This window comes from Streptomyces sp. CLCI03 (assembly GCF_053615355.1).
Window position 1 is genome coordinate 3147911 of record NZ_CM132132.1, and the last position, 112124, is coordinate 3260034.

The 112124-nt window shown below is 71.8% G+C and carries 109 protein-coding genes and 2 pseudogenes (2 of these 111 running past the window's edge); 51 read left to right on the forward strand and 60 right to left on the reverse strand.

Annotated elements, in window-relative coordinates; genetic code table 11:
* Together cpaB and ACWG52_RS14265 are read right to left on the reverse strand one after the other, a co-directional pair.
* A protein-coding gene (gene cpaB, locus ACWG52_RS14260; protein ID WP_033218340.1) for a Flp pilus assembly protein CpaB crosses the window boundary here: on the reverse strand, positions 1–103 show its 5' portion. It extends 599 nt beyond the left edge of the window; the window shows 103 of its 702 coding nt (coding positions 1–103); the start codon lies at positions 101–103; its stop codon lies off the left edge, out of view.
* Positions 104–151: 48 nt separating this feature from the next.
* A complete protein-coding gene (locus ACWG52_RS14265) occupies positions 152–1054 on the reverse strand; it encodes a hypothetical protein (protein WP_389807482.1) in 903 nt (300 codons plus the stop codon).
* 420 nt (positions 1055–1474) lie between these two features.
* Here ACWG52_RS14265 and ACWG52_RS14270 point away from each other — a divergent pair, with 420 nt between their 5' ends.
* Positions 1475–3175: a chitinase gene (locus ACWG52_RS14270; protein ID WP_389807484.1), complete on the forward strand. Its 1701-nt coding sequence runs from the start codon at positions 1475–1477 to the stop codon at positions 3173–3175.
* Between the two features lie 126 nt (positions 3176–3301).
* Positions 3302–4639: a M14 family metallopeptidase gene (locus tag ACWG52_RS14275; protein WP_389807486.1), complete on the forward strand. Its 1338-nt coding sequence runs from the start codon at positions 3302–3304 to the stop codon at positions 4637–4639.
* 66 nt (positions 4640–4705) lie between these two features.
* Here the strand turns inward: ACWG52_RS14275 and ACWG52_RS14280 are convergent, their stop codons facing one another.
* Together ACWG52_RS14280 and ACWG52_RS14285 are read right to left on the reverse strand one after the other, a co-directional pair.
* Positions 4706–5116 (reverse strand): RidA family protein, encoded by a 411-nt coding sequence (locus ACWG52_RS14280; RefSeq protein ID WP_033218338.1) that lies wholly within the window; start codon positions 5114–5116, stop codon positions 4706–4708.
* Entirely contained in the window at positions 5113–5865 is a 753-nt protein-coding gene (locus tag ACWG52_RS14285) for an IclR family transcriptional regulator (RefSeq protein WP_389807488.1), read from the reverse strand. The genes ACWG52_RS14280 and ACWG52_RS14285 overlap by 4 nt, the downstream gene beginning before the upstream one ends.
* Positions 5866–6151: 286 nt before the next feature.
* Between ACWG52_RS14285 and ACWG52_RS14290 the strand changes: the two genes are divergently transcribed.
* Genes ACWG52_RS14290 through ACWG52_RS14300 form a run of 3 tightly spaced genes read left to right on the forward strand, consistent with a single transcriptional unit; the run spans position 6152 to position 10075 of the window.
* Entirely contained in the window at positions 6152–7444 is a 1293-nt protein-coding gene (locus ACWG52_RS14290; protein WP_453128869.1) for an alanine racemase, read from the forward strand.
* A 10-nt stretch (positions 7445–7454) separates the two neighbouring features.
* The gene (locus tag ACWG52_RS14295; protein ID WP_390166156.1) at positions 7455–9035 is read left to right on the forward strand and encodes an N-acyl-D-amino-acid deacylase family protein; all 1581 of its coding nucleotides are present in this window, start codon (positions 7455–7457) and stop codon (positions 9033–9035) included.
* 23 nt (positions 9036–9058) lie between these two features.
* The gene (locus ACWG52_RS14300) at positions 9059–10075 is read left to right on the forward strand and encodes a YdcF family protein (RefSeq protein WP_389807493.1); all 1017 of its coding nucleotides are present in this window, start codon (positions 9059–9061) and stop codon (positions 10073–10075) included.
* Positions 10076–10187: 112 nt separating this feature from the next.
* Here the strand turns inward: ACWG52_RS14300 and ACWG52_RS14305 are convergent, their stop codons facing one another.
* Positions 10188–11537: a carbohydrate-binding protein gene (locus ACWG52_RS14305; protein WP_390140525.1), complete on the reverse strand. Its 1350-nt coding sequence runs from the start codon at positions 11535–11537 to the stop codon at positions 10188–10190.
* A 189-nt stretch (positions 11538–11726) separates the two neighbouring features.
* Between ACWG52_RS14305 and ACWG52_RS14310 the strand changes: the two genes are divergently transcribed.
* Entirely contained in the window at positions 11727–11912 is a 186-nt protein-coding gene (locus ACWG52_RS14310; protein ID WP_030013293.1) for a hypothetical protein, read from the forward strand.
* A gap of 144 nt (positions 11913–12056) precedes the next feature.
* On the opposite strand, the gene ACWG52_RS14315 is transcribed toward ACWG52_RS14310, so the two are convergent.
* Positions 12057–12992 carry a LysR family transcriptional regulator gene (locus ACWG52_RS14315; protein ID WP_389807496.1) on the reverse strand — a complete coding sequence of 312 codons (936 nt, stop codon included), beginning with the start codon at positions 12990–12992 and terminating at the stop codon, positions 12057–12059.
* Positions 12993–13098: 106 nt separating this feature from the next.
* Here ACWG52_RS14315 and ACWG52_RS14320 point away from each other — a divergent pair, with 106 nt between their 5' ends.
* Positions 13099–13551 (forward strand): nitroreductase/quinone reductase family protein, encoded by a 453-nt coding sequence (locus ACWG52_RS14320; protein ID WP_390140521.1) that lies wholly within the window; start codon positions 13099–13101, stop codon positions 13549–13551.
* Positions 13552–13575: 24 nt separating this feature from the next.
* On the opposite strand, the gene ACWG52_RS14325 is transcribed toward ACWG52_RS14320, so the two are convergent.
* The gene (locus ACWG52_RS14325; RefSeq protein ID WP_389807498.1) at positions 13576–14127 is read right to left on the reverse strand and encodes a GNAT family N-acetyltransferase; all 552 of its coding nucleotides are present in this window, start codon (positions 14125–14127) and stop codon (positions 13576–13578) included.
* 191 nt (positions 14128–14318) lie between these two features.
* On the opposite strand from ACWG52_RS14325, the gene ACWG52_RS14330 reads away from it, so the two are divergent.
* Positions 14319–14678: a hypothetical protein gene (locus ACWG52_RS14330; protein WP_389807500.1), complete on the forward strand. Its 360-nt coding sequence runs from the start codon at positions 14319–14321 to the stop codon at positions 14676–14678.
* Between the two features lie 78 nt (positions 14679–14756).
* Here ACWG52_RS14330 and ACWG52_RS14335 read toward each other — a convergent pair whose 3' ends face one another.
* Both ACWG52_RS14335 and ACWG52_RS14340 read right to left on the reverse strand, forming a co-directional pair.
* Positions 14757–14990: a hypothetical protein gene (locus tag ACWG52_RS14335; RefSeq protein WP_375939165.1), complete on the reverse strand. Its 234-nt coding sequence runs from the start codon at positions 14988–14990 to the stop codon at positions 14757–14759.
* Positions 14991–15003: 13 nt separating this feature from the next.
* Positions 15004–15153 (reverse strand): hypothetical protein, encoded by a 150-nt coding sequence (locus ACWG52_RS14340; RefSeq protein WP_389807503.1) that lies wholly within the window; start codon positions 15151–15153, stop codon positions 15004–15006.
* Positions 15154–15454: 301 nt separating this feature from the next.
* On the opposite strand from ACWG52_RS14340, the gene ACWG52_RS14345 reads away from it, so the two are divergent.
* The 3 genes from ACWG52_RS14345 to ACWG52_RS14355 all read left to right on the forward strand — a co-directional run bounded on the left by ACWG52_RS14345 (position 15455) and on the right by ACWG52_RS14355 (position 18030).
* Positions 15455–16666 carry a pyridoxal phosphate-dependent aminotransferase gene (locus ACWG52_RS14345; RefSeq protein ID WP_033219728.1) on the forward strand — a complete coding sequence of 404 codons (1212 nt, stop codon included), beginning with the start codon at positions 15455–15457 and terminating at the stop codon, positions 16664–16666.
* Positions 16667–16788: 122 nt separating this feature from the next.
* A complete protein-coding gene (locus ACWG52_RS14350) occupies positions 16789–17181 on the forward strand; it encodes an SCO4983 family protein (protein ID WP_389807505.1) in 393 nt (130 codons plus the stop codon).
* Between the two features lie 210 nt (positions 17182–17391).
* Entirely contained in the window at positions 17392–18030 is a 639-nt protein-coding gene (locus tag ACWG52_RS14355) for an RDD family protein (RefSeq protein ID WP_389807507.1), read from the forward strand.
* A 65-nt stretch (positions 18031–18095) separates the two neighbouring features.
* On the opposite strand, the gene ACWG52_RS14360 is transcribed toward ACWG52_RS14355, so the two are convergent.
* Entirely contained in the window at positions 18096–18524 is a 429-nt protein-coding gene (locus tag ACWG52_RS14360; protein ID WP_389807509.1) for a hypothetical protein, read from the reverse strand.
* Between the two features lie 137 nt (positions 18525–18661).
* Here ACWG52_RS14360 and ACWG52_RS14365 point away from each other — a divergent pair, with 137 nt between their 5' ends.
* From ACWG52_RS14365 to ACWG52_RS14380, 4 genes are all read left to right on the forward strand, one after another.
* A complete protein-coding gene (locus ACWG52_RS14365) occupies positions 18662–19756 on the forward strand; it encodes a hypothetical protein (RefSeq protein WP_389807511.1) in 1095 nt (364 codons plus the stop codon).
* Positions 19753–20940 carry a toxic anion resistance protein gene (locus ACWG52_RS14370; protein ID WP_453128874.1) on the forward strand — a complete coding sequence of 396 codons (1188 nt, stop codon included), beginning with the start codon at positions 19753–19755 and terminating at the stop codon, positions 20938–20940. Before ACWG52_RS14365 ends, ACWG52_RS14370 begins: the two co-directional genes overlap by 4 nt.
* Positions 20941–21002: 62 nt before the next feature.
* On the forward strand, positions 21003–22562 hold the full coding sequence (locus ACWG52_RS14375) for a substrate-binding and vWA domain-containing protein (RefSeq protein ID WP_453129066.1): 1560 nt from the start codon (positions 21003–21005) through the stop codon (positions 22560–22562).
* A 10-nt stretch (positions 22563–22572) separates the two neighbouring features.
* Positions 22573–23160 (forward strand): hypothetical protein, encoded by a 588-nt coding sequence (locus ACWG52_RS14380; RefSeq protein ID WP_453129067.1) that lies wholly within the window; start codon positions 22573–22575, stop codon positions 23158–23160.
* Between the two features lie 113 nt (positions 23161–23273).
* On the opposite strand, the gene ACWG52_RS14385 is transcribed toward ACWG52_RS14380, so the two are convergent.
* Positions 23274–25100: a phosphoenolpyruvate carboxykinase (GTP) gene (locus ACWG52_RS14385; protein WP_453128876.1), complete on the reverse strand. Its 1827-nt coding sequence runs from the start codon at positions 25098–25100 to the stop codon at positions 23274–23276.
* Positions 25101–25320: 220 nt separating this feature from the next.
* On the opposite strand from ACWG52_RS14385, the gene trhA reads away from it, so the two are divergent.
* The gene (gene trhA, locus ACWG52_RS14390) at positions 25321–26034 is read left to right on the forward strand and encodes a PAQR family membrane homeostasis protein TrhA (protein WP_382511305.1); all 714 of its coding nucleotides are present in this window, start codon (positions 25321–25323) and stop codon (positions 26032–26034) included.
* Between the two features lies 1 nt (position 26035).
* Here trhA and ACWG52_RS14395 read toward each other — a convergent pair whose 3' ends face one another.
* Together ACWG52_RS14395 and ACWG52_RS14400 are read right to left on the reverse strand one after the other, a co-directional pair.
* Positions 26036–26173: a hypothetical protein gene (locus ACWG52_RS14395; RefSeq protein WP_389807517.1), complete on the reverse strand. Its 138-nt coding sequence runs from the start codon at positions 26171–26173 to the stop codon at positions 26036–26038.
* A 15-nt stretch (positions 26174–26188) separates the two neighbouring features.
* Positions 26189–28243: a thioredoxin domain-containing protein gene (locus tag ACWG52_RS14400; RefSeq protein WP_453128878.1), complete on the reverse strand. Its 2055-nt coding sequence runs from the start codon at positions 28241–28243 to the stop codon at positions 26189–26191.
* Between the two features lie 144 nt (positions 28244–28387).
* Here ACWG52_RS14400 and ACWG52_RS14405 point away from each other — a divergent pair.
* Positions 28388–28552 (forward strand): annotated as a pseudogene (locus tag ACWG52_RS14405) (VapC toxin family PIN domain ribonuclease); the annotation flags it as partial.
* A gap of 23 nt (positions 28553–28575) precedes the next feature.
* Here the strand turns inward: ACWG52_RS14405 and ACWG52_RS14410 are convergent.
* Positions 28576–29334, reverse strand: coding sequence for a DUF4344 domain-containing metallopeptidase (locus ACWG52_RS14410; RefSeq protein WP_453128880.1), 759 nt, complete (start codon positions 29332–29334; stop codon positions 28576–28578).
* A 152-nt stretch (positions 29335–29486) separates the two neighbouring features.
* On the opposite strand from ACWG52_RS14410, the gene ACWG52_RS14415 reads away from it, so the two are divergent.
* Positions 29487–32741 carry a tetratricopeptide repeat protein gene (locus ACWG52_RS14415; protein ID WP_389807523.1) on the forward strand — a complete coding sequence of 1085 codons (3255 nt, stop codon included), beginning with the start codon at positions 29487–29489 and terminating at the stop codon, positions 32739–32741.
* A gap of 218 nt (positions 32742–32959) precedes the next feature.
* On the opposite strand, the gene ACWG52_RS14420 is transcribed toward ACWG52_RS14415, so the two are convergent.
* Together ACWG52_RS14420 and mca are read right to left on the reverse strand one after the other, a co-directional pair.
* Entirely contained in the window at positions 32960–33193 is a 234-nt protein-coding gene (locus ACWG52_RS14420; protein ID WP_389807524.1) for a hypothetical protein, read from the reverse strand.
* 2 nt (positions 33194–33195) lie between these two features.
* On the reverse strand, positions 33196–34077 hold the full coding sequence (gene mca / locus ACWG52_RS14425; protein WP_030712334.1) for a mycothiol conjugate amidase Mca: 882 nt from the start codon (positions 34075–34077) through the stop codon (positions 33196–33198).
* A gap of 107 nt (positions 34078–34184) precedes the next feature.
* Between mca and ACWG52_RS14430 the strand changes: the two genes are divergently transcribed.
* Entirely contained in the window at positions 34185–34598 is a 414-nt protein-coding gene (locus tag ACWG52_RS14430) for a DUF4307 domain-containing protein (protein ID WP_389807526.1), read from the forward strand.
* 137 nt (positions 34599–34735) lie between these two features.
* Positions 34736–35233, forward strand: coding sequence for a transcription elongation factor GreA (gene greA, locus ACWG52_RS14435; protein ID WP_030009952.1), 498 nt, complete (start codon positions 34736–34738; stop codon positions 35231–35233).
* A 117-nt stretch (positions 35234–35350) separates the two neighbouring features.
* Here greA and ACWG52_RS14440 read toward each other — a convergent pair whose 3' ends face one another.
* The 3 genes from ACWG52_RS14440 to ilvA form a co-directional block, all read right to left on the reverse strand.
* Positions 35351–36220 carry an ABC transporter permease gene (locus ACWG52_RS14440; RefSeq protein ID WP_389807528.1) on the reverse strand — a complete coding sequence of 290 codons (870 nt, stop codon included), beginning with the start codon at positions 36218–36220 and terminating at the stop codon, positions 35351–35353.
* Positions 36217–37239: an ATP-binding cassette domain-containing protein gene (locus ACWG52_RS14445; protein ID WP_389807530.1), complete on the reverse strand. Its 1023-nt coding sequence runs from the start codon at positions 37237–37239 to the stop codon at positions 36217–36219. Before ACWG52_RS14445 ends, ACWG52_RS14440 begins: the two co-directional genes overlap by 4 nt.
* 147 nt (positions 37240–37386) lie before the next feature.
* Positions 37387–38619, reverse strand: a complete 1233-nt coding sequence (gene ilvA, locus ACWG52_RS14450) for a threonine ammonia-lyase (protein WP_389807532.1) — start codon at positions 38617–38619, stop codon at positions 37387–37389.
* 173 nt (positions 38620–38792) lie between these two features.
* Here ilvA and ACWG52_RS14455 point away from each other — a divergent pair, with 173 nt between their 5' ends.
* On the forward strand, positions 38793–39314 hold the full coding sequence (locus ACWG52_RS14455; protein WP_389807534.1) for a MarR family winged helix-turn-helix transcriptional regulator: 522 nt from the start codon (positions 38793–38795) through the stop codon (positions 39312–39314).
* A 57-nt stretch (positions 39315–39371) separates the two neighbouring features.
* A complete protein-coding gene (locus ACWG52_RS14460; protein WP_389807536.1) occupies positions 39372–39794 on the forward strand; it encodes a sigma factor-like helix-turn-helix DNA-binding protein in 423 nt (140 codons plus the stop codon).
* Positions 39795–40270: 476 nt separating this feature from the next.
* Here the strand turns inward: ACWG52_RS14460 and ACWG52_RS14465 are convergent, their stop codons facing one another.
* Positions 40271–41428 (reverse strand): cystathionine gamma-synthase, encoded by a 1158-nt coding sequence (locus ACWG52_RS14465; protein WP_030712362.1) that lies wholly within the window; start codon positions 41426–41428, stop codon positions 40271–40273.
* Between the two features lie 74 nt (positions 41429–41502).
* Between ACWG52_RS14465 and ACWG52_RS14470 the strand changes: the two genes are divergently transcribed.
* The 5 genes from ACWG52_RS14470 to ACWG52_RS14490 all read left to right on the forward strand — a co-directional run bounded on the left by ACWG52_RS14470 (position 41503) and on the right by ACWG52_RS14490 (position 46923).
* A complete protein-coding gene (locus ACWG52_RS14470; protein WP_389807538.1) occupies positions 41503–42609 on the forward strand; it encodes a hypothetical protein in 1107 nt (368 codons plus the stop codon).
* Positions 42610–42804: 195 nt separating this feature from the next.
* On the forward strand, positions 42805–44403 hold the full coding sequence (locus ACWG52_RS14475; protein ID WP_390166131.1) for a M48 family metallopeptidase: 1599 nt from the start codon (positions 42805–42807) through the stop codon (positions 44401–44403).
* Positions 44400–45566 (forward strand): hypothetical protein, encoded by a 1167-nt coding sequence (locus ACWG52_RS14480; RefSeq protein ID WP_390166129.1) that lies wholly within the window; start codon positions 44400–44402, stop codon positions 45564–45566. Before ACWG52_RS14475 ends, ACWG52_RS14480 begins: the two co-directional genes overlap by 4 nt.
* Before the next feature lie 77 nt (positions 45567–45643).
* Positions 45644–46312, forward strand: coding sequence for a peptide-methionine (S)-S-oxide reductase MsrA (gene msrA, locus ACWG52_RS14485; protein ID WP_453128885.1), 669 nt, complete (start codon positions 45644–45646; stop codon positions 46310–46312).
* Positions 46309–46923 carry a DUF3885 domain-containing protein gene (locus tag ACWG52_RS14490; RefSeq protein WP_390138864.1) on the forward strand — a complete coding sequence of 205 codons (615 nt, stop codon included), beginning with the start codon at positions 46309–46311 and terminating at the stop codon, positions 46921–46923. The genes msrA and ACWG52_RS14490 overlap by 4 nt, the downstream gene beginning before the upstream one ends.
* Before the next feature lie 33 nt (positions 46924–46956).
* Here ACWG52_RS14490 and ACWG52_RS14495 read toward each other — a convergent pair whose 3' ends face one another.
* A complete protein-coding gene (locus ACWG52_RS14495; RefSeq protein ID WP_389807559.1) occupies positions 46957–48057 on the reverse strand; it encodes an NAD(P)-dependent alcohol dehydrogenase in 1101 nt (366 codons plus the stop codon).
* A gap of 167 nt (positions 48058–48224) precedes the next feature.
* Here ACWG52_RS14495 and ACWG52_RS14500 point away from each other — a divergent pair, with 167 nt between their 5' ends.
* Positions 48225–49109 carry a helix-turn-helix transcriptional regulator gene (locus ACWG52_RS14500; protein WP_078851012.1) on the forward strand — a complete coding sequence of 295 codons (885 nt, stop codon included), beginning with the start codon at positions 48225–48227 and terminating at the stop codon, positions 49107–49109.
* Here the strand turns inward: ACWG52_RS14500 and ACWG52_RS14505 are convergent.
* The 3 genes from ACWG52_RS14505 to ACWG52_RS14515 all read right to left on the reverse strand — a co-directional run bounded on the left by ACWG52_RS14505 (position 49099) and on the right by ACWG52_RS14515 (position 51878).
* The gene (locus tag ACWG52_RS14505) at positions 49099–50055 is read right to left on the reverse strand and encodes a GNAT family N-acetyltransferase (protein ID WP_453128888.1); all 957 of its coding nucleotides are present in this window, start codon (positions 50053–50055) and stop codon (positions 49099–49101) included. The two genes, ACWG52_RS14500 and ACWG52_RS14505, sit on opposite strands and share 11 nt — an antisense overlap.
* A gap of 123 nt (positions 50056–50178) precedes the next feature.
* Entirely contained in the window at positions 50179–51450 is a 1272-nt protein-coding gene (locus ACWG52_RS14510; RefSeq protein ID WP_389807564.1) for a L,D-transpeptidase, read from the reverse strand.
* 134 nt (positions 51451–51584) lie between these two features.
* Positions 51585–51878, reverse strand: coding sequence for a hypothetical protein (locus ACWG52_RS14515; RefSeq protein ID WP_030012477.1), 294 nt, complete (start codon positions 51876–51878; stop codon positions 51585–51587).
* Between the two features lie 155 nt (positions 51879–52033).
* On the opposite strand from ACWG52_RS14515, the gene ACWG52_RS14520 reads away from it, so the two are divergent.
* Complete coding sequence (locus ACWG52_RS14520; protein ID WP_389807566.1) at positions 52034–52396, forward strand: hypothetical protein; 363 nt, start codon at positions 52034–52036, stop codon at positions 52394–52396.
* A gap of 65 nt (positions 52397–52461) precedes the next feature.
* Here ACWG52_RS14520 and hutH read toward each other — a convergent pair whose 3' ends face one another.
* From hutH to ACWG52_RS14545, 5 genes are all read right to left on the reverse strand, one after another.
* Positions 52462–54003: a histidine ammonia-lyase gene (hutH, locus tag ACWG52_RS14525; RefSeq protein ID WP_033219676.1), complete on the reverse strand. Its 1542-nt coding sequence runs from the start codon at positions 54001–54003 to the stop codon at positions 52462–52464.
* 107 nt (positions 54004–54110) lie between these two features.
* Positions 54111–55226, reverse strand: a complete 1116-nt coding sequence (locus ACWG52_RS14530) for a diguanylate cyclase domain-containing protein (RefSeq protein ID WP_453128890.1) — start codon at positions 55224–55226, stop codon at positions 54111–54113.
* A 102-nt stretch (positions 55227–55328) separates the two neighbouring features.
* On the reverse strand, positions 55329–56129 hold the full coding sequence (locus ACWG52_RS14535) for an enoyl-CoA hydratase/isomerase family protein (protein ID WP_389807570.1): 801 nt from the start codon (positions 56127–56129) through the stop codon (positions 55329–55331).
* Positions 56130–56279: 150 nt separating this feature from the next.
* Positions 56280–57443 (reverse strand): adenylate/guanylate cyclase domain-containing protein, encoded by a 1164-nt coding sequence (locus ACWG52_RS14540; RefSeq protein WP_301367019.1) that lies wholly within the window; start codon positions 57441–57443, stop codon positions 56280–56282.
* Between the two features lie 197 nt (positions 57444–57640).
* Positions 57641–58507 (reverse strand): biotin--[acetyl-CoA-carboxylase] ligase, encoded by an 867-nt coding sequence (locus ACWG52_RS14545; RefSeq protein ID WP_389807572.1) that lies wholly within the window; start codon positions 58505–58507, stop codon positions 57641–57643.
* Between the two features lie 131 nt (positions 58508–58638).
* Here ACWG52_RS14545 and ACWG52_RS14550 point away from each other — a divergent pair, with 131 nt between their 5' ends.
* The 4 genes from ACWG52_RS14550 to ACWG52_RS14565 all read left to right on the forward strand — a co-directional run bounded on the left by ACWG52_RS14550 (position 58639) and on the right by ACWG52_RS14565 (position 61328).
* Complete coding sequence (locus ACWG52_RS14550) at positions 58639–60231, forward strand: acyl-CoA carboxylase subunit beta (RefSeq protein WP_389807574.1); 1593 nt, start codon at positions 58639–58641, stop codon at positions 60229–60231.
* 21 nt (positions 60232–60252) lie between these two features.
* Positions 60253–60459, forward strand: coding sequence for an acyl-CoA carboxylase epsilon subunit (locus ACWG52_RS14555; protein ID WP_389808221.1), 207 nt, complete (start codon positions 60253–60255; stop codon positions 60457–60459).
* Between the two features lie 80 nt (positions 60460–60539).
* Positions 60540–60674, forward strand: a complete 135-nt coding sequence (mmpB, locus tag ACWG52_RS14560) for a morphogenic membrane protein MmpB (RefSeq protein WP_266353118.1) — start codon at positions 60540–60542, stop codon at positions 60672–60674.
* 30 nt (positions 60675–60704) lie between these two features.
* Positions 60705–61328: a nucleoside triphosphate pyrophosphatase gene (locus ACWG52_RS14565; protein WP_390166124.1), complete on the forward strand. Its 624-nt coding sequence runs from the start codon at positions 60705–60707 to the stop codon at positions 61326–61328.
* Here ACWG52_RS14565 and ACWG52_RS14570 read toward each other — a convergent pair.
* Positions 61309–61794 carry a hypothetical protein gene (locus ACWG52_RS14570; RefSeq protein WP_389807577.1) on the reverse strand — a complete coding sequence of 162 codons (486 nt, stop codon included), beginning with the start codon at positions 61792–61794 and terminating at the stop codon, positions 61309–61311. The two genes, ACWG52_RS14565 and ACWG52_RS14570, sit on opposite strands and share 20 nt — an antisense overlap.
* Positions 61795–61926: 132 nt before the next feature.
* Positions 61927–63543 (reverse strand): MFS transporter, encoded by a 1617-nt coding sequence (locus ACWG52_RS14575; protein ID WP_453128895.1) that lies wholly within the window; start codon positions 63541–63543, stop codon positions 61927–61929.
* A 607-nt stretch (positions 63544–64150) separates the two neighbouring features.
* Between ACWG52_RS14575 and ACWG52_RS14580 the strand changes: the two genes are divergently transcribed.
* Complete coding sequence (locus tag ACWG52_RS14580; RefSeq protein WP_389807580.1) at positions 64151–65914, forward strand: ATP-binding protein; 1764 nt, start codon at positions 64151–64153, stop codon at positions 65912–65914.
* Between the two features lie 187 nt (positions 65915–66101).
* Here the strand turns inward: ACWG52_RS14580 and ACWG52_RS14585 are convergent, their stop codons facing one another.
* Together ACWG52_RS14585 and ACWG52_RS14590 are read right to left on the reverse strand one after the other, a co-directional pair.
* Positions 66102–67052: a DeoR/GlpR family DNA-binding transcription regulator gene (locus tag ACWG52_RS14585; RefSeq protein ID WP_389807582.1), complete on the reverse strand. Its 951-nt coding sequence runs from the start codon at positions 67050–67052 to the stop codon at positions 66102–66104.
* 175 nt (positions 67053–67227) lie between these two features.
* Positions 67228–68667, reverse strand: coding sequence for an NAD(P)H-quinone dehydrogenase (locus ACWG52_RS14590; RefSeq protein WP_389807584.1), 1440 nt, complete (start codon positions 68665–68667; stop codon positions 67228–67230).
* A gap of 173 nt (positions 68668–68840) precedes the next feature.
* On the opposite strand from ACWG52_RS14590, the gene ACWG52_RS14595 reads away from it, so the two are divergent.
* The 3 genes from ACWG52_RS14595 to ACWG52_RS14605 all read left to right on the forward strand — a co-directional run bounded on the left by ACWG52_RS14595 (position 68841) and on the right by ACWG52_RS14605 (position 72108).
* The gene (locus ACWG52_RS14595; protein ID WP_030012228.1) at positions 68841–69278 is read left to right on the forward strand and encodes a gamma-glutamylcyclotransferase; all 438 of its coding nucleotides are present in this window, start codon (positions 68841–68843) and stop codon (positions 69276–69278) included.
* 321 nt (positions 69279–69599) lie between these two features.
* Positions 69600–70406, forward strand: a complete 807-nt coding sequence (locus ACWG52_RS14600) for a purine-nucleoside phosphorylase (RefSeq protein WP_030012483.1) — start codon at positions 69600–69602, stop codon at positions 70404–70406.
* 28 nt (positions 70407–70434) lie between these two features.
* Positions 70435–72108: a phospho-sugar mutase gene (locus tag ACWG52_RS14605; RefSeq protein ID WP_453128896.1), complete on the forward strand. Its 1674-nt coding sequence runs from the start codon at positions 70435–70437 to the stop codon at positions 72106–72108.
* Between the two features lie 169 nt (positions 72109–72277).
* On the opposite strand, the gene ACWG52_RS14610 is transcribed toward ACWG52_RS14605, so the two are convergent.
* The 3 genes from ACWG52_RS14610 to afsQ1 are packed head-to-tail and all read right to left on the reverse strand — an operon-like array spanning position 72278 to position 75043.
* Positions 72278–72889 carry a hypothetical protein gene (locus ACWG52_RS14610; RefSeq protein ID WP_386019677.1) on the reverse strand — a complete coding sequence of 204 codons (612 nt, stop codon included), beginning with the start codon at positions 72887–72889 and terminating at the stop codon, positions 72278–72280.
* Entirely contained in the window at positions 72882–74312 is a 1431-nt protein-coding gene (locus tag ACWG52_RS14615; protein WP_389808224.1) for a sensor histidine kinase, read from the reverse strand. The genes ACWG52_RS14610 and ACWG52_RS14615 overlap by 8 nt, the downstream gene beginning before the upstream one ends.
* 53 nt (positions 74313–74365) lie before the next feature.
* A complete protein-coding gene (gene afsQ1 / locus ACWG52_RS14620; protein WP_063754818.1) occupies positions 74366–75043 on the reverse strand; it encodes a two-component system response regulator AfsQ1 in 678 nt (225 codons plus the stop codon).
* Between the two features lie 189 nt (positions 75044–75232).
* Between afsQ1 and ACWG52_RS14625 the strand changes: the two genes are divergently transcribed.
* Positions 75233–75931, forward strand: a complete 699-nt coding sequence (locus ACWG52_RS14625; RefSeq protein ID WP_033219647.1) for a SigE family RNA polymerase sigma factor — start codon at positions 75233–75235, stop codon at positions 75929–75931.
* A gap of 180 nt (positions 75932–76111) precedes the next feature.
* On the opposite strand, the gene ACWG52_RS14630 is transcribed toward ACWG52_RS14625, so the two are convergent.
* Positions 76112–76813, reverse strand: a complete 702-nt coding sequence (locus ACWG52_RS14630; protein WP_390166120.1) for a uridine kinase family protein — start codon at positions 76811–76813, stop codon at positions 76112–76114.
* A gap of 51 nt (positions 76814–76864) precedes the next feature.
* Here ACWG52_RS14630 and ACWG52_RS14635 point away from each other — a divergent pair, with 51 nt between their 5' ends.
* Positions 76865–77212, forward strand: a complete 348-nt coding sequence (locus ACWG52_RS14635; protein ID WP_051763182.1) for a hypothetical protein — start codon at positions 76865–76867, stop codon at positions 77210–77212.
* 223 nt (positions 77213–77435) lie between these two features.
* Here the strand turns inward: ACWG52_RS14635 and ACWG52_RS14640 are convergent, their stop codons facing one another.
* From ACWG52_RS14640 to deoC, 3 genes are read right to left on the reverse strand one after another with little or no spacing between them, the layout of a single operon-like run.
* Positions 77436–78338: an aldehyde dehydrogenase family protein gene (locus ACWG52_RS14640; protein ID WP_453128897.1), complete on the reverse strand. Its 903-nt coding sequence runs from the start codon at positions 78336–78338 to the stop codon at positions 77436–77438.
* Positions 78331–79767, reverse strand: a complete 1437-nt coding sequence (locus ACWG52_RS14645; RefSeq protein ID WP_390138858.1) for an aldehyde dehydrogenase family protein — start codon at positions 79765–79767, stop codon at positions 78331–78333. Before ACWG52_RS14645 ends, ACWG52_RS14640 begins: the two co-directional genes overlap by 8 nt.
* 5 nt (positions 79768–79772) lie before the next feature.
* Positions 79773–80735 carry a deoxyribose-phosphate aldolase gene (gene deoC, locus ACWG52_RS14650; RefSeq protein WP_030712471.1) on the reverse strand — a complete coding sequence of 321 codons (963 nt, stop codon included), beginning with the start codon at positions 80733–80735 and terminating at the stop codon, positions 79773–79775.
* Positions 80736–80744: 9 nt separating this feature from the next.
* On the opposite strand from deoC, the gene ACWG52_RS14655 reads away from it, so the two are divergent.
* The 4 genes from ACWG52_RS14655 (at position 80745) to ACWG52_RS14670 (ending at position 82579) form a co-directional block, all read left to right on the forward strand.
* On the forward strand, positions 80745–80975 hold the full coding sequence (locus ACWG52_RS14655) for a sortase family protein (RefSeq protein ID WP_390138856.1): 231 nt from the start codon (positions 80745–80747) through the stop codon (positions 80973–80975).
* A 36-nt stretch (positions 80976–81011) separates the two neighbouring features.
* Entirely contained in the window at positions 81012–81671 is a 660-nt protein-coding gene (locus ACWG52_RS14660) for a PH domain-containing protein (RefSeq protein WP_390138854.1), read from the forward strand.
* 97 nt (positions 81672–81768) lie between these two features.
* On the forward strand, positions 81769–82341 hold the full coding sequence (locus tag ACWG52_RS14665; RefSeq protein WP_453128898.1) for a VanZ family protein: 573 nt from the start codon (positions 81769–81771) through the stop codon (positions 82339–82341).
* Positions 82342–82378: 37 nt separating this feature from the next.
* Positions 82379–82579, forward strand: coding sequence for a PspC domain-containing protein (locus tag ACWG52_RS14670; RefSeq protein WP_033219629.1), 201 nt, complete (start codon positions 82379–82381; stop codon positions 82577–82579).
* A gap of 29 nt (positions 82580–82608) precedes the next feature.
* Here the strand turns inward: ACWG52_RS14670 and ACWG52_RS14675 are convergent, their stop codons facing one another.
* The 3 genes from ACWG52_RS14675 to ACWG52_RS14685 form a co-directional block, all read right to left on the reverse strand.
* The gene (locus tag ACWG52_RS14675) at positions 82609–83379 is read right to left on the reverse strand and encodes a hypothetical protein (protein ID WP_453128899.1); all 771 of its coding nucleotides are present in this window, start codon (positions 83377–83379) and stop codon (positions 82609–82611) included.
* 133 nt (positions 83380–83512) lie between these two features.
* On the reverse strand, positions 83513–83770 hold the full coding sequence (locus tag ACWG52_RS14680; protein ID WP_266353105.1) for a hypothetical protein: 258 nt from the start codon (positions 83768–83770) through the stop codon (positions 83513–83515).
* Between the two features lie 139 nt (positions 83771–83909).
* On the reverse strand, positions 83910–85058 hold the full coding sequence (locus ACWG52_RS14685; RefSeq protein WP_030763337.1) for an adenosine deaminase: 1149 nt from the start codon (positions 85056–85058) through the stop codon (positions 83910–83912).
* Between the two features lie 113 nt (positions 85059–85171).
* Here ACWG52_RS14685 and ACWG52_RS14690 point away from each other — a divergent pair, with 113 nt between their 5' ends.
* The 3 genes from ACWG52_RS14690 to ACWG52_RS14700 all read left to right on the forward strand — a co-directional run bounded on the left by ACWG52_RS14690 (position 85172) and on the right by ACWG52_RS14700 (position 87710).
* Positions 85172–85906 (forward strand): alpha/beta hydrolase, encoded by a 735-nt coding sequence (locus ACWG52_RS14690; RefSeq protein ID WP_389807599.1) that lies wholly within the window; start codon positions 85172–85174, stop codon positions 85904–85906.
* A 77-nt stretch (positions 85907–85983) separates the two neighbouring features.
* Positions 85984–86355 (forward strand): cupin domain-containing protein, encoded by a 372-nt coding sequence (locus tag ACWG52_RS14695; RefSeq protein WP_389807601.1) that lies wholly within the window; start codon positions 85984–85986, stop codon positions 86353–86355.
* A gap of 329 nt (positions 86356–86684) precedes the next feature.
* Positions 86685–87710 (forward strand): helix-turn-helix transcriptional regulator, encoded by a 1026-nt coding sequence (locus ACWG52_RS14700; protein ID WP_389807603.1) that lies wholly within the window; start codon positions 86685–86687, stop codon positions 87708–87710.
* Between the two features lie 136 nt (positions 87711–87846).
* On the opposite strand, the gene ACWG52_RS14705 is transcribed toward ACWG52_RS14700, so the two are convergent.
* The 3 genes from ACWG52_RS14705 to ACWG52_RS14715 form a co-directional block, all read right to left on the reverse strand.
* Positions 87847–89055 (reverse strand): IS701 family transposase, encoded by a 1209-nt coding sequence (locus ACWG52_RS14705; protein WP_389808411.1) that lies wholly within the window; start codon positions 89053–89055, stop codon positions 87847–87849.
* A 220-nt stretch (positions 89056–89275) separates the two neighbouring features.
* Positions 89276–90325, reverse strand: a complete 1050-nt coding sequence (locus ACWG52_RS14710) for a hypothetical protein (protein WP_453129068.1) — start codon at positions 90323–90325, stop codon at positions 89276–89278.
* Between the two features lie 91 nt (positions 90326–90416).
* On the reverse strand, positions 90417–91394 hold the full coding sequence (locus ACWG52_RS14715) for a LysR family transcriptional regulator (RefSeq protein ID WP_266353435.1): 978 nt from the start codon (positions 91392–91394) through the stop codon (positions 90417–90419).
* A 62-nt stretch (positions 91395–91456) separates the two neighbouring features.
* On the opposite strand from ACWG52_RS14715, the gene ACWG52_RS14720 reads away from it, so the two are divergent.
* On the forward strand, positions 91457–92740 hold the full coding sequence (locus ACWG52_RS14720; protein ID WP_389807607.1) for an MFS transporter: 1284 nt from the start codon (positions 91457–91459) through the stop codon (positions 92738–92740).
* Positions 92741–92829: 89 nt separating this feature from the next.
* Positions 92830–93567, forward strand: a complete 738-nt coding sequence (locus tag ACWG52_RS14725; RefSeq protein WP_389807608.1) for a L,D-transpeptidase family protein — start codon at positions 92830–92832, stop codon at positions 93565–93567.
* On the opposite strand, the gene ACWG52_RS14730 is transcribed toward ACWG52_RS14725, so the two are convergent.
* The gene (locus ACWG52_RS14730; protein WP_453128900.1) at positions 93564–94814 is read right to left on the reverse strand and encodes an MFS transporter; all 1251 of its coding nucleotides are present in this window, start codon (positions 94812–94814) and stop codon (positions 93564–93566) included. The genes ACWG52_RS14725 and ACWG52_RS14730 overlap by 4 nt on opposite strands.
* Positions 94815–95119: 305 nt before the next feature.
* Here ACWG52_RS14730 and ACWG52_RS14735 point away from each other — a divergent pair, with 305 nt between their 5' ends.
* On the forward strand, positions 95120–96121 hold the full coding sequence (locus tag ACWG52_RS14735) for a sigma-70 family RNA polymerase sigma factor (RefSeq protein ID WP_033219611.1): 1002 nt from the start codon (positions 95120–95122) through the stop codon (positions 96119–96121).
* On the opposite strand, the gene ACWG52_RS14740 is transcribed toward ACWG52_RS14735, so the two are convergent.
* From ACWG52_RS14740 to ACWG52_RS14800, 13 genes and pseudogenes are all read right to left on the reverse strand, one after another.
* Positions 96017–96355, reverse strand: coding sequence for an STAS domain-containing protein (locus ACWG52_RS14740; protein WP_266353095.1), 339 nt, complete (start codon positions 96353–96355; stop codon positions 96017–96019). The two genes, ACWG52_RS14735 and ACWG52_RS14740, sit on opposite strands and share 105 nt — an antisense overlap.
* An 84-nt stretch (positions 96356–96439) precedes the next feature.
* Positions 96440–97030: a Uma2 family endonuclease gene (locus tag ACWG52_RS14745; RefSeq protein ID WP_389807612.1), complete on the reverse strand. Its 591-nt coding sequence runs from the start codon at positions 97028–97030 to the stop codon at positions 96440–96442.
* Between the two features lie 96 nt (positions 97031–97126).
* Positions 97127–98404, reverse strand: a complete 1278-nt coding sequence (locus ACWG52_RS14750) for a thymidine phosphorylase (protein ID WP_375936472.1) — start codon at positions 98402–98404, stop codon at positions 97127–97129.
* Positions 98405–98507: 103 nt separating this feature from the next.
* On the reverse strand, positions 98508–98906 hold the full coding sequence (locus ACWG52_RS14755) for a cytidine deaminase (RefSeq protein WP_033219604.1): 399 nt from the start codon (positions 98904–98906) through the stop codon (positions 98508–98510).
* Positions 98903–100165: an ABC transporter permease gene (locus tag ACWG52_RS14760; protein ID WP_389807613.1), complete on the reverse strand. Its 1263-nt coding sequence runs from the start codon at positions 100163–100165 to the stop codon at positions 98903–98905. Before ACWG52_RS14760 ends, ACWG52_RS14755 begins: the two co-directional genes overlap by 4 nt.
* Positions 100162–101277 (reverse strand): ABC transporter permease, encoded by a 1116-nt coding sequence (locus tag ACWG52_RS14765; protein WP_371639856.1) that lies wholly within the window; start codon positions 101275–101277, stop codon positions 100162–100164. The genes ACWG52_RS14760 and ACWG52_RS14765 overlap by 4 nt, the downstream gene beginning before the upstream one ends.
* Positions 101274–102935: an ABC transporter ATP-binding protein gene (locus ACWG52_RS14770; RefSeq protein ID WP_453129069.1), complete on the reverse strand. Its 1662-nt coding sequence runs from the start codon at positions 102933–102935 to the stop codon at positions 101274–101276. Before ACWG52_RS14770 ends, ACWG52_RS14765 begins: the two co-directional genes overlap by 4 nt.
* A 231-nt stretch (positions 102936–103166) precedes the next feature.
* Complete coding sequence (locus ACWG52_RS14775; RefSeq protein WP_161291468.1) at positions 103167–104228, reverse strand: BMP family lipoprotein; 1062 nt, start codon at positions 104226–104228, stop codon at positions 103167–103169.
* A 229-nt stretch (positions 104229–104457) separates the two neighbouring features.
* Positions 104458–105702, reverse strand: coding sequence for an amidohydrolase (locus ACWG52_RS14780; protein ID WP_389808230.1), 1245 nt, complete (start codon positions 105700–105702; stop codon positions 104458–104460).
* Between the two features lie 140 nt (positions 105703–105842).
* The gene (locus ACWG52_RS14785) at positions 105843–106997 is read right to left on the reverse strand and encodes a hypothetical protein (protein ID WP_389807616.1); all 1155 of its coding nucleotides are present in this window, start codon (positions 106995–106997) and stop codon (positions 105843–105845) included.
* 43 nt (positions 106998–107040) lie between these two features.
* Positions 107041–107949, reverse strand: a complete 909-nt coding sequence (locus tag ACWG52_RS14790; RefSeq protein ID WP_033219779.1) for an N-acetylneuraminate synthase family protein — start codon at positions 107947–107949, stop codon at positions 107041–107043.
* Between the two features lie 429 nt (positions 107950–108378).
* Positions 108379–108744: pseudogene (locus ACWG52_RS14795) on the reverse strand (acylneuraminate cytidylyltransferase family protein); the annotation flags it as partial.
* Positions 108741–110180, reverse strand: coding sequence for a DUF6716 putative glycosyltransferase (locus tag ACWG52_RS14800; RefSeq protein ID WP_390138845.1), 1440 nt, complete (start codon positions 110178–110180; stop codon positions 108741–108743). The pseudogene ACWG52_RS14795 and the gene ACWG52_RS14800, both read right to left, overlap by 4 nt.
* A gap of 176 nt (positions 110181–110356) precedes the next feature.
* Here ACWG52_RS14800 and ACWG52_RS14805 point away from each other — a divergent pair, with 176 nt between their 5' ends.
* Together ACWG52_RS14805 and ACWG52_RS14810 are read left to right on the forward strand one after the other, a co-directional pair.
* Positions 110357–111373 carry a glycosyltransferase family 2 protein gene (locus tag ACWG52_RS14805; protein ID WP_389807620.1) on the forward strand — a complete coding sequence of 339 codons (1017 nt, stop codon included), beginning with the start codon at positions 110357–110359 and terminating at the stop codon, positions 111371–111373.
* Positions 111373–112124, forward strand: partial view of a polysialyltransferase family glycosyltransferase gene (locus ACWG52_RS14810; RefSeq protein ID WP_389807622.1) — the 5' portion only. It continues 664 nt past the right edge of the window; 752 of the gene's 1416 nt are visible here — the first part of the coding sequence; its start codon is at positions 111373–111375; its stop codon lies off the right edge, out of view. Before ACWG52_RS14805 ends, ACWG52_RS14810 begins: the two co-directional genes overlap by 1 nt.

A 112124-nucleotide genomic window follows, 5' to 3' on the forward strand; every position in this document is an offset into this window, starting at 1 on the left:
AGTTGACGTCGCCGATCACCACGAGGACCCCGGCGAAGGCCCCCAGTGCGCACAGGACCGACAGGAGCAGCAGGATGACGCCGCGGCGCTGGCGTGAGTTCATGGGCCTTACCTACCTCGCCGTTCTTCATTCATTCGTGCGTTCGAAAGATCAGGATCTGGAACGGGCGGTGCTCGCGGGCGCGGGCGGCGGCGGTGCGGTGAGCGGCGCCGCGCAGAAGCCGCAGCGGTCGCCGATGAGTTCGAGGCCGCACCAGCGGCACTCCTCCCGGCGGACCGAGGCGACCAGTTGGTAGAGCACGGACAGGTCGGGGATACCGGCGGCGAACTCGACGAGTTTCGGGGTGCCCCACCAGCCGGGGGACGAGGCCGGTAGCGGGTTCTCCAGGACGCCCTGGACCTGCCAGGCGGGGGCCAGTTCGGCCGTGACCCAGTCGGAGGTGAGCTGGCCGCGGGCGAAGGTGAGGTGCGTGGCGAACTCGGGCCCGGCCGGCAGTACGCCGCCGCGGGGGCCGTGCGCGCCCTGGGAGCCGCCGCTCAGCTTCGCGAGGTGCGGTTTCGGGTGGGCCATGACGGCGAACTGCGCGCTCGGCGACCAGGACCTGGCGTGCGCCCCGAGGCCGACCGGTACCCGGACCCGGTCGAGTTTGGCGACCGAGCCCAGCAGGGCGCCCGCGTAGATGTAGTGGGACAGCAGCCGGGCCGCGGACGCGATGATTCCGGGACTGAAGTCGCAGACGCTGAGCTGGCGCAGCTGACGTGCCAGCAGGGCCGTTCCCAGCGGCGGGAGATCGATGCCGAGGAGCGCGATCCGGTCGGTTTCCAGGATGGCGCGTACGGTGTGCAGCCGCTGGACGGTGGAGCGCGGGAGCCAGGGCGGCACGAGGGCCACGATGTGGCCGTGCCGCTCCAGCAGGGCGCCCGTCTCGGCGAGCGCGGCCTCCAGGTCGAGCTGCTCGGGCGGGTGCAGCAGGGCGGCCCCGGGCGTGTGCCGGTCAGGGGCCGGAAGTACCAGATCGGCGCTGGTGACAGCGATGGCGGTCGGCACGCGCATTCCCCCGTTCCCCCACGTACACCCCGTACGTCCCGCCCGCCGCGGGCACTTCACGTGCCCGACGCGCGCTCGACACGGACCTGACGCGGACTCGACGCGGAGTCGTCACGGACTTCCCGCGTCCGCGCCCGCACTGCGCGACCGCATCCGATCGACCCGCTCCCCCCTTGCTCCAGCACCATATCCGCGTCACCCCTGGCGGGGCAGGGCCTTGAAGATTCCCGTGCTACCAGCACGTGTCACAGGTGGCGGAAACCCGGACAACAGGGATCGCATAGCGGGCCATTTCAAGCCACATCGCGAAGACCCTTGACACGGGGATTGGTCTGGACCAACTTGTCAGCCAACGCCTCGACGCGGACCCACCCCACTCGGTCCGCGTCGTCCCACACCCCCTTTCCTCCCCCCACCGGAGCCCACGTGAACCGCATACGCTCCCTCGCCCTCCCCATCGCCGTCACCCTGACCGCGGGCGCGCTGTCCGCCCTCGCCGCCGGTACCGCACAGGCCGCCGACGTGAACGTCGCCCGCAACGGCGGCTTCGAGTCGGGTCTGGCCAACTGGTCCTGCACTGGCGGAACCGGCACCTCCGTCTCCTCCCCCGTGTACGCCGGATCGGGCGCCCTGAAGGCCACCCCGGCGGGCCAGGACAACGCCCGCTGCAGCCAGACCGTCACGGTCAAGCCGAACTCGACGTACACGCTGAGCACGCAGGTCCAGGGCAGCTACGTCCATCTCGGCGCGACCGGGACCGGCACCCAGGACGTCTCGACCTGGACGCCCGGGTCGGGCGCCGGCTGGCAGAAGCTCTCCACCACCTTCACCACCGGCCCCAGCACCACCCAGGTCACCGTGTACACGCACGGCTGGTACGGCCAGCCGGCCTACGTCGTCGACGAGTTCAGCGTCTTCGGGCCGGACGGCGGGGGCGGCACCGACCCCGGCCCGTCGGTCCCCGGGGCCCCGGCCGGCGCGGCCGTTTCCGGCCAGAGCGCGAACGCCCTCACCCTTTCGTGGAACGCGGTCGGCTCGGCCACCGGCTATTACGTGTATCAGGACGGCGTCCGCGTCAAAACGGTGACCGGCGGCGCCTCCACCCAGATCACCGGGCTCACGGCCTCGACCTCGTACTCCTTCCAGGTGAGCGCGTACAACGCGGCGGGCGAGGGCCCGAAGTCCGCCCCGGTGACGGGCACCACCACCGGCACCGACCCGGGTCCGGGCCCCGGCCCGGCCGTTCCCAAGCACGCCCTGACCGGCTACTGGCAGAACTTCGACAACGGCGCGACGGTCCAGAAGATCTCCGACGTCTCGGCGCAGTACGACATCATCGCCGTCTCCTTCGCCGACGCCACCACCACGCCCGGCGCCATCACCTTCAACCTCGACTCGGCCGGCCTCGGCGGCTACACGGTGGCCCAGTTCAAGGCCGACATCGCCGCGAAGAAGGCGGCCGGCAAGTCGGTCATCCTCTCGATCGGCGGCGAGAAGGGGACCATCTCGGTCAACGACTCGGCCTCCGCGAACAACCTCGCGAACTCCGCGTACGCCCTGATGCAGGAGTACGGGTTCACCGGCATCGACATCGACCTCGAGAACGGCCTGAACCCCACCTACATGACGCAGGCCCTGCGCTCGCTGTCGTCGAAGGTCGGCTCCTCGCTCGTCATCACCATGGCGCCGCAGACGATCGACATGCAGTCCACGCAGGGCGGCTACTTCAAGACGGCGCTGAACATCAAGGACATCCTCACCGTCGTCAACATGCAGTACTACAACAGCGGCTCGATGAACGGCTGCGACGGCAAGGTCTACTCCCAGGGCTCGGTGGACTTCCTCACCGCGCTCGCCTGCATCCAGCTGGAGGGCGGCCTCGACCCCTCGCAGGTGGGCATCGGTGTCCCGGCCTCACCCAGCGGAGCCGGCAGCGGCTACGTGTCCCCGACCGTCGTGAACAACGCCCTGGACTGCCTGACCCGGGGGACGAACTGCGGCTCCTTCAAGCCGTCGAAGACCTACCCGGGTCTGCGCGGTGCGATGACCTGGTCGACCAACTGGGACGCCAAGGCGGGTAGTGCTTGGTCGAACTCGGTGGGTCCCAAGGTCCACGGGCTCCCGTAGGCGGTACGTGTGGGGGTGGCCGGAATCGGTTCGGCCGACACAGCGGGTCCTTGACCGGGACATGCCACGAGAGCACGCTGTGCGCGTCCGCACGGCTACCCCCACACTCCCCACCCAGGAGACTGCATGCGGCTCCATTCCCGCCGAAGGGCCACCGTCACGGCGGCCCTGTTGGCGCTCGCGCTGGGCGCACCCGCCTACGGCATGAGCGCGACGGCTTCCCCTCCGCCCACCCCTTCCACCGCCACCCAGGACGAGGCGATCGTCCAGTACCGGATCCACGGCCCCTCCACCGCCGCCGACCGCACCGCCCTGCTCCGCACGGGCGTCTCGATCGACGAGGTGGACGACCACACCGTCGTGGTCAGCGCCGACACCATGCAGGCGAAGAAGCTGAAGGCGCTCGGCTACAAGCTGACCGCCCTGCCCGGCCCCCCGGACCGCTCGCTGCCCGGCATCGCGGCGAGCCCCATGGACTTCCCCTCGGCGGACTCGAAGTACCACAACTACGCCGAGGCGACGGCCGAGATCAACCAGCTCGTCGCCCAGTACCCCGCGATCGCGAGCAAGCGGGTGATCGGGAAGTCGTACCAGGGCCGGGACATGTTCGCCATCAAGATCAGCGACAACGTCGCGACGGACGAGGCCGAGCCCGAGGTGCTCTTCACCGCCCACCAGCACGCGCGCGAGCACCTGACCGTCGAGATGGCCCTGTACCTGCTCAAGGAGTTCACCTCCAAGTACGGCAGCGACTCCCGGGTCACGGGCGCGGTCAACGGCCGCGAGATCTGGATCGTCCCGGACCTCAACCCGGACGGCGGCGAGTACGACATCGCCACCGGCTCCTACCGCTCCTGGCGCAAGAACCGGCAGCCGAACGCCGGCTCCTCCTACGTCGGCACGGACGAGAACCGCAACTGGAACTACAAGTTCGGCTGCTGCGGCGGCTCCAGCGGCAGCAAGAGCTCCGAGACCTACCGGGGCGCCTCCGCCGAATCGGCGCCCGAGGTGAAGGTCGTCGCGGACTTCGTCCGCAGCCGGGTCGTCGGCGGCAAGCAGCAGATCAAGGCCGCCATCGACTTCCACACCTACAGCGAGCTCGTCCTGTGGCCCTTCGGCTACACCTACAACGACACCGCCCCGGGCCTGACCGCCGACGACCTCGCCGTCTACAAGAAGATCGGCACCAGCATGGCGGCGAGCAACGGCTACACGCCGGAGCAGTCGAGCGACCTGTACATCACGGACGGGACGATCGACGACTGGCTGTGGGGCAACCAGAAGATCTTCTCCTACACCTTCGAGATGTACCCGGAGAGCGGCGGCGGCGGTTTCTACCCGCCGGACGAGGTCATCGACCGCGAGACCGCGCGCAACAAGGACGCGGTGCTCCAGCTGCTGGAGAACGCGGACTGCATGTACCGCTCGATCGGCAAGGAAGCCCAGTACTGCGCGACGCCGTGACCTCGTGCGGCACGTGACCGTGTGAAAGGGGGCGCCCCACCGCCAGGGGGGCGCCCCGCCCGCGCGTCAGCCGAGGACGGCGAGGGCGTCGATCTCGACGAGCAGCCCGGCCGGCAGGCCCACGTACACGGTGGTGCGGGCGGCGGGGGCCTCCTTCAGGCCCTGCTCCTCGAAGTAGGCGTTGTAGATGCCGTTCATCTCGGCGAAGTGCCCGGTGTCGGTGAGGTAGACGCGGATCATCATCACGTCGTCCCAGCTCGCACCGCCCGCCTCCAGGACGGAACGGACGTTCTCCAGCGTCTGGAGGGTCTGCTCGCGCAGGGTCGGACCGGCGGGGGTGGGCGGCTGCCCCTCGACGTGCGGGAGGAAGCCGACCTGACCGGCGACCTGGAGGATGTTCCCCTTCCGCACTCCGTGCGAGAACTTCGCGGGCGGGGTGGTGTGGGTGTCGGGCGTGACGGCGATCTTCTCGCTCACGTGCTCTCCTGGGTTCCTGAGTAGTCCTGGCTGATGGCTTCGGCGGTACGCAGCACCTGCGGCAGCAGTGCGAGCAGCCCCTCGGCGGGGATCACCACGCCGGGCGCGGAGACCGACAGCGCCGCGACGACCCGCCCGTCCGGCCCGTGCACGGGCGCCCCGAGGCAGTTGATCGCCTCCTCGTGCCCACCGAGATCGGTGGCCCAGCCCTGCGCCCGTACGAGGTCCAGTTCGCGCAGGAAGGCCGCCGCGTCCGGGGTGGAGCGGGCGGTGTAGCGGGGGTACTCGATCCGGTCGGCGAGGGCCCGGAGCTCGGCCTCGGGCAGGTCGGCGAGGAGCAGCTTGGCCACGGCGGCGACCGTGAGGGGCACGGGCCTGCCGATGCGGGAGTACATGCGGACCGGGTAGCGGCTGTCGACCTTGTCGACGTACACGACCTCGTCGTCCTGATGGAGGGCGAGGTGAACGGTGTGACCGGTGGCCCGGTTCAGCTCGACGAGGTAGGGGTGCGCGATCTCCCGGACGTCCAGGTTCTCGATGGCCTCGGCGGCGAGGGCGAACAGCCGCGCGCCGAGGCGGTAACGGCCGTCGGGGCGGCGGTAGACGAAGCCGTGCTCGTGCAGGGTGCGCAGGAGGCGGAGCGCGGTGCTCTTGTGCACGCCGAGCTCGTCGGCGACCTCGCCGAGGCCGGCCGGGCCCTTCGCGAGCAGCGGCAGCACCGCGAGTGCCCGTTCCACGGACTGGCTCATACCTCGTCCTCTCGTACGGTCACTGCACCACCGGCTCCGCCGGCGCCCGGGCTCCGCCCGAACCCGCGCCTCAAACGCCGGCGGGGCTGACTTCGTGCCGGCCCGAGCCTTCGTCCGCGGCCGCGGCCACATCAAGCCCCGCCGCGTTCGAGGCGCGGGGGTTCGGGGGCGGAGCCCCCGCAGCGGCGCCGCACGTTGACCCGTCGTCACCCGGGATGTTAGACAGCGTGGAGCGGTATACGCAACGACCGTTGCACCACACGCAACCCCCCGGGAGGCACCCCGCATGGCCAGCGACAGCGACCCCGTCAAGGACCTCGCCGACGAGCCGGTCGACCACCGGTTCAAGGGCCTCCCCCCGGACGCCCAGACGCACGGGCTCACCGTCGGCCGGCTCGCCGCCGAGCGCCGGGATCTGTACACCGGCGGCTTCACCACCCCCGTCCTGACCCTCGACGCGGCCGCGCTGGAGCACAACCTCGCCGCGCTCGGCGCCTACGCCGCCCGGCACGACCTGGCCTTCGCCCCGCACGGCAAGACCTGCATGTCCCCGCAGCTCTTCCGACGCCAGCTGGAGTACGGCGCGTGGGGCATCACCGCCGCCGTCCCCCACCAGGCCCGCGTCTACCGCGCCTTCGGCATCGAGCGGATCTTCCTCGCGAACGAGCTCGTCGATCCCGCCGCCCTGCGCTGGGTCGCCGACGAGCTCGCCGCCGATCCCGGCTTCCACTTCGTCTGCTACGTCGACTCCGTGCGCGGGGTCGAGCTCATGGACCGCGCCCTCCAGGGCCGGACCCCGGCCGCCCGCATCGACGTCGTCGTCGAGCTCGGCGCCGGCGAGGGCGCCCGTACCGGGGCCCGTACCGACGAGGACTGCCGCGCCGTCGCCGACGCCGTCGCCGCCACCACCACCCTGCGCCTCGTCGGCATCGCCGGCTACGAGGCCGAGGTGCCGGGCGCCGACCCCGAGTCCGTCCACGCGTACCTGCGCCGGCTCACCGCGCTGGCCGTCGAGTTCGACAAGGCGGGCCGCTTCCCCGCGGACCTCGACGAGATCGTCGTCAGCGCCGGCGGATCGGCCTGGTTCGACGCCGTCGCCGATGTCTTCGCCGACCTCCCGGAGCTCTCCCGCCCCGTCCTCAAGCTGCTGCGCTCCGGCGCGTACGTCTCCCACGACCACGGCTGGTACACCCGGCTGACCCCCTTCAACCGGCATCCGGAGGAGGGTGGCCTGCGTCCCGCGTTCCGGCTGTGGACCCAGGTCGTCTCCCGCCCCTCCCCCACCCAGGCCTTCGTCAACGCGGGCAAGCGCGACATCGCCTACGACCTGGGCCTGCCCGAGGCCGAGCTGGTCCGTGATTCCCTCACCGGCGAGGAGCGCCCCGCCGCGGGCGTCCGCGTGGTCAAACTGTCCGACCAGCACGCCTGGCTGGAGACCGATTCGGCCGAGGACGTGCAGGTCGGCGACTGGGTGGCGCTCGGCATGTCCCACCCCTGCACGATCTTCGAGAAGTGGCCGCTGATCCCGGTCGTGGAGGCCGACGGCGCCGTCACCGACTACGTGCGCACCTTCTTCTAGGCGCCAGCCGGTGGACCTGGTCATCCGGGGGGCCCGCGTCGTCGACGGCACGGGCGGGCCCTCGTACACGGCCGACGTCGGGATCCACGGGGGCCGGATCGCCGAGATCGGCAGGCTGTCCGGGGCCCGCGAGACCGTGGACGCGCACGGCCTCGCCCTCGCCCCGGGCTTCGTGGACATGCACGCCCACAGCGACCTCGCGCTGCTCCGCGACCCGGACCACAGCGCGAAGGCCGCGCAGGGCGTGACCCTCGAAGTCCTCGGCCAGGACGGCCTGTCGTACGCGCCCGTCGACGACCGCACCCTCGGCGAGGTGGGGGCCGCCATCGCCGGCTGGAACGGCCCCGGCGACGACATCGACTTCGACTGGCGCACGGTCGGCGAGTACCTCGACCGGCTGGACCGCGGCTTCGGCGGTGAGGGCATCGCCGTCAACGCCGCCTACCTGATCCCCCAGGGCACGGTCCGCGCGTACGCCCTCGGCTGGGCGGACCGGCCCGCGACCGGGGCCGAGCTGGACCGCATGCGCCGGCTCGTCGCCGACGGCCTGGCCCAGGGCGCCGTCGGCCTGTCCTCCGGCCTCACCTACACCCCCGGCATGTACGCCACCGGGTCCGAACTGACCGAGCTGTGCCGGGTCGTGGCCCGGTACGGCGGCTACTACTGCCCACATCACCGCAGTTACGGCCACGGAGCCCTGGCCGCCTACGCCGAGATGGTCTCCCTCGCCCGGGAGGCCGGCTGCGCCCTGCACCTCGCGCACGCCACCATGAACTTCGGCGAGAACCGCGGCCGGGCGCCCGAGTTGCTCGCCCTGCTCGACGCGGCCCTGGCCGAGGGCGCCGACATCACCCTCGACAGCTACCCGTACACCCCCGGCTGCACCACCCTCGTCGCCCTGCTCCCGAGCTGGGCGAACGAGGGCGGCCCGGAGGCGGTCCTGGCCCGGTTGCGGGACGACGTCCAGGCCGAGCGGATCCGCCACGCGCTGGAGGTCGAGGGCGCCGACGGCTGTCACGGCGTCCCCGTCGACTGGTCGACGATCGAGATCTCGGGCACGGCGGACCCCGCCCACGGCGCGTACGTCGGCAGGCGCCTGGACGGCTGGGAGAGCGCCCGCCGGCTCCTGCTGGAGGACCGGCTCGCGCCGACGATCCTCCAGCACGTCGGGGACGAGGAGAACGTCCGGGCGATCATGCGCCATCGCGTCCACACCGGCGGCTCCGACGGCATCCTGCAAGGCGCGAAACCGCACCCGCGCGCCTACGGCACCTTCCCCCACTACCTCGGCCACTACGTCCGCGAACTCGGCCTGCTCTCCCTGGAGGAGTGCGTGGCGCACCTGGCCGGCCGCCCGGCCGCCCGCCTGCGGCTGCCCGACCGCGGCCTGGTCCGCGTCGGGTACCGCGCCGACCTCGTCCTCTTCGACCCGGACACCGTCGCGGCCGGGTCCACGTACGAGCAGCCCCGCGCGCTGCCGACCGGTCTCCCGCACGTCCTGATCGACGGGCGGTTCGTCCTGCGCGACGGGCGCCGGACGGACGTGCTGGCCGGGCGCTCGGTGCGCCGAACCGCCCGCGATCTTCGGTAGATCCGACATCTACGATGGTCGGCATGGTCGCCTTCGCCCTCGCCGCCCTGCTTTTCCTCGCGTTCTGCGTGAGCGTCCGGCGGGACCGGCGCCGGTTCAGCAACGCCGTGCTCCTGGGACTGACGTTCCTCAGCGCGTTCTCCGCGCTGTTCCTCCAGGTCGGCAAGCTGCCCACCTGGGCGGCCGTCACGGTCGTCGTGATCGCCTTCGCCTCACCGGCGTTCGGCGTCCTGGCCCTGGGCGTCTTCCTCGTCCGCAACGGCATGGTCATGATCCGCAAGGAGGGCTTCCGGCCGGCCAACCTGCTGTCGATGCTCGCGGGCCTCACCATCTTCGCGTTGATCGCGCTGCTGGTCCTCGTCGGCGTGGTCGGCTCCCCGCTCCTCGGCGGGATCGCCGGAACGCTCACGGTGGTCGCCGGCTATGTCTCCTTCGTCTTCTTCTGCTTCCTCGGCTACGCCTTCCTCTACGGGCGGATCAAGGTGCGCGGCGACGTCGACCACGTGGTCATGCTCGGCTCGGGCCTGGTCGGCGGCGACCGCGTGCCGCCCCTGCTGGCCTCCCGCCTGCGCAAGGGGCAGCAGATCTACGAGGCCCAGCTGGCCCGCGGCGGTCGACCGCCGGTGCTCCTCGTCTCGGGCGGCAAGGGCTCGGACGAGAAGGTCTCCGAGGCCCGGGCGATGGCGGACTGGCTGATCGCACAGGGCGTGCCCGAGCAGCACGTCGCGCTGGAGGACCGCTCCACCACGACCGAGGAGAACATGCTCTTCAGCCGGGACATCATGACCGCGTACGACCCGGCCTACCGGTGCGTGGTGGTCACCAACAACTTCCACGCCTTCCGGGCGGCGATGCTGGCCCGCAAGACCGGCGTCAACGGGCAGGTGCTGGGCTCCCCCACCGCGAAGTACTACTGGCCGAGCGCCACCATCCGCGAGTTCGTCGCGATCTTCTGGGAGCACCGGGTCGTGAACCTGTCGATCTGCGCGCTGCTCACCGTCTTCGGCGCGCTCGGCACGCTGGCGGCGGTCCTCGTCTGATCCGCGCGCACACGGAGGTGCCGTGACTCCCCCCTTGGCAGTCACGGCACCGGTCCGCGCGTACGCGTCGGCCGCACCCGCTACCCGGCCACGCCGCTACACCGCTACGCCGCTACGCCCGCTGCCAGAGCGCGGGGACGTTCGGCGGCTCCCAGCCCGGCTGGGCCTGGTGCCCCTGGAGGCAGCGGTAGGTCGCGCCGCCGTGGGTGACGGTGGCGCCGGCCGCGTAGACGGTGCCCGCCTTCCAGGTACCGCCCGGCTCGGGCTCACCGGGGCCGGGGCCCGGGCCGGGGTCGCCGCCGCTGACCTTGAGGGTCAGTCCGTACGCGGACAGGATCGGGTTCAGCGGCTGGAAGAAGGTGGTCCCGCCGCTGGAGCAGTTGCCGGAACCGCCCGAGGTGACGCCCTGGGCCTGGCTCCCGGAGATGTAGGAGCCGCCCGAGTCCCCCGGCTCGGCGCAGACCGTCGTGCGGGTCACGCCGGAGATGGTGCCCTCGGGGTAGGTGACGCTGGTGTTGTGCTGCTGGATCGTGCCGCAGTGCCATCCGGTGGTCGATCCGGAACGGCACACCGAGGCTCCGACCGGCTGCAGCACCGAGCCGGTGACCTGTGTGTTCGCGCCGCCGCTGCCCTTCACGTAGGGGGTCGCGGTCCACTGGGTGTTCGCGGCGACCCAGGCCATGTCGTTGCCGGGGAAGACCGAGGCCTGGAAGGAGCCCTGGGCGACCTGGTTGAAGCCGCTGGTGCTGGTTCCGGCGCGGCCGCAGTGCCCGGCGGTGGCGAAGCCGTGCGTGGAGCCCTTGGTGACGGGGAAGCCGACGGAGCAGCGGCCGCTGCCGTTCATGTAGTACGCGTCCCCACCGCGCAGGTCGTACAGCGGGCGCGGGACCTCGGCGGTACGGACCACCGTGACCCGGTCGGGGTCGGTCCCGGTGGCGGCGAGCAGCGCGGCGGCCGCCCCCGCCTCGGTCTCCTCGACGACGAGGGTGTTGGAGCGCGGGTCGACGTAGCGGACCGGTGTCGCGGGGCCGGCGGCCCGGTCCAGTACGGCCCGGTCGGCGTCCAGGGCGGCCAGGGTACGGGTGACCAGCTTCGCCCGGGCCCCGGCGGCCCGTATCGCGGCGGTGTCGGCGGCCCGGGTGGTGGCCACGGTGAGGGTGCCCGCGTCGGCCCCGTCCACCCAGGCCCCCGCGAAGGCGGCACCGAGCCGGTCGCGCAGCCGGGCGGCGGTGGCTCCCGCCTCGGCCTCGTGGGCCAGTCGCGCCTCGGCCTGCGTGGGGGTCAGGCCGAGGTCGCGCCCCATGGCGGCGAGCAGCTCGGGCGGGGCGTCGGCGGTACGCAGGGTGGTCGCCGCGGAGGGCGCGGCGGGGGCGGAATCGGCGATGGCGCCGCCGGTACCGGCCAGCAGCAGCCCGGCGGCGGCCAGGGCGGTACACGCCGCGCGGGCGTGTCGCTTGAACATGGGGGATCTCCTCGGTTTCCGGTGGGGTCTGCGGAAACCGTAGAAATCCGAACCGTCGCGCGGGAGCTGCCAGTTGGCCCCTGCCCCGGTGTTATGCCCCGGGCCGTCCGGCGGCCCGCGCGCGGTCGAGGTGCGTTCATGGGGCGGCGGCCGGAGTATGGGGCCAGGGGAAACCGTAGGAGGTACGCGATGGTCAGTGAACCCGACGAGCAGCCCACACGGTCGGACCGCCTCTTCACGGGCGGGGAGCGGCCGTACGACCCCGAGGACCTCGTGATGGTGACCGGCCACGACCCGACTCCGGAGCGGATCGAGAAGGCCCGGAAGCTCATGGAGAAGGAGGGCCCGCAGGTCATCGAGCGCTACCTGCCGTAGCTGCGGCACCGCACCCGAGGACTGCCGCGACCGCCCCCGGCCCCGCCGGGGGCGGAGCCCCGATCTTGAGCCCCGCCGGCGCTTGAGGCGCGGGGGCCCGGGGGCAGCGCCCCCGCAACGGCGCCGCACCCGCCCGGTGCCCGGCTAAGCCGCCCGCAGGGCCACGGCTCCGGCCGACCTGGCCAACGCCTCCGTATGCACGGCCCGCGCATGCTCCAGCACCTCGGCGGCCCGCGCGGCGACCCGCGCGGAGGGGTGCCAGCCGAGCAGGTGGCGCCAGACGAGCGGGGTCCCGGCGAGGGGCCGGGTGACCACGCCCGGGGTCACCGGGAAGGTGGCCCGGCACAGCCCGACCGCCCGCCCCACCTGCACCAGGTGCACGCAGGAGGCGGTGTCGGTCTCGTAGACGCAGGCGGGCGTGAACCCGGCCCGCACGCAGGCCGCGGCGAAGCAGTCGCCGAAGCATCCGTCGCCCGGGACGTCCGTCCACGCCTCGGCGGCCAGCTCGGCCAGCTCGATCTCGGTACGCGCGACCAGGGCGAGGGGATGGTCCTCGGCGAGCATCACGTGCACCGGGTCGCGCGCCACCTCCATCCAGGCGAGGCGCCCCGGCTCGGGCGGCGCGCTCTCCCCGCAGACCCCGACCAGCGCGAAGTCCAGCCGACCCTCGGCGACGCCGCCGGCGACCTCCTTCTCCGACCAGGAGGTGTAGGTGGTCACGGGCACGCCGGGTTCCTGATGGGCGATGCGGTCCACGAGCCCCCCGAGCAGCGGCCCGTGCGTGCCGCCGAGCCGGTAGCCGTGCGCGCCCTGGCGGGCGAACCGCTGGGCGTCCTCCTGCAGCTCGCACACGGCGGGCAGCAGCACCCTGGCCCGCTCCAGCACCAGCTCACCGAGCGCGGTGGTCCGTACGCCGTCACGCCCGCGCAGGAACAGCGTCCCGCCCAGGGCCCGCTCGATGCGTTTGAGTTGCGTACTGAGCGCGGGCTGCGCGAGGCCGAGCGCGGTGGCGGCCCGCGTCAGGCTCCCGGCGTCGGCGACGGCCCTGACGATCTTGAGGTGCCTCAGCTCCAGATCCATATGGCGAGCTTGGTCCAGACCTGTGGGCATGCGCTACGGGTCGGGCGCATCCAGAATCGTTAATGCTCGTTAGCCGCAAGGGGGACACGATCCTAAGGACAGGAAAATGCACGCACTCGATGTCGACTGGGAGCACCCCACCGACCCGCGGCCCGGCCCACGGCTCGACCACGTACGCGCCTACGTGAGCACCGCGGGGGCCGACGGGCATCTCTGGCACGGGGTTCCCACCCTCCTGCTGAGCACGCTCGACCGCGCGACCGGCCGTGCCGTCCGCACCCCGCTGATCTACGGCGAGGACGTCGGCCGCCACATCGTCCTGGCCTCCGCCTACGGCGCCCCGGACCACCCCCACTGGTACCGGAACCTCACCGCCCACCCCGAGGTCCGCGTCCAGGTCGGCTCCGCCACCTTCACCGCACTGGCGCGAACCGCCACGCCCCAGGAGCGGGAGGTGTACTGGGAGATGATGACGGCCCTGTGGCCCCTGTTCGACGACGACCGCGCCGCGGCCCGCCCCCGCGAGATCCCCCTGGTGATCCTGGAGCACGTGGGCTGACCGCGGCCCGCCGCGGGACACCCGCTAGCGCGTCGGCGCGGCGACCGCGCTGTACGTACGCCCACCCGCGACGAAGTCGCCCAGCGGAACCATGCCGAAGCCGTCGACGTGCACCTTCCAGGACGGAACGTTCCCGGCCTCGATGAAGGCGACCACGGCTTCGGCGCGCTCCGAGGCGGCCGCCACGGCCATGGTGAACAGCGCCCGGGCCACACCACGCCGGCGGTACGCGGCGGCGACCACCACCGGCCCGTAGAGCAGCCACCGCGCCTCGGCCAGCGGACGCCCCTGCCACCGCAGCGCCTGCTGCGCCCGGAGCAGGCCCGCGACCGGCGGCGACGGGTCGGCCAGGGCCGTGGGCTCCGACAGCGCGAGCAGCCCGGCGAGCCGGCCCCCGTCGTCCGCGACCAACAGCTCCCGCGCACCGGCCATCGCCCGCAGCGCGCCGACGTCGAAGCGCCCCTGCACGAACCCCTGCTCCGCCCGCTGCCGTTCCGTCAGCGCGTCGTGGTGATGGGCGGCGAAGAGCTCGGCCATGTCGGGCGCGTCGGCCTCGGTGGCGTACCGGTACTGCATCCCGCGATCGTGCCACGCCCCCACCGCCGGACCCCGCCGCCGACACCGGGGCCTACGGGTGACACCGAAACAGTATTGAACACGTTCAACACCTCTGGCGGTATGACTCTCGGTGAACCTGCCGGAGCAGCGGGAATACGGATCCGACTGCCCTCGCGACGGGTTGCCACGAGACCGGAGGTGGGCACGACATGGGCCTGATCCTGATCATCCTCGCCCTGATCGTCGCCCTCACACTCGCCGTCGCGGGCCTGGCCGTGATCGTCACCGCTAGCGCCGCCCTGGGTCTCGCGACGGCCGCGGTGACCCGCAGACTGCCGCTCCGGGCCAGGATCACCCTGCTGCTGACCCTGGCCGCAGCTCCGGCGGCGGCGCTGGTGAGCACCCTGGACATCCCGACGGTCCGGCAGCCGGCCGCCTGGGCACTGCCGTTCCTCACGACGGCCGCAGCAGGAGCCGCCTGGCTCGCCTTCGAAGCCGACAAGCGCCGCGCGCCCAGGCTCCCGAAGCCGGCACGGCCGGCCCGCCGCTCGCCGGCCGCGGGCCACTGAGGACGCACCACCGGCCGCGCCGGCGGGCGGCGGGGACCTGATGCCGCCCGAGCGGACCCCGCCCCCACCCCCGCCCCTCTACAAGTACTCGCGGGCGAATTCCACCGCCCATTCCACCGCCGCCAGGGGGACGCTGCCCGATTGGGGGTCGATGGCGAGGCGGGCCGATTCCCAGTCCTGGTCGTGTTCGCGGAAGATCGCGAAGCGGGCTTCCTCCAGGACTCCTTCCGGCCTGACCAGGAACTCGATCGCCCGGTCGTCGCCATCCGTGCCGACCGTGGCGATCTCCATGTCACCGACTACGAAAACCACTGTCCCGCGCTCCTCAGTTGCCGCTGCACACGTACACCAGCAGGACGGACGCGATGAAGGCCGCTCCTGCCGCCATGAGGGCGCCCGCCACCGCGACGACGACCGTGCCGACCCGTTCGGTGCGCCGGCGGTATCCCGCCGGCTTCCACTCACCCTGGTTCATGCGTCCAGCCTCCATCGAGGCTCCGGGGGCCGCATGAGTGCCCGTACTCATCCGGGGTACTCATGCGGCCTACCCCGCCGCTCCCGATCCACCCGACCACCTGGGGTGACGAGCGCAACACCATGCGCTCGCCCAGGCCCGCGCCGCACTCATTCCGCAGGTCGGAACGCGGGCGCGCCCCCGGATTCCAAGGGGGGACCACTCCCCCACCCACCCATTGCCCGAAGTGGGACAAACCACCCCTCGGACCTCTCTTCGAAAACACAGGTCAAGCTCGCACCCGGGCCCGTAAGCTCCCGTCATGCAGGTGATCCAGTCAACCAAACTCGCCAATGTCTGTTACGAGATCCGCGGCCCCGTGCTCGAAGAGGCGATGCGGCTCGAAGCAGCAGGTCATCGCATCCTCAAGCTCAACACGGGCAACCCCGCGGCCTTCGGCTTCGAGTGCCCTCCGGAGATCCTTGAGGACATGCTCCGCAACCTGGGCACCGCCCACGGTTACGGCGACGCGAAGGGTCTGCTCTCCGCGCGCCGCGCGGTCATGCAGCACTACCAGACCAAGGGCATCGACCTGGACGTCGAGGACATCTACCTCGGCAACGGCGTCTCCGAGCTGATCCAGATGTCGATGCAGGCGCTGCTCGACGACGGCGACGAGGTCCTGGTCCCCGCACCGGACTACCCGCTGTGGACCGCCTCCGTGTCCCTCGCCGGCGGTACGGCCGTGCACTACCGCTGCGACGAGCAGTCCGACTGGATGCCCGACCTCGCCGACATCGAGCGCAAGGTCACCGATCGCACCAAGGCGATCGTCATCATCAACCCGAACAACCCGACCGGCGCCGTCTACGACGAAGAGATGCTGCGCGGGCTCACCGACATCGCGCGCCGCCACAACCTGGTCGTCTGCTCGGACGAGATCTACGACCGGATCCTCTACGACGGCGCCGTGCACCACAACACCGCCGCGATCGCCCCCGACCTGCTGACGCTGACCTTCAACGGGCTCTCGAAGAACTACCGCGTCGCCGGCTACCGGGCCGGCTGGATGGCGGTCTGCGGACCCAAGAAGCACGCTTCCTGCTACATCGAGGGCCTCACGGTCCTGGCGAACATGCGCCTGTGCGCGAACATGCCCTCGCAGTACGCCGTGGCCACCGCGCTCGGTGGTCGGCAGTCGATCGAGGACCTGGTCCTGCCCGGCGGGCGGATCCTGGAGCAGCGCAACGTCGCGTACGACCTGCTCACCCAGATCCCGGGCGTCACGTGCGTCAAGCCGAAGGGCGCGCTGTACGCCTTCCCGCGGCTGGACCCGTCCGTCTACAAGATCAAGGACGACCGGCAGATGGTCCTGGACCTGCTGCGGGCCGAGAAGATCATGGTGGTGCACGGTACGGGCTTCAACTGGCCCGAGCCCGACCACTTCCGGATCGTGACGCTGCCGAACGCCAAGGATCTGGCGGACGCGGTGACCCGGATCGGGAACTTCCTCGACGGTTACAGCCAGCTGTAGGCGCGAGCGGTGCGTCTCGCCGGAGTCCAGCCGGCGAGACGCACCCCCGACAACAGGATCCAGCTCAACTTTAGAACCGATCCAATGTAGGATGGTCTCCTGACCACGCAGGAGGCCACCTCATGTATGAGCCGATCCGCACGAAGCCGGTCGTCCACCGCATGGGCGCCACTCCGGCCGACTATCCGCACAGCAGTCGCGGCGAAGCGCTGGACATCCAGCTCGCCGGGCACCTCGCGGCCCTGCTCGCGGTCACCGACGAGCTCGGGCTCGACGAAGGCGCCGCCGAGATCGCCGCCCAGGTCGCGCGACTGCGCGGGGACCAGCCCGCCCGTGCGCCGCGCCACTCCCCCGAGGACACCGCCGCGCTCCACCGGCGCGCGCACGACCTCGCCGCCCGCGCGCTCCTCGTCGCCGCGTCCCGCGCCGACACCACCGTCGCGATCCTCGCCGCCGAGCGCATGGACGCGCACGCCGCCGCCCTGAAGTCCTCGGACCTGGCCGGCGCCCTCTAGACGGCCCCGGTCCGGGGCCGCGGAGGCTCCGGACCGGGCGCCATGTTCCCTGCGCGAGGGCCTGCGGCGGGGGCGGAAATTGGACAGAACCCGGTGCTCCGAACACGATGATGGCTGAAAGATCGCGGCAGCACGGGGGAGGCCGCTCCGCATGGTCGATCTCCTCCACTGCGCTTCGTCCCCGTTCGAGCATTCTGGAGAGACTCGCCCATGAGCTTCGGCGACCCGAACAACCCCTACGGCCAGCAGCCTCCGCAGGGCCAGCCCGGCTACCCGCAGCAGGCCCCGCAGGGCGTGCCCCCGCAGTACGGCTACCCCCAGCAGCCCCCGCAGGACGGCGCCCCGCAGTACGGCTACCCGCAGCAGGCCCCGTCGCCGTACGGCGCCTACCCGCCGCCGGGGACGCCCGCGCCGGGCATGCCGCCGCTCGCCCACTGGGGTCTGCGCGTGGGCGCGACCCTGCTCGACGTCCTGATCGTCGCGGGTCCGATGTACGCGCTCATCGGTGTCGGGGCGGCCATCGCCACCGACGAGACGACCGAGGCGATCGCCGGCATCCTCAGCCTGATCGGCATGCTGTACGCCCTCGGCATGTTCCTCTTCCAGAAGTACCGGGAAGGCACCACCGGCCAGACGATCGGCAAGAAGATCGTCGGCACCAGCGTGCACCGTGAGATCGACGGGGCCACGCTCGGCTTCGGCATGGCGCTCGTCCGCTGGCTGGCGCACTTCCTCGACGGCTTCGCCTGCTACCTCGGCTACCTGTGGCCGCTGTGGGACGCCAAGAAGCAGACCTTCGCCGACAAGGTGTGCAGCACCGTCGTCGTCAAGGTGAACAAGAACGGCTGATCGCCCCACGGTGAGGACCGGTGGCGACTCCCTGCGTACGGCATCCGCCCTGATCGGCGGGACGCCTAGATCGTCGGCGTGAACTCCGCGCCCGCGACCCCGCACCAGGGCACCGTCGCCACCGGCCACACCGGGCCGACCGCCTCCGCGTACTCGGTCGCACCCGGGGCCACACCCGGGATCTTCACCAGCGCCTGCGCGGCCCGCCCCTGCGGGTCCGGTTCGGCGCGGTCGCGGAACTCCACCGTGACGACGTACGCGCCGGGGCCCTCGGCCCGCCCCGTCGCCTCCACCGCGGCCACCACCCGGCGACCGGCCGGATCGATGCGGCACCCGGTGACCCGCACGTCCTCCACCGCCGCCCGCGGTGGCGCCTGCGGCGCGTCGCCGCCGCTCGCCCACACGTACAGACCCAGCGGGGCGAACACCAGCAGCCCGGCCACCGTCACCAGGCCGACCAGCCGGCCCTGCCATTTCAACGTGCTCACAGCCATGTCCTGATCCTCCCGGGCCGCCGCCCCACCCACCAGCACCCGAGGGCTCACACAGCATTTCGAAGTGGGACCGCCTGGACACCTGACGTTCATTCGACTTGGCGCGGAATGTGGGTTTCCGCGAGCACGCTGCACCTGTGAGACGCATCCTAGGAATCGTCCTGGGCCTCCTCCTGATCGGCGGCGTGCTCTACGTCGTCGCGTTCCAGGGGCAGGATCACCCAGAAACCACGGCAACGAAGACCGTGCGTGGCGTCATCGGCTCGGAGAAGTCCGAATTCTTCCGCGACCCCGATGTCGTCAAGGCCCTTGCCGCCAAGGGCTACATCGTGAGGACGGAGACCTCGGGCTCCTGGGCGATGGACCAACTCGTCCTGGGCGGATTCGACTTCGCCTTCCCCAGTAGCAGTGAACCCGCCAAGGAGGTCGCGGCCGCCGCAGGGCTCAAGGGAGTCCAGGAGACCAAGCCGTTCTACTCCCCTCTCGTCGTCATCGCCCGTCAGGGCGCCGCCGAGGTGCTGGCCGGTAACGGCCTCGCCAGGATGACCGGCAAGAACTCCGGGACCCTGCTCATGGGTCCCTTCCTCCAGGCCTCCGGCGAGGACCGCACCTGGCAGCAGCTGCCCGGCTCCGCCGCCCACGCCGAACTGACGGGCACGGTGTTCATCAAGACCACCGACCCGTCCTCCTCCAACTCCGGTGCCCTCTTCCTCGCCGCCACCTCCAACGTGGCGAACGGCAACACCGTCGTCGCCGACGACGCCGGCATCGCCCGCACCGCTCCCCTGATGCACAAGCTGATCTCCGTCCAGGGCGCGCTGGAGCCGAGCACCGACGACCCCTTCCGGGCGTTCATCAGCGGCAGCGGCGAGCCGCTGATCCTGGTGTACGAGTCCCAGGTGGCCTCGTTGCTGCTGCAGAAGCAGGATCCGGGCGACATGGTCGTGCTCTACCCGGACACCACCGTCAACTCGGCGCACACCTTCGTGCCGCTGACCGAGAAGGCGAAGGAGTTGGGCACCCTCCTCGCCACCGATCCGAAGCTGCGCGAACTGGCCGTGCTCCGCGGGTTCCGCCCGCAGGAGGGCGTGGCCGAGTTCACCGCCGCGACGGCGCCGCACACCGCCTACCTCAACACGGGGCTGACCGGCATCCGCCAGGTCGGCACACCCACCGTCAAGATCCTGATGGCGCTGGGCCGGCGCGCCAAGGGCCAGGGGGACACGCCATGACACCGACACCGCCCGAGGACACGTCCTTCCGCCTGAGCCCGCCGGAGCCCGTCGCCCCCGTACGCAGGGAGCAGGCCTCCGGGCTGGTCCCGCTGCAGGACGGCGTCCGCGAGGAGATGGCCCGCCGGGCCGGGGAGTACGTCGGCTCGCTCGCCGGGATCGACGCCCGCTCCCCCGAGTTCGCGCAGCGCATCGGCGAGATAGCCGGCCTCGGGGCCGGTGACATCCGCAGTGCCGCCCAGCAGTCCAACAGGATGCTGGAGCGGGCCGTACGTTCGCTGGGCTCCGACGGCGGCGGTGACGCCCAGGCCCGGGTCACCGGCTCCCTCGTGGAGCTGCGGCGCACCGTCGAGGACCTCGACCCGCGGGACGCGCCCGCCAAGGGGGCGCGCAAGCTGCTCGCGAAGCTGCCGGGCGGCAACAGGTTCCGCGACCACGTGGCGAAGTACGCCTCCTCGCAGGCCACCCTCAACAAGATCGTGGGCTCGCTGCGCAGCGGCCAGGACGAGCTGCGCCGCGACAACGCGGCGCTGCACACCGAGCGCTCGCGCCTGTGGGAGACCATGGGCAAGCTCCAGGAGTACGCGGTCCTGACCGAGGCCCTGGACGGCGCCGTCGAGCGGCGGATCGCCGAGGCGGAGCACACCGATCCCGGTGCGGCCGACGCGCTGCGCGCGGACCTGCTCTTCCCGGTCCGGCAGAAGCACCAGGACCTGCTGACGCAGCTGGCCGTGTGCGCGCAGGGCTATCTGGCGATGGACGTGGTCCGACGCAACAACGACGAGCTGATCAAGGGCGTCGACCGGGCCGCCACCACCACCGTGTCCGCGCTGCGGATCGCCGTGATGCTGTCCTCGGCCCTCGACAACCAGCGCAAGGTGATCGAGCAGGTCGGCGCCCTGAGGGGGACCACGGAGGAGCTGATCCGGGGCAACGCGGAGATGCTGTCCACGCAGAGCGGCGAGATCCAGCGGATCGCTGCCGATCCGGCCGTCGGCGTCGAGACGCTACGGACGGCGTTCGCGCAGATCTACCGGACGCTGGACGCGATCGACACGTTCAAGGTGCAGGCGACGCAGAACATGGCGGCGACGGTGGAGTCGCTGGCCGGAGAGCTGCGGAGCGTCTCGGCGCACCTCGCGCGGACCCGCGGCGGCGCTGCCCTGGAAGGCGGTGCGCAGTGAGCGCCGCGCGCGGGCCGGGCCCGCGCCGGCGAGGCTGGATCGGCTTCGCCCTCGCCGGGCTGATGGCGGCGACGGCCTGCACCGCGGACGGGCCCGCCCAGCAGGACGGGTCGACGTATCAGGAGGGCCGGCTGCGGGTGCTGGCCTCCAGCGAGCTCAGCGACATGGAACCGATCCTGAAGGCAGCGAAGGCCACCACCGGCGTCGAGGTCGAGCTGACCTGGTCGGGGACGTTGGACGCCGCCGAGCAGGTCGCCTCGGGGGCGGCGGACGGCAAGTACGACGCGGTCTGGCTCTCCTCCAACGACTACCTGCGGCTGCGGCCGGAGGCGGCGGGGAAGCTCTCCAGCGAGACCCCGGTGATGTCCTCGCCGGTCGCGCTCGGGGTGCGGCCCGAGGCTCTGGCCCGGCTCGGCTGGCAGCCGGGAGAGGTCACCTGGCCGGCGGTGCACGAAGCCGTGGCCGCCGGGAAGCTGACGTACGGGATGACGGATCCGGTGCGCTCCAACTCCGGTTTCTCGGCGCTGGTGTCGGTGGCCTCGGGGCTGTCGGGCGCACAGGCGGCGTTGAGCGACGCGGACGTGAAGGCGGCGACGCCCCGGCTGAAGGAGTTCTTCGCCGGGCAGAAGCTGACCTCGGGCTCCTCGGGCTGGCTGGCGACCGCGTACGCCAAGCGCGGGGACGTGGACGCGTTGGTGAACTACGAGTCGGTGCTGCTGTCCATGAACCGGGACGCGAAGGGGGCCGCGGCTCCGCTGACGGTGATCCGGCCGCGCGACGGTGTGGTCACCGCGCACTATCCGCTGACGTTGTTGACGTCGGCGCCGGCCGGGGCCCGTGATGCGGGGCGGGCGCTGACGGAGTACCTGCGGGGCCCGGAGGCGCAGAAGGCGATCACCGAGCGGACGCTGCGCCGTCCGGTGGCGGCCGGGGTGGCGCCGGCTGCCGGGCTGGATGCGGAGAAGCGGCGCGAGTTGCCGTTCCCGGGCTCGCGTTCGGTGGCGGACGGGCTGCTGGCCTCGTACGAGAACGAGCTGCGCCGGCCGTCGCGGACGGTGTACGTGCTGGACACCTCGGGTTCGATGAGCGAGGAGGACCGGATCGGGCGGCTGAAGTCGGCGCTCACCGATCTGACGGGTTCGGGGAGTTCGGGCACCGGGCAGCGGTTCCGTGACCGTGAGGAGGTGACGTTGCTGCCCTTCGGGTCCAAGGTGAAGAAGGTACGGACGCACGTCGTGGAGCCCGGCAATCCGGGGCCGGCGCTGGACGCGATCCGGAGGGACGTGAAGTCGCTGGACCCGGACGGGGGTACGGCGGTCTACGGCAGTCTGGAGGCGGCGTACCAGCACCTGGGCCGGGGCGCCGCGGACGCCTTCACCTCGATCGTGCTGATGACGGACGGCGAGAACACCGAGGGGGTCTCGGCGAAACATTTCGATTCCTTCTACGCGGCGCTGCCGCCGGAGCAGCGGCGGACGCCGGTCTTCGCGGTGCTGTTCGGGGATTCGGACCGCAAGGAGCTCACCCACATCACGGAGCTGACCGGCGGGCGGCTCTTCGACGCCACCGGCGGGACCGGTTCGCTGGCCGGAGCCTTCGAGGAGATCCGTGGCTATCAATAGGGCGCGCCGGATGCCGGGGTATCTGGAGTCGCGCAAGAACCTGGCGGGCTCCGCCGGCGGCCTGGTCGGGTTGGGTCTGACCGTCGCCGGCGTGGTGGGGGCGTACTGGCCACTGGTGGTCGCCGGGCTGTACGGGGCGGGCGCGCTGATCGCCCCGCCGGAGCGGGTGGCGCCGCCGCCCTTCGACCCGAGCGAGGAGGTGGGCGCGCTGCGCGCGGACTTCACGCGGCTCGGTGAGTATCTGGGCGAGGTGGAGCTGCCGGCGACGGCGGAGGGCCGGTGGGTCGGGTTGTCGGAGCTGTACGGGGCCTTGCTGGAGCCGGGGTGGGTGGCGGAGGTCCTGGCCACCGAGCCGGAGGCGGTGCACGCGTTGTCCCGGGCGATCCGGCGGGACGTACCGGAGTGCGTGGACACGTACAAGCGGACGCGTTGGTGGAGTCGGCTGAATCCGGGCGGGGAGTCCCCGGAGCTCCATCTGGAGCGTCAGTTGGACCTGCTGTACGCGGAGGCGGAAAGAGTGACGGCGGACCTCCGCGAAGCAGAGGTCCGCCGTCAGCAGACGCACACGGCCTACCTGGAGGAGCGCGGACGCTCCTGAGGTCGGTCATGTGCTGCGGTGGGCGCCGCTTGGTCGGGGGCTCCCACAGCGGTGGGCGCCGCTTGGTCGGGGGCTCCCACGTTCATCGGCCCTTCTTCAGGGCGTGTCCTGGCTCAGCCCAGGCGCTCCACGAGTGCGTGGTACTGGTCCCACAGCTCCTTGGGAGTGTGGTCGCCGTAGGTGTTGAGGTGCTCGGGGACCAGGGCGGCCTCCTCGCGCCAGACCTCCTTGTCGACGGTGAGGAGGAAGTCGAGGTCCTCGGCCGGGAGGTCCAGGCCGTCGAGGTCGAGGGACTCCTTGGTCGGCAGGATGCCGATGGGGGTCTCGACGCCTTCGGCGGTGCCGTCGAGGCGGCCGACGATCCACTTCAGGACGCGGCTGTTCTCGCCGAAGCCGGGCCACACGAACTTGCCCGCGTCGTTCTTGCGGAACCAGTTCACGTAGTAGATCTTCGGGAGCTTGGCCTGGTCCTTGTCGGCGCCGACCTTGACCCAGTGGCCCATGTAGTCGCCCATGTTGTAGCCGCAGAACGGCAGCATGGCGAAGGGGTCGCGGCGCAGTTCGCCGACCTTGCCCTCGGCGGCGGCGGTCTTCTCGGAGGCGATGTTCGAGCCGACGAAGACGCCGTGGTTCCAGTCGAAGGACTCGGTGACCAGCGGCACGGCGGAGGCGCGGCGGCCGCCGAAGAGGATCGCGGAGATCGGGACGCCCTTGGGGTCCTCCCACTCGGGGGCGATCGTCGGGCACTGGGAGGCCGGGACGGCGAAGCGGGCGTTGGGGTGGGCGGCCGGGGTCTCCGAGGCCGGAGTCCAGTCGTTGCCCTTCCAGTCGATGAGGTGCGCGGGCGCCTCTTCGGTCATGCCCTCCCACCACACGTCGCCGTCGTCGGTGAGCGCGACGTTGGTGAAGACGGTGTTCGCGTACATGGTCTTCATGGCGTTGGCGTTGGTGTGCTCGCCGGTGCCGGGGGCGACGCCGAAGAAGCCGGCCTCGGGGTTGATCGCGTAGAGGCGACCGTCCTCGCCGAAGCGCATCCAGGCGATGTCGTCGCCGATGGTCTCGACGGTCCAGCCGGAGATCGTGGGCTCCAGCATGGCCAGGTTGGTCTTGCCGCACGCGGACGGGAAGGCGGCCGCGACGTACTTGGTCTCGCCCTCGCCGGCCGGCGGGGTGAGCTTGAGGATCAGCATGTGCTCGGCGAGCCAGCCCTCGTCGCGGGCCATCACGGACGCGATGCGCAGGGCGTAGCACTTCTTGCCGAGGAGGGCGTTGCCGCCGTAGCCGGAACCGAAGGACCAGATCTCGCGGGTCTCCGGGAAGTGCGAGATGTACTTGGTGGTGTTGCAGGGCCACGGCACGTCGGCCTCGCCCTCGGCGAGCGGAGCGCCGAGGGTGTGGACGGCCTTGACGAAGAACCCGTCGGTGCCCAGCTCGTCGAGGACGGCCTTGCCCATGCGGGTCATGGTGCGCATGGCGACGGCGACGTAGGCGGAGTCGGTGATCTCGACGCCGATCGCGGAGAGCTCGGAGCCGAGGGGGCCCATGCAGAACGGGACGACGTACATCGTCCGGCCCTTCATGGAGCCGCGGAAGATGCCCTTCTCTCCCGCGAAGACGTCCTTCATCTCCGCCGGGGCCTTCCAGTGGTTGGTGGGGCCCGCGTCCTCCTCCTTCTCGGAGCAGATGAAGGTCCGGTCCTCGACGCGCGCGACGTCGGAGGGGTCGGAGGCGGCGTAGTAGGAGTTCGGGCGCTTCGTCTCGTCGAGCTTCTTGAACGTTCCCTTGCTGACGAGCTCCTCGCACAGGCGCTCGTACTCGGCCTCGGAGCCGTCGCACCAGACGACGCGGTCCGGCTGGGTGAGGGCTGCGATCTCGTCCACCCAGGAGATGAGCTCCTGGTGAGTCGTCGGGATGGTGGGAGCCGCGTTGTCGCGCGCCACGATTGCTCCTTGTTGAGGGGTTTGTTTGGTGTAGGCCCCGTGGGGGCTGCGACCCGGACGCTTCGCGCTCCGCTCATCCGGTGTCGACCGCACTCATCTGATCATCCGGTGGATGTGCGCATATGTCCAGAGGGCCTCTCACGTGAGCATTGCCACGTCCGTCAATCTTCCGTAAAGACCACTAACGGAAACCTACGGACCCGTAGGTAGCATGGCGCGCATGACTTCTGATGCCGCCGCCGTCCCGGCCGCCGAGGCCACACCGGTCGTCGAGGCCCTGGAGGCGGTCGAGACCGCCTTGGAGGAGAAGCCGCTCATGCGCGGCTGGCTGCACACCGGGATGTTCCCCGCCGTGGTCGTCGCGGGTCTGGTGCTGATGGCCTTCACCGACTCCACCCGGGCACGGGTCGCCTGCGGCGTCTACATCCTCACGGCCTGCCTGCTCTTCGGCGTCAGCGCGGTCTACCACCGCGGTACCTGGGGACCGCGCGGCGAGGCGATCCTGCGGCGGCTCGACCACGCCAACATCTTCCTGATCATCGCGGGCACCTACACCCCGCTGACCGTCCTGCTGCTGCCGCCCTCCACCGGGCGGACCCTGCTGTGGGCGGTGTGGATCGCGGCGGCCGCCGGCATCGCCTTCCGGGTCTTCTGGGTCGGCGCCCCGCGCTGGCTCTACACCCCCTGCTACATCGCCATGGGCTGGGCGGCGGTCTTCTTCCTGCCCGACTTCATGCGCACCGGCGGGATCGCAGTCCTGGTCCTGGTGATCGTCGGCGGCCTCCTGTACAGCGTGGGCGGGGTCATCTACGGCATGAAGCGCCCGAACCCCTCCCCCCGCTTCTTCGGCTTCCACGAGGTCTTCCACTCGCTGACCCTCGCGGCCTTCGTGGCCCACTACGTCGGCATCTCGCTCGCCGCGTACCAGCACTGAGTCAGCCGGAGGCCGCCAGGGCCGCGCCGAAGAGCCGGTCGGCCGGCTCACCGAAGAAGGTGCTCAGCTTCTCGTCCGCGATGCCGTCGGCGTACCCCTGGAACGCCGGCCCGGCGACCGCCTGGACAGGGGCCCGCAACCAGAAGCGGGCGGATCAGGAGCCGACCGCACCCAACTGCTCGGCCAACTCGGCGGGATCGGTCGTCGGCCGCGCGCAGACGAAATGCCGGCACACGTACGCCGTCGGAAGGTCGTCCACGAGGGTGCGCTCGGCGAGCAGGGGGAACTCGGCGCCACCGCCGTCCGTCGCACCCGCGAGTCCGGCCGCCACCACCGCCCCGGGAGCCGTCCCCAGCAGCGCGGTCCGGTGCAGCAGCGCCAGCGCCGGATCCTCCGGATGCCCCACGACCGCCACCTCACGCGGACCGTCGAGGAGCGCCTCGGCCACCGACAGCCCGTGCCCGATGTAGCGCGGCACCCGCGGCCCGAGCGCGTGGACCACCCCGAGCGCCCGCTCCGCCGCCGTACGGTGCGCCTGGGACCCGGTGTGCGCCGCGTACGAGAGCAGCGCGCCCGCGGCGGCCGTCCACCCCGACGGGGCGGCCGTGTCCGTCGGGTCCTGCGGCCGGCGGATGAGCTTCTCGGCGTCGTGCGCCGTGTCGTACAGCGACCCGTCCTCGGCGGTGAACCGGTCCAGGACCAGGTCGACGAGGAATCCGGCGAACTCCAGCCAGACCCCTTCGCCGGTCACCGACGCCAGCGCGAGGAAGCCCTCCGCGACATCGCCGTAGTCCTCCAGCACCCCGTCGTTGGTGCCGACCTGGCCGTCCTTGCTGGTGCGCGACAGCCGCGCCCGCCCGTCCATGTGCACGCGCACCAGCAGATCGGCCGCCTCGGTCGCCCGTTCCACCAGGTCGGGCCGCTCGAAGTACGCCCCGCACTCGGCGAGCGCGGCGATCGCCAGCCCGTTCCACGCGGCGACGATCTTGTCGTCCCGGCCGGGCGCGGGTCGCCGCCCCCGCGCGGCCAGCAGCCGCTCCTTGATCCCGGCGAGCCGCCCCGCCTCCACCGCGGGCCCGTCCTGGGGCAGCTGGAGTACGGACGTCCCGTGCTCGAAGGTCCCCTCCTCGGTCACCCCGAAGTACCCGGCAGCCAGATCCCCGTCGGCCTCGCCGAGCACCTCGCGCAGCCGGTCCGGCGTCCAGGCGTAGTAGGCCCCCTCGACGTGCTCCCCGGTCAGCGGATCCTCGCTGTCGGCATCGAGCGCGGAGGCGAAGCCCCCCTGGTCGGTGCGCAGCTCCCGGACCATGAAATCCGCGGTCTCCAGCGCGACCCGGCGCGCGAGATCCGATCCGGTGGCGCGCCACAGGTGGGCGTAGACCCGGCACAGCAGCGCGTTGTCGTAGAGCATCTTCTCGAAGTGCGGGACCACCCACTCGCGGTCCACGGAGTAGCGCGCGAAGCCGCCTCCGAGCTGGTCGTAGATCCCGCCGCGCGCCATCGCCTCGCAGGTGTCCGCGGCCATCTGGAGGGCGCCCTCGGATCCGGTGCGCGCGTGGTGGCGCAGCAGGAACTCCAAGGCCATGGACGGCGGGAACTTCGGCGCGCCACCGAATCCGCCGTGCGCGGCGTCGTAATCCCGGGTCAGTCCGAGCAAGGCCGCGGCGAGCTCCTCGGGTCCGGGCGTCCCGGCCTTCCCGTAGTCCAACTCCCGTCCGGCCAGGTCCCGTACGATCCGCTGCGCGACCTCGGCGACCTCCTCGGGGCGTCCCACCCAGGCGGTCCGTACCCCTTCGAGCACCTGCATGAAGGAGGGCATGCCCTGGCGGGGCTCGGGCGGGAAATAGGTCCCGAAGTAGAAGGGTTCGGCGTCGGCGGTCATGAAGACGGTCATGGGCCACCCGCCCTGCCCGGTGGCCGCCTGGACGGCTTCCATGTAGACGGCGTCGACGTCGGGGCGTTCCTCGCGGTCCACCTTGATGTTGACGAAGTGCTCGTTCATGTAGGCGGCGGTCAGTTCGTCCTCGAAGCTCTCGCCGGCGAGCACATGACACCAGTGGCAGCTCGAATAGCCGACGCTGAGATGCACGGGCACCCCGCGCTCACGCGCCTCCGCGAAGGCCTCGGGGGACCACGGCCACCAGTCGACGGGGTTGTCGGCGTGCTGGAGGAGGTAGGGGGAGGTCTCGTTCGCGAGGCGGTTCGGCATGGGCCCATCCTGCCGCACGGGAACGGATCGGCGCCGAAGGACGCCGGCCAGGTCGCGGGCGCGGGCCCGGTCCGCGGGGCGGTGGGGGTCCGGCCCGGCACTCCGTCCGACCGTGTCCTGAGGCCGCTCCGGCGAACCTGCGGCAGAGGGTTCCACCGGGCGCTGTCACTCCCCGACCTTCTCATCGCCGCCACGGCGGAACTGAACCGACTGACCGTCCTCCACTACGACGGCGACTTCGACATGATCGCCTCCCTCACCGGCCAACCCACCGAGTGGGTCGTGCCGCCAGGCAGCGTCGACCGCTGAACGACGCCGAAAGCGCGGCGGGCTCACCGCAGCAGCGGGGTCAGGTCGGCGGTCCAGGTGTCGCGGGTGGTGGTCCAGGTGCCGGCGCAGTGCGCGCGGGCGGGTGTAGCGAGGTCCGGGTGGCGGGCGGGGGCTGCGCCGTAGGCCGCGCAGCGGTGGGATTCCGCGCGGGCCCGGTCCGGGGCGTGTTCGTCGCCCGGGTCCGGGGTGGGGTCGGCGGCCGCCGCGAGGTCGTAGGCGCGGGCGGCGGTCAGCAGGGTGCGGTCGCCTTCCGGGGCGCGCAGGAGCATCAGCTGGGCGAAGCGGTCGGCCGCGTCCTCCTCGGCGCGGCCCCGGTCGCGGACCGGGAGGTCGAGGGCGTCGACGAGGGCGTGGCCCGCCTCGTGATGGAGGGTCTCCCGGACGACGTCGGCGAGGGGTTCGTCGGCAGGGCGGCGGTCGGCCTCCTCGAAGCGTTGTCGATCCTCCGTCAGGTCGTCGTAGCAGAGCTCGATCCGGCGGGTCTCGGGGTCGTAGCCGCTGCCCTCGCCCCCGCAGGAGCGGGCGACGACCGTGATGCGGTGGGGGACGTCGAGGTAGGCGTTGAGGTCGGCGGTGACGAGCTCGACGAGGTGGAGCCGGTCGAGCAGGGCGGCGTTATCGCGGTCGGCTTCGGCCGGTTTCTCGTGGCGCACCACGAATCCCCGTGCGGGCGACGGCGGTTCGCATCCGGGGAGGGCCCACAGCAGGGCTGTCGCGCACAGGATCGCGGCCGGGGCGGTGCGTGAGCGACGTGGCGTCATGTTGCCCTCAGGATATGCCAGTTGACTGATTTCGACCCGACTGTAGGGGAGAGTGCGCACTTCCCTCTGAACTAGCTCAGATTCCCTCGCGCTCGGAGGAGTCCCGCAGGACACTTGGGGCTCGTTGCCGGAGCTCTCTGAGGGGGATGCCGATGCGGGACAGCCATCGCGGTGAGGCCGAGCGGCTGTTGGAGCGGGTCGTGGACGAGGCGGCGCAGCGGGGAACGGGTGCGAGTGCGGGCATCGACCGGGCGACGCTGCTGGCCCGGGGGCGGGAGGCGCTGGACGCCCTCGCCGCGAGCGCGGCGCCGGAGTACGAGGCGTACGTACGGGCTCTGGACGAGGCGGCTGCCGGGGACCAGTCGCTCGGCGAGGCCTTCCGGCGGGGCAACCCTTCCACGGCGTTGCTGGTGACGGCGGTGGCTGCGGCCGCGGCCGTGGGCGCGGACCTGTCGCTGGGTGTCGCCGCCGGTACGGCGCTGACCGCGGGGGCCGTGGTGGGGATCTCCGGGACGGTGGCGACGGTGGTGAAGGTGACGGCGCTGCACCTGCCGGCCGCGAACCGGCGGGCCGGGGAGCGGGGCCGGCCGGGCGGGCCCGAGCAGTTGAAGCTGCAGTGGCTGTCGGCGCTGGAGGTACGCGGGATACGGCCGTTCCTGGAGCAGCAGCGTGCGGTGGCCGCGGCGGCCCGGGCGGCCCGGCCCGTGGCCCGACCGGCGGCGGCGCGGCCCGCGCCACGGTTGCGGGGCACGGACCGCAGTGCGGAGGCGCGGCGGCGCAGCGCGCTGGAGCATTCCTTCGGGCAGCTGCCCGCTTCGGCGGAGGCGTTCGCGGGGCGGCGGTCGGAGCTGACGCGGATCGCGCAGTGGGTGCAGGCGGCGCGGGCCAGTACGGAGACCCGGCCGGTGGTGGTCGTGCTGCACGGTGAGCCGGGGGTGGGGCGTACGACGCTGGCGCTGCGGGCGGCGCACGCGCTGAAGGACCAGTTCCGGGGTGCGTGCGTGGTGGACCTGCGGGGCGGTTCGGCCGGGGAGGCGTCCGGGGAGGCGCCGCTGGCCACGCGCGAGGCGCTGCTGCACCTGTTGAACCGGCTCGGTGCGCCGCGCGAGCAGTTGTTGTTCCGTGAGGGCGCGTCGGCGGAGCAGCAGGTGCGGCGCCTGGGCGAGCTGTACCACCAGCATCTGCAGGGTCTGCCGGTGACGGTGCTGCTGGACGACGCGGTGGACGCGGCGCAGGTGCGGTTCCTGGTCCCGGAGCGTTCCGAGAGCCTGGTGCTGGTGACGGCGCGGGAGCCGTTGGAGCTGCCCGCGGATCTGGCGGCATGGGTGTACCAGCTGCCGGTGGAGCGGTTGGCGCGGGAGGAGGCGGCGGAGCTGCTCCGGACGGCGTGGGCGGGTGGCACGGCGGGCCCCGCGGGGGCGGCGGACCTGACGGAGGAGGACGCGGCCGCGGTGGTGGAGCTGAGCGGCGGGCTCCCGCTCGCGCTGCGGCTGCTGGCTCCGCCGGCGCGCGAGGGCCGGGCCCTGACCGACGGCGCGCCCGCGCACCCGGTGGAGGCGGCGCTGCGGGCGGCGGACGCGCGGCTGGCCGAGCCCGCCCGGCGGTTGCTGCGGCGGCTGCCGCTGGCCGGGCGGGCGTCCCTCGGTGGTGCGGCGGCGGCCGCGCTGGTGGACGTACCGGAGGCGGCGGCGCTGCGCACGCTGGAGGAACTGTGGGAGGCCGGGCTGATCGAGCGGGTGCGCGGCCAGCGGTTCCGGATGCACGACGCGGTGCGTTCGTACGCGGCGGCGCGGGCGGCGGAGGAGGAGGACCGGGCGCAGGCCGCGGCGGCGCACGAGCGGCTGATCCGTGCCTACGCGGGGCTCGCGGACGCGGTGATCCGGATGGTCGACGGGAAGATGTCGACGCGGGCCCACCAGTTCGGGGTCCACGGCTTCACCTCCCTGGACGCGGCGCTGCGCTGGCTGGACGACGAGTCGAGCTTCATCACGGCGGCGCTGCGGCATTCGGAGGGCGTGGACCAGCAGGCGGTGCTGGATCTGTTGGGCGCGCTGTGCGATTTCTGTCTGTTGCGCGGGGACCTGTACCGGCTGGGTGAGATCGATGAGCTGACGCAGGTGGTCGCGGCGGGCCAGAACGGGCTGAAGGGACAGCAGGGACGGCTGGTGCGGTCGGTGCAGTGGCGTACGGGTATCGCCGCGCGTCAGCTGGGCGAGCTGGACAAGGCCCGCACCACGCTGGCCTCGGTGGTGGACCAGTACATGGAGGCCGATCAGGAGGCCGCGGCGGCGATGGCCCTGATCTCGCTCGGGATCACCTTGCACCACCAGGGCAATCTCCCGGAGGCGGCGGTGCGGATCCGGGAGGCTCTGGAACTGCAGGAGCCGCCGGAGCTGGCCGGTGACCGGGCCTGGGGGCTGCACGCGCTGGCGGCGGTGGAGCGGGACCGAGCCCGGCTGGCGGAGGCGACGCGGCTGCTGGAGACCTCGATGGCGCTGCACCGGGAGAGCGAGAGCGTGCACGGGGAGGCGTGGGCGCATTTCCAGCTGGGGCAGGTGCACCTGCGGTTCGGGGACGTGGAGCGGGCGGAGGTGGAGCTGCGGCGGGCCCTGGACCTGTACGGGCGTACCCGCGACGACCGCGGTGAGGCCTGGGCACTGACGCAGCTGGGCCGGGCCCGGGTGGTGGACGGGGATCCGGGGCCGGCGGTGGGCAAGCTCCGGGAGGCGTTGGCCCGGCACCGGGAGGCGGAGGACGCGCGCGGGGAGGCGTGGACGCAGTACTACCTCGGGCAGGCGCTGGAGGTGGGCGGCGAGCGCGACGAGGCGGTACGGGAGCTGGAGCGGGCGCGGACGATGTTCTCGCGGATGCGGGACGTGTACGGGCTGGCGTACGCCCGCCACCATTCGGGCCGGGTGACGCGGGACCAGCGGGCGGCCCGGACGGGGAACCTGCGCAACTCCGGCTTCGCCCGTCAGCTGCTGGTGGACGCGCGGGCGGATTTCCGGCGGATCGGGCTGGCGCACGGCGAGGCGTGGACGTGTCTGGAGCTGGCGTTGATCGACGCGGGCAACGGCAGGCTGTCGCAGGCGCTGGGGCTGTGCGAGGAGGCGGTGCGGCTGTTCATCGCGTACGGGGACCGGCGCGGGGAGGACTGGGCGCGGTTCCTGCGGTGCACGATGCTGCCGTACGCGGTGCCGGCGGCGCCGGAGGAGGCGCGGGCGGAGCTGGGGCGCCTCGCGCAGGCGCCGCATCCGGCGCGGGACGGCCGGCTGGAGGACTGCCTGGAGACGTACGGGGTGATCCTGGGCCGGGGGGTGGATCCGGCGGAGGGTTGGCAGGCGTGGCGGCTCGGCCTGGTGCCGAACCTGCATGCGCGGGAGGTCATGGGGGTCCCCCGGGCCTGACGCGACCACACCCCGGGCGGCCTCGGTCGAGTCCGGCCGGTCCCGAGGGCTTCGGCCGGCCCCGGGGCCTGCGTGGGGCCCAGGCGGCCCATGTCGCTCCCGGCGGAGCCTCGGTGGTGGGCGCGCGCCGGAGCCGCCGCCCCGCCGGTTCTCCCGGCCGGGGCGCCGGCGTGCGGTCCCGCGGGCCGTACCGAGCCCTGCTCCGGCCCCGCTCCGCCCTACGGGGCCCGGGTGCCGTCCGCGGCGGGGGCGGCTGCGGCCGCCGGGTCCGGGGCCTCCTCGAAGTTCACCCGGCCCATGTGCCGGTTCATGGACTTCATCAGGGCCCACACGCCGACGGCGAGGGCCGCGAAGACGAGGAAGCCGAGGAGGCCGGGCGTCACCTTGTTCTTGTCGAAGGTGTCACCCGCCAGCGGAAGGAGCTGGGTCAGTGCTGCCTGCGTAGCGCTCATAGCTACGCATTCTCCCGGATGCCCGCGAAGAGGTCGGACTCGGGGAGGGAAGTGTCGACGAGCGACTTCGCGAGCTCGTACTCCTCGGTGGGCCAGACCTCCTTCTGGATGTCCATCGGGACGCGGAACCAGCCGCCGTCCGGGTCGATCTGCGTGGCGTGCGCGATGAGCGCCTTGTCACGGATCTCGAAGAAGTCGGCGCAGGGCACGTGGGTGGTCAGGTTCCGCTCCTTGCGCTCGAACTCCTTCCACCGCTCCAGCCACTCCCCGTAGGGGGACTCCAGGCCGCGGGCGAGGAGCGCCTCGTGGAGGGCGATGGTGCGCGGCTTGTTGAAGCCCTGGTTGTAGTAGAGCTTCTGCGGCTGGTAGGCCGGGCCGTACTCGCTCTCCGGGTACTTCTCGGTGTCGGCCGCGCTGTCGAAGGCCAGCATGGAGATCGTGTGGGTCATGATGTGGTCGGGGTGCGGGTAGCCCCCGTTCTCGTCGTAGGTGGTGACGACCTGCGGCTTGAAGGCGCGGATCTTCTTCACCAGCTCGCCGGCGGCCTCGTGGACGTCCGCGAGCGCGAAGCAGCCCTCGGGCAGCGGGGGCAGCGGGTCGCCCTCGGGGAGGCCGGAGTCGACGTAGCCGAGCCATTCCTGCTGGACGCCGAGGATGTCGCGGGCCTCGTCCATCTCCTTGGCGCGGACCTCGTGGATGTTCTCCTCGATGTACTTGTCGCCCTGGAGCTTGGGGTTCAGGACCGAGCCGCGCTCGCCACCGGTGCAGGTGACGACCAGCACGGGAACCCCCTCGGACACGTACTTGGCCATGGTGGCCGCGCCCTTGCTCGACTCGTCGTCGGGGTGGGCGTGGACGGCCATCAGTCGAAGCTGCTCGGTCAAAACAGGATCCTCTGCGATTCGGCGCGACACTCAGCTCCTATAGTGACCGAACCGGGGGGCGGAAAATTCCAGGGGTGACCGAGCCGTCCCCGGCGAGAGGAACGATCATGAGCGCGGTGCGCGAAGGACTGCCCGAGGGCCGGTACGGCCGGTCGGCGGACGAGCGTGCGGACCGGAAGCTCAAGATCATCGGATCGGTGCTGGGTGCGGCGCTGCTGGGCATGGTCGGCTGGATCGGCTGGGACTACGTCGCGGGACAGAGCGTGAGCGCCGAGGTGATCAAGTTCCAGGTGATTTCGGACACCGAGGTGAAGGTGCACCTGGAGGTCCGCAAGGAGTCCTCGGTCACCGGTGTCTGTTCCCTGAGCTCTCAGGACAAGGAGCACGCCGAGGTGGGTCGGGCCGACTTCACCTTCGCGCAAGGACGGTCGCGGGTGGACGAGATCGTCACCCTGAAGACCACCAGCAGGGCCGCGATGATCGAGCTGGTCGGCTGCCGGCCGGCGGCTTCCGATCGCTGAGGTCCGAAAAGGATTGAAGGCGCGCCCCGCGAGGCAATGAGCCTGTGGGGTCCTCCCTCTTTTCTTCCCGAATTGTTAGGCTCGTGGTTTCGTCCGCCGCTGGCGGCAGTAGTCCCCTGTACCGACGAGGAGCACCCGTGACCCAGACGAGCGAAAGCGTCACCTGGCTGACCCAGGCGGCGTACGACCAGCTGAAGGCGGAGCTGGACTACCTCTCTGGTCCCGCCCGCACGGAGATCGCCACGAAGATCGCAGCCGCCCGCGAGGAGGGCGACCTGCGTGAGAACGGTGGCTACCACGCGGCGAAGGAGGAGCAGGGCAAGCAGGAGCTTCGGGTCCGCCAGCTCACGCAGCTCCTGGAGAACGCCAAGGTCGGCACCGCGCCCGCGTCCGACGGTGTGGTGGCGCCCGGCACGCTCGTCAAGATCGCCTTCGACGGCGACGAGGACGACACCATGGAGTTCCTGCTGGCCTCGCGTGAGTACGCGTCCTCGGACTTCGAGACGTACTCCCCCCAGTCCCCGCTGGGAAGCGGCGTGCTGGGCAAGGCGATCGGCGAGGACGCCGAGTACGAGCTGCCGAACGGCAAGAAGGCCTCGGTCAAGATCCTCGACGTCAAGCCCTTCACCGGCTGATCACCCTCGGTCACCGTTTTCTTCCTGACCGACGACGCGCGATGCCCGGCCGGACCCTTCCGGCCGGGCATCGCGCGTTGCTGCTGGTAGGAGGTCGTGGGGCTCGGGCGGTGGGGCTCAGCCGTCCGCGCCGCGGTACTTGCGGACCGCGAAGGTGCGGAAGACCAGGATGATCAGGGCCGACCAGATCAGCGAGGCCCAGACGGGGTGGACCATCGGCCACGCGTCGGACGGGGACACGCCCGGGTTGCCGAAGAGCTCGCGGCAGGCCTGGACGGTGGCGCTGAACGGGTTCCATTCGGCGATGGGCTGGAGCCAGCTCGCCATGTTCTCCGTGGGGACGAACGCGTTGGAGATGAACGTGACGGGGAACAGCCAGATCAGCCCGCCCGAGGTGGCCGCCTCCGGGGTGCGTACGGACAGTCCGATCAGGGCGCCGATCCAGGAGAACGCGTACCCGAGCAGGAGCAGCAGGCCGAAGCCGGCCAGCACCTCGCCGACGCTCGTGTGGGTGCGCCAGCCGACGAGGAGGGCGACGATCGCCAGGACCACCAGGGTCAGCGCGGTCTGCATCAGGTCGGCCAGGGTGCGGCCGGTCAGGACGGCGCCGCGGGCCATGGGCAGCGAGCGGAAGCGGTCGATCAGGCCCTTGTGCATGTCGTCCGCGATGCCCGCGCCGGCGCCCGCCGTGGCGAAGGTGACGGTCTGGGCGAAGATGCCGGCCATCAGGAAGTTCCGGTAGTCACTGGCGCTGGTCGAGCCGCCGATCATCATCGAGCCGCCGAAGACGAAGCTGAACAGCACCACGAACATGACCGGCTGGATCAGCCCGAAGATCACCATCTCGGGGATCCGGCTGAGGCGGATGACGTTCCGCTTGGCGATGACGAGGGAGTCGTTGACGGACTGGACGACGCCGCCGCGCGGACGGGGTGCCACGAGTTCGCCGTGCGGGGAGGAGCCCGGGTTCGGGGACGTGAGGGTCACTTCGCCGCCTCCTTCCGGGCCGCCTTGCGGCCCTTGGCCCCGGGATCGGCCGGCGTGTCGCCGTTGTCCTCCACGGCCCGTTCGGCCGCGTGCCCGGTCAGGGAGATGAACACGTCGTCGAGGGTGGGGCGGCGCAGGCCGATGTCGTCGATCTCGATGCCCCGGCCGTCGAGTTCGCGGATGACCTCGGCGAGCAGCTTGGCGCCGCCCGACACGGGCACGGTCAGTTTGCGGGTGTGCTCCTCGACCGTGGTCTCGCCCTTGCCGAAGCCGGCGAGCACCTCGCGCGCGGTGGTGATGTGCTGCCGCTCGTGGACGACGACCTCCACGCGCTCGCCGCCGGTACGGGCCTTGAGCTGGTCGGAGGTGCCGCGGGCGATGACCTTGCCGTGGTCGACCACGCAGATGTCGTGCGCGAGGTGGTCGGCCTCCTCCAGGTACTGGGTGGTGAGGAGCAAGGTCGTACCGCCGGCGACCAGTTCCTGGATGATGCCCCACAGCTGCTGGCGGTTGCGGGGGTCGAGTCCGGTGGTCGGCTCGTCCATGAACATCACGGGCGGGCTGACGACGAGGGCGGCCGCGAGGTCCAGGCGCCTGCGCATACCGCCGGAGTAGGTCTTCGCCGTGCGGTCGGCGGCGTCGGAGAGGTTGAAGCGTTCGAGGAGTTCGGTGGCCCGGGCCTTGGCCGCCTTGGCCTTCATCTGGTAGAGCTGGCCGACCATCTGGAGGTTCTCGCGGCCGGTCAGATATTCGTCGACGGCCGCGAACTGGCCGGAGAGGCCTATGGCGCGGCGGACTTCGTTGGGGTGCTTGAGCACGTCGAGGCCGGCGACGACCGCCTTACCGCTGTCGGGCCGGAGGAGGGTGGTCAGGACGCGTACGGTCGTGGTCTTGCCCGCGCCGTTCGGGCCGAGCAGACCCAGGACGGTGCCTTCGGGGACATCGAGGTCCACGCCGTCGAGAGCCCGTACATCGCCGAAGGTCTTGACCAGACCTTCGGCGTAGATAGCGCCTGGCATAGGGATTCTCCCAGTGAATCGGGCCAGTAGAATCAGAATATTCAGGGCATTTCTACGCAAATCCTATGGGCGCCGGGCAGGTCCCGCTCGGCCGAACGGGGGATGTGTCCGGCCCGAGCGGCGGACGGGCCGGACCGCGGGACGTCTCTAGCTCATCACCTTGTATCCCGCGCCGTGCAGGGAACGCGCGACTTCCGCGCAGTGCTCGGGGCCCTTCGTCTCCAGGTGCAGCTCCACCTCCACCTCCGTGAGCCCCAACCGCGGGTCCGTCCGCACGTGGCTCACGTCCAACACGTTCGCATCCAGCACTGACAACACCGCCAGGAGCCCGGCCAGGGCGCCCGGCCGGTCGGCCACGCGCAGCCGCAGGGACAGGTACCGGCCCGCCGCCGCCATACCGTGGCGCAGGATCCGCTGCAGCAGCAGGGGATCGACGTTCCCGCCGGACAGGACGGCCACCACCGGGCCGCCGCCGTACAGTTCGGGTTCGCTGAGCAGGGCCGCGACCGTGCTGCACCCGGCCGGTTCGACCACCAGCTTGGCCCGCTCCAGGCACAGCAGCAGGGCGCTGGAGAGGGCGTCCTCGGAGACCGTGCGCACGTCGTCGACGAGTTCGCCGATGATGTGGAAGGGGACGTCGCCGGGGCGGCCGACCCTGATCCCGTCGGCCATCGTCATCGGTGCGTCGATCGAGATCGGGTGCCCGACCTTGAGCGAGGGCGGGTAAGCGGCCGCGCCCGCCGCCTGCACCCCGATGACCCGCACGTCCGGCCGCAGCGCCTTCACGGCGACCGCTACACCGGCCGCGAGACCGCCGCCGCCGATCCCGACGAGGATGGTCCGCACCTCCGGGCACTGCTCCAGGATCTCCAGGCCGACGGTGCCCTGGCCCGCGATGATGTCGCGGTGGTCGAAGGGGTGGATGAACACCGCGCCGGTGCGGTCCGCGTACTCCTGGGCGGCCAGGAAGGTCTCGTCGACGACCTGCCCGGCCAGGCGCACGTCCGCGCCGTACTCCTGGGTCGCGGCCACCTTCGGCAGGGGCGCCCCGACCGGCATGAACACGGTCGAGCGGACCCCGAGGAGCGAGGAGGCCAGCGCCACGCCCTGCGCGTGGTTGCCCGCGCTCGCGGCGACGACACCGGCGGCCCGCTGCTCGGGGCGCAGGCCGGCGATGCGTACGTAGGCGCCGCGGAGCTTGAAGGAGCCGGTGCGCTGGAGGTTCTCGCACTTGAGGTGGACCGGGGAGCCGGTGAGTGCGGAAAGGTGCCGGCTGCCCTCCATGGCGGTGACCCGCGAGACGCCGGAGAGCATCTTCTGGGCCCCCCGGATGTCGTCGAGGATGACCTGGGGGACGGGCTGGGGCACGCGGTAGTTCATGCCGCCAGTCTCGCAGGGCGTGCGGGAGGGGCGATATCTCGCCATCCAGGACACCTGCGGGGCGGGCGCCCGAACCGGCCGTATCAGTTCTCGTACGAGGCGTACGAGCCGCCGCACGGCCGCGTACTCTGTCCCCCAACCTTGTCGGACCCACGCGAAGAGAGCCCACGGCCATGCCTTCCACCCCGGCCAATTCCGATCTGCCCGCGGCGCCCGGCGCGCCCGCCGGAGCCGGTCTCCTCGACGCGCTCCAGCACCAGGTGGCGGTCTTCGCCCGCCGTGCCGAGCAGACCCGTCTGGGCGGTGTCGGCCAGGCCCGGAACTCGATGGACCGCGCCGCCTACCTGCTGTTGAACCGGCTCGACCTGGAAGGCCCGATGGGGGTGAAGGCGCTCGCCGGCGGCATGGGGATCGACTCCTCCACGGTGACCCGGCAGGTCGCGCCGCTGGTCGACAGCGGTCTGGTCAAGCGGACCTCGCACCCCGAGGACGGGCGGGCCGTGGTGCTCGCGCTGTCCCCGCGGGGGCTGGCCCGGCTGGAGGAGGTCCGCTCTTCGCGGCGCGAGCTGATGGCCCGGGTGACGGAGGGCTGGAGCGAGGGCGAGCGGGAATCCTTCACGGGTCTGCTGACGCGCTTCAACCTGTCGCTGTCGGACCTCATGGCGGCCGTGGCCGAAGCCGGTCCCGCCTCCTGAGCGGAGTCCGTCCGTCCTCTTGACCTGGGCGACCCCGCTGCCCGCACTATGTGGACTATGCGGGTGGTTGATCAACAGGCGGGCTCCTACGCGGAGTTCGAAGCCTTCGTCGCGGGTGCGGCCGGGCGTCTCCTGCATGTCGCGGTCCTGCTGACCGGCGAACCGGAGTCGGCCCGGCGGCTGCTGGCGGGCGCGCTGGCCCGCACCTACGCGAACTGGCGGCGGCTGCGCGGGGACGACCCGTACGACTTCACCCGCCAGGAACTGTGCGCCGCCTTCGCCCGGACCGGTTGGCGCCACCACGGCGGCGCCGGGCTGCTCGCCCGACTGAGCCCGCCGGAACGGCTCGTCCTCGTCCTGCGGCTCTACGAAGGGGTCGCGGAGGAGGTCACGGCGGCGCAGCTCGGGATGCCGGTGGAGCGGGTACGGGTGCTGTGCAATCGGGCCGTGGAGGCGCTGCGGAGGCGGGAGGCGGCGTGAGCGGGATCCCGGACCGGAAGGAAGCCCAGGTCAGGCAGCTCCTGCAGGGGCCTCACCCGCCGGTGCCGACGGGGCTGGCGGCGGGGGCGGCGGCCCGGGGCGATCGCCTCCTGCGGCGGCGGCGGGCGCTGCGGCGCTTGGGGTGGGCCGTGCTCTTCGCTGCCGCGGTGGCCTTCGTGGTGTGGGCGTCCCTGACCCGCCCCTGGATCGCCCCACCGACGGGCGTATCCCCACCCCTACAGGGCTGGTAGCCCCGACCCGGCAGCCTTTCTGCCCGGCCGGAACCACATCCAGCCTCGCCGGCGTTTGAGGCGCGGGTCCGGGCGGAGCCCGGTGCCGGCGGAGCCGGGTTTCCTGGGGCTCCGCCCAGACCCCGCGCCTCAAACGCCGGCGAGGCTGGAGTGGGCCCGGCGGAGCCGGACGGGCTCGGCCCCGCCGGACCGGAAGGGTCGGCGGGGCCGGGCAGGGGTCGGGTGTCAGCCCAGGGCCTGGGTGAGGTCCGCGAGGAGGTCGTCGGCGTTCTCGATGCCGACCGACAGGCGGATCAGGTCCGCCGGGACCTCCAGCGCCGAGCCGGCCACCGACGCGTGCGTCATCCGGCCCGGGTGCTCGATCAGGGACTCGACGCCACCGAGCGACTCGGCCAGGGTGAAGATCTTGGTGCGGCCGCAGACCGCGACCGCCTCTTCCTCGCCACCGGCGACCTGGAAGGAGATCATGCCGCCGAAGTTGCGCATCTGCTTGGCGGCGACCTCGTGCCCCGGGTGCTCGGGCAGGCCCGGGTACAGGACGTTGGTGACCTTCGGGTGACGCTTCAGCAGCTCGACGACCTTGCCCGCGTTCTCCGCGTGCCGGTCCATGCGCACGGCCAGGGTCTTGATGCCCCGCAGCACGATCCAGGAGTCGAACGGACCGGCCACCGCGCCCATCGCGTTCTGGTGGTAGGCCAGTTCCTCGCCCAGCGCGGCGTCCGCGGCGACCAGCGCGCCGCCGACCACGTCGGAGTGCCCGCCCATGTACTTGGTCAGCGAGTGCACGACCACGTCCGCGCCCAGCGCCAGGGGCTGCTGGAGGTACGGCGAGGCGAAGGTGTTGTCCACGACCAGCTTGGCGCCGGCCGACCGCGCGATGTCCGCGACGACGGCGATGTCGGTGATGCCGAGCAGCGGGTTGGAGGGGGTCTCGACCCAGATGACCTTCGTCTTCGGGGTGAGGGCCGCCCGTACCGACTCGGGGTCGGAGGTGTCGGCCACCGACCACTCCACGCCCCAGCGGGAGACGACCTTCGCGAAGAGGCGGAAGGTGCCGCCGTACGCGTCGTTCGGGATGACCACGTGGTCGCCCGGGGCGAGCAGCGTACGCAGCAGGCAGTCCTCGGCGGCGAGCCCGGACGCGAAGGCGAGACCGCGCCGGCCGCCTTCCAGGGCCGCGAGGTTCTCCTCCAGCGCGGTGCGGGTCGGGTTCGCGCTGCGGCTGTACTCGTAGCCGCCGCGGAGTCCTCCGACGCCGTCCTGCTTGTAGGTGGAAACCTGGTAGATCGGGGGGACGACCGCACCGGTCTGCGGGTCCGCCGTATTGCCCGCGTGGATCGCGCGGGTCTCGAAGCTCTGGTGCTCGTGGCTGTCGTCGCTCATGGTCCGATGCTATGCCCGCCCGGGGCATGGCCCCCTATTGGCCTGCTCCCCCCTCGGTCTGGTTCGCTGGAGGCATGGAGATTCTGTGGTTCGTGTTCGCGATGCTCATGATCGTGTTCATTCTCGGTCCGTACATCCGGCGCCGGAGCGGTGGTATCCGCCTGGTCTCGCCGGACAGCCCGGACGCCGCCGACCCGGCGAACTACGGATTCGAACGGCAGGAAGAGCTCGACATCCGCGTCCCCGGGCCCGACCAGGACCTGATGGACGCCCTCGACAACGTGCGGCTCACCGGCCGGTGGCAGGCGGCCTCGCAGCTGCTCGCCGGAACCCCGCGGGAGGGCGAGCGGCGCTGGCAACGCGTGCAGGCCTTCGGCGGGGCCGCCGCCCTGGAACTGATGGCGCAGCCCGGCACGGGCGCGCAGTGGCTGAAGGCGTGGCGCCTGGAGGCGGAGAAGGACCCGGGTGGCGCGCAGGTGCACGCGGAGCTCCTCGTGCAGCAGGCGTGGCGGCACTCGGGCGGCGTCGGCTCCGAGGACCACCGGATCATCCTGGAGGAGGCCCGGGAGGCGTGCCGCAAGGCCGCGCTGCTGGCTCCGGGGGACCCGGTCCCGTACATCACGGAGCTGGCGATCGCCCGCGGACTGGCCTACCCGGAGGCGGAGTTCGACGAGCTGTGGGCGAAGGTCATCGACCGGGCCCCGAACCACATGGGCGCCCACCTGGCGGCGCTGCACTACTGGGGCGCGAAGTGGCACGGCTCGCGGGAGAAGGCCGACGCCTTCGCGCACGCGGCCGCGGCGCGCGCTCCGCAGGGCTCGCTGCTGGCGGCCCTGCCGATGTTCGCGCTGCGCGAGAACCAGCCGGACGTCGTGCTGAGCCCGAGCTTCTACCGGGGCGCGACGGTGACGCGGGCGGTGGAGGGCGCGCTGTACGCGGTGCACACGGCACGGCAGGACGACCCGATGGTGGCGCACGTACGGCACCTGCTGTTGATGTTCCTGGTCTGCATGGAGCGCTGGGCGGAGGCGCTGGAGCAGGTGCGGCACGTGGACGGGTACGTGGGCGCGCTGCCGTGGACGGAGGCGTCGGACCCGGCGGCGGCGTACACGGTGTACCGGGCGATGGCGGTCGCGGGGTACGAGGCGAACGGCGGGTCGCCGGCGACGCTGCGGCCGTAGCGGACGGATCGTCGATCAGGGCGGGGCTCGGGCGGGGCGCGGGCGGTGCCCCTGAGCGTCCCCGCCCCCCACAGGACGGGCCGAAGCTTCGGCCAATAAAGTTGCTGTAAGTAATCACAGGCCGCATGATGCGGCGGTGGCGGCGCTCTGCCGTGCCACCCACTCTTTTCCGTTCCCGTGGGGGGATCTGTCCATATGGGCGCTTCACTGCGCGCCTTGCGCGCTCTCGTCCTGCTCGCAGGCTTCTACCTGCTCGGCGTGTTCCTGCTGGCCGCCCTCGGCGGCATCGACTACGCCCTCGTCACCACGCTGCACGGCCCGATCGTGGCCAAGCTGCTGATCGCCTCCGTCGTCCTCACCGTCCCGATCGTGCGCGGCATGTTCATGCTGCGCACTCCGAAGGGCGAGCCTCTGGCCGGCGTCACCGTCACCGAGGCGCAGGAACCCGAGCTGTGGGCGGTCGTACGTGACATCGCGCAGCAGGTCGGCACCCGCGCCCCCGACGAGATCGTGCTGATCGACGAGGTGAACGCGGCCGTCGCCGAGGACGCGAAGCTGCTGGGCCTGCGGCCCGGCACCCGCCGCCTCTACCTCGGGCTGCCGCTGATGACGGGCCTGGACGAGATGCAGATGCGCGCGGTGCTCGCCCACGAGATGGGTCACTACGCGAACTTCGACACCCGTCTCACGCCGCTGATCGCCCGCGGCCGGGCCCAGCTGATCCGCACCGTCGGCTACTTCCACGACCGTGCCGACAAGAAGGTCGCCAAGGAGCGCGCCAAGCAGGAGCGCCGGGACGAGAAGCGGATCGCCAAGGGCAAGAAGGCCAAGGGCGTCGACACCGCGGGCGAGGGCGCGATGTACCGCGCCATGGCCAAGATCTACATCGCGTACGGCAACTTCTACATGCGCGCCACCCGCTCCACCTCCCGCCGCCAGGAGCTCGCCGCCGACCTCGCCTCGGTCCGGGTCGCCGGCCGCGACTCGGCCGCGTCCGCGCTGCGCGAGCTGAACGCCCTGGATTCGGCGCACGACTTCTACATGGGCTCGTACGCCACCCTCGGCGTCAACGCCGGCCTGCTGCCCCGTCCCGGTGAGGTCTTCGGCGGCCTGCGCCGGCTCCTGGACGCGCGCTCGGCCGACCTGGACGACCTGCGCCAGGAACTGTCGACCGAGCCCACCTCCCCCTACGACTCCCACCCCGCGCTCGCCGAGCGCGTGGCCCGCATCGAGGCCCTGCCCGACGACGGCCGCGGCGGGCAGGCCGCCCGGCCGGCCCTGGAACTGCTGGCCGACGCCGACGCGGCGCTGGCCGCGCTGGAGCAGGTCGTCCTCACCCCGGAGGCGCTCGCCCTGAAGCGGGTCGACTGGGAGGACCTCGTGCACGAGTCGATGACCCTGTACGTCGGCAAGGGCGCGGAGGACCTCCGCGAGGCCTTCGCCGCCGAGGGCGCCGGCCCCGAGCTGGCGGCCGTGCTCGACGCGTTCGACGCCGACCCGGCGGTGCGCTGGCGCATCGCCGACCGGTTCCCGAAGTCCGAGGAGGCGCAGGCCGCCACCGGCCGCACCGCCCGCGAGTTCGCCCGCCCTGTCGTCCGGCGCGCCCTGAACCAGCTGGTCACCGTCGAGCTGACGGCCCGCGGCGCCGCCCGCTGGCAGCTGTCCTGGTCCGACTCGGCCTCCCTGCGGTACCCGGCCGACGGCTTCGAGGACCGGCTGGGCCAGGCCCTGGAAGCGGCCGTCGCCGACCTGCCCGACACCGAACCGCTGCGAAAGCTGGTGCTTGCCCCGTGATCGGCCTCTACATCCTGGGCGCCGTGCTGCTGTTCGGCGCGTTCAAGTTCCTGCGCGGCGTCTACTACATCGGCAAGGCCAAGCGGCTGGAGGCGGAGATCGCCGTCATCGAGGGCCGGACCGAATCCCCGAACGCCGACACCGCGGCCGTCAAGGCCGAGAAGGCGGCGAAGGCGGCGAAGGCGGCGGCGGTCGTCGCGCTCGGGTTCGTGGCCGAGGCCGACCTCGACACCGAGAACCACGCTCCGGTGCCGCCGGAGCGGACCGCCGTCCTGGAAGCGGTCCGGTCGGGCGACTGGGAGGCCGGAGCCACGTACATCGAGGCGGCCGGGAAGAACTGGCACGAGCGCATGGAGCGGGTCCGCCCGCTGGCCGAGGCGGCCGCCGAGGACGACGCGTGGCTGCTGGCCTGGCGTGCGGCGCGCCCCACGGACCCGACGGCGGCCCTGGTCGACGCCGACACCGCGATCCAGGTGGCGTGGAACGTACGCGGCTCCCAGTCGGGCCGCCGCACCACTCAGGAGCAGTTCCGGCTCTTCCGCGACCTGCTGGTCAAGGCGCAGGAGGCCGCCCACGCGGCCCAGAGCCTCGCCGACCCCGCGGACCCCACCCCGTACATCGTGGAGCAGCCGATCGGGCAGGGCCTGGGCTATTCGCACGAGCGGTACCGCGAGCTGTGGGCGAAGATCGTCGAGCGTGATCCGAAGGTGCTGTGGGCACACGTCGGCGCACTGCAGTACTGGTGCCGGAAGTGGCGCGGCTCGCACGAGCTGGCGCTGGCCTTCGCGCGTGAGTCGGCGGCCGCCGGGGCACCCGGTGAGCTGTTCTCGCGACTGCCTCTGATCGCGTACTTCGAGCAGGAGACGCACGAGGACGACCTGGCCGCGGAGACGTTCTTCAAGGAGCCGGAGATCGTCGCGGCGGTCGACGCGGCGCTGCTGGACCTGGCGGCGGCGGGCGACGACCACCCGGGGACGGTCGGCATGCGGCACATCCTGGCGTACCTGCTGTTCTGGCAGGACCGCGACGCGGAGGCCGTCGAGCAGTTCCGGTACATCGACGGGTACATCGGTGCCCTGCCCTGGTCCTACGCGGGCTCGCCGAAGAGCCGGTACCTGTACGCCCGTGACTGGGCGGTGAGCGTGACCACGCCGGGTCTGTGACCCGTGGGGCGGCGGAGGGCGGGTCGGGAATCCCGGCCCGCCCTCCGCACGTTGTCACTCCCACAAGGAGGGAATCCATGTTCTCGTACCGCCGTACGCCCGAGCTCCCCACCCGCGAGGAGGCCCTGACGGGCCGCGCGGAGCCGCTGTTCGCCGTGCCCGACCGGCACACCGTGCTGGGCAACCCGCTGTCCGGCCCCTACCCCGCGCACCTGGAAGTCGCCGACTTCGGTCTGGGCTGTTTCTGGGGTGCGGAGCGCAAGTTCTGGCAGACCCCCGGGGTGTGGACCACGCTGGCCGGCTACCAGGGCGGCTTCACCGAGAATCCGACCTACGAGGAGGTCTGCTCGGGTCTGACCGGCCACACCGAGGTGGTCCGTGTCGTCTTCGACCCGTCCCAGGTCTCCTACGCCGCGCTGCTGAAGCTGTTCTGGGAGTCCCACGACCCCACCCAGGGCTTCCGCCAGGGCAACGACGTGGGCACCCAGTACCGCTCGGCGGTCTACACCCACTCCCCCGAGCAGCAGGAGACGGCTGAGGCCTCCCGTACGGCCTACCAGCAGGTCCTGGCCTCCTCGGGCTACGGCCCGATCACCACGGCGGTGCTGCCGGCGGCGGAGCACCCCTTCTGGCCCGCCGAAGCGCACCACCAGCAGTACCTTGACCGCAACATTAACGGCTACTGCGGCATCGGCGGCACGGGCGTGTCCTGCCCGATCGGCGTGGCCAAGGCTCCTGGGGCGTGACCGCCCCCGCCGTCGAACCCGCCGTCGACCCCGCGCACGAGGGGCTGACCCGTCTGTGGCGGCAGCACAGGCCTCCCGGCCCGCTGCTGCCGTACGAGCTGAAGACGGTGTACGGCGAGCGGTGGGTGCGGTTCCACAGCCTGCCGGAATCGAAGCGCTACGCGGACGACGAGGCCGAGTACGCGGTACTCCTGGACCGGTACAACACGGTCTTGGACGAGCTCTTCGCCGGCGAGGAGGTGTACGTGGTGACCACCGGCTGGTCCGAGATGTCCGACCACGCGGACCAGCCGCCGCTGCGCCGTACCCTCCACCCGGAGGGGACGCTGTGGACCACGGCAGACGAGACCGACGACCCGGATCCGGAGTTCCACACGCGCTGGTACTACTACGCCGACCGCCGCCCCTGGCGGCGGGGCTGCCTCGACCCGTTGCTGCGCGCGGCGGCCGACGACGCGCTGCCCGGCGTCTTCGTCACGGACCCCGGGCTCACCCGGTTCCACCACCCGTACGACGGCGGCGCCGATGTCGTCCTCCCCACCCGGCAGGAGCGGGACCGGATGCGCGAGCGGCACACGGAGTGGCTGTCCGCGCACCCCCACGGGTACTGAGGCGGGCCGGGGCGGGCGCGGGGCGGGCGGCCCTCAGATCGTCGCCGCGTCGATGACGAAGCGGTAGCGCACGTCGCTCGCCAGGACCCGCTCGTACGCCTCGTTGATCTGCCCGGCGGCGATCAGTTCGATCTCCGAGCCAAGTCCGTGCTCGGCGCAGAAGTCCAGCATCTCCTGGGTCTCGGCGATCCCGCCGATCATCGATCCGGCGAGGGTCTTGCGACCGCCGATGACGGAGAAGAGGTTGAGCGCGACGGGTTCCTCCGGGGCGCCGACGTTCACCAGCGCGCCGTCGACCTTCAGCAGGCCCAGGTACGCGTCCAGGCCGATCGGTGCGGAGACGGTGGACAGGATCAGGTCGAAGCGGCCGGCCAACTCCTCGAAGGTGGCCTCGTCGGCGGTGGCGTGGAAGTGGGAGGCGCCCAGCTTCAGGCCGTCCTCCCGCTTGCGCAGGGTCTGCGACAGGACGGTGACCTCGGCTCCGAGCGCGTGCGCGATCTTCACGCCGAGGTGGCCGAGGCCGCCCAGGCCGACGATCGCGACCTGCTTGCCGGGGCCCGCCTGCCAGTGCCGGAGCGGGGAGTAGAGGGTGATGCCGGCGCACAGCAGCGGGGCGGCGACGTCCAGGCCGAGACCGTCGGGGATGCGGACGGTGTACTTCTCGTCGACGACGAGGTGGGTGGAGTAGCCGCCGTACGTGGGCTCGCCGTTCCGGTCGAGTGCGTTGTAGGTGCCGGTCATCCCCTCGACGCAGTACTGCTCCTGGCCGCGCAGGCAGTACGCGCAACGGCGGCAGGAGTCGACGAAGCAGCCGACGCCCACCCGGTCCCCGACGGCGAACCGGGTGACGGCCGGGCCGACTTCGGACACGACGCCGGCGATCTCGTGGCCGGGGACCATCGGGTAGATGCCCTCGCCCCAGCCGTCGCGGACCTGGTGGATGTCGGAGTGGCAGATGCCGGAGTACTTGATGTCGATGAGGACGTCGTGCTCGCCGACGGGGCGGCGCGCGATGGTGGTGCGCTCCAGCGGGGCCTTGGCGGCGGGGGCGGCGTACGCGGCGACCCGGGTGCCCCGGCCGCTCCGAGTGCTCTGAGTGGCCTGGGTGGCCGGGGTGCCCTGGGTGACGGACATGGGGGTGCTCCTCGCAACGGCGTGGGTCTGATCTGTGGTGACCCCTACGCTGCCGCCCCGCCCGACGGACAGCCAGCCACCTGTCCTGCCTACGACCGGCGAACCTACGCCTGGTGGGGTCAGGCTCACGGCTGCCCCGTGACACGCCGCCCGGGGATAATCACGGGATGGACCAGCTTGATCAGCGCGCCTGCCTCGGTGAGTTCCTCCGCTCCCGCCGTGCGCGGCTGCGCCCCGAGGACGTGGGCCTGCCCGACCACGGGCGCCGCCGGCGCGTGCCCGGGCTGCGCCGGGAGGAACTGGCGCAGTTGGCAGGGGTGTCGGTCGCGTACTACACGCGGCTGGAGCAGCGCGACGGGCACAACGTGTCGGTGGAGGTCCTGGAGGCGCTCGCGCGGGCCCTGCGCCTCGACGGGAGCGAGCGGGCGCACCTGATGGACCTGGCGCGGCCGAAGGCGCATCGGCGCCGCCACAGTCGGCGCCCGCAGCAGGTGCGTCCGGAGCTGCGCACGCTGATGGACGCGATGTGCGGGGTACCGGCGTACCTGGTGGGGCACCGGCAGGACGTCATCGGTTGGAACCGGCTGGCGGCCGCGGTCTTCGGGGACTTCGGTGCTCTGCCGGCCGCCGAGCGGAACCTGGTGCGGCTGGTGTTCCTGGATCCGGCGACGGCGGAGCTGTACGGGGAGTGGGAGTGCCGGGCGTGCGAGGTGGTGAGCAACCTGCGCATGTACGCGGGCCAGCACCCGGACGACGAGCAGCTGTCGGCGTTGGTCGGGGAGCTGTCGGTGAAGAACGAGGAGTTCCGGCGGCTGTGGGCGGCGCACACGGTCGCGGACAAGACGCACGGGGAGAAGCTGCTGCGGCATCCGATCGTGGGTGAACTGCGGCTGTCCTTCGAGACGCTGAAGCTGCCGGACGACCCGGCGCAGTCCCTGGTCACCTTCCACGCCGCCCCCGGCTCCCCGTCGGCGGACGCCCTGCGTCTGCTGGCGTCGTGGTCGGCCCCCTCGGAGGGGGCCGGGGCGCGGAACCCGGCGGCTACAGGCTGAGCTGGTAATACGCGGCGGGGCGGTCCGGGCGGTAGCCCAGGCTCTCGTTCACCGCTCGCATCGGGGTGTTCTCGTCGGCCACCGTGGTGGCGATCCGGCACAGGGCGGGATAACGGTCGCGGGCCAGTTCCAGCATGTGCAGCTTGACCGCGCGGCCCAGGCCGTGGCCCCGGTGGGCGGGGGCGACCACCGTGTCGTACTGGAGGGCGCGCGGGCCGGCCGGGTCGGGCAGGACCAGTTCCGTGTACGCGGCCACCTCGCCCCGCGGGGTCACCGCGGCGGCCGTGGTGATCTCGCCGCCCCGGTCGAGGACGAGCCGGTGTGCGGCGTGCAGCCGCTGCGGGGTCCAGGGTTCGATCTTCTCGTCGATGTCCCCCATGGGCGCGTCCTGCATGGCGCCGTGGGCCGTGGCGAGCGGCGCGGCCCACTCGTCGGGCACCAGGCCGTGCCAGGAGCGCAGTTCGTACCCCGGGGCGACGGCGGCGGCGTGGCGCTGCCGGGTCACGTCCTGCTCGTACCAGGCCATGGGCAGGACGTTCTCGAAGCCGAGGGACTCCGCGAACGCCTGCCCCGGCCCGCCCAGGTCCACCAGGGTCGAGACCGAGGTCCGGCCGTGGGCGAGGAGCTCGGCCCGGACCTGCTCCCACAGAGCCCGGCCCAGGCCCCGGCGGCGGGCGTACGGGCGTACGGCGAGCACGTCGAGGAAGGCGGTGTGGGCGTTGGCCTCGTCCGTGAACAGGAGCAGCGCGGCCACGCCCGCGCCCTCGTCCGCGGTCCAGAGCGCGGCGCGGCCGCGCGCCGGTGTGACCCGTAGCCGGCCGGCCACCTCGGTCCGGGCGGGTGGCGGCCCCTGCGGCAGGTCGGCGGCCCGGGCGGAGGCGAGGACCGCGGTCCAGTCGTCGATCTCGGTGTCGGTCGGGGGCAGCGACAGGGCACGGATGGTCATACCGGGGACCCTAGATGATCCACTCGGGCCGCATCCGGCCGTTTCCGGCCGTTTCCGGGCGGAACGACGGACGGCGGGGACCCCGTGAGGGATCCCCGCCGTCGTCGCGTGCGGTGCGGGACGTCAGGCGGCCGAGCCGGCCTTCCACTCCGCCCAGCCCATGTTCCAGCCGTTGAGGCCGTTGTCGGGCTTGATGGTCTTGTCCGGGGAGTTGACCACGGTGACCACGTCGCCGATGAGCGAGTTGTCGTAGAACCAGGCGGCGGGCTGGTTCGGGTCGCCCGCGCCCTTGACGTCGTTCAGGCCGACACAGCCGTGGCTGGTGTTCGCGCTGCCGAAGACCGAGTCGGCTCCCCAGTAGTTGCCGTGGAGGAAGGTGCCGGACTGGGACAGGCGCATGGCGTGCGGGACGTCCTTGATGTCGTACTCGCCCTTGCCCTCACTGTCCTTGAAGCCGACGGTGGAGCCGTCCATCCGGGTCTCCTTGAACTTCTCGGAGATCACCATCTGACCGTTGTAGGTCGGGTTGTCCGGGGAACCCGCCGAGATCGGGATGGTCTTGATGACCGCGCCGTCCCGGGTGACCGTCATCTTCTTGGTCTTCGTGTCGACCGTGGAGACCTGGCTCCGGCCGATCTTGAAGGTGACGGTCTTGTTCTGGACGCCCTGGACGCCGGGAGCGCCCTGGACGCCCTCCAGCGACAGCTTCATGGTGACGGTGGAGTTCGCCTGCCAGTACTGCTCCGGGCGGAAGTCCAGGCGCTGCGCGCCGAACCAGTGGCCGACGACTTCCTGGCCGCTGCTGGAGCTGACCGAGATCGCCGCCTGGACGGCCTTCTTGTCCTGGATCGGCTTGTTGAAGGTGATCGAGACCGGCATGCCCACGCCGACCGTCTGGCCCTCGTCCGGGACGAACGAGCCGATGAAGCTGTTCTCCGGGGAGACGGTGGTGAAGGAGGCGTTCTCGTGCGCCTCCTTGCCGTCGGCGTCCTTGGCGGTCGCCGCCAGGGCGTACTTCGTGGAGCGCTTCAGCGCGGCGTCGGGCTTCCAGCTCTTGCCGTCGGCGGCGATCTTGCCGGCCACGGCGGTGCCCTCGCTGGTCTTGAGCTCGACCAGGGTGAGGGTGCCGTCGGCGACGGCGACGTTCGCCGCGTCGTTGAGGCCGACGTTCGTGGCCCCGTCCTTGGGCGTGATGGTTATCTTGGCCTTGGAGGCGTCCTTGGCGGCTGCCGCGTCGGCGTCCGCCTGCGCCTTGCCCGCCTCGGAGCTCTTCGGCTTCGCGTCGTCGTCTCCGCCGCCGCACGCCGTGAGCATCAGTACCCCACCGAGCACCGCGGATATGGCCACCAGGGACCGCCTCCGCCGCATACTGTCCGTCCTCACACGCCACTCCATCATTGCCGGATACCCCGGAGGCTGGCCGTCCCCGGGGTTGGCCGGGCAGGGGGCACACCCCCTGCCTGGTCCTGACAACGCGTTAACGGCACCGGCCGGTTCCACATTCCGTTCGGATGTGGTCCACCACACGGTCAGGCGTTGTCGGGTTCCTCGTCGAAGTCCCCATCTTCCTCGTCCAGGTCCCACTCCATGGACTCGGGGTCGTATTCGACGGGCTCGCTGCTCCAGGAGGCCTGCGCGAGTTCCACACCGGGGATGTCCACGACCAGGTCAGTGGGGTCGACGAGGTAGGCGAGGGCCTCGGACTCGTCCTCGCGGACGGCGGACTCGGCGTGGCCGCGCTCCTCGTCCGGCATGAACTCGTCGGCCTTGATGTGTGCGAGCGCGGCTCCTGTGAGTGCCTGGACGTCGGGCACCTCAAGCACCAAATCCACCCGAAGTCGTACGTAACGTGATGTCTCAGAAGAGTTCATACGACGGAGAGTAAGCCCGCGGAAGCCCCGACTTTCCCACGACCCGCCCCTTTCCGTAGCATCACCGCACACGGCCAATTCGCTGCTGCCACAAGGGGGATCGCACCGTGTCCGCACGCCGACCGCTGCTCACCGCTCTCGGAGCGACCACCCTCCTCGCCGCCCTGTGGTTCGTGCCATCGGCGGGTGCCACCTCCGCCGGTGTCGAGGAGACCCGTTCCGGTGTGCCCACGGGCGCGAACGCCGCCCGGGCGGCCACCGACCCGACCGACTCCACCGACTCCGGTTCCGTTTCCGACGCCCGCGGGACGGTCACGGGAACGGCCTCCGGGCCGGGCTCGCGCCCGCAGCCCCTGCTCGCCGCCACCGGATCCGTGGACACCACCCCCTACCTCCTGGGCGGCACCCTCTTCCTCGGCGTCGGGGCGGGCTTCGTGGCCTTCTCCGTCCGCCGCTCGCACGCGCTGTAGACACGGCGAAGGGCCGCCCCGGGACGGATCCCGGGGCGGCCCTTCCGCGCGTACGCGGCCTGGCGTCAGGCGAGCGGACCCGTCACCGGCTCCACCGCGGCCAGCAGGCCGCCCGTACGGACGAATTCGTCGGCGGCGGCCAGGTCAGGGGCGAGGAAACGATCCGGCCCAGGACCCTGCACGCCCGCCGCGCGGGCGCCCGCGATCGCGGCCTGGCTGGCCGGGGCCGGGGTCAGCCCGTGGCGCAGCTCGATGGCGCGGGTGGCGGCGTAGAGCTCGATGGCGATGATCCGCGTCAGGTTGTCGACGGCGGTACGGAGCTTGCGCGCGGCCGACCAGCCCATCGAGACGTGGTCCTCCTGCATGGCGGAGGAGGGGATCGAGTCGGCCGAGGCCGGCACCGCGAGCCGCTTCATCTCGCTGACCAGGGCGGCCTGCGTGTACTGGGCGATCATCAGACCGGAGTCGACACCGGCGTCGTCCGCGAGGAACGGCGGAAGGCCGTGCGAGCGGTTCTTGTCGAGCAGCCGGTCGGTGCGGCGCTCGGCGATGGAACCGAGGTCGGCGGCCGCGATGGCGAGGAAGTCCAGCACGTAGGCGACCGGGGCCCCGTGGAAGTTGCCGTTGGACTCCACGCGCCCGTCGGGCAGGACCACCGGGTTGTCCACGGCGGCGGCCAGCTCGCGGGAGGCCACCAGGGCGGCGTGCGCCATGGTGTCGCGGCCCGCGCCGGCGACCTGCGGGGCGCAGCGTACGGAGTAGGCGTCCTGCACGCGCGGGGCGGTCTCCTCCTGGTAGTGGCGCACGAGCCCGGAGCCCTTGAGGACGGCGGCCATGTTCGCGGCGGAGGCGCCCTGGCCCGGGTGCGGGCGGATGGCGTGCAGCTCGGGCTGGAGCACCTTCTCGGTGCCGAGCAGCGCCTCCAGCGTCAGCGCGGCGGTGATGTCGGCGGAGGTGTAGAGCTTGCCGAGGTCGGCGAGCGCCATGATCAGCATGCCGAGCATGCCGTCGGTGCCGTTGAGGAGGGCGAGGCCCTCCTTCTCGCGGAGCACGACGGGCTCGATGCCGGCTTCGGCGAGCAGCTCACCGGCGGGGCGGACGGTGCCGTCCGGACCCTCGGCGTCGCCCTCGCCCATCAGGGCGAGCGCGCAGTGGGACAGCGGCGCGAGGTCGCCGGAGCAGCCCAGGGAGCCGTACTCGTGGACGACGGGGGTGATCCCGGCGTTGAGCACGTCGGCCATGGTCTGCGCGACGGAGGGGCGTACGCCGGTGTGACCGGAGGCCACGGTCTTCAGGCGCAGGAACATCAGCGCGCGGACGACCTCCCGCTCGACGCGCGGGCCCATGCCGGCGGCGTGCGAGCGGACGATGTTGCGCTGGAGCTGGGCACGCAGCTCGGGGCTGATGTGCCGGGAGGCGAGCGCACCGAACCCGGTGGACACGCCGTAGACGGGCTCGGGCTTGGCGGCCAGGGCGTCGACGATCTCGCGGGCCCGGGCGAGGGCGCCCTGGGCCTCGGCGGAGAGCTCGACGCGTGCGTTGCCGCGGGCTACGGCGATGACGTCCTCGGCGGTGGTCCCGGACGTCCCCACCACGACAGTGTGCATATCCATATTCAGCACCCTACGGATTGAATCGCTTCATGTCACTAGCTTGAACTGTCACGATCGCGACGCTGCTGGACCCCTTACGGACCGATGTCGCGGGCGGCCGATCACTGGCGGCCCCGGAACCGGCGCCGCTCCCCGGGAGCCTCCTCGGCGGCGGCGTCCGCGAGCCGGACCACCGCGGTGTCCCGGCCCGCCACGACGGGCTTCGGCGAGCGCGCGGCCTTCGCCTTGTACTGGGCCGCGTCCGCGAGCCGGAACAGCCGCCGGGAGGACTTCACCAGCCCGATCGGGTCGCCGGTGGAGGCCACCCCGCAGGCCGCGCCCTCGCCCAGCTCCAGCTCGGCCGCCCGGGTGCACACCTCCTCGGTGACGCGGACGATCTCGTCCGCCGTCGGGCCGACCCCGACCAGGCAGAACTCGTCGCCGCCCAGGCGCGCCACCAGCGATCCGGGCAGCATCGCCCCGCACAGGCTCAGCACGGACCCGAACCGCTCCAGGAGCCGGTCGCCCATGGCGTGCCCGAGGGTGTCGTTGACCTTCTTCAGGCCGTTCAGGTCGCAGACGACGAGGCTGACGACCACCCCGGTCCGGCGGTGCTCCTCCAGGGCCTCGTCGAGGCGCATGTCGACCGCCCGCCGGTTCGCGAGCCCGGTCAGCGGGTCGGTGAAGGCGAGCCGCCGGGCCTCCTCCAGCCGCTCGTTCTGCGCGAGACCGGCCGCGACCACGGCGGCGAGCACGGTGGCGAAGTCGGCGTCGTCCTCGTCGAAGTCGGGCAGTCCCTCGTCCCGCGCGACGTACAGCTCGCCCCAGGCGCGGCCGCTGAGCACGACGGGCGCGACCACGCAGGTCCCGCGGCCGCGGCGGCGCAGGGCGTCCCCGCGCCGTCCCGGGCGGTCGCCGACGGCGCTCTCCACCCAGGCGTGCGGGCCGCCGCCGCCCACCCAGAGCTCGTGCAGGAACTCGGTGATCTCGGGGAAGTCGTGCACCGGGTAGGACTCGTCCTCGGGGAACTCCTCCTCGCCGGCCCGCCGCTCGCCCTCGTTCACGAGCACCCGCAGGCGCCCCCGCTCCCGCTCCCACGCGGAGATCGCGGCGAACGAGCCGTCCAGCGCCACGCGCGCGCCCCGCGCGGCCGCCCGCACGCTGTCCCGCGGCGCGCACGCCGCGGCCATCGCCTGGGCGAGTTCCACCACGGCCCGTAGCCGCCCGTCGACTCCCATCACCCCAGGCTAGGGACTTTTGTCAGTTTTGGAGACAATTGGTGCGACTTTCGGTGCCGCCAAGATCACCAAAAGTGATCGGCGACACCGCCGCCCGGCCGACTACTCCCCCGGCCAGTTCGGCTTGCGCTTCTCGTTGAACGCCGCGACACCCTCCACCCGGTCACCGGAGAAGGCCACCGTCCGCCAGGCCGCGTCCTCGATCTCCAGACCGGCCTCCAGGTCCATCCCGTGGCCCAGCCGCAGCGCCCGCTTGGCCGCCCGCAGACCCACCGGGGAGTTCGCCGCCATCCGGGACGCCAGCGCCAGCGCCTCGGCCGTGTCCTGGCCGGCCGGGACCAGCGAGTCCACGAGCCCCAGGGACAGCGCCTCGGCCGCCTCCACCCGGCGCGCCGTGAAGATCAGCTCGGCGGCCCGCGCCGCACCCACCCGGCGCGGCAGCAGCTGCGTACCCCCACCGCCGGGAATCACGCCCACCGACACCTCGGGCAGGCCCACCACCGAGGTCTCGTCGGCGACGATCACGTCGCAGGCCAGGGCCAGCTCGAAGCCGCCGCCCAGCGCGAACCCGTGCACCGCCGCGATCGTGGGCATCGGCAGCGCCAGCACGCCCCCGTACGCCCCCCGCGTGGTCGGCCGCTGCCGGACCAGCTCGCTGTCCGAGAAGGAGTTCCGCTCCTTGAGGTCCGCCCCGACGCAGAAGGCCCGCTCCGCGGTGGAGGACAGCACCACCACCCGCACCGACGGGTCCGCCGCGAGCGCCGCGCAGGCGGCGCCGATCGACCGGGCCATCTCCGTCGACACCGCGTTCATCGCCTTGGGGCGGTCCATCGCCAGCTCCGCGACGTGCCCGTCGCCCTCCCGACGTACCGCGACGAACTCTCCGAAGCGCTGCTCAGACATGCCTGCGACCCTCCCGGTTAACGAGCGTTATCGCCGCACTCTAGTGCGCGGGGAGGCCACCGGGTCAAGGCTGCGCCGCTGCGGGGCACGGCTGCGCCCGGCCCGCGGGTGGGAGGCACCCCGAGACACCCCCCAGGGCCCACGGCCGCGTCAGGCGGGGTTCTTGGGCTTGCGCCGCGTCAGCGACCAGGGCTCCACGACGCCGAGGCCGCGGACCGGCCGCTGCCACATCGGCTGCAGCGCGAAGCGGTAGGACGCGCCCTCGTCGGGCGCCGTCTCGGCCTCCTTCTCCGACACCGGGGCGGCCCCGGTCCGGGAGAGTTCCTCGGCCATCGCCCCGTCCACCAGGACCGCGTCCTTGGGGGCTATGGAGGTCAGCCGGCTGGCCAGGTTCACCGTGGTCCCGAAGACATCGCCCATCCGGGTGGTCACCGTGCCGAAGGCGATCCCGACCCGCAGCTCCGGCATCTGCGCGTCGAGCTCCATCGTCTCGATCAACCGCAGGGCGATCTCCGCCGCCGTCGCCGCGTCGTCGGCGCAGTACAGCACCTCGTCGCCGAGGGTCTTGATCAGCCGGCCGCCGTGCGCGGCCACCAGGTCGGCCGCCGTCGTCTCGAAGGACTCGACCAGCTCGCCGAGCTCCTCCTCCTCCAGCCGTCGCGTCAGGCGGGTGAAGCCCACCAGGTCGGCGAAGCCCACGGCGAGTCGCCGGTCGACCATCTCGTCGTCGTCGGCCACCTGCACCACGCGCCCGGTCGCGGCCGCCAGCTGGCGCCGCCACACGTAGACGAGGAACTCCTCCAGCTCGGGCAGCAGCAGCTCCACCAGGGGGTACGTGACCTCCGTACGGGTCATGCCCGGCTCCGGCGGCTCCGTCAGCCCCTCCAGGAACGAGTCGATCTGCCACTCGGCCAACCGGGCGGTGGTCTGCCCGGTGGAGCGCGCCACCTGCACGGCCATCGGCTCGGACAACAGCCCGGCCTCCACCAGACCGGCCAGCCGGCGCAGGGCCAGCACGTCGGCCTCGGTCAGCGCCCGGGCCTGCCCGATGTCGGCGAAGCCCATGGCCCGCCAGAAGCGCGAGGCCAGCTCCATGGACACACCGGCGCTCCGGGCGGCCTGGAACGGCGTGTACCTGCGCTCGGCACCGAGGATCAGCTGCTCCAGCCGAATGGCGAGCGGATCCGCCGTGGGCTGGGCCGTGTGATCGACCTCGTGGTGCGGGGTGTGCTGGTCACGGCCGATCGGGGTGCCCGGGCCGGACGCGGAGCCGCCACCGGCGGACGCGCTGGACGTAGGGTCGTCGACGGTCAAGGGCCGCCTCCTGTCCATTCCGTGCGCACTGCCCTGCGAACCGGTTGATCACCACGAGCACCGGGATCGCCTAAACCATACGGCAGGTGTGCCGTAGCTCACTCCCCCTCCCCACTTCCGGGCCGCCCGCGACCTGGGTGCGGGGTCCGGGGCGCACGGCCCCGGTACGACGCCGCACCCGGCGCCCCTGTCCCGTGTCAGTGCACGGAACGCAGGTGGATGACGTCGCCCGCGCCCACCGTCTCGTGCAGGCCCTCGGCCGTACGGATCACCAGGCGGCCATCGGTGTCGACCGCTTCGGCCGTTCCGGTGAGGGTGCGCCCGCCGGGCAGCTCCGCGCGGACGTGCCGGCCCAGGGTCGCGCAGCCCGCCGCGTAGGTCTCCTGGAGGCCGCTGGCCGCCGGGTCGCCACCGGCCGCGCGCCACCTGCCGTACCACTCCTCCAGGGACCGCAGGACGGCCCGCAGGAGCGGGTCCCGGTCGGTCACGGAGGCCTTGGCCAGCAGCAGCGACCCCGCGGCCGGTACCGGCAGCTCGTCCTCCGTCAGGCTGACGTTGAGCCCGATCCCGAGGATCACGCCGTCCTCGACCCGCTCGGCGAGGATCCCGCCGGTCTTGCGTTCCTCGCCGTCGACGGTGACCAGCAGGTCGTTGGGCCACTTGAGGGCGGTGTCCACGCCGGCCGCCCGGGACAGCCCGGTCGCGGTCGCCACCCCGGCCAGCAGGGTCAGCCAGCCCCACCGCTCCTGCGGCACCGCGTCGCCCGGCTTGAGCAGGACGGAGAAGAACAGCCCGGACCGGGCGGGCGCGACCCAGCTCCGGTCCAGCCGCCCGCGCCCGGCGCTCTGCTCCTCGGCGACGAGGACGGCTCCCTCGGGCAGCCGCGCCGCCCGAGTGGCAAGGTCGGTATTGGTGGACCCGGTACTGCCCACGACCTCCAGCGAGGTCCACAGCCCGTCCCCGGTGACGAGCGCCCTCGTGAGGGCGGCGGCATTGAGGGGCGGGCGGTCCAGGCTCGACCAGCGACCGGAGGAAGCTCCTGCTGAGGCATCTGATGGCGTCATGCAACCCAATGTAGGTGTGTCAAACGCCGCACTGCCGAGCGCCATGCCCGCCGATACGCTACGCACCAGTAGCCAGCAGTAGTCAATCAATTGACCAGGCAGTTGACACCACGCAGGGAGCCGCGACCCCGATGTCACATCCGTCAGAGCCGATCGACATGCACACCACCGCGGGCAAGATCGCGGATCTGCAGCGCCGCATCGACGAAGCCACCCACGCAGGGTCCGCCCGCGCCGTGGAGAAGCAGCACGCCAAGGGCAAGCTGACGGCGCGTGAGCGGGTTGCCCTCCTGCTGGACGAGGGATCCTTCGTCGAGCTCGACGAGTTCGCCCGGCACCGTTCCACCAACTTCGGGTTGGAGAAGACCCGGCCCTACGGCGACGGCGTCGTCACCGGCTACGGCACGGTGGACGGCCGCCCGGTGGCCGTGTTCTCGCAGGACTTCACCGTCTTCGGCGGGGCCCTCGGCGAGACCTACGGCCAGAAGATCATGAAGGTCATGGACTTCGCGCTGAAGACCGGATGCCCCCTCGTCGGCATCAACGACTCCGGCGGCGCCCGGATCCAGGAGGGCGTCAGCGCCCTGGGCATGTACGGCGAGATCTTCCGCCGCAACGTCCACGCGTCCGGCGTGATCCCGCAGATCAGCCTGGTCGTCGGGCCCTGCGCGGGCGGCGCCGTGTACTCCCCCGCCATCACCGACTTCACGGTCATGGTCGACCAGACCTCGCACATGTTCATCACCGGCCCGGACGTCATCAAGACGGTCACCGGCGAGGACGTCGGCTTCGAGGAGCTGGGCGGGGCGCGCACGCACAACAGCACGTCCGGCGTCGCGCACCACATGGCGGGCGACGAGAAGGACGCCATCGAGTACGTGAAGTCACTGCTCGCGTACCTGCCGTCGAACAACCTCTCCGAGCCGCCCTCCTTCCCGGAGGAGGCGGACACCGAGGTCTCCGACACCGACCGCGAGCTCGACGTGCTGATCCCGGACAGCGCCAACCAGCCGTACGACATGCACACCGTGATCGAGCACGTGCTCGACGACGCGGAGTTCCTGGAGACGCAGTCGCTGTTCGCGCCGAACATCCTGACCGGCTTCGGCCGGGTCGAGGGCCACCCGGTGGGTGTCGTCGCCAACCAGCCGATGCAGTTCGCCGGCTGCCTGGACATCGACGCCTCCGAGAAGGCGGCGCGGTTCGTGCGGACCTGCGACGCCTTCAACATCCCGGTGCTGACCTTCGTGGACGTCCCGGGCTTCCTCCCGGGCACCGACCAGGAGTACAACGGAATCATCCGACGCGGCGCGAAGCTGATCTACGCGTACGCCGAGGCCACCGTGCCGCTGATCACCGTCATCACCCGCAAGGCCTTCGGCGGCGCGTACGACGTCATGGGTTCCAAGCACCTCGGCGCCGACCTGAACCTGGCCTGGCCGACCGCGCAGATCGCCGTCATGGGCGCGCAGGGCGCGGTGAACATCCTGCATCGCCGCACCATCGCGGAGGCCGCTCCCGAGGAGGTGGAGGAGACCCGGGCCCGGCTCATCGCCGAGTACGAGGACGCGCTCCTCAACCCGTACACGGCGGCCGAGCGCGGGTACATCGACGCGGTGACCATGCCGTCCGAGACCCGGGCGCACGTGGTGAAGGGGCTGCGGCAGCTGCGTACCAAGCGGGAGTCCCTGCCCCCGAAGAAGCACGGCAACATTCCGCTCTAGCCCCTCCAGGAGGACTCTGTGGTGATCAAGGTCGTCAAGGGCAACCCGACCCCGGAGGAGCTGGCCGCCGCACTGGCGGTGGTTCAGGCGCGCGCGGCGATGCTGGCCATGGCACCGTCGCCCGCCCCTCAGGCCACGGACGAGTGGTCGGCGCCGGCCCGGGTGGCCCGGCGGCGGGTGCCGTATCCCGGGCCGCGCGCCTGGGGCCGTACCTACTGGCCCGCCTAGCCGAACCGGTGCGAACGGGCGGTGGCGCCTGAGTACCCGTACTCAGGCGCCACACCCCTTTCCCGGGCCAGGATCGAGGCATGCTCTGGTCCGACCCGAAGAACGAGCCGCCCAAGGACATGCGCGACGCGCAGGCGATGATCCGGCGGCTGACCGTGGTGCTCGCCCTCGCCATGCTCGTGGTGGTGTACGTCCTGGGTGTGGGCCACTTCTAGGGGGTGCGGGCCGCGCCTACGATGGCCACCATGACTGCGACACCAGAGCCCCGGGCGACCGGGCGCGAGCTCGTCCTCGCCTCCGCCTCCCCCGCCCGGCTGAACCTGCTGCGACAGGCCGGGCTCGCCCCCCACGTGATCGTCAGCGGCTTCGACGAGGACACCCTGAACCACGACGAGCCGGCCGCCCTGGCGCTGGCGCTGGCCGAGGCGAAGGCCGCCGTCGTGGCGGGGCTGGACGAGGCCGCGGGCGCCCTGGTGATCGGCTGCGACTCGGTGCTGGAGCTGGACGGCGAGGCGCTGGGCAAGCCGGCGGACGCCGAGGAGGCCACCGCGCGCTGGAAGTCGATGCGCGGGCGGGCGGGCGTGCTGCGCACCGGCCACTGCGTGATCGACACGGCGAACGGCCGGCAGGTCTCGGCCACGGCCTCGACGACGGTCCGCTTCGGTGAGCCCACGGACGCCGAGGTGGCCGCGTACGTGGCGAGCGGGGAGCCCCTGCACGTGGCGGGGGCGTTCACCCTGGACGGGCTGTCGGCGCCGTTCATCGACGGCATCGACGGGGATCACAGCAACGTCATCGGACTGTCGCTGCCGCTGCTGCGTTCCCTGCTGGGCGAACTGGGCCTGTCCATCACGGACTTGTGGGCTTGAGCTCCCCGAACGGCGGCGTGGGCGGCAGCGGCGGGGTGTCCTGACCTTGACGTCCTACGCCGCCGTCTCCGCCGGACCGGGCGGCGTAGGACGTCAAGGTCAGGACGAGCAGACACAGGATCAGCATCAGCGTCGCGAAGGCGGCCCAGCCGACCAGCGCGACGGAGAGGATGCCGAGCACCCCGTGGGTGACGGCGCCGCTGATGAGCACGACGCGGCCGAAGCGTCCCGGGGCGCGGTCGCGGATCGCCGTGACGGCGCAGAGCACGGCGCACAGGACGAGGAAGGCGCCCATGCCCGCGCCCATGACGTAGGTCGCCTTGGACATGACGTCCGGATCGCTACCGGCTATCGACATCGACTGGTTCGCCGTGGTCCGGCCCAGCACGATGTGGACGAGCACGAGGACCGCCGCTTCCACGACGAGCACGATCGCGGCCAGTCCGGCCACGAGTCTTCGCAGCACGATGCCGCCACCCCCCACGTGTCACAAGCCCGTTCGACGCCTGGAGGCTACTAACGGGTAGCCCGGCGGGCAAGACATCCGCACACCCGGCTTGCGGACGCCTCCCGCCCCACGGACCGCCGTACGGCGCCGCTACGCCGACGACTTCGGCTTCTTCTCCCGCGGCCATACCGTGTACGACCAGGACCAGAGGGTGTCGATCACCCAGACGGTCAGCCAGATCCGGCCGGCCCAGACCAGCGGTCCGCGCTGCTCGTCGGGCACGGCGCCGTCCGTGAGCTGCCAGGCGAGCCAGCTGGAGTCCAGGGCCCACAGGACCAGTTGCCCGAGCGCGAACGCGGCCGTGTGGATGTACCAGTCCCGCCGCTCCTTGCGGGCGTGCTCCTTCGGCCCGAGGACGGCCCCCGCCGACGACCGCCCCGCCACTTCCCGCTCCCCCATGTCCGCGCCCCCACCCCTGGCGGTGTCGATGTCGGTGCCTTCGTCCGTGTCGTTGTCGATGTCGATGTCGTCCGCCCGGTCCGCTCCGGCCGTACGGTCCGCCGTCACGGCGGCGGTGTTCGGTCCGGGCTTCTTCCGCTCCGGCGGCAGGCCGAGGGTGCGGACCGCGTACGGCGCCAGGAGCGCGCCCAGGGCCGAGGTGGCCGCGGCCGCCCCGCAGGCGGCGACCCAGCCGGCCTCCTCGTAGAGCACGCCCATCACCAGCGGGCCGACCACCACGCCGGCCAGGCGGGCGCTCTCGTACAGGCCCATGGCCCGGCCGATCCGCCCCCCGGAGGCGGCGGCCACGGTCGCCTGCTCCACCGGGATCTGCGCGGCGAAACAGGCGGCGGCCACGGCCCACAGGACGGCGACGGCGGGCGGTGTGGAGACCACCGCGAGCCCCGCGGCGAACAGCGCGCTCGCCACGAACGAGGCGACCATGGTCGGCGTCCGCCCCAACCGGCCGGTGAGGTGGTGCGCGTGCGCCGGCAGCAGGACGAACACCACGAAGCCGGGCGCGAAGACCAGCGCGATCTCGTTCGGGGACAGCCCCGCCTCCGCCTGCAACCGGAGCAGCAGGAGCATCCACAGCCCCGCCTCGGCCGCGGCCGTCACCGCCGACACCACCATCAGCGGCACCAGCCGGCGCTCCGCCGCGCCACACCGCTCCCGGCGCCCGGTCGCAACCCGGGCCGGGTCCTGCCTCGGCCCGCGCAGCAGGGAGACCATGGCCACCGCGCAGGCCGCGCCGCCCAGCCAGAACAGCAGTGCGTAGCCACCGCGTTCCAGCAGGGAGAACGCCACCAGATAGCCGAGGAAGGCGCCCTGGCCCTCCGCGGACAGCAGCCTGCCGTAGGCGGAGGTGCCGTCACCGTCCTGCGACCGCTGCCCGGTCCAGGCCCGCAGCGCGACCCAGAACAGGGCCCCGCCGGCGCCTCCCAGGCCCGCCGCGGCGAAGGCCACGACCAGGGAGTCGGCGAGCGCGTAGCCCGCGAACGACAGGGCGTACAGACCCGCACCGGCCGCCGCCACCCGCCGCTGGTCGAAGCGGTCGGCCAGCTCCCCGGCCAGCGGGCGCACGATCAGCGACAGCGCCGCCTCGAAGGCGATCAGCGCGCCGACCACGGAGGCCCCGGCCCGTAGCGTCGACCCCGCCCACAGCGGCAGCAGGAAGTCGAGCACCTCCGCCGGGGCGCTCGCGCACAGCGCCGCCGACAGGACCCGGCGCCCGGCCGGATCCGCGGGCGCCTTCGCCCCGGCGCTCACGCTTCGACGGCCGGTGAGCAGCACCCGACCCCCGCCACGTCGGATCGGCCGGGGAGGGGCCCCGGTAAGAAGCCTGCCAAGGCCATCGTCTCGCCCTCGTCTCGCTGTCGTCGTTCTTCCACGCCGTCCGTAGGACGCCGTTCGGCCCGCCCTGGTTGTCAACTCGCCGGTGGCACCGCCGCCGCGCGATCGCGGGACCCGCTGTCGTCCATCCGTAGGACACGCCCGGCGCGCTGCCGCCCGCCCGGGCCCGGGAGGGCCGCACCGCTGTGGGTACGGTGTTGTCCCTGTTCGCCCCGCGGGACGACCGGGCTACCAATCAGTAAACAAGGGGACAACTCCTCTCACGACCGCAAAGAAACTGTGGGCCGTTCGTAGGGACTCGACAAAGAATCACCCGGGGCCGCTGACCCGGGGGACAGAGACCTTGGATACATGACGGGGTTACTGTGCAGTCGGGGATCCCCCTGACCTGGGGCGCCACAAGGGTTCTCCGCCGGTTCGACCTCCGCATCACACTCTGTGTGGGCAAGGTCACCACCGGGGAAGGGTCGAAAGGCCGTGTGGGCTGTCCCTAAACTCAGCTTGTTTCAAGGAGGGAGCCATCGTGCGCAAGGTGCTCATCGCCAACCGTGGCGAAATCGCTGTCCGCGTTGCTCGGGCCTGCCGGGACGCCGGGATCGGGAGCGTAGCCGTCTACGCCGATCCGGACCGGGACGCTCTGCACGTCCGCGCGGCCGACGAAGCTTTCGCGTTGGGCGGTGACACCCCGGCCGCCAGCTACCTGGACATCTCCAAGGTCCTCCAGGCCGCAGCCGACTCCGGTGCGGACGCCATCCATCCCGGATACGGCTTCCTGTCCGAGAACGCCGACTTCGCCCAGGCCGTGATCGACGCCGGCCTGACCTGGATCGGTCCGCCGCCGCAGGCCATCCGTGACCTCGGCGACAAGGTGGCCGCCCGTCACATCGCCCAGCGCGCCGGCGCGCCGCTGGTCGCCGGCACGCCGGACCCGGTCTCCGGATCCGACGAGGTCGTCGCCTTCGCCAAGGAGCACGGCCTGCCGATCGCGATCAAGGCCGCCTTCGGTGGTGGCGGTCGCGGTCTGAAGGTCGCCCGCACCCTCGAAGAGGTGCCGGAGCTCTACGAATCCGCCGTCCGTGAGGCCGTCGCCGCCTTCGGCCGCGGCGAGTGCTTCGTCGAGCGCTACCTCGACAAGCCCCGCCACGTCGAGACCCAGTGCCTGGCCGACTCGCACGGCAACGTCGTCGTCGTGTCGACCCGTGACTGCTCGCTCCAGCGCCGCCACCAGAAGCTCGTGGAGGAGGCCCCGGCACCGTTCCTGAGCGAGGCTCAGAACGCGGAGCTGTACGCCGCCTCCAAGGCGATCCTGAAGGAAGCCGGCTACGTCGGCGCCGGCACCGTCGAGTTCCTCGTCTCCGCCGACGGCCTGATCTCCTTCCTGGAGGTCAACACCCGCCTCCAGGTCGAACACCCGGTCACCGAAGAGGTCTCCGGCATCGACCTGGTCCGCGAGATGTTCCGCATCGCCGACGGCGAGGAGCTCGGCTACGGCGACCCGGTCCTGCGCGGTCACTCCATCGAGTTCCGCATCAACGGCGAGGACCCGGGCCGCGGCTTCCTCCCGGCGCCCGGCACCGTGACGAAGTTCGCCCCGCCGTCGGGCCCGGGCGTCCGCCTCGACGCCGGCGTCGAGTCCGGCTCCGTGATCGGCCCGGCCTGGGACTCGCTCCTGGCCAAGCTGATCGTCACCGGCGCCACCCGCGAGCAGGCCCTGCAGCGCGCCGCCCGCGCGCTCGCCGAGTTCGAGGTCGAGGGCATGGCCACGGCCATCCCCTTCCACCGCGCGGTCGTGGCCGACCCGGCGTTCGCCCCCACCGACGGCAGCCCCTTCACCGTCTTCACCCGGTGGATCGAGACCGAGTTCGTCAACGAGATCCCGGCGTTCACGGCCCCCGCCGCGGACGACGTCGAGGACGAGCCCGGCCGCGAGACGGTCGTCGTCGAGGTCGGCGGCAAGCGCCTGGAGGTCTCGCTCCCGTCGTCGCTGGGCATGACCCTGGCCCGCACGGCCGCCGCCGGTGGCGCGAAGCCGAAGCGCCGCGCGGCCAAGAAGTCCGGCCCGGCCGCCTCCGGCGACACCCTCGCCTCCCCGATGCAGGGCACGATCGTCAAGGTCGCGGTCGAGGAGGGCCAGCAGGTCAACGAGGGCGACCTGGTCGTCGTACTCGAAGCCATGAAGATGGAGCAGCCGCTGAACGCGCACCGCTCCGGCACCGTGGTCGGCCTCACCGCCGAGGTCGGCGGCTCGGTCACCTCGGGCGCCACCATCTGCGAGATCAAGGACTGACGTCCCGCTACGGGGTTCCCGGGGCTTGCCGCCCCGGGGGCCCCGTTTCGCATGTGCGGCGCCGTTCCGGGGTGCTGACCCCGCGCCTCGAACGCCGACGAGGCTGAAGATCCAGCCTCGCCGGCGTTCGAGGCGCGGGGTCCGGGGCGGAGCCCCGGCACACGGCCCGCGGGATCTAGGGCCTGCCTTAGCGGCGGCGCATGTCGGCCACGCGGGCCCGCTCCGTCTGCGGCTCCAGCATCCCGCCGGCGGCACTGCGCAGCTGCGCGGTCGGCCCGCCCCGCCGCTGCACCGGCAGCGGCGACTCGCGGCGCGACCGCCGCCCCTGCATCCCGTCCACGCCCCCGGAGGGCACGGCTCCGCCGGCCACGGTGATCTGCACGCCCTGGTCCGCCAGCGCCTGCAGCTCCGTACCCGCCCGGTCGTCGTGCGGTGGCGGCTCGTCCGTCACCAGACGTGTCATCACATCGGTGGGCACGGTCTGGAACATGGTGTCGGTGCCGAGCTTCGTGTGGTCGGCCAGCACCACCACCTCCGCCGCCGCCTGCACCAGCGCCCGGTCCACGCTGGCGGACAGCATGTTGGACGTGGACAGCCCGCGCTCGGCGGTCAGACCGCTGCCCGACAGGAAGGCCCGCGAGACCCGCAGCCCCTGGAGGGACTGTTCGGCTCCGCTGCCCACGAGGGCGTAGTTGGACCCGCGCAGGGTGCCGCCGGTCATGACCACCTCCACCCGGTTCGCGTGGGCCAGGGCCTGGGCGACGAGCAGCGAGTTGGTGACGACGGTCAGTCCGGGCACGCGGGCGAGCCGACGGGCCAGCTCCTGGGTCGTGGTGCCCGCGCCGACGACGACGGCCTCGCCCTCTTCGACGAGGGAGGCGGCGACATCGGCAATGGCGGTCTTCTCCGCCGTCGCGAGATGGGACTTTTGCGGAAAGCCGGACTCCCGCGTGAAACCGCCCGGCAATACCGCACCGCCGTGTCGGCGGTCGAGGAGTCCTTCTGCCTCCAGTGCCCGCACGTCCCGCCGTACGGTCACTTCGGAGGTCTGGACGACGCGGGCGAGCTCCCGGAGCGAAACCGCTCCGTTGGCCCGCACCATTTCGAGGATCAATTGGCGACGTTCTGCAGCGAACACGAAACTGACAGTAACGCCAACGACCGTCTGCTTTCAGCTCTTTGCGCCGGAATACCGAAGTTGTCCATAAGGCGGGGCGACTAGTGGTATACGCAGTCCGAGAGTTGCGTGAACATCTCGCCACGAAACGACGCCCCGCCCCAAACCCCTTACGGCGTGCGGCGGTTAGCGGGCATTACGCCTCCCCGGCGGTCTTCCGCGTGTGCAGCTGGCGGGCCACCTCGGCGATCGATCCCGAGAGCGAGGGGTACACGGTGAACGCGTTTGCGATCTGCTCGACCGTCAGATTGTTGTCGACCGCGATCGAGATGGGGTGAATCAGCTCGCTCGCGCGCGGGGAGACGACCACACCGCCGACGACGATCCCGGTGCCCGGACGGCAGAACAGCTTCACGAAGCCGTCCCGGATGCCCTGCATCTTGGCGCGCGGGTTGCGCAGCAGCGGGAGCTTCACCACGCGGGCGTCGATCTTGCCGGCGTCCACGTCCGCCTGGGTGTAGCCGACGGTGGCGATCTCCGGGTCCGTGAAGACGTTGGAGGAGACCGTCTTGAGGTTCAGCGGGGCCACCGCGTCACCGAGGAAGTGGTACATCGCGATGCGGCCCTGCATCGCCGCGACCGACGCGAGCGCGAAGACGCCCGTCACGTCACCGGCGGCGTACACGCCGGGCGCGGAGGTGCGCGAGACCTTGTCGGTCCAGATGTGCCCGGAGTCCTTGAGGCGGACCCCGGACTCCTCCAGGTTCATGTTCTTGGTGTTCGGGATCGCGCCGACCGCCATCAGGCAGTGCGTACCGGTCAGCACGCGGCCGTCGGAGAGGGTGACCTCGACCCGGTCGCCGACCCGCTTGGCGGACTCGGCGCGCGAGCGCCCGACGACGTTCATGCCGCGACGCCGGAAGACGTCCTCCAGCACGGCGGCGGCGTCCGGGTCCTCACCGGGCAGCACGCGGTCGCGGGAGGACACGAGGGTCACCCGGGAGCCGAGGGCCTGGTACGCGCCGGCGAACTCGGCACCGGTCACGCCGGAGCCGACCACGATGAGCTCCTCGGGGAGCTCGTCGAGGTCGTACACCTGGGTCCAGTTCAGGATCCGCTCGCCGTCGGGCATGGCGTCGGGGATCTCGCGGGGGGTGCCGCCGGTCGCGATCAGGACGGCGTCCGCGGTCAGGATCGTCTCGGAGCCGTCGGCGGCCGTGACGATGACGTCCCGGGTGCCGTCGATGCCCTGCGGCCCGCCGAGCTTGGCGCGGCCGCGCACCACGCGCGCGCCGGCCCGGGTGACGGAGGCGGTGATGTCGTGCGACTGGGCGAGCGCGAGGCGCTTGACGCGCCGGTTCACCTTGCCGAGGTCCACGCCGACGACGCGCGCGGCCTGCTCGATGTGCGGGGTGTCGTCCGCGACGACGATGCCGAGCTCCTCGTACGAGGAGTCGAAGGTCGTCATCACCTCGGCGGTCGCGATCAGAGTCTTGGAGGGGACGCAGTCGGTCAGCACCGATGCCCCGCCCAGACCGTCGCAGTCGACGACGGTCACCTCCGCGCCGAGCTGGGCCCCCACCAGGGCTGCCTCATACCCGCCGGGTCCGCCGCCGATGATCACGATCCGGGTCACGAAAAGTCCGCCTCACGTCTACCCGGCCGGCTGCCGCCCCGGCCGGTGTTCCGGGGGGTCTCCCCGGGGGATGCATTCCGTGCTCCATTGTCCCGCACGCTTCACGGTGCTTCGCGCCCGGTCCCTCCATCCGGGCACGCGTGCACCGGCACCCCTCCCGTACTCTCGACCCCATGTCGCTCTACGCCGCGTACGCCGGCAACCTCGACCCGCGGCTGATGACGCGCCGCGCTCCGCATTCGCCGCTGCGCGGCACGGGCTGGATCAACGACTGGCGGCTGACCTTCGGCGGCGAGCAGATGGGCTGGGAGGGTGCTCTCGCCACGATCGTCGAAGCCCCGCGCCACCAGGTCTTCGTCGCCCTGTACGACATCGCGCCGCTGGACGAGGACTCGATGGACCGCTGGGAGGGTGTCGGACTCGACATCTACCGCCGGATGCGGGTGCGCGTGCACACGCTGGACGGCGAGGAGGCGGCCTGGGTGTACGTCCTGAACGGCTACGAGGGCGGTCTGCCCTCGGCCCGCTACCTCGGCGAGATCGCCGACGCCGCCGAATCCGCGGGCGCCCCGCACGACTACGTGATGGAAATCCGCAAACGCCCCTGCTGACCCCCTGCGGGGCTGCTCGGCCCACTCACCACCGCTACCCGCGCCCCGCATTCCAGCCGTGCCGGCGCGCTTGCAGCTTCGCCCACGTTCGAGGCGTGGGGTCCGGGGCGAAGCCCCACCTCCAGCCCCGCCGACGATTGAGGCGCGGGGTCCGGGGCGGAGCCCCGGTCTTCGGTCCCGCCGACGCCTCGGCGCGCGGCCCGCGCCCACGCCCCCGCCACCCCCTCGGGGACGATTCGGCGGAAACGACAAGGCAACGATCCGAACACCGTGAGCTGTGCCATCTACGCGCGTAGGCCGGAAGCGGTTACGCTCGTCCGCGTGAACGCATCTGTTACCGACCCCTTCGCCGCCGCCGACGCCGCAGCCGCCCGCCTGCGTGAGCTGACCGGCGTGGACACCCACGATGTCGCCCTCGTCATGGGCTCCGGATGGGCCCCCGCCGCAGAGGCGCTCGGCGCCCCCGAGGCCGAGTTCCTCGTCACCGAGCTGCCCGGCTTCCCGCCCGCCGCCGTCGAGGGCCACGGCGGCAAGATCCGCTCGTACAAGATCGGCGACAAGCGCGCCCTGGTCTTCCTCGGCCGGACCCACTACTACGAGGGCCGCGGCGTCGCCGCCGTCGCCCACGGCGTGCGCACCGCCGTCGCCGCCGGCTGCAAGACCGTCGTGCTGACCAACGGCTGCGGCGGTCTGCGCGAGGGCATGAAGCCCGGCCAGCCCGTCCTGATCAGCGACCACCTCAACCTGACGGCCACCTCGCCGATCGTCGGCGCGAACTTCGTCGACCTCACCGACCTGTACTCGCCGCGCCTGCGCGCGATGTGCAAGGAGATCGACGCGAGCCTCGAAGAGGGCGTCTACGTCCAGTTCCCCGGCCCGCACTACGAGACCCCGGCCGAGATCAACATGATCCGCGTCATGGGTGCCGACCTGGTCGGCATGTCCACCGTGCTGGAGGCCATCGCCGCCCGTGAGGCCGGCGCCGAGGTGCTCGGCATCTCCCTGGTCACCAACCTGGCGGCGGGCCTGTCCGGCGAGCCGCTGAACCACGAAGAGGTCCTCCAGGCCGGCCGTGACTCGGCCGCCCGCATGGGCACGCTGCTGACGCAGGTCCTCGCCCGCATCTGATCGACGTACGAGAGCTAAGGCGGAAGCAGTGCAGGAACAGGCACAGGCACAGGACGACCTGATCATCCGGGCGCAGGCCTGGCTGGCCGAGGACCCGGACCCGGAGACGGCCGCGGAGCTGGCCGCGCTCATCGAGGCCGGCGACACGGCGGAGCTCGCGGACCGTTTCTCGGGCACCCTGCAGTTCGGCACCGCCGGACTGCGCGGTGAGATCGGCGCCGGCCCGATGCGGATGAACCGCGGTGTGGTCATCCGGGCCGCGGCGGGCCTCGCGGCCTACCTGAAGGCCCAGGGCCACGACGGCGGCCTGGTCGTCGTCGGCTACGACGCCCGCTACAAGTCGGCGGACTTCGCCCGTGACACCGCGGCCGTCATGACCGGTGCCGGGCTGCGCGCGGCCCTCCTGCCCCGCCCGCTGCCGACGCCCGTGCTCGCGTACGCGATAAGGCACCTCGGTGCCGTCGCCGGCGTCGAGGTGACCGCGAGCCACAACCCGCCCCGGGACAACGGCTACAAGGTCTACCTCGGCGACGGCTCGCAGATCGTCTCCCCGGCCGACTCCGAGATCGCGGCGCAGATCGCCGCGGTCGAGAAGCTGGCCGACGTACCGCGACCGGAGTCGGGCTGGCAGGAACTCGGTGACGAGGTCCTGGAGGCCTACCTGGCGCGTACGGACGCCGTCCTGACCCCCGGCTCCCCCCGGGGCGTGCGGACGGTCTACACGGCCATGCACGGCGTCGGCAAGGACGTCGTCATGGCGGCCTTCGCCCGGCACGGCTTCCCGGAGCCGGTGCTCGTCGCCGAGCAGGCCGAGCCCGACCCGGCCTTCCCGACGGTGGCGTTCCCGAACCCGGAGGAGCCGGGCGCGATGGACCTGGCCTTCGCGAAGGCCGCCGAGGTCCAGCCCGACATCGTGATCGCCAACGACCCGGACGCGGACCGCTGCGCCGTGGCCGTCCCCACCGAGGACGGCTGGCGGATGCTGCGCGGCGACGAGGTCGGCGCGCTGCTGGCGGCGCACCTGGTCCACAAGGGGGTCTCACGCGGTGACAGCAACAGCGTCTTCGCCGAGTCCATCGTCTCCTCCAGCCTCCTGGGCCGGATCGCGGAGGCGGCGGGCGTCGGTTACGAGGAGACCCTCACCGGCTTCAAGTGGATCGCCCGCGTCGAGGGCCTGCGCTACGGCTACGAGGAGGCGCTCGGCTACTGCGTGGACCCCGAGGGCGTCCGCGACAAGGACGGCGTCACCGCCGCCCTGCTGGTGGCGGAGCTGGCCTCGGTCCTCAAGGAGCAGGGCCGCACGCTGACCGACCTGCTGGACGACCTGGCGATGGCCCACGGCCTGCACGCCACGGACCAGCTGTCGGTGCGCGTCTCCGACCTGTCGATCATCGCCGACGCGATGGCGGCGCTGCGCGCGCAGCCGCCGGTGTCGCTCGCGGGTCTGCGGGTGGTCTCGGCGGAGGACCTGTCCACGGGCACGGAGGCCCTCCCGCCGACGGACGGCCTGCGCTACTACCTGGACGGCGCGTACAAGGCCCGGGTCATCGCCCGCCCGTCGGGTACCGAGCCCAAGCTGAAGTGCTACCTGGAGGTCGTGGTCCCGGTGGCCGAGGCCTCCGACCTGGCCCCGGCGCGCGTCCGCGGCCAGGAGGTCCTGGACGCGATCAAGAAGGACCTCTCGGCGGCCATGGGCATCTAGTTCTCCCCGCGCCGCTCGCGCGCCTCGGCCCAGGGGGCCTCACCGGCTTCGCGCCGCTGCGCCGGATTCCGTCCGTCGGGCGCGGCGGCCGGGGCTTCGGCCCCCGCCCGGCCCGGTCCCGCCCCGTCCGGCGGGACCGGGCCTTCGCATGTCCGGGGCCGGCGGCACGTCAGGAAGGCGTGGGCGTGGGGGTGGGGGTGGCGAGTTCGCCCAGGGTCGGTACCGACTCCGGGCGGGAGCGGACCGCGTCCGTGCATTCCCACGCCCGTGGCGGATCCGCGTCCGGCCCGCCCAGGATCACCGGGCCCGGGGTCGCCTTCAGGGCCTCGCTGCCCGCCAGCGTGCACACGATCTGCGAGAGCGCCACCGGCGGCAGGTCCTCCGGCTTGCGGCTGAGCCGCACCGTGCCCGCCGGGTCGCCCGGCCGCGCCGCTCCCGCCGACAGCCCGACCGGGACCTCGCTCGTGAAGCCGGCGTCCCGCTCCTCCGTGGTCGGCGTCCGCTCCAGCGCTTCCAGCAGGGCCTGCGCGACCATCGCCAGCGGGTCCCGTACGGGCTTCTTCTCGGGCACCGGAACCACGCGCTCCACGCCCACCAGCTGCGATCCGCAGATCAGTTCCACCGTGGCCCGGAAGCCCTGCACCCCGCTCGGCTGTTCCTGGGTGTCGCAGGACACCCGCGACGGCGCCGGGCCGACGTCCACGGGCACGGTCGTGGCCCGGATCCCGCAGGCCGACGTCGCGAGCAACAGGACCGCGACCACCGGCAGAGTCCTACGCATCCTCGTCACCCGCGAGCACCTTTCCCACGTCCACCGGCAGCCGCAGCGTGAACAGCGCCCCACCGCCCGGCACATTGGCGGCGGTGATGTCGCCGCCGTGGATGTGCGCGTTCTCCATCGCGATCGACAGGCCGAGCCCGCTGCCGTCCGACTTCGGCCGTGACGCGCTCGCCTTGTAGAACCGGTCGAAGACGTGCGGCAGGACCTCCTCGGGAATGCCCGGACCGTTGTCCTGCACCGCGATGACCAGCCACTCCCCCTCCACCGTCACCGACACCCGTACCGGCGAGCCGCCGTGCTTGAGCGCGTTGCCGATGAGGTTGGCGAGGATGACGTCGAGGCGGCGCGGGTCGAGGCGGGCCACGATGTCCCGCTCGGCGTCGAGTTCGACCGCGTCGAGCCAGGCCCGGGCGTCGATGCAGGCCGTGACCTGGTCGGCGACGTTGACGTCGTCCAGCACGAGCTTGGCCGTACCCGCGTCGAAGCGGGTGACCTCCATCAGGTTCTCCACCAGGTCGTTGAGGCGGCGCGTCTCGCTGACGACGAGCGCGACGGCCGGTGCGATCATCGGATCGAGGTCGTCGACCTCCTCCTCCAGCACCTCGGCCACCGCCGTCAGCGCGGTCAGCGGCGTCCGTAGCTCGTGCGACATGTCCGCGACGAAGCGCCGGCTCGACTCCTCCCGCGCGCTCATGTCGGCGACCTTCTTCTCCAGCGCCTCGGCCGTCTTGTTGAAGGTGTGCGACAGGTCGGCGAGTTCGTCCGTGCCCGACACGTCGAGGCGGTGGTCCAGCTCGCCCTCGCCGAGCCGCCGCGCCGCGTCCCCGAGCCGCTGCACGGGCTTGAGGACGGTACGGGCCGCGGCCTGCGCCAGCAGGGCGGAGCCGAGCAGCGCGAGGCAGGTGGCGATGGTCAGCGACCAGCCGAGCGCGTTCAGGTCGTCCCGCTCCTGCGCGAGGGACTTGTACATGTAGCCGGTGAGCCCGCCGCCCACGACGCGCGTCCCGCCGACCAGGTACGGATTGCCGCGCGGCTTCGTCCGCTGCCAGTAGACGTGGTACTCGGAGTCGTTCGCGGCGGTGGTCTTCTGCCGGTCGTTCACCGCGTTCTGCAGGGACTTCGGTACGTTGGCCAGCCCGAAGGAGTCGGGCCCCGCCGCGCCGAAGATCTGCCGGTTGTCCTTGCCCACCTGCACCAGCAGCACGCTGTACCCGGGGCTGCTGCCCGCCATCAGTTCGGCGGTGCGCTGCAGCTCCTCGGCGGTGGGATCGGCGGGCAGCGCGGCGGCCCGGTTCTGCATCTCCTGCCGGAAGTCGCCGAGTGCAGCGTCCTGGACGCGGGTGAGGACCGCCTCGCGGTTGAGCCAGTAGGCGATGCCGGAGGCCGAGACCGCGGCCGTCAGCGCGACCAGGCAGAACACCATGAGGAGCCGCAGCCGCAGGCTGGTCCAGCGCCGGCCCGCGAGCAACGACCTGATCACTGCGGGGAGTCCAGGCGGTAGCCCACACCCCGGACGGTACGGATCAGGGTGGGCGAGGACGGCACGTCCTCGACCTTGGCGCGCAGCCGCTGCACGCAGGCGTCGACGAGCCGCGAGTCACCGAGGTAGTCGTGCTCCCAGACCAGCCGCAGCAACTGCTGGCGCGAGAGCGCCTGCCCGGGCCGGCGGCTCAGTTCGAGCAGCAGCCGCAGCTCGGTCGGCGTGAGCTGCAGGTCCTCGCCGTTCTTGGTCACCGTCATGGCGGCCCGGTCGATGACCAGGGAGCCGAAGCTCGCCGAGTCGCTCGACTCGCGCTCGCCTCGGCGCAGCACCGCCCGGATCCGGGCGTCGAGGACCCGGCCCTGGACGGGCTTGACCACGTAGTCGTCGGCCCCGGACTCCAGGCCGACCACCACGTCGATGTCGTCGCTGCGCGCGGTGAGCAGGATGATCGGCAGCTGGTCGGTGCGGCGGATCCGCCGGCACACCTCGAAGCCGTCGATCCCGGGCAGCATCACGTCCAGCACGATCAGGTCCGGCCGCTGCTCGCGCAGCAGTTTCAGGCCGTCCTCGCCCGTCGCCGCGGTGGCCACACGGTGGCCCTGGCGAGACAGGGAGAGTTCGAGGGCCGTGCGGATGGCGTCGTCGTCCTCGATCAGCAACAGGAAAGGCACGGGCTCATTCTGTCCCATCGGCAGTCGGGAGTTCGACCGTCGCGCGACGTGATCCTGTCGGGGTCCTGTCAGAAGTCGCTGTGACACGGCTGTGACAGTCGACGGACACCCCGGTTAAGTCGGCGGGGCAATCTTTTCATCAACGCACAACGGACCGAAGCACAGACACTCCACGACGGGGGGCGCGAGATGAACACGCTGCACAGCACCAGCACCGGCGCGGTTGTCACGCGGCTGCACGATGTGAACCGTCGGGCGGGTGTCCGTACGGTGGCGGTCGCCCGTCCCCGGCCGGCCCACGTCGTAGCCATTGACGCGAACCAGTACCAGGCGGTTCCCGCCACCGAGGCGGCTCCTTCCTCCATCTCGGAGGCGGAGTTCACGGCGTACGTCCAGGAGCGGCGTGCCGCCCTGTACGCGACGGCCTTCCACCTCACCGGCGACCGGTACGAGGCGGAGGACCTGCTGCAGAGCGCACTGTTCTCCACCTACCGCGCCTGGGACCGGATCAGCGACAAGGCGGCCGTCGGCGGCTACCTGCGTCGCACGATGACGAACCTGCACATCAGCGCGTGGCGTCGGCGCAAGCTCAACGAGTACCCGACGGAGGAACTGCCGGAGACGGCCTCCGACACGGACGCGATGCGCGGTACGGAGCTGCGCGCGGTGCTGTGGCAGGCCCTGACCCGGATCCCGGAGCCGCAGCGCACGATGCTGGTGCTCCGCTACTACGAGGGCCGCACGGACCCGGAGATCGCGGAGATCCTCGGCATCAGCGTCGGCACCGTGAAGTCGAGCATCTGGCGCTCGCTGCGCCGCCTGCGGGAGGACGAGGCGCTCAGCTTCGGCCGTGACGAGGCGGAGTCCTTCGAGGAGCTCGTCGCGTAACGCGGCACACACAGAAGCCATCGGGCCAGGGGGCCCGTCCTACGGGGGTGGGGCGGGGGCCGCGGGGGGAAAAGGCGGGATCGAGCGGACGGGGGTCCGCCTGGTCCCGCCTTTTCATATGTCGGCCGTGCCGTGCCGGGTCCACGGCCGCGGCCCCGGCACGGCACCGAGGTCCGGCGACTACACGGGGGTCGTCGCGCGGTGGCGGCCCGCCGCGGCCGCCGCCAGACGGCCGAGGGCCTCGTCGCCGGCGCAGGCGTGCGCGCCCAGGGCGACGTGGCGGGCCACGATGCCGCGTTCGGCGCGCATCAGCCGCAGGCCCCTGCGCAGCAGGAACGGCACCGACTTGCGGCCTTCCCGCAGGTCGCGGGCGAGCCGGCGACGGAAGGTCGTCGAAGGACGCCCCCGCAGGCAGATGGCGTCCGCGAGGAGACCGAGCTCCTGGCAGCGGGCGGCCACGTCGGCGGCGAAGATGCCCTCCGCGATGAACAGCGGGGTGCGGGCGATGTCGAGGCTCTCGGTGCCCGTGCGGGAACTCGTCGCGATGTCGTAGACGGGGACGTCCGTCCGTCCCGCCGCGCACAGTTCGGCGATCGCGGCGACCGCCGCGTCCGCGTCCCAGGACAGCGGGGAGTCCCAGTCGATGTCGGAGCTGCCGTCGACGAGCGGGAGGGTCGGGTCGACACCCTCCTTGTAGAAGTCGTCGAGGCGCAGCACGGGCAGCCCTGAGCGGGCGGCCAGCGAGGATTTTCCGGAGCCCGACGGACCGGTCAGCAGGACGACGCGGGTCGGCGAAGAAGAGGGGGAGCTCACGGGACACCAGTCTGAACCATTCCCCCGGGTAGGGGATCCTCCCGGTGGCCGGTTGGTGTCCAGGAACACACCTCAACTACGCTGCGTGCGCACGCGACTACGACCTCAGGCGGGATCTCCATGGCACGTCACGCAGCCCCTTCCCTTCCGAACCGGCTCCGCAGCGCGGGACTGACCGTCTCGATGGCCGGTGCGGCCCTGGCGATGGCCGCGGGCGGGGCGCAGGCCGGTGAACTCGACATCCCGGCGGCCCTGTCCGGGGTCGCCGACCCGATCGCGAACCTCAAGGTGAATCCGCTCGCCCACACCGGTGTGGACCCGCTGGACAACGGCGTCGCCACGAAGGTCGCCGACTTCCCCTCCGTCGGGACCGGCATGGTGACGGGGATCCTCACCCAAGGACCCTCGGTGGGCGAACTCCCCGCGGCGGCGGCCTCGTCCCTCCTCGGCCCCCTCACCCCCCGCTGAGGTCCCACCACGCCCCCGGCGAGTGAGCCGAAGGCTGCGCGCCGGCGAAGGCGGGCGAGCGCCCGGAGAAACCGTGAGGAACGAGCGGTTTCGAGGACGCACGCATGCCTGGAGCCGGCAGCAGCGCCGCCGGAGGCGAACCGAGCCCAAGACATGAGAAGGCCCCGACAGCGCGGGGGACGCTGCCGGGGCCGGTCTCGTACGGGGGCCTGTCCCGGGGGGACTAGTAGGACGAGCCGCCCGCGCCCAGCGACCCGGTGGGGTGCCAGACGGTCTTGGTCTCCAGGAACGCCGTCATGCGGGTGGTGCCCGGGTCGGCGCTCCAGTCGTCCACAGGCTGTGGACGCAGGACGCGCTTGAGGTTGTCGGCCGCCGCGACCTCCAGCTCCTTGGCCAGCGCCGCGTCGGCCCCGGCCAGGTCGATCGCGTTGACGTCCTGGTGGGAGGCCAGGTGCGGGCCCATCTCGCCGGCCTTGCCGGACAGGATGTTGACCACGCCGCCGGGCAGGTCGGAGGTGGCGAGCACCTCGCCCAGGGAGAGCGCCGGCAGCGGGGACCGCTCGCTCGCGATGACGACGACGGTGTTGCCCGTCGCGATCACCGGGGCGATCACCGAGACCAGGCCCAGGAAGGACGACTCCTGCGGGGCGACGACCGTGACGACACCGGTCGGCTCGGGGGTGGAGAGGTTGAAGAACGGGCCCGCGACCGGGTTGGCCCCGCCCACGATCTGGCCGATCTTGTCGGTCCAGCCCGCGTACCAGACCCAGCGGTCGATGGCCGCGTCGACGATCGCGCAGGCCTTCGACTTGGACAGGCCCTCCGCCTCGCCGACCTCGCGGACGAACTGCTCGCGGCGGCCCTCCAGCATCTCGGCGATGCGGTAGAGGATCTGCCCGCGGTTGTACGCGGTCGCGCCGGACCAGCCGCCGAAGGCCTTGCGGGCCGCGACGACGGCGTCACGCGCGTCCTTGCGGGAGGACAGGGGGGCGTTGGCCAGCCACTTGCCCTTGGAGTCCGTCACTTCGTACACCCGGCCGCTCTCGGAGCGGGGGAACTTGCCCCCGACGTACAGCTTGTAGGTCTTGAAGACGTTCAGGCGGGACGCCGCTGACTGATCAGACATCGAGGTAGCCCTCCAGGCCGTGGCGGCCGCCCTCGCGGCCGAAGCCCGACTCCTTGTAGCCGCCGAAGGGCGAGGTCGGGTCGAACTTGTTGAACGTGTTGGCCCAGACGACTCCGGCGCGGAGCTGGTTCGCGACCGCGAGGATGCGCGAGCCCTTCTCCGTCCAGATGCCGGCGGAGAGGCCGTACTGGCTGTTGTTGGCCTTGGCGACGGCCTCGTCGGGCGTACGGAAGGTCAGCACGGACAGCACCGGGCCGAAGATCTCGTCGCGGGCGACGGTGTGCGCCTGGGTGACGTTCGTGAAGAGCGTCGGGGCGAACCAGTAGCCGGAGGACGGCAGCTCGCACGCCGGGGACCAGCGCTCGGCGCCCTCGGCCTCACCGGTCTCCGCGAGCGCGGTGATCCGGGCGAGCTGTTCGGCGGAGTTGATCGCGCCGATGTCGGTGTTCTTGTCGAGCGGGTCGCCCAGGCGCAGCGTGGAGAGACGGCGCTTGAGGGAGTCCAGCAGCTCGTCGTGGATCGACTCCTGGACCAGGAGGCGGGAGCCCGCGCAGCAGACCTGGCCCTGGTTGAAGAAGATGCCGTTGACGATGCCCTCGACGGCCTGGTCGATGGGGGCGTCGTCGAAGACGATGTTGGCGCCCTTGCCGCCCAGCTCCAGGGTGACCTTCTTGTCGGTGCCGGCGACGTGGCGGGCGATCTTCTTGCCCACGGCGGTCGAGCCGGTGAAGGCGACCTTGTTGACGTCCGGGTGCTCGACGAGGGCCGCGCCCGCGTCGCCGTAGCCGGTGAGGATGTTGACGACACCCTTGGGCAGGCCCGCCTGGCGGCAGATGTCGGCGAAGAACAGCGCGGAGAGCGGGGTCGTCTCGGCGGGCTTCAGCACGACGGTGTTGCCGGTGGCGAGCGCCGGGGCGATCTTCCAGGCCAGCATCAGCAGCGGGAAGTTCCACGGGATGACCTGGCCGGCCACGCCCAGCGGACGCGGGTTCGGGCCGTAGCCCGCGTGGTCGAGCTTGTCGGCCCAGCCCGCGTAGTAGAAGAAGTGCGCGGCGACCAGCGGGAGGTCCGCGTCGCGGGTCTCCTTGATCGGCTTGCCGTTGTCCAGGGTCTCCAGGACGGCGAGCTCGCGGCTGCGCTCCTGGATGATCCGGGCGATGCGGAAGAGGTACTTGGCGCGCTCGGAGCCCGGCAGCGCGGACCAGGAGGCGAAGGCCTTGCGAGCGGCCTTCACGGCGCGGTCCACATCTGCGGCGCCGGCCTGGGCGACCTCGGACAGCACCTCCTCGCTGCTCGGCGAGACGGTCTTGAAGACCTTGCCGTCGGCGGCGTCGGTGAACTCACCGTCGATGAAGAGCCCGTAGGAAGGGGCGATGTCGACGACCGAGCGGGACTCGGGAGCCGGTGCGTACTCGAATACAGATGCCATGGTGATCAGTCCACCGTCACGTAGTCGGGACCGGAGTAACGGCCGGTGCTCAGCTTCTGGCGCTGCATCAGCAGGTCGTTGAGCAGGCTGGAGGCGCCGAAACGGAACCAGTGGTTGCTCAGCCAGTCCTCGCCCACGGTCTCGTTGACCAGGACCAGGAACTTGATCGCGTCCTTGGTGGTGCGGATGCCGCCGGCCGGCTTCACGCCGATCTGGATTCCAGTCTGCGCGCGGAAGTCGCGTACGGCTTCGAGCATGAGCAGGGTGTTCGCCGGCGTGGCGTTGACCCCGACCTTGCCGGTCGACGTCTTGATGAAGTCGGCGCCCGCGAGCATGCCGATCCAGGAGGCGCGGCGGATGTTGTCGTAGGTCGACAGCTCGCCGGTCTCGAAGATGACCTTCAGGCGCGCGGCGCTGCCGTCCTCGCGGACGCAGGCCTCCTTGATCGCCTTGATCAGCTCGTACGTCTCCAGGTAGCGACCGGCGAGGAAGGCGCCACGGTCGATGACCATGTCGATCTCGTCGGCGCCGGCGGCGACGGCGTCACGGGTGTCGGCGAGCTTGACGGGCAGGGCGGCGCGGCCGGCCGGGAAGGCGGTCGCGACGGAGGCGATCTTGACGTCGGCGCCGTTCAGCGCGGCCTTCGCCGTGGCCACCATGTCGGGGTAGACACAGACGGCGGCCGTCATCGGGGTCGTACGGTCGGTCGGATCGGGATTGACGGCCTTGGCGGAGAGCGCCCGGACCTTGCCCGGGGTGTCCGCGCCTTCCAGCGTCGTCAGGTCGATCATCGAGATGGCCAGGTCGATGGCGTACGCCTTGGCCGTCGTCTTGATCGAACGGGTGCCGAGGGAGGCCGCGCGGGCCTCCAGGCCGACAGCGTCGACGCCGGGCAGCCCGTGCAGGAAGCGGCGCAGCGCACTGTCGGACGTCGTCACGTCAGCGAATGCGGTGAGGGTGGTGGGCATGGTCACCAGATGAGCATATCTACGCGCGTAGCGACCTGTCACCCCCGCCCCCGGATCCGCTATGGAATCGACACCTCCACTCTCTGTCACGCGGCCGTCCGGCCGACCGTGCTGATCGGCCACTTCGACACCGCCTGCGGCCCGGCCGTACTGAAGGACGTCCCGCGCGTCCGCACCGGCGACGAGATCACCGTCTCCCGGGCCGGGGACGTCATCCCGTACGCCGATCTCGTGGGCTGATACACCCGGGCGGCGCAGTGGGGCAGAATCGACCCCATGAGCAGCCAGCAGCCGACCGACGAGCCGGTGTACGCAGACCGGGTCTACCGATCCTCCATGGGCTTCGTCTCGGGGGTACTGCTGCTCGCGCTGACCGTCTGGCTGTGCGGTGACGCCGTGCTCCGCGGCTCCGGCAGCACCCGGTGGATCGGCCTGTCGGTGGCGGTGTGCGTCGTACCGCTGATCGTCGCGTTCACCATCCGCCCGGCCGTCTTCGCCAACGAGGACCGGATGCGCGTGCGGAACCCGTTCCGGATCATCGAGCTGCCCTGGGCGGCCGTGGACGCGGTCCGCGCCGGCTACTCGGCCGAGGTGCTGGCCGAGGGTTCGAAGTACCAGCTCTGGTCCGTGCCCGTCTCGCTGCGGGAGCGCAAGAAGGCCAACCGGCAGCAGATGCGCCGCAACGCGATCGACCGTCGTGACCCGGGCAGCTCGGGCGACCCCTCCGCGCGGGGCCGTGCCTCCGCCTCGGCCGCCGCCACCGAGCCGATGCGCGCCGCCGCCGACCGGATCGTCGACGAGCTGCAGGGACTGGCCGAGCTGAACGCCGCACGGCCGGGCGCGCAGGGCGGCGTGCGCGTGCGCTGGTCGTACGAGATCATCGCGCCCGCCCTGATCGGCGCGCTGCTCCTGATCGTCCTCATCGCCACGCGCTGACCGGCCAGGACACCGGGTCCACCCCTTCTCGGGTGCTCCCCGCCACACCCCCCTCCTGGCCGGAACCAGGGCTACCGGGGGACGCGTCCTCCCAGGTGTGCAGCGTCATGAGGCCGGCGAAAACGCCGCCACCGCGATCCACCTCCGTCTGCGACTCCTGGCCGGGGTCCTGCTCGCCGCCCATTTCGTGGTCGTCGGCTGGCTGACTCTGCGGCCTCTGGACGTGCCCTGGACCGCGGCGGCCAATCTGAGCCCGCTGGAGGGGATCGCGGCGGACCTGGCCCTCGGTCCCCTGGAGGCCGCCCGGCAGATCGGTGAGGGGCTCGCGCTGCTGGCCCCGCTCGGTGTGCTGGTGCCGTTGATCAGCGGACGGCTCGCGCCGTCGGCCCTGTCCGCGTGGTCCTCGCTGGTGCGGACCGCGGCTGCGGGCGCGCTGGTCTCGGTGTGCATCGAGATGCTGCAGACCGCGGTCCCGGGACAGGTCGTGGACGTGGACTCGATGCTGCTGAACACCGTCGGTGTGGTGCTCGCGCACGTGGCCGTCGTACCGGCGCTGCGGGCCCGGCTGAGGCGCTCACACAGCGTTTATCAGGGGGACACCCCGAAGATTTCCAGGGTCGGGCTCGGCCCCTGGACCGACGTTCTGTCGGCGGTCCAGCGGGAGTATTGAGCCATCGCAGAAAGCGATACCGACGAAGGAGAACCTCATGAGCGCCCTGGTCCGCCCCCGTGACGGCCGCTGGATCGGCGGAGTCTGCGCCGGACTGGCGCGGCGTTTCGGAATTTCGACGAACGCGATGCGCGCCATTTTCGTCGTCTCGTGCCTGCTGCCGGGCCCGCAGTTCCTGATCTACATAGCGCTGTGGGTGCTGCTGCCGAACGAGAAGCCCGCTTCGGCCGCCTGGTAGTCCGACGGCCGGCGCGTCCTCGGGCCGGCCTACCGGGCCTTCTGGATCTTCTCCAGTTGCTTGTCGGCCACTTCCTGCGGCACCCGTGCCTTCTGCTGGGCCGCACCCGCCACGTTGAGGGCCGTCAGTCGCACGACGGTGTCGCCCTCGCGTACGACGACCAGGTGGACCTGTGCCGAGACCCCCTCGGCGGACGCGGTCATGGTCCAGCTGACGCTCTCGTCGCCGCCGGTGCGGTAGTCGGCGGGGCGGATCTCGCGATAGGCGCCGGCCTGCTTCTCGACCTTGGCCGAGAAGCCCGAACCACAGGCGGCGACGGCGGCCTTGAGCCGGGAGATCAGCGCCTTCGCGTCGCTCTCGGAGTAGGAGCTGACGGTGGCCGAGACGGCCAGCCCGAGCTGCTTCTGGGATCCGATGCCGCGGCTGACGGTCTCGCGGGCGGAGGGGTCGGGCTTGTCGCCCATGACGTCGGCCAGCGGCTGGCAGGCCTTCTTGTCGGCCTGCGGCTGGCCGTCCGGGGCATTGGGGTTCTTGCCCTGGGCGGAGACCTGGTAGCCGGGCAGGTCGCCCTGTGCCAGCGCGGACCGCTCAAGCCTGCTGCCACCGGCCTTCGGCGCGGCCGAGCCGGCTGCCGCGGCGGACGGCGCCGGGACGCCGGGCGCGGCCGAGGCGCTGCCGGCGGAGCCCTGGGGATCGGGGGCCTTGCCCGTCGCGGGGGTGTTCGTACTGCTGCACCCCACAGCGGCGAACAGCAGGGCGGGGACCAGCGCGACCATCGTCGCTCGTGCCTTCATACGCATGACCGAGAACCTCGTACCCAAGACGTCGGCGGGCAGTTGGTGGCGATCGTGGCACACGGCGCGGCGGGATACATACCTGGTCGAAAGGGCATGCGCCCGCCGCACACGTGTACGCATCACAATGGCGGCAAGCTCAGCTACCGAGGCCGTTCAGGCTGTTGGTGAGCGGGTTCAGCACTCCGGTGATCTGAGAGGTGGGGTCGCTCGACTGCTGAGCCTCGCCGCCCACCTGCTGCTGGCTGGTCGCACCCTGGAGCATGCCGGTGGCGGAGCCCAGCGCGTCGGTGAGGCCGACCGCCGGGACGGCGGCGGAGGCGGTACCGGCGGCGACCGCGGCGAAGGCGGCACCGAGAACGACGGTACCGAGGGTCTTGGCAGCTGACTTCTTCATGAAAAGTTGTCCTTGCGACGGGGAATTGAGCGGCTCCGCAAACTAGCCACTTCAAACCCTCGCCCGCAAACATCCTTAAATACGAGAAAGCGCCCGGGAATTATCCCTCCCGGGCGCTTCCTTTTTGTCATGTCGCGGCCTAGGCCGAGACAGAACCGCTGGTGGAGGCGGTCTGCCGGAACAGCCACTCCGACTTCAGCTCCGCGTATCCGGGCTTGATCACTTCATTGATCATGGCCAGTCGTTCATCGAAAGGAATGAACGCGGACTTCATCGCATTGACGGTGAACCACTGCATGTCGTCGAGGGTGTAGCCGAAGGTGTCGACCAGGTGCTCGAACTCGCGGCTCATGCTGGTGCCGCTCATCAGGCGGTTGTCCGTGTTGACCGTGAGCCTGAAGTGCAGCTTGCGCAGCAGACCGATCGGGTGCTCGGCGTACGAGGCGGCCGCGGCGGTCTGCAGGTTCGAGGTCGGGCACATCTCCAGGGGGATGCGCTTGTCCCGGACGTACGAGGCCAGGCGGCCCAGGGTCACGGAACCGTCCTCGGCGACCTCGATGTCGTCGATGATCTTCACGCCGTGACCGAGGCGGTCGGCGCCGCACCACTGCAAGGCCTGCCAGATCGACGGCAGGCCGAAGGCCTCACCCGCATGGATGGTGAAGTGGTTGTTCTCGCGCTTGAGGTACTCGAAGGCGTCGAGGTGGCGGGTGGGAGGGAACCCGGCCTCGGCGCCGGCGATGTCGAAGCCGACCACGCCGTTGTCGCGGTAGCGGTTCGCCAGCTCGGCGATCTCCAGCGCGCGGGCGGCGTGGCGCATCGCGGTCAGCAGGGCGCCGACGCGGATGCGGTGGCCGTTGGCCTTCGCGCGACGCTCGCCCTCGCGGAAGCCGTCGTTCACGGCTTCGACGACCTCTTCGAGGGAGAGGCCGGCTTCCAGGTGCTGCTCGGGCGCGTAGCGGATCTCGGCGTACACGACGCCGTCCTCGGCCAGGTCCTCGGCGCACTCGGCGGCGACCCGGAAGAGGGCGGCCTTCGTCTGCATGACCGCGCAGGTGTGCGCGAAGGTCTCCAGGTAGCGCGGCAGGGAACCGGAGTCGGCGGCCTCACGGAACCAGATGCCGAGCTTGTCGGCGTCGGTCTCGGGGAGGTTCTCGTAACCGACCTCGCGGGCCAGCTCGATGATGGTCCCGGGACGCAGTCCACCGTCGAGGTGATCGTGCAGCAGCACCTTCGGGGAACGACGGATCTGATCCGGGGTCGGCAGGTTGGGGGTCTCGCTCGTCATCTGCGCACTCTACTCCTACGCGCGTAGAGCGGAATGTCCCCGGCGGGCGTCGATATGTAACAGAGACCGTGCGGACGGATGGCGTACACCTCAAGGTCTGAGACTGTTCCGCCATGGCACAGCATGCGCCGCCGGCGCGCGGGGTCCGTCTGGGGCGGGCGGCCGGCGCGAGAACCGGCTCGGGTTCGACGGAAAGCACGGTCAACGGGGTGGTGCTCCTGCTCCCCGGCGCCTCCCGGTTCTCCCCGGGTCCCATGCGTCCGCTCGCGCGGGCGTTGGCCCGCGCGGGCGGGGCGGAGGGGCTCGTCACGCACATGGTCGTCCACGGCGGGGACTCCGCCCGGGAGGAGCAGGCGGGGTGGGCCGCCGACGAGGCGGTACGGCGGTACGGGGACGTGCCGGTGTGCCTGGTCGGCTACGACGCGGGAGGGCTGGCCGCGCTGCGGGCGGCGGGCCACGGGGCCGTCAACTCGGTCGTGGTGATCGCCCCTTGTTTAACGGAGGCGGGCCGCGCCGACTCCCCTGAACCGGTGAAACAGCTGTCGGGACGGCAGGTGTTGATCGTCCACGGCACCAACGACGCGCGCAGCGATCCGGAGGCCTCCTTCCGGCTGGCGGCGCGCGCGAAGAAGGCGAATCGTTCGACCTGCCGCTTCGAGGTCCATTCGGACGGGCACGGACTGCGCGAGCACCAGCCGGAAGTGGTGGCGCTGGCCGTGGACTTCGTCCTGGGCGCGGTCTTCACGGGGCGGTACTCGCGGCCGGTGACGGACGCCCTGGCCGCGCCGCCGCCCCTGGGCCTGCGGATGCCGCTGGCCTCGGGCTTCGGCAAGTCGCTGCGGAGGTGATCCACATGTCCGGCGCGGCGCGCGTATCGTGAGAAGCGGACTCGGGGTGTGTTGCGTGACTCCGGAGGCGACCGGCCATGGGCGGATTGGTCCACAGGAACTTCGACAAGCCCGACGAGACGCGACCCTTCGAGGCCGGCACGGGCAGGCTGGACCTGTTCAACACCGAGGGCGGGGCGGTGGGGCGGGCGGTCTTCGAGCCGGGCTGGCGCTGGTCGCTGCACATCAAGCCGCTGGCCGGCACGGACAGCTGCCGCTCGGCCCACACCGGGTACATCGTGAGTGGCCGGATGAAGATCGTCATGGACGACGGGGAGAGCGGCGACCTCGGTCCGGGCGACTTCATCCAGATCGCCCCCGGGCACGACGCCTGGGTCCTGGGTGACGAGCCGTGCGTCGCGCTGGACTGGACCGGCTACAACGACTACGCGAAGCCGGCCGACGGCTGAGCGGCGGGCGGCCCGCGACCGGCGACCCAAGGCCCGTGCGTGCTCTTCGGGGTCGCGCCAGTCCGTCCGTACCCGCCGCTCCGCCCCCTCACGGTCGGATGGCATCGAACGGCTCTGGCGCGACCACCACGGCCGGCCGCGGGCCGAGCCGGACACTGGCCCCCGTTCTCGCCTGGGCGTCCACCTCGGCACACCGCGCTTCCCCCTCGTGCCGTGCTGCCACTGTGCTGCCTCGGCGGACGCCGAGGGCGGCCGGCCAGGCGTCGTTTTGCCGCCTTGCGGAAATACGAGGGGTTTACAAACAGTCACATCTCGGGACGCATACGCACATGCCTCCCGAGGAATCCGGGGCGGCCGGAACCGCAGGGGAGCTGAGCCCCGCGGCCCGGCGCCTGTACGCGTACGCCGTCGAGCGGCACGCCTTCGACCTGTGCGAGGCCACCGCGGCACTGGGGGTCCGCGCGGCCGCCGCGATCACCGAGCTGGCCGCCGCGCACCTGCTCCAGCGGGCCCCGGGCGACGACCCGGACCGCTGGAGCGCGGTGGCCCCGCGGGCCGCGGCGGCCCGGGCCCTCGCCCCGCTGGCGCTGCTCGTACGGGAGACCCACGACGAGATGGACCGGCTGCGCGGGCGGCTGGAGGCGCTGGTGCCCGCGTACGAGGCGGGGACCGCGCACCGGGACCTCAGCGGGTCCGGCCGACTGGAGCTGGTCACCGACCTCGGGGCGGTACGGGGGCTGATCGCGGAACTGGTCGCGACGTGCGAACGGGAGCTGCTGACCTCGCAGCCGGGCGGGGGTCGCCCCCTGGAGACGTTGGAGGAGTCGATCGGGCGGGACGAGTCCCTGCTGACGCGCGGGGTCCGGATGCGCACGATCTACCAGCACACGGCACGCTACTCACGCCCCACGGCGGCGTACGTCGAGCGGGTGACGGCCCTGGGCGCCCAGGTACGGACCCTGGGCGACGGGCTGATGCGAATGCTGATCTTCGACGAGCACACGGGCCTGATGGCGGTGCCGGACCGCAGCGGGGCGGCGCTGGTGGTGCGGGAGCCGAGCGTCGTGCACTTCATGACCACGACCTTCGAACGCTCCTGGGTGGGCGCGGAGCCGTTCCCGACCTCGGTGAGCCCGGAGGCGGCCCGGTCGATCTCGGACGAGCTGCGGCAGACGATCGTCCGGCTGCTGTCGGAGGGACTGGAGGACAAGGTGATCGCCCGCCGCCTGGGCATGTCGGAGCGGACCTGCCAGCGCCACATCGCCGAGATCATGCGCGCGGTGGGCGCCAAGTCCCGCTTCCAGGCGGGCTACTTGCTCTCGGCGGCGGCCCCCACCCGGCCTGATCCGCCCTGATCCGAAAGACAGGCCCTAATAGTGCTTTGTTAGGTGGTGTCGTAGGGCTGCCAGGGGGTGGGTTGTCGGCAGGTTGGGCAGGTGCCGGTCCAGGTGGCGATGAGGTGTTGGAGGAGATCCAGGGCCTGGTAGAGGGTCAGGCCCTGGCAGGGGCTTTTGGGGTCCTCCGCTGTTCGGTGAGGAAGAGGTGGGCGGCGGTAACGAGGGTGACGTGGCGGTGCCAGCCGGTGAACGAGCGGCCCTCGAAGTGGTCCAGGCCCAGCCCCGTTTTCAGCTCGCGGTAGTCGTGCTCGATCCGCCAGCGTGACTTCGCCAGCCGGACCAGGTCCTTCGCCGGTATGTCGTCGGGCAGGTTCGAGATCCAGTACTTGACCGGTGCGTCGTGTCCTTCGGGCCACTGGGCGATCAGCCAGACCAGCGGGATCGTTCCGTCGGCTGCGGGTTCGGGCCGTCGGCCGGCGAGGCGGACGCGCAGGAGCACGAAGTGCGAGCTCATCGCGCCCTTGGAACCCTTGCGCCAGGTCAGGGTCCGGCCCCGGTCCCGGCCGGCGTCCATCACGTGTTCGCGTAAGGAGACCGGGCGGGTGCGGTAGCGCGGCAGAGGACGCGGCCCGAGGCCGCCGTATTCGGGCTGGTGCGGTTCGGCGTCCTGCCCGTGAGCGGTCATCTCGGCTTTCACTTGCAGGACGTAGGCCAGTCCGCGGTCTTCCAGGCCGTGGCGGAAGTCGGCGTTCGCGCCGTAGCCGGCGTCCGCGACCAGGGCGGCGGGCCGCAGGCCGGTGCCGGCGAGTTCGTCGAGCATGTCCAGTGCCAGCTGCCACTTGGGCCGGTGGTGTTCGGTATCGGGGATCCGGCAGGCCCGCCTGCGGGCCTCGGCTTCGGGCCCGTCCCAGGTGGCGGGCAGGAACAGGCGCCAGGAAAGCGGGCACGAGGCGGTGTCGGACGCGGCGTGGACGCTGACGCCGATCTGGCAGTTGCCGACCTTGCCCAGGGTGCCGGAGTACTGGCGGGCCACTCCGGGCGAGGAGCGGCCGTCTTTGGGGAAGCCGGTGTCGTCCACCACCCACACCTGCGGTCTTACCGCGGCAACCGCCCGCCACGCCAGCCGGGACCGGACCTGATCGACCGGCCAGGTCGAAGACGTCATGAACTGCTGCAACTGCTGGTGATCGACCCCGAGCCGCTCTGCCATCGGCTGCATCGACTTCCTGCGGCCGTCCAGCAGCAACCCCCGCAAATACAACGAGCCCTTCGACCGCTGGTCCCGCCGCACCAACGGCTCGAACACCTCAGAGGCGAACTCCTCCAGCCGAACCCGCGCCGCCGCAAGCTCCCCAGCCCTCATACAACCAGCGAACTACCAGACACCCGACGTGACAAGACCAGCTAACAAAGCACTACTAAGGGCTGTCCCGTAATCCCCGGCGGGCGCGCGGCGCCAGCTACGGCACCTCGCCGCGTTGTCGGGATCGCCCAAATACGCCCAGTATGAGGACGACCCTCCGCCTTGCGATGCACCGCATCTGACGCCGCGCGCTGACCCACCGCGGATTACGGGACAGCCCTTAGGTCTGCCGTCCGGGCCGTTCGAAGTAGCCGCGCAGCCGGGGGCTGCGGGCGGCGGGCAGCCGGGCCAGGGTCCGGATGAAGGCCTGGCCGTCCGGCCAGAGCGGCCACGGGTTCGGCAACTCCGGATAGTCGTCGCGCAGGACGCCCTCCGGCAGGCGGCCGGTCGCCGGCACCGGTGAGGTCTCCCCGGCGCGGGAGAGGGCGAGGTACGCCCAGACCCCGCTGTCCAGCGGTACGACCACGGCCGTGCCGGTCTCCGGCCGCCACGGTTCGCCGGTCAGTGGATGGCGCGGGACGAGCAGGATGTCGGCGGCGGGTCGGGGGAGGCCGATCCCCGGCCCGGCGAAGGCCGCGGACCGCGGCGGGAGTCCCGGAACAGGGAAGCGGGCGACGGAGGGGCCGAACACCTCCTCGGTGAGCCCGCCGGGCAGCGTCACCGGTCCTCCGTCGCAGGCCGCCACCAGGTGGGCGAGGGCCACCCCGACCGCGGCGGCCCAGCGCCTGCTCCACGATCCGTCGAGCTCGAAGGGGGGTACGGCGTACGCCTCACGCAGCAGGTCGTCCCAGTCGGGCGGCGGCGCGGCGGCGGGGAGGTCGCAGGGGTGGCGCTCCACCGCGTCGGGCTCCAGCCACACCGCCTGCCAGAGGCCGCAGTCGTCCATCCGGGTCGCCACCGGCCGTCCGCACCCCGTACATGCCAGATTGGGGCCGTCGCGGCCGTCCACGCCCATGCAGTAACCCTCGCACCTGTCAAGGAGCAGGGCCATGCCCCGGGAGTCGCCCGGCGCGATGACGATCCTGCCGCGGGCCGCGAAGGACACCGAGTACTCCGGCGCGTACACGCCCCGGGCGGCCGCCTCCGCCTCCCCCGCCTCGTCCCACAACCGCCAGGGCGGCCCCCAGGGTTCGGGTTCGACGGCGTACGTCGTCGGATCCATCAGCGGCGGATGCAGTTGCTCCCAGGCCCCGTAGTGGGTGTGGACGGGAAGGGCGACCCGGGAGACCGGCACCGTCAGCTCCGTACCGCACCCGGCACACGTGAACACGTCCAAACAAGCTCCCCCTCGGCCCCGATGACTCCGGAATTGTCCTGGCCGTGCCGGGGCCGGTCCACCGCTTTTCGGCGCTGCGTCCCGATCACCCGACGGACGGGTCCAGCTCGGGGATCAGGCGGCCGCGGCGGGAGAGGAGGAAGCGCTTGAACTCCGCCACCGGTGGGGTGTCGGGGTGGCCGTCGAGCCAGGCCAGGCCGATCTCGCGGACGGCGCGCGGCGCGGTGACCGTCAGCTCGACCACGCCGGGGCGGGGCACGGCCGGGGGCGGCAGGAGGGCCACGCCCAGGCCGGCGGCGACCAGGCCGCGCAGGGTCTCGGCCTCCTCGCCCTCGAAGGCGACCTTCGGGGTGAACCCGGCCTCCGCGCACAGGTCGTCGGTGATGCGGCGCATGCCGTAGCCGGGCTCCAGGGTGACGAAGGTTTCCTCGGCGGCCTCGGCGAGCCGGATGCGCTTGCGCGTCGCGAGCCGGTGGTCGTCCGGGACGACCAGCCGGAGCCGCTGTTCGTCGAGGCGGCGCGCGACCAGGTCGGGGGCGTCCGGCACGGGGGAGGTCAGGCACAGGTCGAGTTCGCCGGCCCGGAGCTTCTCCAGCATGGCCTCGCCGTAGTTCTGGACGAGGGAGAAGCGGATGCGCGGGTGATCGGCGCGGAAGGCGCGGATCAGGCCGGGTACGGTCTCGGACCCCAGGGTGTGCAGGAAGCCGAAGGCCACCTTGCCGGCTGCCGGATCGGCGTCCTGCTGCACCGATTCGGCGGCGCGGTCGATCTCCGTGAGGGCCTGCTCGGCCGAGGCCAGGAAGGTGCGGCCGGCCGTGGTGAGGGCGACCGTACGGCCCTTGCGGGCGAACAGCGTGACGCCGAGGTCCTGTTCGAGCCGGACCATGGCGCGGGACAGGGTGGACTGCGGGACGCCCAGCTCGTGGGCGGCGCGGGTGACGTGCTCGTGGCGGGCCACGGCGACGAAATACGCCAGCCGCGGCGCCAGCAGAGTTGTCACTGCCATGTCTTCTACGTAACGGTTCATCGACATCCACGCTTCTGAGCTGGGTTGATGCATCAGTGGATTGATTATCGCGATTCTGTGCATTGGACGCATGAAATGGACAGGCCTACCGTCGAAGCATGCCTCCCGTTCATACCGGGGCACCCGTCATCCCGGGTGCCTCCACCTCGTCGTCCCCCGCACCGCAGCCCCTCTCCCCCGGCCGCCCCGGTTACCGCCGGATGAGCCTCGCGCTCTTCGCCGCCGGACTCGCGACGTTCGCCCTCCTCTACTCCACCCAGGCGCTGTTGCCCGCGATCTCCGCTGGCTTCGGGGTGACGGCGGGCCAGGCCAGCTGGACGGTGTCCGCGGCCACCGGCGCGCTCGCGCTGTTCGTCCTCCCGCTGAGCGCGCTGTCCGAACGCTTCGGCCGCACCCGGATGATGACGTACGCGATGGTGATCGCCGTCGTCGTCGCCCTGCTGGTGCCGTTCGCGCCGAGTGTGGAGTGGCTCGTGGTGCTGCGCGCCGTCCAGGGCGCGGCGATCGCCGGCATCCCGGCCTCCGCGATGGCGTACCTGGCGGAGGAGGTCCGGCCCAAGGCGCTGGTGGCCGCGATCGGCCTGTTCGTGGCGGGGAACTCCATCGGCGGGATGAGCGGCCGGCTCGTCACCGGCTGGGCCGCGCAGCTGTGGGGCTGGCGGGCGGGCCTGCTGGCCGTCGCCCTGATGGCGCTGGCGTGCGCCGTGGCCTTCCTGGTGCTGTTGCCGCGGGCGCGGTTCTTCCGCCCGGCGTCGCTGAACCCGCGCGCGGTGGGCCGTACCGTCGCCGGTCACCTGCGCGATCCGCTGCTACTGCGCCTGTACGGGATCGGCGCCCTGTTCATGACGGTCTTCGGCGCGGTCTACACCGTGATCGGCTACCGCCTGGTGGACGAGCCGTTCTCGCTCGGGCAGGGCGTGGTCGGGTCGATCTTCCTGATCTACCTGGTCGGTACGGTCTCCTCGGCCGCCGCGGGCAAGCTGGTGGCCCGTACCGGGCGGCGCGGCGCGCTGTACCTGGCCGTGACGACCACGGCGCTCGGGCTGCTGCTGTCGTTGTCCGACTCGCTGGCGGCGATCGTGATCGGGCTGGTGCTGATCACGGCGGGCTTCTTCGCGGGGCACGCGGTGGCCTCGGCCGCGGTGAGCCGGACGGCGAAGACGGGCCGGGCGCAGGCCTCCGCGCTCTACCAGTCGGCGTACTACCTCGGCTCCAGCGCGGGCGGCACCCTGGGTGCTCTCGCCTACCACGGGGCCGGTTGGGCGGCCACGGTCGGCATCGCGCTGCTGGCGGTGCTCGGCGTCGTGTCGATCACCCTGTACGGGTCGCACGCGGCGCGTGCCGAGCGGCGGATGCCGGCGTCGGCCGTGGGCGCGCGCTGACGAAATCTCCACACCCGACGCGGCAACCCCTGCTTGTTTTCCGGGCATTCAACACGGAGGACGACGCGGTACGAGCAGGGGAGGACCGGATGGGGACGGGGACGGGTGCGGACACGGGGACACGAGCGTCACGCGGGCGCGTGGGGCGACGGGCGGCGGTGCTGGTCGGGGCGGTCGCACTGGCGCTGCCGGTGGTGGTCACGGGAGGCGGGGCGGCGCAGGCCGCCGCCTCCTGCAACCTCACCACCGGGCCGTACCAACGGCAGGTCGAGCAGTTCCTCGGGCGGCCGGTGGACGGGAAGCAGTCGGCGGCCGACTGCACGGCGATCCGCTCCTTCCAGGCGACCCACGGGATCACCCCGACGCAGGGCTACGCCGGGCCGCTGACCTGGCAGACGATGAGCACGATGCTGGCCCAGCGGGCGGCCGGGAGCACCCCGAACAAGGCGGGCGCCTGCCCGGTGGACCGCGGACGGATCGCCTGCGTCGACCTGACGCGGCAGCTCAGCTGGATCCAGGACGGCGCCACCCTGACGTACGGGCCCGTCCCGGTCCGCACCGGCAAGGACGGCACGGAGACCCGGACCGGCCTGAAGAAGATCTACTACCGCAACATCGACCACTGGTCGACGCTGTACAACGTCTCGATGCCGTACGCGCAGTTCTTCGACGGTGGCATCGCCTTCCACTCGACCACCAAGAGCATGTGGAACCCGCCCGGTTCGGGCGGCTGCGTGAACATGCGCCCGGCCGACGCCAAGGCGTACTGGAACCTGCTGGGGCAGGGCGAGGACGTCTACGTGTACGGACGCAAGCCCGGGACCTAGGAGGCGGCGGGGGCGGCGGGGGCGGTCGGCTCGGCGGGGGCGGGTCCGGGTGTCGGGGCGGGGGCGGCGGCCAGTCGGTCCAACCGGCTCAGGGCGCAGCGGCGTTGGACGAGGGACAGGCCCGCCACACCGGCCCCGAGGGCCAGCCAGCCGACCGGGCCGGCCGCCATCACCGCGCCGGTGAGCAGCAGCGGGCCCGCGGACTTCTGGACGGACTGGGCCATGCCGGCCACCCCGAGGTAGGAGGCGCGCGCCCGCCGCGGCGCGAGGGAGACCGCGAGCTCCCAGGAGCTCACCGAGCGCATCAGCTCCGCCGCGGTGGCCAGCACGGCCGCGGCGAGCAGGATCAGCGAGGCGGCCCAGGCCCCGCCGGCGGGGGCGGCGGCCAGGAAGACGCAGCAGGCGAGCGTCGTCAGGCCGTACAGGGCGACGGCGCCCGCCGCCTGGCGAGGGCCGTCGACCCGTGCCGACACCCGGAGCTGCAGGACGACGACGAGCACGGTGTTGATGACCAGGAAGGCCGGGATCAGGGCGTGCGGGGCGGCGGTGTGGCCGACCAGCCACAGCGGCACGCCGACGCCGAGGATCGAGTCGTCCAGGTTCATCGGGATGTCGAGCAGGACGAACCGCAGGTAGCCGCGGTCCCTCCAGGGGCCGGCCCCGGCCGCCGGGGTGCCTTCCTCGGCCCCGGGCCGGGCGACCACGAGCCCGGCGCCGCTCGGCTCCCGGGTGCGCCACACCAGGGCCGCGGCCACGAGGAAGGACAGGGCGTTCGCCAGGATCAGCACCTGGTAGGCGCCGTGGGTGCCGACGGCGAGACCGATGGCGGCGAGGCTGGCGCCGAGGGCGTAGCCGGCGTTGGCCGAACTGCGCGACAGCGCCTGGTAGGTGGAGCGCCGCTCGCCCGCGACCCGGGTGGCGAAGAGCATCTCCAGCGTCTTGGCCGCCCGGTCTCCCAGGTGGGTGACGGCGAACAGGAGCAGCAGCAGGCCGAAGTCGGTGACCACCAGCAGCACGCAGAGGGCCACGAGGCGGATCAGGTGGCAGCCGATCAGCAGGGTGCGGACCTGGAAGCGGTCGGCGAGATGGCCGGCCAACGGGGATCCGGCGATGCCCGCCACCCCGGCCGCGCCCAGCAGCAGGCCCAGCCGTCCGGCGTCGAGGCCGACGACGAAGGTGAAGTAGAGGACGGAGGACGCGGCCCACACGCCGGTGCCGGCCCGGTCCAGGGCCTGGGTGAGCAGCATGATCCGCGCGTCACGGCCGCCGGGTGGCCGGCGCAGTTGCGCCAACAGACCGCCGTCCCCCTGCTGTGACTTCCGGATCTCCCCGCCGCGCCGCATCCCAGCCCCCCGTGTCGACCGCGCCCACCGCCCATGTATCTCGACGTCGAGATACATGACGGAAGCCTGCCGGAAATCAATCTTGACGTCAAGAAACTTGATGACGACATATATGGGCTCCGATGGGCGCGTCTCGGGCTTCCGGCTGCCGTTGTCAGACCCCTCCGGTAGGTTCCGAAGTAGCGGAACGACCTGGGGGACGGACGGACATGAGTGATCTCGCCACCACCGAAATGGACCTCGACACGGCCATGGAGCGGTACCGGGTCGAGCTCACCGGCTACTGCTACCGGATGCTCGGCTCGTCCTTCGACGCCGAGGACGCGGTGCAGGACACGTACGTCCGCGCCTGGCGCAGCTACGAGAAGTTCGAGGGCCGCTCCTCGCTGCGGTCGTGGCTGTACCGGATCGCCACCAACGTCTGCCTGGACCTGCTGAACGCGGGCAACAAGCGGGCCCGCCCGATGGACCTGACCGCCCCGCAGCACCAGGCCTCCGCCGTGCTCAACGAGCGCCCCGAGGTGACCTGGCTGGAGCCGGTCCCGGACGGCCGGGTGCTGCCGCAGACCGCCGACCCGGCGGAGATGGCGCTGGCGAAGGAGTCCGTCCGGCTGGCCTTCGTCGCGGCGCTCCAGCACCTGCCGGCGAAGCAGCGGGCGGTGCTCATCCTGCGCGAGGTGCTGGCCTGGAAGGCCGACGAGGTGGCCCAGCTCCTGGAGACCACGACGGCCTCGGTGAACAGCGCCCTCCAGCGGGCACGGGCCACCCTCGCCGGGCAGTCGCTGCGCGACAGCGACCCTGCGGATCCGCTCGACGCGGACCAGGCGAAGCTGCTGGAGCAGTACCTCTCCGCCTTCGAGGCCTACGACATCTCGCGGCTCACGACCCTCCTCCACGAGGACGCGGTCCTCTCGATGCCGCCGTTCGACCTGTGGCTCCAGGGCCAGGAGGACATCGCGGCCTGGCACCTGAACCAGGGCATCGGCTGCAAGGGCTCCCGACTGATCCCGACGACGGCGAACGGCCTGCCCGCCTTCGGTCAGTACCGGCCGCGCGAGGACGGACGACCGGGCCACACCCCGTGGGCGCTCCAGGTGCTGGAGATCTCAGACGGCCGGATCGTCGGGCTCAACGCCTTCCTGGACACCGCGCGGTGGTTCCCGCTGTTCGGCCTCCCCGAGGAGCTCGACGAGGCCTACGAGGTCCAGTAGGGCCCGCAGCGCGGGCGCGGCCCCGGTCACCCGCAGCGGCCGCCCCCGGGCGGCCAGCCGCAGCCGGGCCAGCACCTGTACGTCGCCGAGCCCGGGCGCGGTCACCGCGGCGGCGTCGCAGACCACCGCCCCCGCCCCGCCGTCGTAGAGCCGGGCCAGCCGTGCGCACAGCAGCGCGGCGTCCTGCGGGGCGGCCGGTCCGGGACCGGGCAGCACGAGTCGATGGATCTCCACGAGAGGGAGACTCTCCGGCCCCCTGGAAGTCATCGGCGGCGGCGCACAATGCGCGATCCACGAGGCCCGGCCGCGGCTCCGCGGTCAGGGGCGGGGGAAGCCGAAGGTGTCGATGACGAGGTCGAACGGCTCGGGAAGGTGGACGGCCTCACCGAACTTGCCCGCGTGCAGAACGCGGTACTTGCCGTCGCTGGGCTCGCCGTACAGGTGGATGGTGGGGCTGCCCGTCGCGTGCGGGTCGATGAGCAGGTAGAGCGGGACACCCGCAGCGGCGTACCCGTTCAGCTTGGACACGCGGTCGTTGACGGCGGTCGACTTCGACGTCACCTCGACGACCAGCTCGGCCGCAGCCGCGGGAACGAACTTCTCCCCTTCCGGAACCTTCTCCCTCGGCACGACCACGAGGTCCGGGATGTAGAGACCGCTACGGCTCGGGACGGCCACATTGAGGGTCTGGTGGATGCCCCAATCGGCGGCGATGACCGTGTACAGGCGGCGTTGCACCGCCTCAGCGATCAAGTTGTGGTCGTTGACGGGTGGTGGTGCCACGGTGACGATCCCCTCGATGATCTCCACCTTGCAGCCCTCGGGCCAGTCCGTCTCCTCCCAGAGGCGGACGAGGCCCTCCCAGCTGTCGCCGCCCCGCGGCTCCTGCTGGACGGTGAGTGCGCTCATGGTGTGCTCCTCATTCGGTTCGTCACCGATCCCAGCATGCCGAACGGGACCGGTGGGGGTCCACCGGTCCCGTTCATCCGAAAGGGAATCCGCAGGTCAGGCGATGCGGTCCAGGACGATCGGCGTGGCGGAGAAGGCCGTGCCCGCCGGGGCGATGTCGTACGTGCCCGCCAGGGAGGCGAGGGCGTAGTCGAACTTCTCCGGGGTGTCCGTGTGCAGGGTCATCAGCGGCTGGCCCGCCGTCACCGTGTCGCCCGGCTTCGCGTGGAGCTCGACGCCCGCGCCCGCCTGCACCGGGTCCTCCTTGCGCGCGCGGCCGGCGCCCAGGCGCCAGGCGGCGACGCCGACCCCGTACGCGTCCAGGCGGGTCAGGACGCCCGACTCGGGGGCGGTGACCACGTGCTGCTCGCGGGCGACCGGGAGGGTCGCGTCCGGGTCGCCGCCCTGGGCCGCGATCATCCGGCGCCAGTGGTCCATCGCGGAGCCGTCGGCCAGCGCCTTGGCCGGGTCGGCGTCCTTGATGCCCGCCGCGTCCAGCATCTCCTTGGCCAGCGCGATGGTCAGCTCGACCACGTCGGCCGGGCCGCCGCCGGCGAGGACCTCGACCGACTCGCGGACTTCGAGGGCGTTGCCGGCGGTCAGGCCGAGCGGGGTGGACATGTCGGTGAGGAGCGCGACGGTCCTGACGCCCGAGTCGGTACCGAGACCCACCATGGTGCGGGCCAGCTCGCGGGCGTCCTCGATGTTCTTCATGAAGGCGCCGGTGCCGACCTTGACGTCCAGCACGAGCGAGCCGGTACCCTCGGCGATCTTCTTCGACATGATCGAGGAGGCGATCAGCGGGATGGCCTCGACGGTGCCGGTGACGTCGCGCAGCGCGTAGAGCTTCTTGTCCGCCGGGGCCAGGCCGTCGCCGGCCGCGCAGATGACCGCGCCGGTGGTGTCCAGGACGTGCAGCATCTCCTCGTTGGAGAGCAGCGCGCGCCAGCCGGGGATGGACTCCAGCTTGTCGAGGGTGCCACCGGTGTGACCGAGGCCGCGGCCGGACAGCTGGGGCACGGCCGCGCCGCACGCGGCGACGAGCGGGGCGAGCGGGAGGGTGATCTTGTCGCCGACGCCGCCGGTGGAGTGCTTGTCGGCGGTCGGGCGGGAGAGGGAGTCGAAGTTCATCCGCTCGCCGGAAGCGATCATCGCCGCGGTCCAGCGGGCGATCTCGGTCCGGTTCATGCCGTTGAGCAGGATGGCCATCGCCAGCGCGGACATCTGCTCGTCGGCCACGACACCGCGGGTGTACGCGTCGATGACCCAGTCGATCTGCTCGGGGCTCAGTTCACCGCGGTCCCGCTTGGTCCGGATGACGGAGATGACGTCCATGAGGTGCTTCCTTCTACGCGCATAGAGAGGGGGAGATGAGGGGTTCAGGAACGGAAGTACGACGGCCCTCCGCCCCGGCAGGGGCGAAGGGCCGTCGGCACGGCTATCTCAGGTGGTCGGGCCCGAAGGCCTGCGGCAGCATCGCCGCCAGCGGGAGGACCCCGTCCGGGGTCTCCACCAGCAGCTCGTCGCCTCCGAATTCGTACAGCAGCTGGCGGCAGCGGCCGCACGGAACGAGGATCTCGCCCTTGCCGTCCACGCACGTGAAGTGCGTCAGGCGGCCTCCGCCGGTGGCGTGGAGGGAGGAGACCAGTCCGCACTCGGCGCACAGGCCCAGCCCGTAGCTGGCGTTCTCCACGTTGCAGCCGGTCACGACGCGGCCGTCGTCCACCAGGGCGGCGACCCCGACCGGGAAGCCCGAGTACGGGGCGTACGCCCGGGTCATCGCTTCCCGGGCGTGCGTCCGCAGGGCTTCCCAGTCCACCGTCCGGTCCGAGGTCACTTGCCCTGACCCTTGCGGTACGGCATGCCGTCCGCCTTGGGCATCCGCAGGCGCTGCGCCGACAGGGCGAGCACGAGCAGCGTGGTCAGGTACGGAGCGGCGTCCACGAACTGGCTCGGCACCGAGTCGGTCGTCGCGTACCAGACGAACAGCAGCGCGGCGAAGACCGCCGCGACGCCGGCCTGGATGTACTTCTTCTTGTACAGCTGCCAGACGCAGACGAGCACCAGCAGGATCGCGATCAGCAGCAGCATCGCGTGGACGTTCTCGGCGCCACCGCGCAGCTTGAGGCTGTCGATGAAGCCGAACAGGCCCGCGCCCATCGCCATGCCGCCCGGCATCCAGTTACCGAAGATCATCGCGGCGAGACCGATGTAGCCGCGGCCACCGGTCTGGCCCTCCTGGTAGATGGGGCTGGCGACCTCGGACAGGTACACGCCACCGAGGCCCGCGAGGGCGCCCGAGACGATCACGGCGATGTACTTGTACTTGTAGACGTTGACGCCGAGCGACTCGGCGGCGATCGGGTTCTCACCGCAGGAACGCAGGCGCAGGCCGAAGGAGGTGCGCCACAGCACCCACCAGGTGGCGGGGATCAGCAGCAGGGCCACGATGGTCAGCAGCGAGATCTCGGTGACCAGACCGCCGATGACGCCGGCGAGGTCCGAGATGAAGAACCAGTGCTTGCCCTGGAGGTCGGCCATCCAGTCCGACAGGCCAGGAATGGTGATCTTGGCGATCGGCTCGACCTGCGGGGACTGCTTGGAGGAGCCGCCCGGGGCCTCGGCGAACGTGAAGTTCGACAGGTACTGCGTGAAGCCGAGCGCCAGGATGTTGATGGCCACACCGGAGACGATGTGGTTGACGTTGAAGGTGACCGTGATGATCGCGTGCAGCAGGCCGCCGACGGCGCCGCCGGCGATGCCGACGAGCACACCGGTCCACGGGCCCCACTGGTAGCCGGCCCAGGCACCGAACCAGGTGCCGAGGATCATCATGCCTTCGAGGCCGATGTTGACGACGCCCGCACGCTCGGCCCACAGACCACCGAGGCCGGCGAGGCCGATCGGCACGGCGAGGGAGAGGGCGCCGGAGACCTGGCCGACGGAGGTCAGGTCGTTGGCCCCGGAGATCAGGCGGACCAGCGAGACGAGCGCGAGGCTGCCCGCGACGATCAGCAGGATCCAGGGAAGGGTGAGCTTCTTGCGCGCGCCCGGAGCGGTCGCCGCTTTCTTCGTGGAGACGGTGCTGGCGCTCACGCCGCGACCTCCTTCTCGGTCTTCATGGCGTGGCCCGCGGCCAGTTCCTCGCCGACCTTCTGCTGCTGGCGGCGGATGCCGTAGCGGCGGATCAGCTCGTAGGAGACGACCACGGCGATCACGATCAGGCCCTTCATGATCGTGCCGATCTCCTTGGCGTAGCCGGCCGTGTCGAGGCCGGCGGACGCCTTGTCGATGAAGGCCATCAGGAGGGCGGCGAAGAAGATGCCGATGGGGCTGTTACGGCCGAGCAGGGCGATGGTGATGCCGGTGAAGCCGACACCCACGGGGAAGACGAGGGTGTACGTGTGGCTCTCACCGAGCAGCACCGGCATGCCGGACAGACCCGCGACGGCACCGGAGATGAGCATCGCGGTGATGATCATCTTCTTGGAGTCGACACCGGAGGCCGCGGCGGCGGACTCGCTCGCGCCGCTGGCGCGCAGGTCGAAGCCGAAGCGGGTGCGGTTGAGCACGAACCAGTAGACGACGCCGAGGGCGAAGGCCACGAAGGTGAAGCCGTAGATCTCGCCCGAGTCGCCGAGGGAGAGCGCCGGGAACCAGCCGGACTGGGCGATCTCACCGGTGGTGAGGTCGTTGGACCCCTCGACCTGGACACCGAGGTTCTTCGGCAGGAGCAGCCAGGCGATGAGGCTGGTCGCGATGGCGTTCAGCATGATCGTCGAGACGACCTCGCTGACCCCGCGCTTGGCCTTGAGGACGCCCGCGATACCGGCCCAGGCGGCGCCCGTCAGCATCGCGACGAGCACGATCAGCAGGATGTGCAGCGGGCCGGGCAGCGCGATGGCGCCACCGACCACGGCGGAGATCATCGCGGCGAGGCGGTACTGGCCGTCGACGCCGATGTTGAAGAGGTTCATCCGGAAGCCGATGGCGACGGCCAGGGCTGCCAGGTAGTACGTGCCGGCCTGGTTGACGATGAGGACCTGGATGTCCTCGTAGCCACCGTTCTCGACCATGATGCGCAGCGGCTCGATCGGGTTGATGCCCGTCGCCGCCAGCACGATCATGGTCAGCGCGAAGGCGCTGACCAGGGCGAGCAGGGGGCCGGCGATGGCGAGCATCAGCCGGTCCTTGTCGAATGTCTTCATCGGGCCTCGTCCTCCGTCGTGTCACCGTCGGCAGCGGCGGAGTGGTTGTCGGTTGCTTCCAGGTGCCCCGAAGCGGCGCCCGTCATGGCGGTACCGAGCTCCTCGGGGGTGACGGTCGCGGGGTCGGCGTCCGCGACCAGGCGGCCGCGGTAGATCACGCGCAGGGTGTCGGACAGGCCGATGAGCTCGTCCAGGTCGGCGGAGATCAGCAGCACGGCCAGGCCCTCACGACGGGCCTCGCGGATCGCGTCCCAGATCTGCGCCTGCGCGCCGACGTCCACACCACGGGTGGGGTGGGCGGCGATGAGGAACTTCGGGTTGTGGCTCATCTCGCGGCCGACGATCAGCTTCTGCTGGTTGCCGCCGGAGAGCGAGGCCGCGGTGACGTCGATGCCGGGCGTGCGGACGTCGTACTCGCGCACGATCCGCTCGGTGTCCTTGCGGGCCGCCTTCGGGTCGAGGATGCCCTTCTTGGAGTTGGGCGCCTCGGTGACGTGGCCGAGGATCCGGTTCTCCCAGAGCGGGGACTCCAGCAGCAGGCCGTGGCGGTGGCGGTCCTCGGGGATGTAACCGATGCCGCCCTCGCGGCGCTTGCGCACCGAGGTCTTGGTGATGTCGGCGCCGTCGAGGGTGATCACGCCCGTAGCGGGGTGGATCATGCCCATGAGGGCCTCGATCAGTTCCGTCTGACCGTTGCCCTCGACACCGGCGATGCCGAGGATCTCGCCCTTGTGGATGGTGAGGCTGATGTCGTCGAGCAGCCGGCGGCCGACCTCCGCGCCCTCGTGCACGTAGGAGTCCGTCGGCATGACGAAGCGCGCCGAGGCCTCGGGGGCGAGAGCGACGACTCCGGTCTCGAGGACGGTCAGGCCCTCGACCTTCAACATCGGAACGTCCGTGACGGTCGACTCGCGGGTCTCCGGCGACGGCAGCTCGGCACCGACCATCAGCTCGGCGAGCTGCTTGGGGGTGGCGGTCTTCGGGTCGGCGGTGCCGACCGTGGTGCCGCGCCGGATGACGGTGATGTCGTCGGCGACCTTCAGGACCTCGCCGAGCTTGTGCGAGATGAAGATGACGGTCAGGCCCTCGGACTTGAGCTCGCGCAGGTTGTCGAAGAGTGCGTCCACCTCCTGCGGCACGAGCACGGCGGTCGGCTCGTCGAGGATGAGGATCTTCGCGCCGCGGTAGAGGACCTTGAGGATCTCCACGCGCTGCCGGTCGGCGACACCGAGGTCCTCGACGAGGGCGTCGGAACGCACGCCGAGGCCGTACGCGTCCGAGATCTCCTTGATCTTCTTACGGGCCTTGGCGCCGATGCCGTACAACTTCTCGCCGCCGAGAACCACGTTCTCCAGGACGGTGAGGTTGTCGGCGAGCATGAAGTGCTGGTGCACCATGCCGATGCCGCGGGCGATGGCGTCGCCGGGAGTGTTGAAGGAGACCTGCTCCCCGTCGATGGCGATGGTGCCCTCGTCCGGCTTCTGCATGCCGTAGAGGATCTTCATCAGGGTCGACTTGCCGGCGCCGTTCTCACCGATCAAGGCATGGACCGTGCCCTTGCGGACGCTGATCGCGATGTCCTTGTTGGCGATGACGCCGGGGAAGCGCTTTGTGATGCCGTGCAGTTCTACGGCGAGGGGCGGGCTGGACGCGTTGATGACGCACTCTCCTTGGCGCGGAAGGAGCGGAAGGCAGGGGGGACAGGGCGGGGAGTGAAAGTATCGCGTCCACGATGCTTCTACGCGCGTAGCACTGTCGGAAGTGAAAACTTGCGGCCAGGCAGGCCACGTGGTCACAGAATAATGATCACAGAACGTGGCTCGGGGCCCGGGAGCGATGTCGACCGCTTCCCGGACCCCGGAGACCAGGACTACATGTCAGGAACGGCCTTACGGCTGGGTCTTGACGATGATCTTCTTGGCGATGATGTCGGCCTTGGCCTTCTCCACCGCGGCGACGACGTCAGCCATCTCCTTGTACTTCGGGTTGGAGTCGGCCAGGCCGACGCCGTCCTTGTCCAGGCCGTAGCGGATCTCACCGGTGGTCGGCTTGCCGTCCTCGACCGACTTGATCAGGTTGAAGACCGAGTCCTCGACGTCCTTGGTGACCGAGGTCAGGATCGAGTCCTTGTACTTCGCCAGGCCGGCCTGGTTGTACTGGTCGGAGTCGACACCGATGGCCCACTTGCCCTTGGCGGAAGCGGCCTCGATGGCACCGGAGCCGGCCAGACCCGCGGCGGCGTAGATGACGTCGGCGCCACCGGCGTCGAGCTGACCCTGCGCGGCGGCCTTGCCCAGGTCCGGCTTGGAGAAGCCGTCGAAGTTCGGCGGCTGGGTCAGGTACGCGGAGAGCACCTTGGCGTTCGGGTTGGTGTCCTTGACGCCCTGGGTGAAGCCCGCCTCGAACTTCTTGATCAGCGGGACCTCGACACCGCCGATGAAGCCGACCGTGCCGGTCTTGGACGCCTTGGCGGCGGCGACGCCGGCCAGGTAGGAGCCCTGCTCCTCGTTGAAGACCATGTTGGCGACGTTCGGGCCGGTCACCGAGGTGTCGTCGATGATGCCGAACGTGGTGTTCGGGAACTTCGGCGCGACCTTCTTGATGGCCGGGGCGTAGGCGAAACCGACGCCGATGACCGGGTTGTTGCCCTTGCGGGCCAGCTCGGTGAGGCGCTGGACCTTGTCGGCCTCGCCCTCACCGTCGGTGGGCTCCGCCTCGGCGGTGTTGATCTTGAGGTCCGTCTCGGCCTTCTTCAGACCGGCGTAGGCGGCGTCGTTGAACGACTGGTCGCCACGGCCACCGATGTCGTACGCGATGGCGGCGGACTTCTTGCCCGACTCCGAGGGGGAGGCGGCGGCGTCCGACGACTTCTTTCCGCCACAGGCGGTGGCCGAGAGGGCCAGCGCCGCGGACGCGATGCCCACGGTGGCGATCCTGGTGATCCGGCGCAAGGGGAGGCTCCTTAAAAACCTGACCGAAGCGCCACGACCGGCGCTGGTTTCGCGGCGATCGTAACGCGCGTAGATGTCAGTTAAAGGCCCGTTCATGAGTCGTTATCGGATCGTCGTGAACCGGACAGTGACCGATTGGTGACTCCTTACATGTCCAACCCTTGCGTACCAAGGGCTGGACACGCCCGCCGGGAGTCCCGCGGATGTTGTAAGGAGTTTCGGCCGCCGGCTACCTCGGGGCCACCGCGCGGAGCCCGTCGATCATCGCGGCGGCCGTGAAGAACTCCACGCCGACGCCGATCGCGGACTCGTCCACGTCGAAGTCGCCCCGGTGCAGGTCACGCTTGGCGCTGTCGCCGGGTGTACGCACCCCCAGGCGGGCCATCGCGCCCGGCACGTGCTCCAGGTACCAGGAGAAGTCCTCCCCGCCCAGGCTCTGCTCGGTGTCCTCGACCGACTCCGCTCCGCAGCGGACCCCCATCGCCTCGCGCAGCAGCTCGGTGATCACCGGGTCGTTGACCACCGGCGGCACCCCGCGCACGTGGTTGATCTCGAACTTGGCCCCGTGCATGGTCGCGATCTCGTCGATCGCCGCGTGGATCATGTCGGGTGCCTCGTGCCAGGCGTTCAGGTCCAGGCAGCGCACGGTTCCCGAGAGCTCGGCGTGCATCGGGATGACGTTGCAGGCGTGCCCGGCCTCGATCCGACCCCAGGTGACGGACATACCCGAGCGGGCGTCCATCCGGCGGGCCAGCAGGGCCGGGGCGTCGACGGCCACCCGGGCGGCGGCGGTCACCAGGTCGGTGGTCAGGTGCGGCCGGGCGGTGTGTCCGCCGGGGCCGGAGAGGGTGACCTCCAGCCGGTCGCAGGCGGAGGTGATGGGGCCGGCCCGCAGCCCGATGCGCCCCGCGTCGACCCGGGGGTCGCAGTGCACGGCGACGATCCGGCCGACGCCGTCCAGGACCCCGGAGTCGATGGCCTCGGTGGCCCCGCCCGGGAGCACCTCCTCGGCGGGCTGGAAGAGCAGCCGCACCGGGCGGGGCAGCAGCCCCTGCCGGTCGAGCTCGGCGAGGACCAGGCCGGCGCCGAGGACCACGGCGGTGTGGACGTCGTGGCCGCAGGCGTGGGCGCGGTCCGGGAAGGTCGAGCGGTACGGGACGTGCGTCTTGGCGTCCGGGATGGGCAGGGCGTCGATGTCCGCGCGCAGGGCCAGCATCGGCCGGCCCCCGTCCCAGGTGCCGACGTCACAGATCAGGCCCGTGCCGGACTTCAGCACCCGTGGTCGCAGGCCGGCTTTCTCCAACCGGGCCTTGATCGCCGCGGTGGTACGGAATTCCTGGTGTCCGAGCTCCGGGTGCATGTGCAAGTCCCGGCGGAAGGCGATCAGTTCGGTACGCAGGTGGTCCGGAAGCTTGCCGGGCAGCTCGGGCCGGTCGGACGCGGCGGGCTGGGCGGTCTGGGACTCGCGGGACATCAACTGGTTCACCCGTTGAAGGGTAGGCCCACGGACGGGTCAACTGGCCGGGGATCACGAAAAGTTCATGCCGTTAGGGGAAAGAAACCCGACCTTTGGACGCATGACCGGATGCGCCCGGGGGTAAACTCGCGCGCTCATCAGGCCGTGGGAGCCGCCTGGGCAGGCAGTCTGCGCACATCACGCGCGGTGTCCGTGACGCCGGCGAGGAAGCTGCGGGCGCGCGGGGAGGCGGACCCGGTGAGCCAGGCGGGGTCCACATCGCATACGGCCACCGTGACACCGGTACCGGTCAGTGCGTACGGCAGCGTGTGGACGACGGTGGACGGAAAGCTGACGATCGTCCGGCCGACGGGACCGCGCCGGGCGATCAGCTCCAGCGGCAGGTCCGGGCGGACGATCTCCAGCCCGGTCGCCCGGCTCAGCGCGCGCAGCTTCTCCGGGGACTCGCGGCGGTGGGCGAAGTAGCGGGTGGCGCCGTGCTCCAGGGTCAGGGCGCGCACCGCGTCCACATAGCGGTCCGGATCCACCACCCCGGTCTCCACGAGCGAGGTGCCGACCAGGTCGGTGCCCCTGGTCAGCCGGGGCGGGCCGAACCGGGCGCGGGTCCAGGCGAAGTCGTTGACCCGCAGTGTCATCCCGCCGTGGGCGGTGACGGGCATCGAGCTGAACACCTCGACGCGGTGGCCGCGGTGCGCGGCCGGGGTGAAGCGGCGGCGGGCGGTCGCCGAGACGGGCGCGTACGCCAGCTCGCGGATCCGGCCGGGCAGTCCACCACCGCCGATCCGGTGCCACCGTACGAGGCGTTCGCCGCGGGCGGTCTGGGCCATGAACTCCATGGTGGCGGTGCCGTCGTCGACCACCACCAGTTCCTCGGCGCGCACCAGGGTGAGCAGCAGCTGGACGTAGCGCGAGAAGGGGTCGCCGACGACGACCGTGCGCGCGGCGCGCACGTCGCGGGCCAGCGCGGCCAACGCCTTCAGCGGCGCGAACCGGCTGCCGCGCGCCTCCTGCCACCGGACCTCGTGCCCCTCGTCCCGCGCCAGTGCGGCCACCCGGCGCAGCTGGCCGCGGGACATCGGGTCGGTGGGCGGCAGGACGACGATCCGTAGCCAGGGCGCGGCGTCCGCCGGCCGGGGGGCGGGCGCGGGCAGGTCCGCGCCGCCGGACCGGCGCCCCCGCTGGCGAGGTACGCCGTCCAGCTGCGGCTGGACACCGGGGTGCGCGTACGCCCACTCCAGCACGTTCAGGAGCTGGACCGGACTCTCGACGAACGCGAGGGTGGAGGGGGTCACCACGTACTCCTTGTCGGGGGACGGATCTCGTACGCGCCTGGGGTCAGACGGCGGCCAGTTCGCCCCGGACGCGGCGGAGCTTCTTCATGGGGCCGAGCTCGGACTCGTAGACGCGCTTGACCCCGTCGCCGAGGGCGGTCTCGATGGTGCGGATGTCGCGGACCAGGCGGGTGAGGCCGCCGGGCTCGACGGAGGCGGCCTGGTCGGAGCCCCACATGGCGCGGTCGAGGGTGATGTGGCGCTCGACGAAGGTGGCGCCGAGGGCGACGGCCGCGAGGGTGGTCTGCAGGCCCGTCTCGTGGCCGGAGTAGCCGATCGGGACGTTCGGGTACTCCTCGCGAAGGGTGTTGATCACCCGCAGGTTGAGCTCCTCGGCCTTCGCCGGGTAGGTCGAAGTGGCGTGACAGAGAAGGATGTTGGCGCTGCCGAGCACCTCCACCGCGTGGCGGATCTGCTGCGGGGTGGACATGCCGGTGGACAGCACGACGGTGCGGCCGGTGGCGCGCAGGGCGCGCAGCAGCTCGTCGTCGGTGAGGGAGGCGGAGGCCACCTTGTGGGCGGGGACGTCGAACTTCTCCAGGAAGGCGACGGCCTCGGTGTCCCAGGGGGAGGCGAACCAGTCGATGCCGCGCTTGGCGCAGTGGTCGTCGATGGCGCGGTACTCGTCCTCGCCGAACTCGACCTTGTGGCGGTAGTCGATGTAGGTCATCCGACCCCAGGGGGTGTCGCGTTCGATGTCCCACTGGTCGCGCGGGGTGCAGATCTCCGGGGTGCGCTTCTGGAACTTCACGGCGTCGCAGCCGGCTTCGGCGGCGGCGTCGATGAGGGCGAAGGCGTTGCCGAGGTCGCCGTTGTGGTTGATGCCGATCTCGCCGACGACGTAGACGGGGCGGCCGGGGCCCGCGGTGCGGGAGCCGAAGGTGCGCAGGCGGGAGTCGGGGGTGCTCGTCATGGCAGGGGGCGTCCTTCGGTGCGGGGATGTACGGGGTGGGGACTGCGGTTCGGGCTGCGGGTCGGGGTGCGCGTCGCGGTCCGGGGCGGGGTGTGCGGGGTGTGCTCCGGGGCGCGGGTCGAGCAGGGGGGCGAGCAGTCGGGCGCGGGCCAGGTCGTGCGGGTCGTCGATCTCCAGGACCCGCGCGGGGTCGGTGGCGACGGGGAGGGTGCGGCCGAAGAACCGGTGCCGGGCGCCGCGGAAGCCGGCGGCGTCCATGGCGTAGGCGGCGCCGGTCTCCAGCAGGTCCTGCGGCCGGTCCTGACGGCGGGGGCGGTGCGCCGGGTCGTGGTTGACGCCGGCTCCGCGGCCGTCGTCCCCTTCCCGCCAGAGGAATCCGTGGAACGGGGCCACGGTCAGGGCCGAGTCGGCCGCCCCGGAGGCGACGGCGACGGCGACCGACTCGACGTCGGAGGTGCTGAGGAAGGGGCTGGTGCACTGGACGAGGAGGACCACGTCCACGGTGAGGGAGTGCAGTTCCTCGAACGCGGCGAGCGCGTGCAGGACCGCGGCCTCGCTGCTCGCGGTGTCGCCGGAGATCGCGGTGGGGCGGGCGATGACGTCGGCTCCGGCGGCGCTGGCGGCGGCGGCGATCGCCGCCGAGTCGGTGGAGACCACCACGTCGGTGACGGTCGGCGCGGCCCGGCAGGCCAGGACGGCGCGGGCGACGAGCGGGGTGCCGGCGACCTCGGCGAGGTTCTTGCCCGGGACTCCCTTGGAGCCGCCGCGGGCCGGGATGACGGCGAGGACCCTCACAGCTCCCCCAACCTGCGGATCACCGGGGCCACGCGCTGCACGCCGTGCCGGTAGGCACCGCGGGCGGCCTCGCGCAGATGGCCGCGCAGCCGGCGGCGCAGCCGGGACTCCCCCGCGGCCGGGCGCGCGGCGCCGGGCAGGGGGGTGCCGTCGGGTGCGAGGTGGTGGCGGGCGAGGATCCCGGGGAGGTAACCGGGGGCGGTGGTGCGCGTGTAGTAGGGCGCGGGCGAGGGCAGCCGGGTCGCGGCGAGCAGGCCGGCGACCTTGGCCCGGGCGACGGCGTAGGCGTCCGCACCGGCGTAGGCGTCCGCACCGGCGGCAGCGTCCGTGGCGCGGCCCGAGGCACCGTCCGCGGCGCGGCCCGTCGCCGTGTCCGTGGCCCGGCCCGTCGCCTTGTCCGCGGCGCCGTCCGCGCCCCGGTCCGGGCCCGGTGCGGGCAGGACGCCCTGCGCCGCCAGCCAGACCGGGTCCCCGGTCGGCAGGAGCCCGGAGTCGAGCTGGTCCCAGGAAGCCAGGCAGCCGGAGCCGAGGAAGTGGTGGTTGCCGAGCGCCTCGCGGATGCCGAGGTCGGTGAGGATCGCCGTCGGGATGGAGCGGTGCAGGGATTCCAGGGCGGCCGTGGAGGAGACGGTGACCAGCAGGTCGGTGCCGTCCAACACCTCGCCCATGTTCCCGTACACCAGACGGCAGTTGGGGGGCAGTCCGCCGGGGACCTTCTCCGCGAGCCGCTGGTACGGCTGCTCCTCCAGGTGCGTGGTGTGCTCCCCGGGCTTGCTGCGCAGCTTGATCAGCACCTCCCGGTCGGGGTGCCTGCGGGCGTGCCCGGCCGCCCGTTCCAGCAGGTAGGCACGGTCGGCGCGGCTGTCGGGCACGGAGGGCTGGACGGCGAAGACCACCGTGTGGGCCCGGCTCCCGGCCGGCTCGTACGGCGCTCCGCCCAGGAACGGCAGCGCGGTCTCGGTGACGGCGGCGGCGTCCGCGCCGACGCCCTCGTACACGGCGCGGAACCGCTGCGCGTCGTGGCGGGAGTTGGCGAGCACGAGGTCGGCGCCGTGCCGGAGCAGCAGCCCGTCGGCGAGCTTCTCGTAGACGACGCCCACGTAGCCGGTGACGAGTACGGGACGTCGGGCCGGGGACGGCCACAGGGCGCGGGCCCCGTGCAGGACGGCCTGGACGGCCCCGCCGACGAGCGCGAGGACGACCACGTCGTAGCGCTCGCGTTCGATCTCGGCGAGGAACTCGGCGCAGGTCACCTCGGACAGCCGGTCGGCCCGCACCCCCACCTCGCCGAGCTGGCGCGCGGTGGGGGTGGCGCGGCCGCGCAGCAGGAAGCCGGTGAGCTGGTGGTCGGGCACGAGACGGCGGGCGGTGAGTGCGCCCCATTTCCATCGCGTATCGGAATCGGCGAGTACGGCGACGCGTTTGCGTTCTGGCACGCGGCAGAAGCTATTCCGCGATTTCGGTGATCGGCCCAACGACCGCACAACAGCGGGTTAACAACGCGTCTACGAAATGCGAAAGCGGACGGATTAACTCGCCCGCCCCGCGCCGTTCACATGGAATCCGTGTCCGAGCCACAGTGAAGGACGGGCGGCGCCCTAATGTCTCGCAGGTGCCCAAGCTCTCTGTTGTCGTGCCGTTCTACAACGTGCAGACATACGCACCGGACGCCCTGAAGAGTCTCGAACTCAACGCCCGGGAGGATTTCGAGTTCCTGCTCGTCGACGACTGCTCGACGGACGGGACGTCCGACCTGCTGGAACGGGCGGCGCGCGAGCTGCCGGGAGCGGTCCACCTCAGACACGAGCGCAACGGGGGCCTGGCCACCGCGCGCAACACCGGTCTGGACGCGGCCCGCGGCGAGTACCTGACGTTCCTGGACGGGGACGACTGGCTGGCGCCCGGCCACCTGGCCCGCACCCTGGCCGCCATAGAGGCTCTGAGCTGCGATTTCGTCCGGACCGACCATGTACGGTGCACGGGTAGGTCGCGGAGCGTGCAGCGTGTGCCCTTCGGCCCGGAGTCGGTGGTCGCCGCGCCGCGCACCGCGATCCTGCCCGCCGACCGGGCCACCTCGGTGGACTATCCGTACGCCTGGGCCGGGATGTACCACCGACGGCTGCTGGACCGCGGGGTGCTGCACTTCACCGACGGGCTGCGGACCGCCGAGGACCGGCCGTGGATCTGGCGGCTGCACCGGGAGGCGGCGTCCTTCGCCGCGGTGGGGCTGCCCGGCGTCTTCTACCGGCGCGGGGTTTCCACCTCATTGACGCAAGTGGGGGACGAACGGCAGCTCGATTTCATTCGGGCATTCGATCAGGTGCTCGCGGAGGTCATCGCCGATCGGGAATCGGATCGACTTCTCCCGAAAGCCGTCCGGACCTATTGTGCAATTATCGCCCACCATGTGGGGTCCATCGAAAGGTTCGAGCCGGACGTGGCCAAGAAACTCCGTACGATGAGCACGGCCGCGCTCGGCCGCATGCCGCAGGACGTACTGGACCGGGCCCTCGACTCGATGGACGTCGAACGCTCCACCGTGCTGCGCCGACTGCGCGCCGGCCGCCGCGCCGCCGCCCCCGCACCCGAGGCCGCTCCCGAAGCAGCCCCGTCGGGAGCGAACGTCTGATGCCCACCCAGATCTTCCTGGCCTCCACCCTCTACGGCGCGGCCACGCTCGCCGCGGGCATCGACGCGGGCTCCTTCCCGCCCGCCGGCCGCCGCATCCTGCTGACGAGCAACCACGCCGTCACCGCCGAGGTCACCCCGGGGGTCCCGGACATGCCGGGCTTCGCCGCCCTGCGCTCCCGCTTCGACGAGGTCCTCGACTGGAACCGCGTCATCGAGCCGCAGCACCCCAGCACCTGGGCGCCGCGCGCGGAGGACGTCCCGATGTGGGAGCGGCAGCTGCGCGCGCTGTGGAACCTGGGCGAGGACCGGATCGAGCTGATCGTGGAGTCCCTCCAGGTCCCGCCGGCCCAGAGCCTGTGCCGGCTCTTCCCGGGCGCGGCCGTCGACGTCTACGCCGACGGGCTCATGAGCTACGGCCCCACCCGCTTCCGCCTCGACCCGCAACTCGGGATGCGGGTGCGGCGGGTGCTCCACCTGGACCTGGTGCCCGGGCTGGAGCCCCTGCTGCTGACGGAGTTCGGGGTACGGGTGGAGCTGGTGCCGACGGAGCCTTTCCTCAAGGTCCTCGCGGAGCTCGCCGAGGCCACGACGGCGAGCTGGGCCACCACCGACGGTCCAGCCACCACCGACACCGCCGGACCGGCCGACACCGAGGGTCCGGCCGACGCCGCCGGACCGGCCGGGCGTCCGGCCCTCCTGCTGGGCCAGTACCTCTCCGCGCTCGACCTGATGCCCCTGGCCGAGGAGGA

Excerpts from the sequence above, each read along its gene's own strand:
- ACWG52_RS14345 (WP_033219728.1), top strand. The coding sequence starts at position 15,455 with ATGCAGGTGATCCAGTCAACCAAACTCGCCAATGTCTGTTACGAGATC.
- ACWG52_RS14675 (WP_453128899.1), bottom strand. The coding sequence starts at position 83,379 with ATGCGTATGAAGGCACGAGCGACGATGGTCGCGCTGGTCCCCGCCCTG.
- ACWG52_RS14455 (WP_389807534.1), top strand. The coding sequence starts at position 38,793 with ATGCCTTCCACCCCGGCCAATTCCGATCTGCCCGCGGCGCCCGGCGCG.
- ACWG52_RS14615 (WP_389808224.1), bottom strand. The coding sequence starts at position 74,312 with ATGGTGTTCTGCCTGGTCGCGCTGACGGCCGCGGTCTCGGCCTCCGGC.
- ACWG52_RS14625 (WP_033219647.1), top strand. The coding sequence starts at position 75,233 with ATGAACACGCTGCACAGCACCAGCACCGGCGCGGTTGTCACGCGGCTG.
- ACWG52_RS14500 (WP_078851012.1), top strand. The coding sequence starts at position 48,225 with ATGGACCAGCTTGATCAGCGCGCCTGCCTCGGTGAGTTCCTCCGCTCC.
- ACWG52_RS14275 (WP_389807486.1), top strand. The coding sequence starts at position 3,302 with ATGCGGCTCCATTCCCGCCGAAGGGCCACCGTCACGGCGGCCCTGTTG.
- ACWG52_RS14680 (WP_266353105.1), bottom strand. The coding sequence starts at position 83,770 with ATGAAGAAGTCAGCTGCCAAGACCCTCGGTACCGTCGTTCTCGGTGCC.
- ACWG52_RS14735 (WP_033219611.1), top strand. The coding sequence starts at position 95,120 with ATGAGTGATCTCGCCACCACCGAAATGGACCTCGACACGGCCATGGAG.
- ACWG52_RS14660 (WP_390138854.1), top strand. The coding sequence starts at position 81,012 with ATGAGCAGCCAGCAGCCGACCGACGAGCCGGTGTACGCAGACCGGGTC.
- ACWG52_RS14420 (WP_389807524.1), bottom strand. The coding sequence starts at position 33,193 with ATGAGCGCTACGCAGGCAGCACTGACCCAGCTCCTTCCGCTGGCGGGT.
- ACWG52_RS14315 (WP_389807496.1), bottom strand. The coding sequence starts at position 12,992 with ATGGATCTGGAGCTGAGGCACCTCAAGATCGTCAGGGCCGTCGCCGAC.
- ACWG52_RS14670 (WP_033219629.1), top strand. The coding sequence starts at position 82,379 with ATGAGCGCCCTGGTCCGCCCCCGTGACGGCCGCTGGATCGGCGGAGTC.
- ACWG52_RS14535 (WP_389807570.1), bottom strand. The coding sequence starts at position 56,129 with ATGTCTGAGCAGCGCTTCGGAGAGTTCGTCGCGGTACGTCGGGAGGGC.
- ACWG52_RS14700 (WP_389807603.1), top strand. The coding sequence starts at position 86,685 with ATGCCTCCCGAGGAATCCGGGGCGGCCGGAACCGCAGGGGAGCTGAGC.
- ACWG52_RS14460 (WP_389807536.1), top strand. The coding sequence starts at position 39,372 with ATGCGGGTGGTTGATCAACAGGCGGGCTCCTACGCGGAGTTCGAAGCC.
- ACWG52_RS14685 (WP_030763337.1), bottom strand. The coding sequence starts at position 85,058 with ATGACGAGCGAGACCCCCAACCTGCCGACCCCGGATCAGATCCGTCGT.
- deoC (WP_030712471.1), bottom strand. The coding sequence starts at position 80,735 with ATGCCCACCACCCTCACCGCATTCGCTGACGTGACGACGTCCGACAGT.
- ACWG52_RS14300 (WP_389807493.1), top strand. The coding sequence starts at position 9,059 with ATGGTCGCCTTCGCCCTCGCCGCCCTGCTTTTCCTCGCGTTCTGCGTG.
- ACWG52_RS14730 (WP_453128900.1), bottom strand. The coding sequence starts at position 94,814 with ATGCTGCTCACCCAGGCCCTGGACCGGGCCGGCACCGGCGTGTGGGCC.
- ACWG52_RS14725 (WP_389807608.1), top strand. The coding sequence starts at position 92,830 with ATGGGGACGGGGACGGGTGCGGACACGGGGACACGAGCGTCACGCGGG.
- ACWG52_RS14330 (WP_389807500.1), top strand. The coding sequence starts at position 14,319 with ATGGGCCTGATCCTGATCATCCTCGCCCTGATCGTCGCCCTCACACTC.
- ACWG52_RS14340 (WP_389807503.1), bottom strand. The coding sequence starts at position 15,153 with ATGAACCAGGGTGAGTGGAAGCCGGCGGGATACCGCCGGCGCACCGAA.
- msrA (WP_453128885.1), top strand. The coding sequence starts at position 45,644 with ATGTTCTCGTACCGCCGTACGCCCGAGCTCCCCACCCGCGAGGAGGCC.
- ACWG52_RS14430 (WP_389807526.1), top strand. The coding sequence starts at position 34,185 with ATGAGCGCGGTGCGCGAAGGACTGCCCGAGGGCCGGTACGGCCGGTCG.
- ACWG52_RS14325 (WP_389807498.1), bottom strand. The coding sequence starts at position 14,127 with ATGCAGTACCGGTACGCCACCGAGGCCGACGCGCCCGACATGGCCGAG.
- ACWG52_RS14380 (WP_453129067.1), top strand. The coding sequence starts at position 22,573 with ATGCCGGGGTATCTGGAGTCGCGCAAGAACCTGGCGGGCTCCGCCGGC.
- ACWG52_RS14635 (WP_051763182.1), top strand. The coding sequence starts at position 76,865 with ATGGCACGTCACGCAGCCCCTTCCCTTCCGAACCGGCTCCGCAGCGCG.
- ACWG52_RS14465 (WP_030712362.1), bottom strand. The coding sequence starts at position 41,428 with ATGAGCGACGACAGCCACGAGCACCAGAGCTTCGAGACCCGCGCGATC.
- mmpB (WP_266353118.1), top strand. The coding sequence starts at position 60,540 with ATGCTCTGGTCCGACCCGAAGAACGAGCCGCCCAAGGACATGCGCGAC.
- ACWG52_RS14370 (WP_453128874.1), top strand. The coding sequence starts at position 19,753 with ATGACACCGACACCGCCCGAGGACACGTCCTTCCGCCTGAGCCCGCCG.
- ACWG52_RS14375 (WP_453129066.1), top strand. The coding sequence starts at position 21,003 with ATGGCGGCGACGGCCTGCACCGCGGACGGGCCCGCCCAGCAGGACGGG.
- ACWG52_RS14410 (WP_453128880.1), bottom strand. The coding sequence starts at position 29,334 with ATGACGCCACGTCGCTCACGCACCGCCCCGGCCGCGATCCTGTGCGCG.
- ACWG52_RS14415 (WP_389807523.1), top strand. The coding sequence starts at position 29,487 with ATGCGGGACAGCCATCGCGGTGAGGCCGAGCGGCTGTTGGAGCGGGTC.
- ACWG52_RS14310 (WP_030013293.1), top strand. The coding sequence starts at position 11,727 with ATGGTCAGTGAACCCGACGAGCAGCCCACACGGTCGGACCGCCTCTTC.
- ACWG52_RS14765 (WP_371639856.1), bottom strand. The coding sequence starts at position 101,277 with ATGAAGACATTCGACAAGGACCGGCTGATGCTCGCCATCGCCGGCCCC.
- ACWG52_RS14640 (WP_453128897.1), bottom strand. The coding sequence starts at position 78,338 with ATGTCTGATCAGTCAGCGGCGTCCCGCCTGAACGTCTTCAAGACCTAC.
- ACWG52_RS14645 (WP_390138858.1), bottom strand. The coding sequence starts at position 79,767 with ATGGCATCTGTATTCGAGTACGCACCGGCTCCCGAGTCCCGCTCGGTC.
- ACWG52_RS14355 (WP_389807507.1), top strand. The coding sequence starts at position 17,392 with ATGAGCTTCGGCGACCCGAACAACCCCTACGGCCAGCAGCCTCCGCAG.
- ACWG52_RS14595 (WP_030012228.1), top strand. The coding sequence starts at position 68,841 with ATGTCGCTCTACGCCGCGTACGCCGGCAACCTCGACCCGCGGCTGATG.
- ACWG52_RS14470 (WP_389807538.1), top strand. The coding sequence starts at position 41,503 with ATGGAGATTCTGTGGTTCGTGTTCGCGATGCTCATGATCGTGTTCATT.
- ACWG52_RS14550 (WP_389807574.1), top strand. The coding sequence starts at position 58,639 with ATGTCACATCCGTCAGAGCCGATCGACATGCACACCACCGCGGGCAAG.
- ACWG52_RS14495 (WP_389807559.1), bottom strand. The coding sequence starts at position 48,057 with ATGTCCGTCACCCAGGGCACCCCGGCCACCCAGGCCACTCAGAGCACT.
- ACWG52_RS14320 (WP_390140521.1), top strand. The coding sequence starts at position 13,099 with ATGCACGCACTCGATGTCGACTGGGAGCACCCCACCGACCCGCGGCCC.
- ACWG52_RS14305 (WP_390140525.1), bottom strand. The coding sequence starts at position 11,537 with ATGTTCAAGCGACACGCCCGCGCGGCGTGTACCGCCCTGGCCGCCGCC.
- ACWG52_RS14360 (WP_389807509.1), bottom strand. The coding sequence starts at position 18,524 with ATGGCTGTGAGCACGTTGAAATGGCAGGGCCGGCTGGTCGGCCTGGTG.
- ACWG52_RS14350 (WP_389807505.1), top strand. The coding sequence starts at position 16,789 with ATGTATGAGCCGATCCGCACGAAGCCGGTCGTCCACCGCATGGGCGCC.
- ACWG52_RS14565 (WP_390166124.1), top strand. The coding sequence starts at position 60,705 with ATGACTGCGACACCAGAGCCCCGGGCGACCGGGCGCGAGCTCGTCCTC.
- ACWG52_RS14400 (WP_453128878.1), bottom strand. The coding sequence starts at position 28,243 with ATGCCGAACCGCCTCGCGAACGAGACCTCCCCCTACCTCCTCCAGCAC.
- ACWG52_RS14720 (WP_389807607.1), top strand. The coding sequence starts at position 91,457 with ATGCCTCCCGTTCATACCGGGGCACCCGTCATCCCGGGTGCCTCCACC.
- ACWG52_RS14780 (WP_389808230.1), bottom strand. The coding sequence starts at position 105,702 with ATGTCCCGCGAGTCCCAGACCGCCCAGCCCGCCGCGTCCGACCGGCCC.
- ACWG52_RS14285 (WP_389807488.1), bottom strand. The coding sequence starts at position 5,865 with ATGAGCCAGTCCGTGGAACGGGCACTCGCGGTGCTGCCGCTGCTCGCG.
- ACWG52_RS14265 (WP_389807482.1), bottom strand. The coding sequence starts at position 1,054 with ATGCGCGTGCCGACCGCCATCGCTGTCACCAGCGCCGATCTGGTACTT.
- ACWG52_RS14545 (WP_389807572.1), bottom strand. The coding sequence starts at position 58,507 with ATGACGCCATCAGATGCCTCAGCAGGAGCTTCCTCCGGTCGCTGGTCG.
- ACWG52_RS14655 (WP_390138856.1), top strand. The coding sequence starts at position 80,745 with ATGAGCATATCTACGCGCGTAGCGACCTGTCACCCCCGCCCCCGGATC.
- ACWG52_RS14445 (WP_389807530.1), bottom strand. The coding sequence starts at position 37,239 with ATGCCAGGCGCTATCTACGCCGAAGGTCTGGTCAAGACCTTCGGCGAT.
- ilvA (WP_389807532.1), bottom strand. The coding sequence starts at position 38,619 with ATGAACTACCGCGTGCCCCAGCCCGTCCCCCAGGTCATCCTCGACGAC.
- ACWG52_RS14690 (WP_389807599.1), top strand. The coding sequence starts at position 85,172 with ATGGCACAGCATGCGCCGCCGGCGCGCGGGGTCCGTCTGGGGCGGGCG.
- ACWG52_RS14745 (WP_389807612.1), bottom strand. The coding sequence starts at position 97,030 with ATGAGCGCACTCACCGTCCAGCAGGAGCCGCGGGGCGGCGACAGCTGG.
- ACWG52_RS14530 (WP_453128890.1), bottom strand. The coding sequence starts at position 55,226 with ATGGGAGTCGACGGGCGGCTACGGGCCGTGGTGGAACTCGCCCAGGCG.
- ACWG52_RS14505 (WP_453128888.1), bottom strand. The coding sequence starts at position 50,055 with ATGACCATCCGTGCCCTGTCGCTGCCCCCGACCGACACCGAGATCGAC.
- trhA (WP_382511305.1), top strand. The coding sequence starts at position 25,321 with ATGACTTCTGATGCCGCCGCCGTCCCGGCCGCCGAGGCCACACCGGTC.
- hutH (WP_033219676.1), bottom strand. The coding sequence starts at position 54,003 with ATGCACACTGTCGTGGTGGGGACGTCCGGGACCACCGCCGAGGACGTC.
- ACWG52_RS14610 (WP_386019677.1), bottom strand. The coding sequence starts at position 72,889 with ATGCGTAGGACTCTGCCGGTGGTCGCGGTCCTGTTGCTCGCGACGTCG.
- ACWG52_RS14290 (WP_453128869.1), top strand. The coding sequence starts at position 6,152 with ATGGCCAGCGACAGCGACCCCGTCAAGGACCTCGCCGACGAGCCGGTC.
- ACWG52_RS14510 (WP_389807564.1), bottom strand. The coding sequence starts at position 51,450 with ATGGAGTGGCGTGTGAGGACGGACAGTATGCGGCGGAGGCGGTCCCTG.
- ACWG52_RS14790 (WP_033219779.1), bottom strand. The coding sequence starts at position 107,949 with ATGACGAGCACCCCCGACTCCCGCCTGCGCACCTTCGGCTCCCGCACC.
- ACWG52_RS14750 (WP_375936472.1), bottom strand. The coding sequence starts at position 98,404 with ATGGACGTCATCTCCGTCATCCGGACCAAGCGGGACCGCGGTGAACTG.
- ACWG52_RS14705 (WP_389808411.1), bottom strand. The coding sequence starts at position 89,055 with ATGAGGGCTGGGGAGCTTGCGGCGGCGCGGGTTCGGCTGGAGGAGTTC.
- ACWG52_RS14475 (WP_390166131.1), top strand. The coding sequence starts at position 42,805 with ATGGGCGCTTCACTGCGCGCCTTGCGCGCTCTCGTCCTGCTCGCAGGC.
- ACWG52_RS14695 (WP_389807601.1), top strand. The coding sequence starts at position 85,984 with ATGGGCGGATTGGTCCACAGGAACTTCGACAAGCCCGACGAGACGCGA.